Source organism: Ruegeria sp. AA6, assembly GCF_056542865.1.
The window spans coordinates 1-109,020 of sequence record NZ_JBQGAN010000013.1; the positions used below are offsets into that span (position 1 = coordinate 1).

At 57.4% G+C, this 109,020-nt stretch carries 129 protein-coding genes and 1 pseudogene (1 of these 130 only partly in view); 61 read left to right on the forward strand and 69 right to left on the reverse strand.

Annotated elements, in window-relative coordinates; genetic code table 11:
- From ACR0LN_RS14950 to parC, 3 genes are all read right to left on the reverse strand, one after another.
- Positions 1-91, reverse strand: a 91-nt coding sequence (locus ACR0LN_RS14950) for a GTP-binding protein (protein ID WP_215675807.1), incomplete at its 3' end; no start/stop codon positions are given.
- A 113-nt stretch (positions 92-204) separates the two neighbouring features.
- Entirely contained in the window at positions 205-798 is a 594-nt protein-coding gene (locus tag ACR0LN_RS14955; RefSeq protein WP_480430726.1) for a hypothetical protein, read from the reverse strand.
- Positions 799-896: 98 nt separating this feature from the next.
- Positions 897-3,245 (reverse strand): DNA topoisomerase IV subunit A, encoded by a 2,349-nt coding sequence (parC, locus tag ACR0LN_RS14960; protein ID WP_480430727.1) that lies wholly within the window; start codon positions 3,243-3,245, stop codon positions 897-899.
- Positions 3,246-3,447: 202 nt separating this feature from the next.
- On the opposite strand from parC, the gene ACR0LN_RS14965 reads away from it, so the two are divergent.
- From ACR0LN_RS14965 to ACR0LN_RS14990, 6 genes are all read left to right on the forward strand, one after another.
- Positions 3,448-4,065, forward strand: coding sequence for an SH3 domain-containing protein (locus ACR0LN_RS14965; RefSeq protein WP_480430729.1), 618 nt, complete (start codon positions 3,448-3,450; stop codon positions 4,063-4,065).
- A 69-nt stretch (positions 4,066-4,134) separates the two neighbouring features.
- A complete protein-coding gene (locus tag ACR0LN_RS14970; RefSeq protein ID WP_480430731.1) occupies positions 4,135-4,962 on the forward strand; it encodes an SDR family NAD(P)-dependent oxidoreductase in 828 nt (275 codons plus the stop codon).
- Positions 4,963-5,042: 80 nt separating this feature from the next.
- A complete protein-coding gene (locus tag ACR0LN_RS14975) occupies positions 5,043-5,246 on the forward strand; it encodes a twin transmembrane helix small protein (protein WP_480430733.1) in 204 nt (67 codons plus the stop codon).
- Positions 5,247-5,819 carry a cob(I)yrinic acid a,c-diamide adenosyltransferase gene (locus ACR0LN_RS14980; protein ID WP_480430735.1) on the forward strand — a complete coding sequence of 191 codons (573 nt, stop codon included), beginning with the start codon at positions 5,247-5,249 and terminating at the stop codon, positions 5,817-5,819. It abuts the gene before it with no gap.
- Between the two features lie 242 nt (positions 5,820-6,061).
- Entirely contained in the window at positions 6,062-6,820 is a 759-nt protein-coding gene (locus ACR0LN_RS14985; protein ID WP_480430736.1) for an electron transfer flavoprotein subunit beta/FixA family protein, read from the forward strand.
- Positions 6,820-7,749 carry an electron transfer flavoprotein subunit alpha/FixB family protein gene (locus ACR0LN_RS14990; protein WP_480430738.1) on the forward strand — a complete coding sequence of 310 codons (930 nt, stop codon included), beginning with the start codon at positions 6,820-6,822 and terminating at the stop codon, positions 7,747-7,749. The genes ACR0LN_RS14985 and ACR0LN_RS14990 overlap by 1 nt, the downstream gene beginning before the upstream one ends.
- 56 nt (positions 7,750-7,805) lie before the next feature.
- Here the strand turns inward: ACR0LN_RS14990 and ACR0LN_RS14995 are convergent, their stop codons facing one another.
- Positions 7,806-8,627 (reverse strand): DUF6473 family protein, encoded by an 822-nt coding sequence (locus tag ACR0LN_RS14995; protein ID WP_480430739.1) that lies wholly within the window; start codon positions 8,625-8,627, stop codon positions 7,806-7,808.
- 165 nt (positions 8,628-8,792) lie between these two features.
- On the opposite strand from ACR0LN_RS14995, the gene ACR0LN_RS15000 reads away from it, so the two are divergent.
- Positions 8,793-9,668 (forward strand): 3-hydroxybutyryl-CoA dehydrogenase, encoded by an 876-nt coding sequence (locus tag ACR0LN_RS15000; protein WP_480430741.1) that lies wholly within the window; start codon positions 8,793-8,795, stop codon positions 9,666-9,668.
- Positions 9,669-9,743: 75 nt separating this feature from the next.
- Here the strand turns inward: ACR0LN_RS15000 and ACR0LN_RS15005 are convergent, their stop codons facing one another.
- Genes ACR0LN_RS15005 through ACR0LN_RS15035 form a run of 7 tightly spaced genes read right to left on the reverse strand, consistent with a single transcriptional unit; the run spans position 9,744 to position 15,167 of the window.
- Positions 9,744-10,643 (reverse strand): lysophospholipid acyltransferase family protein, encoded by a 900-nt coding sequence (locus ACR0LN_RS15005; protein ID WP_480430742.1) that lies wholly within the window; start codon positions 10,641-10,643, stop codon positions 9,744-9,746.
- A 39-nt stretch (positions 10,644-10,682) separates the two neighbouring features.
- Positions 10,683-10,952: an HPr family phosphocarrier protein gene (locus ACR0LN_RS15010; RefSeq protein ID WP_170493925.1), complete on the reverse strand. Its 270-nt coding sequence runs from the start codon at positions 10,950-10,952 to the stop codon at positions 10,683-10,685.
- Positions 10,953-10,954: 2 nt separating this feature from the next.
- Positions 10,955-11,362 carry a PTS sugar transporter subunit IIA gene (locus tag ACR0LN_RS15015; RefSeq protein ID WP_480430743.1) on the reverse strand — a complete coding sequence of 136 codons (408 nt, stop codon included), beginning with the start codon at positions 11,360-11,362 and terminating at the stop codon, positions 10,955-10,957.
- Complete coding sequence (gene rapZ / locus ACR0LN_RS15020; RefSeq protein WP_480430744.1) at positions 11,359-12,252, reverse strand: RNase adapter RapZ; 894 nt, start codon at positions 12,250-12,252, stop codon at positions 11,359-11,361. Before rapZ ends, ACR0LN_RS15015 begins: the two co-directional genes overlap by 4 nt.
- Positions 12,237-12,707 (reverse strand): HPr kinase/phosphorylase, encoded by a 471-nt coding sequence (locus ACR0LN_RS15025; RefSeq protein WP_480430745.1) that lies wholly within the window; start codon positions 12,705-12,707, stop codon positions 12,237-12,239. Before ACR0LN_RS15025 ends, rapZ begins: the two co-directional genes overlap by 16 nt.
- Before the next feature lie 4 nt (positions 12,708-12,711).
- Positions 12,712-14,430 (reverse strand): sensor histidine kinase, encoded by a 1,719-nt coding sequence (locus tag ACR0LN_RS15030; RefSeq protein ID WP_480430747.1) that lies wholly within the window; start codon positions 14,428-14,430, stop codon positions 12,712-12,714.
- 32 nt (positions 14,431-14,462) lie between these two features.
- A complete protein-coding gene (locus tag ACR0LN_RS15035; RefSeq protein WP_480430749.1) occupies positions 14,463-15,167 on the reverse strand; it encodes a response regulator transcription factor in 705 nt (234 codons plus the stop codon).
- Positions 15,168-15,514: 347 nt separating this feature from the next.
- Between ACR0LN_RS15035 and ACR0LN_RS15040 the strand changes: the two genes are divergently transcribed.
- The 3 genes from ACR0LN_RS15040 (at position 15,515) to ACR0LN_RS15050 (ending at position 18,352) form a co-directional block, all read left to right on the forward strand.
- On the forward strand, positions 15,515-17,113 hold the full coding sequence (locus ACR0LN_RS15040; RefSeq protein ID WP_480430750.1) for a phosphoenolpyruvate carboxykinase: 1,599 nt from the start codon (positions 15,515-15,517) through the stop codon (positions 17,111-17,113).
- A 372-nt stretch (positions 17,114-17,485) separates the two neighbouring features.
- Positions 17,486-17,776: a hypothetical protein gene (locus ACR0LN_RS15045; RefSeq protein WP_170493906.1), complete on the forward strand. Its 291-nt coding sequence runs from the start codon at positions 17,486-17,488 to the stop codon at positions 17,774-17,776.
- Between the two features lie 33 nt (positions 17,777-17,809).
- A complete protein-coding gene (locus ACR0LN_RS15050) occupies positions 17,810-18,352 on the forward strand; it encodes a hypothetical protein (protein WP_480430751.1) in 543 nt (180 codons plus the stop codon).
- On the opposite strand, the gene ACR0LN_RS15055 is transcribed toward ACR0LN_RS15050, so the two are convergent.
- Entirely contained in the window at positions 18,349-19,113 is a 765-nt protein-coding gene (locus ACR0LN_RS15055) for a sulfite exporter TauE/SafE family protein (RefSeq protein ID WP_480430753.1), read from the reverse strand. The genes ACR0LN_RS15050 and ACR0LN_RS15055 overlap by 4 nt on opposite strands.
- Positions 19,114-19,258: 145 nt before the next feature.
- Here ACR0LN_RS15055 and ACR0LN_RS15060 point away from each other — a divergent pair, with 145 nt between their 5' ends.
- The 3 genes from ACR0LN_RS15060 (at position 19,259) to ACR0LN_RS15070 (ending at position 22,120) form a co-directional block, all read left to right on the forward strand.
- The gene (locus ACR0LN_RS15060; protein WP_480430755.1) at positions 19,259-20,950 is read left to right on the forward strand and encodes an acyl-CoA dehydrogenase family protein; all 1,692 of its coding nucleotides are present in this window, start codon (positions 19,259-19,261) and stop codon (positions 20,948-20,950) included.
- Between the two features lie 179 nt (positions 20,951-21,129).
- Complete coding sequence (locus ACR0LN_RS15065; RefSeq protein WP_480430756.1) at positions 21,130-21,684, forward strand: hypothetical protein; 555 nt, start codon at positions 21,130-21,132, stop codon at positions 21,682-21,684.
- 43 nt (positions 21,685-21,727) lie between these two features.
- Positions 21,728-22,120 (forward strand): META domain-containing protein, encoded by a 393-nt coding sequence (locus ACR0LN_RS15070; RefSeq protein WP_480430758.1) that lies wholly within the window; start codon positions 21,728-21,730, stop codon positions 22,118-22,120.
- On the opposite strand, the gene recO is transcribed toward ACR0LN_RS15070, so the two are convergent.
- The 4 genes from recO to era form a co-directional block, all read right to left on the reverse strand.
- Positions 22,104-22,829 (reverse strand): DNA repair protein RecO, encoded by a 726-nt coding sequence (gene recO / locus ACR0LN_RS15075; RefSeq protein WP_480430760.1) that lies wholly within the window; start codon positions 22,827-22,829, stop codon positions 22,104-22,106. The two genes, ACR0LN_RS15070 and recO, sit on opposite strands and share 17 nt — an antisense overlap.
- A gap of 93 nt (positions 22,830-22,922) precedes the next feature.
- Complete coding sequence (locus ACR0LN_RS15080; RefSeq protein ID WP_480430762.1) at positions 22,923-23,822, reverse strand: hypothetical protein; 900 nt, start codon at positions 23,820-23,822, stop codon at positions 22,923-22,925.
- Between the two features lie 112 nt (positions 23,823-23,934).
- Positions 23,935-24,264, reverse strand: coding sequence for a DUF1491 family protein (locus ACR0LN_RS15085; protein WP_480430763.1), 330 nt, complete (start codon positions 24,262-24,264; stop codon positions 23,935-23,937).
- Positions 24,261-25,169, reverse strand: coding sequence for a GTPase Era (gene era / locus ACR0LN_RS15090; RefSeq protein WP_480430765.1), 909 nt, complete (start codon positions 25,167-25,169; stop codon positions 24,261-24,263). The genes ACR0LN_RS15085 and era overlap by 4 nt, the downstream gene beginning before the upstream one ends.
- Positions 25,170-25,326: 157 nt before the next feature.
- Here era and ACR0LN_RS15095 point away from each other — a divergent pair, with 157 nt between their 5' ends.
- Positions 25,327-26,703: a multicopper oxidase family protein gene (locus ACR0LN_RS15095; RefSeq protein ID WP_480430766.1), complete on the forward strand. Its 1,377-nt coding sequence runs from the start codon at positions 25,327-25,329 to the stop codon at positions 26,701-26,703.
- A gap of 105 nt (positions 26,704-26,808) precedes the next feature.
- Here the strand turns inward: ACR0LN_RS15095 and rnc are convergent, their stop codons facing one another.
- The 9 genes from rnc to folK all read right to left on the reverse strand — a co-directional run bounded on the left by rnc (position 26,809) and on the right by folK (position 34,046).
- Complete coding sequence (rnc, locus tag ACR0LN_RS15100; protein ID WP_480430768.1) at positions 26,809-27,489, reverse strand: ribonuclease III; 681 nt, start codon at positions 27,487-27,489, stop codon at positions 26,809-26,811.
- Positions 27,486-28,322, reverse strand: coding sequence for a signal peptidase I (gene lepB, locus ACR0LN_RS15105; RefSeq protein WP_480430769.1), 837 nt, complete (start codon positions 28,320-28,322; stop codon positions 27,486-27,488). Before lepB ends, rnc begins: the two co-directional genes overlap by 4 nt.
- Before the next feature lie 57 nt (positions 28,323-28,379).
- Positions 28,380-28,799, reverse strand: a complete 420-nt coding sequence (gene acpS, locus ACR0LN_RS15110) for a holo-ACP synthase (RefSeq protein ID WP_480430770.1) — start codon at positions 28,797-28,799, stop codon at positions 28,380-28,382.
- Complete coding sequence (locus tag ACR0LN_RS15115; RefSeq protein WP_480430772.1) at positions 28,796-29,419, reverse strand: LysE family translocator; 624 nt, start codon at positions 29,417-29,419, stop codon at positions 28,796-28,798. The genes acpS and ACR0LN_RS15115 overlap by 4 nt, the downstream gene beginning before the upstream one ends.
- Positions 29,416-30,162, reverse strand: coding sequence for a pyridoxine 5'-phosphate synthase (locus ACR0LN_RS15120; protein WP_480430774.1), 747 nt, complete (start codon positions 30,160-30,162; stop codon positions 29,416-29,418). Before ACR0LN_RS15120 ends, ACR0LN_RS15115 begins: the two co-directional genes overlap by 4 nt.
- Entirely contained in the window at positions 30,155-30,853 is a 699-nt protein-coding gene (locus ACR0LN_RS15125) for a DUF2062 domain-containing protein (RefSeq protein WP_480430775.1), read from the reverse strand. Before ACR0LN_RS15125 ends, ACR0LN_RS15120 begins: the two co-directional genes overlap by 8 nt.
- A gap of 16 nt (positions 30,854-30,869) precedes the next feature.
- Complete coding sequence (locus ACR0LN_RS15130) at positions 30,870-33,002, reverse strand: RelA/SpoT family protein (RefSeq protein ID WP_480430776.1); 2,133 nt, start codon at positions 33,000-33,002, stop codon at positions 30,870-30,872.
- A 26-nt stretch (positions 33,003-33,028) separates the two neighbouring features.
- Complete coding sequence (rpoZ, locus tag ACR0LN_RS15135; RefSeq protein WP_480430778.1) at positions 33,029-33,382, reverse strand: DNA-directed RNA polymerase subunit omega; 354 nt, start codon at positions 33,380-33,382, stop codon at positions 33,029-33,031.
- Between the two features lie 94 nt (positions 33,383-33,476).
- Positions 33,477-34,046: a 2-amino-4-hydroxy-6-hydroxymethyldihydropteridine diphosphokinase gene (gene folK / locus ACR0LN_RS15140; RefSeq protein ID WP_480430779.1), complete on the reverse strand. Its 570-nt coding sequence runs from the start codon at positions 34,044-34,046 to the stop codon at positions 33,477-33,479.
- Positions 34,047-34,186: 140 nt separating this feature from the next.
- Here folK and ACR0LN_RS15145 point away from each other — a divergent pair, with 140 nt between their 5' ends.
- From ACR0LN_RS15145 to ACR0LN_RS15175, 7 genes are all read left to right on the forward strand, one after another.
- The gene (locus ACR0LN_RS15145; RefSeq protein WP_037311150.1) at positions 34,187-34,762 is read left to right on the forward strand and encodes a LabA-like NYN domain-containing protein; all 576 of its coding nucleotides are present in this window, start codon (positions 34,187-34,189) and stop codon (positions 34,760-34,762) included.
- A 195-nt stretch (positions 34,763-34,957) separates the two neighbouring features.
- Entirely contained in the window at positions 34,958-35,908 is a 951-nt protein-coding gene (gene ispH / locus ACR0LN_RS15150) for a 4-hydroxy-3-methylbut-2-enyl diphosphate reductase (protein ID WP_480430782.1), read from the forward strand.
- The gene (locus tag ACR0LN_RS15155; RefSeq protein ID WP_480430783.1) at positions 35,905-36,357 is read left to right on the forward strand and encodes a DUF3429 domain-containing protein; all 453 of its coding nucleotides are present in this window, start codon (positions 35,905-35,907) and stop codon (positions 36,355-36,357) included. Before ispH ends, ACR0LN_RS15155 begins: the two co-directional genes overlap by 4 nt.
- The gene (locus ACR0LN_RS15160) at positions 36,354-36,938 is read left to right on the forward strand and encodes a class I SAM-dependent DNA methyltransferase (protein ID WP_480430784.1); all 585 of its coding nucleotides are present in this window, start codon (positions 36,354-36,356) and stop codon (positions 36,936-36,938) included. Before ACR0LN_RS15155 ends, ACR0LN_RS15160 begins: the two co-directional genes overlap by 4 nt.
- Entirely contained in the window at positions 36,931-37,398 is a 468-nt protein-coding gene (rnhA, locus tag ACR0LN_RS15165; RefSeq protein WP_480430785.1) for a ribonuclease HI, read from the forward strand. The genes ACR0LN_RS15160 and rnhA overlap by 8 nt, the downstream gene beginning before the upstream one ends.
- Positions 37,395-38,018 carry a trimeric intracellular cation channel family protein gene (locus ACR0LN_RS15170; protein ID WP_480430786.1) on the forward strand — a complete coding sequence of 208 codons (624 nt, stop codon included), beginning with the start codon at positions 37,395-37,397 and terminating at the stop codon, positions 38,016-38,018. Before rnhA ends, ACR0LN_RS15170 begins: the two co-directional genes overlap by 4 nt.
- A gap of 93 nt (positions 38,019-38,111) precedes the next feature.
- Positions 38,112-38,483, forward strand: a complete 372-nt coding sequence (locus ACR0LN_RS15175) for a YybH family protein (protein ID WP_480430788.1) — start codon at positions 38,112-38,114, stop codon at positions 38,481-38,483.
- A 36-nt stretch (positions 38,484-38,519) separates the two neighbouring features.
- On the opposite strand, the gene speB is transcribed toward ACR0LN_RS15175, so the two are convergent.
- The 6 genes from speB to def (ACR0LN_RS15205) all read right to left on the reverse strand — a co-directional run bounded on the left by speB (position 38,520) and on the right by def (ACR0LN_RS15205) (position 41,811).
- Positions 38,520-39,341 (reverse strand): agmatinase, encoded by an 822-nt coding sequence (speB, locus tag ACR0LN_RS15180; protein ID WP_480430789.1) that lies wholly within the window; start codon positions 39,339-39,341, stop codon positions 38,520-38,522.
- A gap of 63 nt (positions 39,342-39,404) precedes the next feature.
- The gene (locus ACR0LN_RS15185; RefSeq protein WP_058273291.1) at positions 39,405-39,641 is read right to left on the reverse strand and encodes a GlsB/YeaQ/YmgE family stress response membrane protein; all 237 of its coding nucleotides are present in this window, start codon (positions 39,639-39,641) and stop codon (positions 39,405-39,407) included.
- Position 39,642: 1 nt separating this feature from the next.
- The gene (locus tag ACR0LN_RS15190) at positions 39,643-39,879 is read right to left on the reverse strand and encodes a hypothetical protein (RefSeq protein ID WP_170328331.1); all 237 of its coding nucleotides are present in this window, start codon (positions 39,877-39,879) and stop codon (positions 39,643-39,645) included.
- Between the two features lie 5 nt (positions 39,880-39,884).
- Positions 39,885-40,799 carry a methionyl-tRNA formyltransferase gene (fmt, locus tag ACR0LN_RS15195; RefSeq protein WP_480430791.1) on the reverse strand — a complete coding sequence of 305 codons (915 nt, stop codon included), beginning with the start codon at positions 40,797-40,799 and terminating at the stop codon, positions 39,885-39,887.
- Positions 40,800-40,801: 2 nt separating this feature from the next.
- The gene (def, locus tag ACR0LN_RS15200) at positions 40,802-41,296 is read right to left on the reverse strand and encodes a peptide deformylase (protein WP_480430792.1); all 495 of its coding nucleotides are present in this window, start codon (positions 41,294-41,296) and stop codon (positions 40,802-40,804) included.
- Positions 41,293-41,811: a peptide deformylase gene (gene def, locus ACR0LN_RS15205; RefSeq protein WP_480430793.1), complete on the reverse strand. Its 519-nt coding sequence runs from the start codon at positions 41,809-41,811 to the stop codon at positions 41,293-41,295. The genes def (ACR0LN_RS15200) and def (ACR0LN_RS15205) overlap by 4 nt, the downstream gene beginning before the upstream one ends.
- Before the next feature lie 94 nt (positions 41,812-41,905).
- On the opposite strand from def (ACR0LN_RS15205), the gene ACR0LN_RS15210 reads away from it, so the two are divergent.
- Positions 41,906-43,078 (forward strand): MalY/PatB family protein, encoded by a 1,173-nt coding sequence (locus ACR0LN_RS15210; protein ID WP_480430795.1) that lies wholly within the window; start codon positions 41,906-41,908, stop codon positions 43,076-43,078.
- A gap of 103 nt (positions 43,079-43,181) precedes the next feature.
- Here the strand turns inward: ACR0LN_RS15210 and ACR0LN_RS15215 are convergent, their stop codons facing one another.
- On the reverse strand, positions 43,182-43,535 hold the full coding sequence (locus ACR0LN_RS15215; RefSeq protein ID WP_480430963.1) for a hypothetical protein: 354 nt from the start codon (positions 43,533-43,535) through the stop codon (positions 43,182-43,184).
- Between the two features lie 213 nt (positions 43,536-43,748).
- Here ACR0LN_RS15215 and ACR0LN_RS15220 point away from each other — a divergent pair, with 213 nt between their 5' ends.
- Positions 43,749-44,738, forward strand: a complete 990-nt coding sequence (locus ACR0LN_RS15220) for a glutathione S-transferase family protein (protein ID WP_480430797.1) — start codon at positions 43,749-43,751, stop codon at positions 44,736-44,738.
- Here the strand turns inward: ACR0LN_RS15220 and ACR0LN_RS15225 are convergent.
- A pseudogene (locus tag ACR0LN_RS15225) lies at positions 44,720-45,082 on the reverse strand (response regulator transcription factor). The gene ACR0LN_RS15220 and the pseudogene ACR0LN_RS15225 sit on opposite strands and share 19 nt — an antisense overlap.
- A 182-nt stretch (positions 45,083-45,264) precedes the next feature.
- On the opposite strand from ACR0LN_RS15225, the gene ACR0LN_RS15230 reads away from it, so the two are divergent.
- From ACR0LN_RS15230 to ACR0LN_RS15255, 6 genes are all read left to right on the forward strand, one after another.
- A complete protein-coding gene (locus tag ACR0LN_RS15230) occupies positions 45,265-46,230 on the forward strand; it encodes a threonine-phosphate decarboxylase (protein WP_480430798.1) in 966 nt (321 codons plus the stop codon).
- The gene (cbiB, locus tag ACR0LN_RS15235) at positions 46,227-47,147 is read left to right on the forward strand and encodes an adenosylcobinamide-phosphate synthase CbiB (RefSeq protein ID WP_480430799.1); all 921 of its coding nucleotides are present in this window, start codon (positions 46,227-46,229) and stop codon (positions 47,145-47,147) included. The genes ACR0LN_RS15230 and cbiB overlap by 4 nt, the downstream gene beginning before the upstream one ends.
- Positions 47,148-47,158: 11 nt before the next feature.
- Positions 47,159-48,322: a lytic murein transglycosylase gene (locus tag ACR0LN_RS15240; RefSeq protein ID WP_480430800.1), complete on the forward strand. Its 1,164-nt coding sequence runs from the start codon at positions 47,159-47,161 to the stop codon at positions 48,320-48,322.
- A 425-nt stretch (positions 48,323-48,747) separates the two neighbouring features.
- A complete protein-coding gene (locus tag ACR0LN_RS15245) occupies positions 48,748-48,972 on the forward strand; it encodes a hypothetical protein (RefSeq protein ID WP_480430802.1) in 225 nt (74 codons plus the stop codon).
- 443 nt (positions 48,973-49,415) lie between these two features.
- Entirely contained in the window at positions 49,416-50,156 is a 741-nt protein-coding gene (locus ACR0LN_RS15250; RefSeq protein WP_480430803.1) for a hypothetical protein, read from the forward strand.
- An 11-nt stretch (positions 50,157-50,167) separates the two neighbouring features.
- Positions 50,168-50,386 (forward strand): hypothetical protein, encoded by a 219-nt coding sequence (locus ACR0LN_RS15255; protein ID WP_480430804.1) that lies wholly within the window; start codon positions 50,168-50,170, stop codon positions 50,384-50,386.
- 127 nt (positions 50,387-50,513) lie between these two features.
- Here the strand turns inward: ACR0LN_RS15255 and ACR0LN_RS15260 are convergent, their stop codons facing one another.
- The 5 genes from ACR0LN_RS15260 to ACR0LN_RS15280 form a co-directional block, all read right to left on the reverse strand.
- Positions 50,514-50,951, reverse strand: a complete 438-nt coding sequence (locus ACR0LN_RS15260) for an acyl-CoA thioesterase (RefSeq protein WP_480430806.1) — start codon at positions 50,949-50,951, stop codon at positions 50,514-50,516.
- A 146-nt stretch (positions 50,952-51,097) separates the two neighbouring features.
- Complete coding sequence (locus ACR0LN_RS15265) at positions 51,098-51,448, reverse strand: hypothetical protein (protein ID WP_480430808.1); 351 nt, start codon at positions 51,446-51,448, stop codon at positions 51,098-51,100.
- A gap of 54 nt (positions 51,449-51,502) precedes the next feature.
- Positions 51,503-54,958, reverse strand: coding sequence for a chromosome segregation SMC family protein (locus ACR0LN_RS15270; RefSeq protein ID WP_480430810.1), 3,456 nt, complete (start codon positions 54,956-54,958; stop codon positions 51,503-51,505).
- A 140-nt stretch (positions 54,959-55,098) separates the two neighbouring features.
- Positions 55,099-55,509, reverse strand: a complete 411-nt coding sequence (locus ACR0LN_RS15275) for a hypothetical protein (protein WP_480430811.1) — start codon at positions 55,507-55,509, stop codon at positions 55,099-55,101.
- 45 nt (positions 55,510-55,554) lie between these two features.
- On the reverse strand, positions 55,555-56,754 hold the full coding sequence (locus ACR0LN_RS15280) for an aminotransferase-like domain-containing protein (protein WP_480430813.1): 1,200 nt from the start codon (positions 56,752-56,754) through the stop codon (positions 55,555-55,557).
- A 150-nt stretch (positions 56,755-56,904) separates the two neighbouring features.
- Between ACR0LN_RS15280 and ACR0LN_RS15285 the strand changes: the two genes are divergently transcribed.
- Complete coding sequence (locus ACR0LN_RS15285; RefSeq protein ID WP_480430814.1) at positions 56,905-57,675, forward strand: FCD domain-containing protein; 771 nt, start codon at positions 56,905-56,907, stop codon at positions 57,673-57,675.
- Positions 57,676-57,812: 137 nt separating this feature from the next.
- On the opposite strand, the gene ACR0LN_RS15290 is transcribed toward ACR0LN_RS15285, so the two are convergent.
- The 5 genes from ACR0LN_RS15290 to ACR0LN_RS15310 form a co-directional block, all read right to left on the reverse strand.
- The gene (locus ACR0LN_RS15290; protein ID WP_480430815.1) at positions 57,813-58,373 is read right to left on the reverse strand and encodes a F0F1 ATP synthase subunit B; all 561 of its coding nucleotides are present in this window, start codon (positions 58,371-58,373) and stop codon (positions 57,813-57,815) included.
- Positions 58,374-58,378: 5 nt separating this feature from the next.
- Positions 58,379-58,930 (reverse strand): F0F1 ATP synthase subunit B', encoded by a 552-nt coding sequence (locus ACR0LN_RS15295; protein ID WP_480430817.1) that lies wholly within the window; start codon positions 58,928-58,930, stop codon positions 58,379-58,381.
- Positions 58,931-59,016: 86 nt separating this feature from the next.
- Complete coding sequence (locus tag ACR0LN_RS15300; protein ID WP_005981269.1) at positions 59,017-59,241, reverse strand: F0F1 ATP synthase subunit C; 225 nt, start codon at positions 59,239-59,241, stop codon at positions 59,017-59,019.
- A gap of 48 nt (positions 59,242-59,289) precedes the next feature.
- On the reverse strand, positions 59,290-60,048 hold the full coding sequence (locus ACR0LN_RS15305; RefSeq protein ID WP_480430819.1) for a F0F1 ATP synthase subunit A: 759 nt from the start codon (positions 60,046-60,048) through the stop codon (positions 59,290-59,292).
- 2 nt (positions 60,049-60,050) lie between these two features.
- The gene (locus ACR0LN_RS15310) at positions 60,051-60,383 is read right to left on the reverse strand and encodes an AtpZ/AtpI family protein (RefSeq protein ID WP_480430820.1); all 333 of its coding nucleotides are present in this window, start codon (positions 60,381-60,383) and stop codon (positions 60,051-60,053) included.
- A gap of 231 nt (positions 60,384-60,614) precedes the next feature.
- On the opposite strand from ACR0LN_RS15310, the gene ACR0LN_RS15315 reads away from it, so the two are divergent.
- Positions 60,615-60,950 (forward strand): ArsR/SmtB family transcription factor, encoded by a 336-nt coding sequence (locus ACR0LN_RS15315; protein ID WP_480430965.1) that lies wholly within the window; start codon positions 60,615-60,617, stop codon positions 60,948-60,950.
- Here ACR0LN_RS15315 and ACR0LN_RS15320 read toward each other — a convergent pair.
- From ACR0LN_RS15320 to ACR0LN_RS15335, 4 genes are all read right to left on the reverse strand, one after another.
- Positions 60,947-61,366 carry a universal stress protein gene (locus ACR0LN_RS15320; RefSeq protein ID WP_480430822.1) on the reverse strand — a complete coding sequence of 140 codons (420 nt, stop codon included), beginning with the start codon at positions 61,364-61,366 and terminating at the stop codon, positions 60,947-60,949. The two genes, ACR0LN_RS15315 and ACR0LN_RS15320, sit on opposite strands and share 4 nt — an antisense overlap.
- A gap of 180 nt (positions 61,367-61,546) precedes the next feature.
- Entirely contained in the window at positions 61,547-61,732 is a 186-nt protein-coding gene (locus tag ACR0LN_RS15325) for a hypothetical protein (protein WP_480430824.1), read from the reverse strand.
- Positions 61,733-61,793: 61 nt separating this feature from the next.
- On the reverse strand, positions 61,794-62,678 hold the full coding sequence (locus ACR0LN_RS15330) for a DMT family transporter (RefSeq protein WP_480430826.1): 885 nt from the start codon (positions 62,676-62,678) through the stop codon (positions 61,794-61,796).
- 26 nt (positions 62,679-62,704) lie between these two features.
- Positions 62,705-63,583 (reverse strand): LysR family transcriptional regulator, encoded by an 879-nt coding sequence (locus tag ACR0LN_RS15335; RefSeq protein ID WP_480430828.1) that lies wholly within the window; start codon positions 63,581-63,583, stop codon positions 62,705-62,707.
- A gap of 117 nt (positions 63,584-63,700) precedes the next feature.
- On the opposite strand from ACR0LN_RS15335, the gene ACR0LN_RS15340 reads away from it, so the two are divergent.
- Both ACR0LN_RS15340 and ACR0LN_RS15345 read left to right on the forward strand, forming a co-directional pair.
- On the forward strand, positions 63,701-64,282 hold the full coding sequence (locus ACR0LN_RS15340) for an FMN-dependent NADH-azoreductase (RefSeq protein ID WP_480430830.1): 582 nt from the start codon (positions 63,701-63,703) through the stop codon (positions 64,280-64,282).
- Between the two features lie 72 nt (positions 64,283-64,354).
- Entirely contained in the window at positions 64,355-65,095 is a 741-nt protein-coding gene (locus ACR0LN_RS15345) for an aspartate/glutamate racemase family protein (protein ID WP_480430832.1), read from the forward strand.
- On the opposite strand, the gene ACR0LN_RS15350 is transcribed toward ACR0LN_RS15345, so the two are convergent.
- Both ACR0LN_RS15350 and ACR0LN_RS15355 read right to left on the reverse strand, forming a co-directional pair.
- A complete protein-coding gene (locus ACR0LN_RS15350; protein ID WP_480430834.1) occupies positions 65,096-65,626 on the reverse strand; it encodes a prolyl-tRNA synthetase associated domain-containing protein in 531 nt (176 codons plus the stop codon).
- Between the two features lie 68 nt (positions 65,627-65,694).
- Entirely contained in the window at positions 65,695-66,582 is an 888-nt protein-coding gene (locus tag ACR0LN_RS15355) for a 5'-methylthioadenosine/S-adenosylhomocysteine nucleosidase (RefSeq protein ID WP_480430836.1), read from the reverse strand.
- A gap of 258 nt (positions 66,583-66,840) precedes the next feature.
- Between ACR0LN_RS15355 and ffh the strand changes: the two genes are divergently transcribed.
- From ffh to trmD, 10 genes are read left to right on the forward strand one after another with little or no spacing between them, the layout of a single operon-like run.
- Positions 66,841-68,349, forward strand: coding sequence for a signal recognition particle protein (gene ffh / locus ACR0LN_RS15360; protein ID WP_480430838.1), 1,509 nt, complete (start codon positions 66,841-66,843; stop codon positions 68,347-68,349).
- A 57-nt stretch (positions 68,350-68,406) separates the two neighbouring features.
- On the forward strand, positions 68,407-68,997 hold the full coding sequence (locus tag ACR0LN_RS15365; RefSeq protein WP_480430840.1) for a GNAT family N-acetyltransferase: 591 nt from the start codon (positions 68,407-68,409) through the stop codon (positions 68,995-68,997).
- Positions 68,994-69,551 carry a GNAT family N-acetyltransferase gene (locus ACR0LN_RS15370; RefSeq protein ID WP_480430843.1) on the forward strand — a complete coding sequence of 186 codons (558 nt, stop codon included), beginning with the start codon at positions 68,994-68,996 and terminating at the stop codon, positions 69,549-69,551. The genes ACR0LN_RS15365 and ACR0LN_RS15370 overlap by 4 nt, the downstream gene beginning before the upstream one ends.
- Positions 69,548-69,844, forward strand: a complete 297-nt coding sequence (locus ACR0LN_RS15375) for a chorismate mutase (RefSeq protein WP_480430845.1) — start codon at positions 69,548-69,550, stop codon at positions 69,842-69,844. Before ACR0LN_RS15370 ends, ACR0LN_RS15375 begins: the two co-directional genes overlap by 4 nt.
- A gap of 42 nt (positions 69,845-69,886) precedes the next feature.
- Positions 69,887-70,276 (forward strand): 30S ribosomal protein S16, encoded by a 390-nt coding sequence (rpsP, locus tag ACR0LN_RS15380; RefSeq protein WP_170428928.1) that lies wholly within the window; start codon positions 69,887-69,889, stop codon positions 70,274-70,276.
- Positions 70,277-70,288: 12 nt separating this feature from the next.
- Positions 70,289-70,924 carry a 5,6-dimethylbenzimidazole synthase gene (gene bluB / locus ACR0LN_RS15385; RefSeq protein WP_480430847.1) on the forward strand — a complete coding sequence of 212 codons (636 nt, stop codon included), beginning with the start codon at positions 70,289-70,291 and terminating at the stop codon, positions 70,922-70,924.
- A gap of 2 nt (positions 70,925-70,926) precedes the next feature.
- Positions 70,927-71,076 carry a hypothetical protein gene (locus tag ACR0LN_RS15390; RefSeq protein WP_480430849.1) on the forward strand — a complete coding sequence of 50 codons (150 nt, stop codon included), beginning with the start codon at positions 70,927-70,929 and terminating at the stop codon, positions 71,074-71,076.
- The gene (gene rimM, locus ACR0LN_RS15395; RefSeq protein ID WP_480430851.1) at positions 71,069-71,572 is read left to right on the forward strand and encodes a ribosome maturation factor RimM; all 504 of its coding nucleotides are present in this window, start codon (positions 71,069-71,071) and stop codon (positions 71,570-71,572) included. The genes ACR0LN_RS15390 and rimM overlap by 8 nt, the downstream gene beginning before the upstream one ends.
- Complete coding sequence (locus ACR0LN_RS15400; protein ID WP_480430852.1) at positions 71,572-72,387, forward strand: hypothetical protein; 816 nt, start codon at positions 71,572-71,574, stop codon at positions 72,385-72,387. Before rimM ends, ACR0LN_RS15400 begins: the two co-directional genes overlap by 1 nt.
- Positions 72,384-73,181 (forward strand): tRNA (guanosine(37)-N1)-methyltransferase TrmD, encoded by a 798-nt coding sequence (trmD, locus tag ACR0LN_RS15405; protein ID WP_480430854.1) that lies wholly within the window; start codon positions 72,384-72,386, stop codon positions 73,179-73,181. Before ACR0LN_RS15400 ends, trmD begins: the two co-directional genes overlap by 4 nt.
- Here trmD and ACR0LN_RS15410 read toward each other — a convergent pair.
- Positions 73,178-73,975: a glycoside hydrolase family 25 protein gene (locus ACR0LN_RS15410; RefSeq protein WP_480430855.1), complete on the reverse strand. Its 798-nt coding sequence runs from the start codon at positions 73,973-73,975 to the stop codon at positions 73,178-73,180. The two genes, trmD and ACR0LN_RS15410, sit on opposite strands and share 4 nt — an antisense overlap.
- A 380-nt stretch (positions 73,976-74,355) precedes the next feature.
- Here ACR0LN_RS15410 and rplS point away from each other — a divergent pair, with 380 nt between their 5' ends.
- The 3 genes from rplS to ACR0LN_RS15425 all read left to right on the forward strand — a co-directional run bounded on the left by rplS (position 74,356) and on the right by ACR0LN_RS15425 (position 75,370).
- Positions 74,356-74,739 carry a 50S ribosomal protein L19 gene (gene rplS / locus ACR0LN_RS15415; RefSeq protein ID WP_170328369.1) on the forward strand — a complete coding sequence of 128 codons (384 nt, stop codon included), beginning with the start codon at positions 74,356-74,358 and terminating at the stop codon, positions 74,737-74,739.
- Between the two features lie 11 nt (positions 74,740-74,750).
- Entirely contained in the window at positions 74,751-74,972 is a 222-nt protein-coding gene (rpmE, locus tag ACR0LN_RS15420; protein ID WP_170428949.1) for a 50S ribosomal protein L31, read from the forward strand.
- A gap of 170 nt (positions 74,973-75,142) precedes the next feature.
- Positions 75,143-75,370, forward strand: coding sequence for a hypothetical protein (locus ACR0LN_RS15425; RefSeq protein WP_480430857.1), 228 nt, complete (start codon positions 75,143-75,145; stop codon positions 75,368-75,370).
- Positions 75,371-75,384: 14 nt separating this feature from the next.
- On the opposite strand, the gene ACR0LN_RS15430 is transcribed toward ACR0LN_RS15425, so the two are convergent.
- Both ACR0LN_RS15430 and ACR0LN_RS15435 read right to left on the reverse strand, forming a co-directional pair.
- Positions 75,385-76,980, reverse strand: a complete 1,596-nt coding sequence (locus ACR0LN_RS15430; RefSeq protein WP_480430859.1) for an MFS transporter — start codon at positions 76,978-76,980, stop codon at positions 75,385-75,387.
- A 79-nt stretch (positions 76,981-77,059) separates the two neighbouring features.
- Positions 77,060-77,947, reverse strand: a complete 888-nt coding sequence (locus ACR0LN_RS15435) for an AEC family transporter (protein ID WP_480430861.1) — start codon at positions 77,945-77,947, stop codon at positions 77,060-77,062.
- Between the two features lie 218 nt (positions 77,948-78,165).
- Between ACR0LN_RS15435 and ACR0LN_RS15440 the strand changes: the two genes are divergently transcribed.
- Positions 78,166-78,975, forward strand: coding sequence for a division plane positioning ATPase MipZ (locus ACR0LN_RS15440; protein WP_480430862.1), 810 nt, complete (start codon positions 78,166-78,168; stop codon positions 78,973-78,975).
- 19 nt (positions 78,976-78,994) lie between these two features.
- On the opposite strand, the gene ACR0LN_RS15445 is transcribed toward ACR0LN_RS15440, so the two are convergent.
- The 3 genes from ACR0LN_RS15445 to ACR0LN_RS15455 form a co-directional block, all read right to left on the reverse strand.
- Entirely contained in the window at positions 78,995-79,942 is a 948-nt protein-coding gene (locus ACR0LN_RS15445) for an AEC family transporter (RefSeq protein WP_480430863.1), read from the reverse strand.
- A gap of 192 nt (positions 79,943-80,134) precedes the next feature.
- Positions 80,135-81,370 (reverse strand): adenylate/guanylate cyclase domain-containing protein, encoded by a 1,236-nt coding sequence (locus ACR0LN_RS15450; RefSeq protein WP_480430866.1) that lies wholly within the window; start codon positions 81,368-81,370, stop codon positions 80,135-80,137.
- A gap of 65 nt (positions 81,371-81,435) precedes the next feature.
- On the reverse strand, positions 81,436-81,888 hold the full coding sequence (locus ACR0LN_RS15455) for a MarR family winged helix-turn-helix transcriptional regulator (RefSeq protein WP_480430867.1): 453 nt from the start codon (positions 81,886-81,888) through the stop codon (positions 81,436-81,438).
- Between the two features lie 57 nt (positions 81,889-81,945).
- On the opposite strand from ACR0LN_RS15455, the gene hmgA reads away from it, so the two are divergent.
- The 7 genes from hmgA (at position 81,946) to ACR0LN_RS15490 (ending at position 88,552) form a co-directional block, all read left to right on the forward strand.
- Positions 81,946-83,301 (forward strand): homogentisate 1,2-dioxygenase, encoded by a 1,356-nt coding sequence (gene hmgA / locus ACR0LN_RS15460; protein WP_480430869.1) that lies wholly within the window; start codon positions 81,946-81,948, stop codon positions 83,299-83,301.
- Between the two features lie 7 nt (positions 83,302-83,308).
- Positions 83,309-83,932 carry a LysE family translocator gene (locus tag ACR0LN_RS15465; protein WP_480430871.1) on the forward strand — a complete coding sequence of 208 codons (624 nt, stop codon included), beginning with the start codon at positions 83,309-83,311 and terminating at the stop codon, positions 83,930-83,932.
- Between the two features lie 12 nt (positions 83,933-83,944).
- The gene (gene fahA, locus ACR0LN_RS15470; protein WP_480430872.1) at positions 83,945-85,201 is read left to right on the forward strand and encodes a fumarylacetoacetase; all 1,257 of its coding nucleotides are present in this window, start codon (positions 83,945-83,947) and stop codon (positions 85,199-85,201) included.
- Between the two features lie 9 nt (positions 85,202-85,210).
- Positions 85,211-86,161 (forward strand): MBL fold metallo-hydrolase, encoded by a 951-nt coding sequence (locus tag ACR0LN_RS15475; protein ID WP_480430874.1) that lies wholly within the window; start codon positions 85,211-85,213, stop codon positions 86,159-86,161.
- A 137-nt stretch (positions 86,162-86,298) separates the two neighbouring features.
- Complete coding sequence (locus ACR0LN_RS15480) at positions 86,299-87,909, forward strand: FAD-dependent oxidoreductase (RefSeq protein ID WP_480430875.1); 1,611 nt, start codon at positions 86,299-86,301, stop codon at positions 87,907-87,909.
- Positions 87,910-87,914: 5 nt separating this feature from the next.
- Complete coding sequence (locus ACR0LN_RS15485; protein ID WP_480430877.1) at positions 87,915-88,112, forward strand: DUF2783 domain-containing protein; 198 nt, start codon at positions 87,915-87,917, stop codon at positions 88,110-88,112.
- Positions 88,113-88,210: 98 nt separating this feature from the next.
- The gene (locus ACR0LN_RS15490) at positions 88,211-88,552 is read left to right on the forward strand and encodes a DOPA 4,5-dioxygenase family protein (RefSeq protein WP_480430879.1); all 342 of its coding nucleotides are present in this window, start codon (positions 88,211-88,213) and stop codon (positions 88,550-88,552) included.
- Here the strand turns inward: ACR0LN_RS15490 and ACR0LN_RS15495 are convergent.
- On the reverse strand, positions 88,549-90,177 hold the full coding sequence (locus ACR0LN_RS15495; RefSeq protein WP_480430881.1) for an acyl-CoA synthetase: 1,629 nt from the start codon (positions 90,175-90,177) through the stop codon (positions 88,549-88,551). The genes ACR0LN_RS15490 and ACR0LN_RS15495 overlap by 4 nt on opposite strands.
- A 221-nt stretch (positions 90,178-90,398) precedes the next feature.
- Here ACR0LN_RS15495 and ACR0LN_RS15500 point away from each other — a divergent pair, with 221 nt between their 5' ends.
- Positions 90,399-91,790 carry an aminotransferase family protein gene (locus tag ACR0LN_RS15500; protein ID WP_480430883.1) on the forward strand — a complete coding sequence of 464 codons (1,392 nt, stop codon included), beginning with the start codon at positions 90,399-90,401 and terminating at the stop codon, positions 91,788-91,790.
- Between the two features lie 122 nt (positions 91,791-91,912).
- Positions 91,913-92,374, forward strand: a complete 462-nt coding sequence (locus ACR0LN_RS15505) for a hypothetical protein (RefSeq protein ID WP_480430884.1) — start codon at positions 91,913-91,915, stop codon at positions 92,372-92,374.
- 127 nt (positions 92,375-92,501) lie between these two features.
- Here ACR0LN_RS15505 and ACR0LN_RS15510 read toward each other — a convergent pair whose 3' ends face one another.
- Entirely contained in the window at positions 92,502-94,328 is a 1,827-nt protein-coding gene (locus ACR0LN_RS15510) for a tetratricopeptide repeat protein (protein WP_480430886.1), read from the reverse strand.
- Positions 94,329-94,642: 314 nt separating this feature from the next.
- On the opposite strand from ACR0LN_RS15510, the gene ACR0LN_RS15515 reads away from it, so the two are divergent.
- Positions 94,643-96,352, forward strand: coding sequence for a GAF domain-containing protein (locus ACR0LN_RS15515; RefSeq protein ID WP_480430887.1), 1,710 nt, complete (start codon positions 94,643-94,645; stop codon positions 96,350-96,352).
- 387 nt (positions 96,353-96,739) lie between these two features.
- Positions 96,740-97,534: an acetolactate decarboxylase gene (gene budA / locus ACR0LN_RS15520; RefSeq protein WP_480430889.1), complete on the forward strand. Its 795-nt coding sequence runs from the start codon at positions 96,740-96,742 to the stop codon at positions 97,532-97,534.
- Positions 97,535-97,700: 166 nt separating this feature from the next.
- Here budA and ACR0LN_RS15525 read toward each other — a convergent pair whose 3' ends face one another.
- The 11 genes from ACR0LN_RS15525 to pyk all read right to left on the reverse strand — a co-directional run bounded on the left by ACR0LN_RS15525 (position 97,701) and on the right by pyk (position 107,409).
- Positions 97,701-98,135 carry a hypothetical protein gene (locus ACR0LN_RS15525; RefSeq protein WP_480430890.1) on the reverse strand — a complete coding sequence of 145 codons (435 nt, stop codon included), beginning with the start codon at positions 98,133-98,135 and terminating at the stop codon, positions 97,701-97,703.
- Positions 98,136-98,222: 87 nt separating this feature from the next.
- Positions 98,223-98,447: an alpha/beta fold hydrolase gene (locus ACR0LN_RS15530; RefSeq protein ID WP_480430891.1), complete on the reverse strand. Its 225-nt coding sequence runs from the start codon at positions 98,445-98,447 to the stop codon at positions 98,223-98,225.
- A gap of 118 nt (positions 98,448-98,565) precedes the next feature.
- Positions 98,566-99,033, reverse strand: coding sequence for a transglycosylase SLT domain-containing protein (locus ACR0LN_RS15535; protein WP_480430893.1), 468 nt, complete (start codon positions 99,031-99,033; stop codon positions 98,566-98,568).
- 108 nt (positions 99,034-99,141) lie between these two features.
- Positions 99,142-100,128, reverse strand: a complete 987-nt coding sequence (locus tag ACR0LN_RS15540) for a DMT family transporter (RefSeq protein WP_480430967.1) — start codon at positions 100,126-100,128, stop codon at positions 99,142-99,144.
- A 296-nt stretch (positions 100,129-100,424) separates the two neighbouring features.
- Positions 100,425-101,660, reverse strand: coding sequence for an adenylate/guanylate cyclase domain-containing protein (locus ACR0LN_RS15545; protein ID WP_480430894.1), 1,236 nt, complete (start codon positions 101,658-101,660; stop codon positions 100,425-100,427).
- 161 nt (positions 101,661-101,821) lie between these two features.
- On the reverse strand, positions 101,822-102,760 hold the full coding sequence (locus ACR0LN_RS15550) for an ankyrin repeat domain-containing protein (protein ID WP_480430896.1): 939 nt from the start codon (positions 102,758-102,760) through the stop codon (positions 101,822-101,824).
- Positions 102,761-102,950: 190 nt separating this feature from the next.
- Positions 102,951-103,316: a 50S ribosomal protein L20 gene (rplT, locus tag ACR0LN_RS15555; protein ID WP_152457001.1), complete on the reverse strand. Its 366-nt coding sequence runs from the start codon at positions 103,314-103,316 to the stop codon at positions 102,951-102,953.
- A 14-nt stretch (positions 103,317-103,330) separates the two neighbouring features.
- A complete protein-coding gene (rpmI, locus tag ACR0LN_RS15560) occupies positions 103,331-103,531 on the reverse strand; it encodes a 50S ribosomal protein L35 (RefSeq protein WP_010443552.1) in 201 nt (66 codons plus the stop codon).
- Positions 103,532-103,714: 183 nt separating this feature from the next.
- Entirely contained in the window at positions 103,715-105,265 is a 1,551-nt protein-coding gene (locus ACR0LN_RS15565) for an alanine/glycine:cation symporter family protein (RefSeq protein ID WP_480430898.1), read from the reverse strand.
- Between the two features lie 14 nt (positions 105,266-105,279).
- A complete protein-coding gene (locus ACR0LN_RS15570) occupies positions 105,280-105,717 on the reverse strand; it encodes a universal stress protein (protein ID WP_480430900.1) in 438 nt (145 codons plus the stop codon).
- Positions 105,718-105,963: 246 nt separating this feature from the next.
- The gene (gene pyk / locus ACR0LN_RS15575) at positions 105,964-107,409 is read right to left on the reverse strand and encodes a pyruvate kinase (protein ID WP_480430902.1); all 1,446 of its coding nucleotides are present in this window, start codon (positions 107,407-107,409) and stop codon (positions 105,964-105,966) included.
- Between the two features lie 133 nt (positions 107,410-107,542).
- On the opposite strand from pyk, the gene ACR0LN_RS15580 reads away from it, so the two are divergent.
- The 3 genes from ACR0LN_RS15580 to ACR0LN_RS15590 all read left to right on the forward strand — a co-directional run bounded on the left by ACR0LN_RS15580 (position 107,543) and on the right by ACR0LN_RS15590 (position 108,967).
- Positions 107,543-108,280 carry an N-formylglutamate amidohydrolase gene (locus ACR0LN_RS15580; protein ID WP_480430968.1) on the forward strand — a complete coding sequence of 246 codons (738 nt, stop codon included), beginning with the start codon at positions 107,543-107,545 and terminating at the stop codon, positions 108,278-108,280.
- 59 nt (positions 108,281-108,339) lie between these two features.
- Positions 108,340-108,579, forward strand: a complete 240-nt coding sequence (locus ACR0LN_RS15585) for a DUF6868 family protein (RefSeq protein WP_480430904.1) — start codon at positions 108,340-108,342, stop codon at positions 108,577-108,579.
- Between the two features lie 73 nt (positions 108,580-108,652).
- Positions 108,653-108,967, forward strand: coding sequence for a DUF1244 domain-containing protein (locus ACR0LN_RS15590; protein ID WP_480430907.1), 315 nt, complete (start codon positions 108,653-108,655; stop codon positions 108,965-108,967).
- A 43-nt stretch (positions 108,968-109,010) separates the two neighbouring features.
- Here the strand turns inward: ACR0LN_RS15590 and ACR0LN_RS15595 are convergent, their stop codons facing one another.
- A protein-coding gene (locus tag ACR0LN_RS15595) for a D-amino-acid transaminase (RefSeq protein ID WP_480430908.1) crosses the window boundary here: on the reverse strand, positions 109,011-109,020 show its final stretch. It continues 851 nt past the right edge of the window; only the last 10 of its 861 coding nucleotides appear in the window; its start codon lies beyond the right edge, outside the window — the gene reads right to left on this strand; its stop codon occupies positions 109,011-109,013.

Sequence of the window (109,020 nt, forward strand, 5' to 3'; positions counted from 1 at the left end):
CTGCGGTCAGCGTGGTTTTGCCGTGGTCAACGTGGCCAATCGTGCCGATGTTGACATGCGGTTTTGTACGCTCAAACTTTTCCTTTGCCATTCCTCAGGCGCCCTTTTGCGATTTGGGGGACCCTTGGTCCCGTGGTTACATCTGCGCGCGCGAGATATTTGGTTCAAAGGGGAAAATCAAGCACATCCTGCGTTAAAAGCAGGTTAAGACGCCGGATTTTGCGTGACCACAGCGGAATCCAAGGGTTGGATCAGGTCAGGGCGACGATTGAACCAGCCATTGTCCTTGTGTTCCTCGGCAAGCCACTCCTCGACTCGGTCCGCGACTTTGAGGGCCAGGCCGCTCATCTGCTCTTCTTTTGTCCGCTCATGACCCGAGCCCTTGAGGGCACTGCCGCCAGTCGTATCTTCGAGGACCTGAAATTGCTTACCCTTGGCGAGAAACTCTTTCTTGTTCACATCATAGACGTTGACCAGAACAATTGCCGTGCTTTTGGGGTTGTATATCACTGGGATGCCTGGAGGGGCCAGCATATATCCCTCAAGGCTGATGCCGATGTCATATTCCTGTGCCCCCTCATAGCGGCCCAGCCTTATATCGACCGCGTTCTGAATCGCCTTGGTCCATTCGTCCGGAGTGGCGTCCCGCGACACAGGGCCCTGCACCGCCTTGTCGGCAAAGGCATAGTTCACGCGCAGCTTGAATTCGCCCAACGACTCGGGCTCTTCATATAACTGCGTCTGCGTACATGCGCCCATCAGGGCCAGTCCGGTGATCAAGGTCAGAATGCGCAACATGTCTCTCGTCTCGATAGGCCTGTTTTCTTTGATCTAGCGCACCGATACGGCTTGTGCCAACCCGCATCGGTGGAATTCTGCTTTAGGTCCCTGCGTGTTCACGAAAACTTATAGTCGCGCGGGAAGCCGTATGGCGGCTTTTTCCCAACGCTGGCGCGTTTGGCCAGCCATTGGGACATATCGGCCTCGTGCCGCGTCTTGTCACCGCCCATCGACCATTTCAGGCCCTCTTCCCAGTTGAAGGTTGTAAGATCTGACAAGCCGCCATCCAGTTCCAACGTACCCTGACGTCCGCGCGCCATATTGTACTTTTGCAAGCGCACGCCCTTGCCGCGAGTCATCTCGGGCAATTCTTCCGCCGGGAACACAAGGAACTTACCGTTCTGGGAAACGACGGCCACGTGGTCGCCCTCGACCGGTTTACAGATCATCGCAGTTTCGTCACCTTTGACGTTCAGCACCTGCTTACCATTGCGGGTCTGAGCCAGCACCTCATCCTCGGGCACCATAAACCCGTTGCCCGCATCCGAAGCCACCAGCAGCTTGCGTCCCGGCTTGTGGATCAGAATATCGATAATCTGCGCTTCGTTCGGAAGATCGACCATCAGACGCAGCGGTTCGCCCATGCCCCGCCCACCAGGCAAGTTGGCTGCGCTGACAGTGTAAAAACGCCCGTTCGAGGCGAACACCAGCAGACGATCCGTGGTTTCGGCATGGAAAATGAATCGCGGGCCGTCGCCGTCCTTGAACTTCAGCTCACGCTTCAGGTCGATATGGCCGGTCATCGCGCGAATCCAACCCATCTGAGAGCAGACGACCGTGATTGGTTCCTTGTCGATCATCGCCTCAAGCGGCACTTCCTCGACATTCCCCGCTTCCGCGAATTGGGTCCGACGCGCGCCGCCTTCGTAATCCTTGCCAAAGGTTTTCTTGGTCTCTTTCAACTGCTCGGCAATCTTCGCCCATTGCAGAGCGGGATCGGCCAGCAGATCCTCGAGATTGGCGCGTTCCAGCATCAGCTCGTCACGCTCACGCACCAGTTCCATCTCTTCCAGACGGCGCAAGCTGCGCAAGCGCATGTTGAGGATCGCGTCGACCTGAACCTCGGACAGTTCGCCCTCACCCGGTTTGGGCGAGACATAGTCGGATTCGTCCGTCGCACGGACATGATCGATCCCCCAGTCCTCGCGCATCAGCGCAGCTTTGGGGTCGTCATCGTAGCGAATGATGTCGATCACGCGGTCGAGGTTCAGGAAGGCAACGATAAAGCCTTCCAAGACCTCCAAACGGTGGTCAATCTTCGCCATGCGATGGCGAGACCGGCGGATCAAAACCTCTTGCCGGTGGTCAAGGAAGGCGCGCAGCACTTCCTTCATCGAGCAGACCTTGGGCGTCACGCCGTCGATCAGCACGTTCATGTTCAGGCTAAACCGCACCTCAAGGTCCGAGTTGCGATAGAGCATGCCCATCAGCACCTCGGGGTCCACGTTCTTGGAGCGCGGCTCAAGGATCAGGCGGATGTCATCAGCGGATTCGTCGCGGACGTCAGCGAGGATCGGGATTTTCTTGGTCTGGATCAGTTCCGCGATCTTTTCGATCAGCTTGGATTTCTGAACCTGATACGGGATCTCGGTGACGATGATCTGCCATTGGCCGCGCCCCAGATCCTCGACCTCGTACTTGCAGCGCAGCCGGAATGACCCGCGCCCGGTGCGATAGGCTTGCGCGATATTCTCAGGTGGCTCGACGATCACGCCGCCGGTCGGGAAATCCGGACCAGGCACGTAGTTCAAAAGCGTATCGTCACGCGCATCCGGCGTTTTAATCAGATGCAGACAGGCGTCGCACAGCTCCGAGATATTATGCGGCGGGATATTCGTTGCCATGCCAACCGCGATACCGCTGGCGCCGTTGGCCAACAGGTTCGGAAACTGCGCGGGCAACACGACCGGCTCGGTCAGCGTGCCATCATAGTTGTCTCGAAAATCAACAGCGTCTTCGTTCAGACCTTCCAGCAGCGCCTCGGCCACGATGGTCATCCGCGCCTCGGTGTATCGTGAGGCCGCCGGGTTATCACCGTCGATATTACCGAAGTTCCCCTGCCCGTCGACCAGCGGGTAGCGCACATTGAAGTCCTGCGCCAGACGCGCCATCGCGTCATAGATCGCGGCGTCGCCATGCGGGTGATAGTTGCCCATCACGTCACCAGAGATCTTCGCAGACTTCCTGAAGCCTCCGGTTGCACTGAGTCGCAGCTCTCTCATCGCGTAGAGGATTCGCCGGTGAACCGGCTTCAGACCATCCCGCGCATCGGGCAAAGCCCGGTGCATGATGGTGGACAGTGCATAGGTCAGATAGCGTTCGCCAATCGCGCGGCGCAGCGGCTCAGCTACCTCGCCCCCGCCATCGGGGGCCTCCATATTGGGGTCGTCGATCGTATCGGTCATATATGATGTGATACGCCGCAAGAGCGCGCTGGTAAAGCAAGCAGAGTGCATTTTGCTGGGGACAAGTGGCGCTTTTTGCAACAGGGGGAGGCAACCCCCCGATTTCCCCCGTTTTTCGACTTAGAGCCGAAAATATGGTAGCCTGAATGTATTAGACTGCTGCCTATTTCTTGTTTCATACGATTGACCTGGGGGATGCGCCATGACGCGCTTTATTGTTATCACTTTCGCTGCACTCGGATGGTGCTTTTATGTCATGAGTGGCGGACCTGATTTCGAGCCGCGCGCCCTGCGGACCGAAAATCCTGCGAAACCTGTTCAGGTCGCCTCACCATCAGCATCGTCGGTGGTGCCAGTTCAGGTCGAAGAGTTGGTGACCACAGTTACGCTCCGAACCCCTGCGGTGCGTGCCCAACCAACCCCAGCTTTGGAAGAAGTTGTTGAGTTCGTGGCAGATGACGCCAGCCTCGCGTCCTTCTCGGGCTTTTCGGTGTTCGAGGATCAAAGCGCCAATATCACATTGGCCTCGCTTGAGGATGGTGTGACTGGGCTGCGCCAAATCACCGACGAAGCGCCTGACGAAGCGGCGGAAACGCCCGCCCTTCCTGAGCCCGAAAAAGACATCCGCGAGATTTCAGGAACGCGTGTGAATATGCGCGACGGCCCGGGAACGATTTACCCGATCATCGGCAAGGCCACCATTGGCCAGAAGGTCGAAGTGTTAAGCGAATCCGGCACTGGCTGGTTGCGCCTGCGCGTGTTGCCGCAGCAACAGGTCGGATGGATTTCTGCCTCGCTGGTGCGAAAAATCTCAAACTGACGCGACCGTGTCATTGTCCTGACCCGAACCTCGCAATAGCTATGGGAGAGGTTCGAATTCAGGAAGACCATGCAAAAAACCATTCTTATCACCGGCTGTTCCTCGGGCATTGGTCTTGATGCCGCCCATGGCATGCGCGCCCGCGGTTGGCGGGTGTTTGCCTCCTGCCGTCAACAACGTGATTGCGATCGACTGAAGGCGCAGGGGTTCGAAAGCCCACGCATTGACTACACTGACGCAGAAAGCATCACCTCGGGCCTGGCAGCGGTATTCGAAGCAACTGGCGGCACGCTGGACGCGCTGTTCAACAATGGCGCTCATGGACTTCCCGGCGCGGTCGAGGATTTGCCGACAGACGGCCTGCGCCACATTTTCGAGGCCAATTTCTTTGGCTGGCACGAACTGACCCGGCAGGTGATCCCGGTCATGCGCGCGCAGGGGCACGGGCGAATCGTTCAGAACTCCTCGGTGCTGGGACTGGTGGCCTTTCCCTGGCGCGGCGCCTATGTCGCCACTAAATACGCGGTCGAGGGTCTGACGGACACATTGCGGCTGGAACTGGCCGATACCGACATCAAGGTTATTCTGATCGAGCCGGGCCCGATCACCTCGAAACTGCGCGAGAACTCCATCCCTATTTTTGAGCGGTTCATAAACTGGCAAAATTCGGCCCTGCGAGGCAAATACGAAGCCGCACTGTTGAAAAGACTTTACGAATCTCCGGGACCTGACCGGTTCGAACTGCCCGCGTCCGCCGTGACCGAAAAACTAGCGCATGCGGTCGAATCAAAACGGCCACGCGCCCGATACTATGTCACGACACCCACTTATATCGCCGGATACCTGCGCCGCATCCTGCCGACGCGGACCATCGACCGTATCCTTTCCGGCGTATGAGGCGAAATTACCCGTTCGCTTTTCATACCCACGGGTCTAGATGATAGCCTAAGGAAACAAGAAAAGCGGACGGTGTACCCATGGACCTTTTGATGGTCGTTTTGCTGTTGGCCATGGCGGCTGTTGTCGTCGTGTTGGTGATCGGCATATCGAATTTCGGCAAAGCCGGCAAAAGTGCCGCGCTTAAAAGCAACAAAATGATGCGTCTGCGCATCCTGTTTCAATTTATTGCCGTGGTGCTAATCGTGCTCTACGTCTGGCTGCGTGGACAAGGAGCACAGTAAATGGTCGTTCTGAACAAGATTTATACCCGTACCGGCGATGATGGAAAAACCGCTCTCGGCAATGGCGAACGCGTCGCTAAATATTCCGGTCGTGTGGCCGCCTATGGCACAGTGGATGAGCTGAACTCTTTTGTCGGCGTCGCCCGCACCGAAGCCGAGGGCGAGGTCGAAGCCGCATTGTCCCGCATTCAGAACGATCTTTTCGATCTGGGTGCCGATTTCTGCCGCCCGGACATGGAAAAGGACGCTGAGGCTGACTATCCCCCGCTGCGAATCGTGCCGGCGCAGATTGACCGGTTAGAATCTGAAATCGACGCCATGAACGAGGCGCTTGAACCTCTGCGCAGCTTCATCTTGCCAGGCGGATCGCGTTTGGCGGCGCATCTGCACGTGTGCCGTACTGTCTCGCGTCGGGCCGAGCGGCTGGCGGTTGAGCTGACCAACATGGAGCCAGCGAATGAGGCAGCGGTGAAGTACCTCAACCGCCTCAGCGACTGGTTCTTCGTCGCGGCCCGCTGTGCTAATGAAAACGGCACGCAGGACGTTCTGTGGGTTCCGGGCGCGAACCGCTGAAGGCGGCGCAGTGTCCAGTGGACACTGCGGCAACCGGAGGGGCGGAGCCCCGGCCCGATGGGCGGGTGGGAACCGTTAAGATTCAGACCGCAGCGTCAAAAAACACGAAACGCGACGTCCCAAACCCATGACATGACGATTTTGCCCTGTTGCGCCGTGAATTGAGACGCTATTCAGTCGTCCGAGAGCATTGGTGGAGTCGCGTCGCGGCTTACCGTTTTATGTGAGGAGCAAGCGCTAAAATGAAGGTACTCGTGCCTGTCAAACGCGTGATTGACTACAACGTGAAGGTTCGCGTGAAAGCGGATGGTAGCGGAGTTGATCTCGCCAATGTCAAAATGTCGATGAACCCGTTCGACGAGATTGCGGTGGAAGAAGCGATCCGTCTGAAAGAAGCGGGCAAGGCGGACGAAGTTGTTGCCGTTTCCATCGGCGTGAAGCAGGCGCAGGAAACCCTGCGTACCGCTCTGGCCATGGGTGCCGACCGCGCCATCCTGGTTATTGCCGCTGATGACGTCCACCAGGACATCGAGCCACTGGCCGTTGCCAAGATTCTGGCCAAAGTGGTCGAGGAAGAGCAGCCGGGCATCGTTCTGGCGGGCAAGCAGGCGATCGACAACGACATGAACGCCACCGGCCAGATGCTGTCGGCCCTGCTGGGCTGGTCGCAAGGCACCTTTGCGTCCGAGCTGGACATCGAAGGCGACTCCGCCAAGATCACCCGCGAGGTTGACGGCGGCCTGCAAACCATCAGCGTCAAGATGCCAACCATCGTGACCGTTGACCTGCGCCTGAACGAGCCGCGCTATGCGTCGCTGCCCAACATCATGAAGGCGAAGAAAAAGCCGCTGGATGAGAAAACCGCCGCCGATTACGGCGTCGACGTCACGCCGCGTCTGGAAGTGGTCAAAACCGATGAACCGCCGGCACGTGCCGCCGGTATCGTCGTGGGCTCGGTCGACGAGCTGGTCGAGAAACTCAAAGAAGCGGGGGCTGTGTAATGGCTGTTCTTCTTCTGGCTGAAGTCAACAATGGTGAGCTGTCGCTGGACGCCACCGCCAAAGCCGTCAACGCAGCAAAGGCTCTGGGCGATGTGACCGTTCTGGCCGCAGGTGGGTCTGCCGCTGCTGCTGGTGAGGCCGCCGCCAAGATCGACGGTGTGTCCAAGGTTCTGGTCGCCGAAGATGCCTCGCTGGGTCACCGCCTGGCGGAATCGACCGCGGCGCTGATCGTGTCGCTGGCCGATGGGTACGAGCACATCGTTGCGCCCGCCACCACCGACGCCAAAAACGTGATGCCGCGCGTGGCCGCGCTGCTGGACGTGATGGTGATCTCGGATGCGTCCGGCGTGGTTGACGGCTCGACCTTCGAGCGTCCGATCTACGCGGGCAACGCGATCCAGACCGTCAAATCGAACGACGCCAAGAAGGTCGTCACCCTGCGGACCGCCAGCTTTGACGCGGCGGGCGAAGGTGGTTCGGCCCCGGTTGAAACCATCTCGGTTCCGGCGTCCGAAGGTCTGTCGGAATGGGTCGAGGACAAGGTTGCCGAAAGCGACCGTCCTGAACTGACATCGGCGGGTGTTGTTGTCTCGGGTGGCCGTGGTGTTGGCTCGGAAGAGGACTTCAAACTGATCGAAGGTCTGGCTGACAAGTTGGGCGCGGCTGTTGGCGCGTCGCGTGCCGCAGTTGACTCGGGCTATGCCCCGAACGACTGGCAGGTGGGTCAGACTGGTAAGGTTGTTGCACCTGACCTGTATGTCGCAGTCGGCATCTCAGGCGCGATCCAGCACCTGGCTGGCATGAAAGACTCGAAGGTCATCGTCGCGATCAACAAAGACGAAGAAGCCCCGATCTTCCAGGTCGCCGACTTCGGACTGGTCGCCGACCTGTTCCAGGCCGTCCCGGAACTCACCGAAAAACTCGGCTGAATGTAACCAAGTCGGTTCAAGACTAAGAAAAGGCCCGCCATTTGGCGGGCCTTTTTTCAATGCAGGTTGCGAACCGGCCCGACCAATGCGTCGGCGATGGTTCTATGCGCTGCTGGGCCGATCATATGCTCGGCCATCGGCTGCTGCAGAGTGCCAAACAGCATGTCCTCAAGCTCGTCAGACTGGCCCGACACATGGGTGGACAGTTCGACGCAATCAGCACTGAAGGCGCGGACGGCCCTTAGCATCTGCCTTGTGACGGTGACGCCCCTCTCCTCAAGCTGGGCGTCGTCTTGTTTGTCCTGCATGACCTTCAGCGACAACAATATAGCCGGAGCATCCAACCTTTGCAGCAAGTCGCTGATTTTCTGTACCCAATTGCGGCGCAGCTCTTCAGCCACGACTTCGAATCGAGCGTCTTTGTATCCTTGCAGCAAGCGCATCAGGTGGCACACGAAATGCACGTCTGCAAAATCGACTTCGGGATAAAGACTAATCAACGATGGCGTGGGTGCCAAAACTCGATCATTGCGTCGAGGGTGGACCCGGTAAAAGTGATTCGATTGGCTTAAAACGTTTGGGGCCTGCAGAATGCACAGCTCTGCCGCGTTCAGGATCTTGAAAAGGCCGGTGTCTCCACACAGCGCGTCGACCCCACAAAAGAGGCTGCCAAGGTTCAGGCAACGCCGGTCCAACCGACCTTCGAGTATCTCAGCGTAGGGGCGCTCAACGAAGCGCCCAAAGGTCTCATCCCCTCCGGCGCAGACCATATAGGCCGTGTCCAATGACCTCTGTGGGCCGCGGAACCAAAGGCGCGACTCTCCGTACTGACATACGGCTTGCTCGGCCCCCGCCGAGCCTGTTTGATGATAGCTCATATCACTCACCCATTTTTTTCACCCGGCTGCCATCTTGCAGCCCGATGTCTTGAGAAAGTCCTAATGTGCGCATTTGAAGCAAATTCGATGGGCCTGATACCCTTGCCGCCCATAGCGATCTGCCGGTAGTGTCCCCTCAACCCCGAGATTCAGAGGCAACAGAACATGGACGTAAAATCAGTCGGAGTGATCGGCGCAGGCCAGATGGGCAACGGTATCGCCCATGTTCTTGCTTTAGCAGGGTATGATGTTCTGCTGAATGACGTAAATCAGGACGCGCTGAATGCGGCCGTGGCCACCATCGAAGGCAATATGGCGCGTCAGGCATCGCGCGGGAAAATCACCGATGAGGCGATGCAGGAGGCGCTGCAACGGGTCAAAACCACGCTGGCACTTCCAGAGCTGGGGCAAACCGATCTGGTGATTGAGGCAGCCACCGAGCGCGAGGCAATCAAGCAGGCGATTTTCGAGGACCTACAGCCGCATCTACAACCGCATACGATTCTGACATCGAACACCTCGTCGATTTCAATCACGCGGCTGGCAAGTCGTACAGACCGCCCCGAGCGGTTTATGGGGTTTCACTTTATGAACCCGGTTCCAGTGATGCAGTTGGTCGAGTTGATCCGGGGTATTGCCACCGATGAGGATACGTTCAAAACCTGCAAGACAGTAGTGGATCGCCTTGGCAAAACCGCCGCCAGCGCCGAGGATTTCCCTGCCTTTATCGTGAACCGCATTCTGATGCCGATGATCAACGAGGCTGTCTATACCCTGTATGAAGGTGTCGGCAACGTACAGTCCATTGATCAATCAATGAAACTGGGTGCAAACCACCCAATGGGGCCGCTGGAACTTGCTGATTTCATTGGTCTAGACACTTGTTTGGCAATCATGAACGTTTTGCATGACGGGCTGGCAGACACCAAGTATCGTCCCTGCCCGTTGTTGACCAAGTATGTCGAAGCCGGGTGGTTGGGCCGCAAGACTGAACGTGGGTTCTATGATTATCGGGGCGAAGTTCCGGTTCCGACCCGATAAGAGGGGGCCAGCCCCCTCGCCCGGATTTCATCCGGGCTCACCCCTGAGGTATTTTTAGCCAGATGAAGCCACGGATCAGCGCTTGAGCGTCTCGCTCAGCGACATTGTATGTTTGCGGAGCCATGCCATGAAGCCGCGCGGGTCACGTTCCAGCAGCTGCATATCCTCATCCGAGATCGGGTCGCCGATAACCGGGGACTGTGGTTTGTTGCAGGAACGGACGATCTCATGCAGCAAAAGACCCTGCCGCAAGATCGGCGAGAGCTTGTTGGCGATCTGATAGGCGCGCGAATTGCGGCCGGGGAAGAAGATCGGCACCACGCGGGCACCTGATCGGCGGATCATCTTGGCGGTGAACACGTTCCACTCACGTTCGAGCGCGGGGCCGAACCAATCGTCCGAGGACATCACGACGCCTGATGGAAACAACGCCACGACGCCGCCTTCTTTCAAGTGATCCATTGCTTTGCCGCGCATTTCGAGCATCTTGCTTTGTGCCTCGGGGTCGTGCGGAAACGGCACAGGGATCATGAAAGAAGTCGCAGCCTCGTCCAAACCTGTCAGGACCGACCGGGTCAGGATGCGATAGTCGCTGCGCACTTGTCCAATCAGCTCGGCCAGGATCATGCCGTCGACCATCCCGTGCGGGTGGTTCGCAACCACGACGACGGGGCCCGTTTTGGGAATGCGCGCGATCTGTTCCTGCGGCGTGGTCAGGTCGATCCCCATCGTTGCAAGAGCACCACCCCAGAACCGCTGGCCACGATAATATTCGTTCTTCTTTTCAAACTTGTTGACCATACGCAGAATGGTCAGTTTGCCTGTGCACCATTCGATGGCTCGGATGGCCGTCGAAGTCCAGGCGTCGTCGAACGAGTTCGCGTAGGTCAGGGTTCTACGATCGTAGATTTCGCCCTGGTCCTCGGTCCCATCAACCATCGGGCCTGTCTTGGTCTCGTGCGTTGTTTCCGCCAATTCCTGGTCTTCCCGTTCTTCGTCGCGCGACCGATAGTGTCAGTACCCTTCCCCGAACTTGTCGTTCACCAGGGTTTCCAACGCATCAGCCAACGCCTCAGCATCCGGTCCGGACGTCTCGACGTCAATAGTCGTTCCGCGCGAGGCTGCCAACATCAAAAGCCCCATAATACTGTCGCCAGATGCGGAAAAACCGTCTTTCGACACTTCGGCCTGCGCATCAAAGCCCTCGACCACTTCAACCAGTTTGGCTGAGGCGCGGGCATGCAGGCCCTTTTCGTTAATGATTTTCAAGCTTCGGATGGTCATTATTAGTTTGTCCGGTCTTCTTCTAACGTCACATTTTGCGCATTGATGTATTTGCGTCCAGCTTCCATCGCCTGCCGAACTGCATCTGCGATGGGCAGGTGGCGAGATTTGGCCAACTTAATAAGCATAGGCAGATTTGCACCGTAAAGGATACGGCGATCCTGCGGCGAACAGGCCCGCAGGCTTAGATTCGAAGGGCTGCCGCCAAACAGATCGGTTACAAGGACAACGCCATCACCAACATCCACGCTGTCGGCCGCCGCGCAGATTTCAGCCTGTTTGGCCTCTCGATCATGATCTGCTTCGATCGAGATCGCCGCCAAACCGGTTTGCTTTCCGACCACATGTTGCATGGCGGCCAGGTATTCCTTGGCCAGCCCACCATGTGCTACGAGTACGATCCCGATCACTCCGGCCTCACATTCAACGATCGACGTTCCATTTCGCGGTGCCTAATTGCCACTTGCTGCCCCCTTTCCGCAAGAGCCTTTGCAACCGCTTCTGCCATGGTCACCGATCTGTGTTGCCCACCGGTACAGCCAAAGGCCACGGACAGGTGTGCTTTGCCTTCGGCCCGGAAAGTCGGCAACAACAGCGTCAGCAAATCAACCACCCGGTCGAAAAACGGCGCATAGTTTGTATCCGACCGAACGTAGTGCGCGACTTTCGGGTTTCGACCATCTTCTGCCCGCAACTCGGGGCGCCAATAGGGATTAGCCAAAAACCGGCAGTCAAACACCATATCCAACCCTCGCGGGAGTCCACGTTTATACGAGAAGGACTCGATCGAAACCGCGAGATGCCGTCCACTTTGAGGGGCAAACCAACGCTCGACCTCTTCGCGCAACTGATGCACGTTCAGCGGGCTGGTGTCGATCAGGGTATCCGCAATCTCTCGAATCGGAGCCAACAGCTCTTTCTCCTGCCGAACGCCGGTTTCCGGGCTGGCATCACTCGCCACCGGATGCCGGCGCCGCGTTTCCGAGAAACGACGAAGCAGCACTTCATCGCTGCAGTCCAGATAAAGCGTTGTCAGGTCGACTTGCTCCATCCGCCGCAAACGGACCGCAAGCTCGATGAAACCCGTCGTTGAGAAATCGCGGTTTCGGGCATCGATACCCAACGCCATGGGGCGGTCACTTGCCGGTCCATCCAACAGGCGCATTAGCAAGCCCATAGGCAAGTTGTCGATGGCTTCAAAGCCCAAATCTTCAAGAACACGGATCGCCGTAGACCGACCTGCACCCGATGGGCCGGTCACCAGAACAATGCGCCGTTGCGGTGTCATGTGCTGGGCCATTCCGGTTCCACCCGCCCCATCTTTAAGAATTGCATGAGTGCATCTGCCAAATTGGGGATGCCTGCGGCCCTTAGCAAGGGAACAGTTTGCCTCATCACTTCAACAGTCATCGGTTCAGGCAGGCGCGCTGGTTCGGTTTGATCAAGATCTACCACGACGCCGACACGGGTTTTTCCAGCGGTGTCAGCACGCAGTAGCCCAACACCTCGCGCTTCGATCAGACCGCGAATGTTGGGGGGCGCGTCTGCCAAGACCCGACCATGCTCGACCCAGAGAGCCACCCGGTCATCCGCAACCAGCGTTGCTCCTAGCGCCATCATCCGCAACGCCAGCCCAGATTTACCGGACCCCGATCCCCCTAAGATCAGAACGCCCTGCCCCTCTACCGCAACACAAGTTGCGTGAAGAATGGCACTGTCCTGTTGTTGGATATCCGAGAGGGTCTGACCGCTCATACGTTTAAACAGGCAGCCCCACAACAAAGCGCGCGCCTTGTGGGTCGGACGTGATATCTGCCTCTGTCGGGCGGATATTCTCGGCCCAGATTACGCCGCCGTGGGCCTCAACAATCTGTTTCGAAATCGCCAGCCCCAGACCCGAGTTGTTACCGAAATGTTCGGCCGGGCGCTGGGAATAAAAGCGTTTGAACACTTTGGTTAGCGCCTGTTCCGGGATACCGGGACCGGTGTCCTCAACCACAACCAACACCCGATCTTCACGTCGGCGAACCCAGACACGAATTGCGTCACCTTCTTCGCAAAATGAGATCGCGTTGGTTATGAGGTTGACAAAGACCTGTGCCAGACGCGCCTCAAGCCCGTTCACGACAATCGGGTTAGGCGGTAAATCGGTAATGTATTCGATCCCCTTGGACCGGGCATCTTCGCCCAGATACTGGCCGATATTGCCCAGCAATTTTAGCAGATCAAAGGGCTGTTCTTCTTCTTTGACCAACTCGGCATCCAAACGCGATGCGTTGGAGATATCGCTAACAAGACGATCCAACCGTCGAACGTCATGCTCGATCACACTCAGAAGCTTTTCGCGCTGATCGTCGCGTTTGACCATGCGCAATGTGCCAACCGCAGATTGCAGACTCGCCAGCGGATTCTTAATCTCGTGCGCCACATCAGCTGCAAACTGTTCATTTGCATCAATACGGTTGTAGAGAGCTGTTACCATGCCTCGAATAGCACGGCTCAGACGACCTATTTCATCGGGTCTTGCGCTAAGGTCAGGAATGCGAATTCGGCCCGGGTTCACTCCCGCGCCCCGGTCTTTTCCCGATTCAGCTGCCGACGCGAGATCAGCCAATGGGTTGGCGATTGTCGAAGCCAACACAAGGCTTAGACCGATGGAAACCAAGAGTGCAACGACGAACATCTGTAGTATGCGCTCCTGCTCACGCCGGGCGAGGACATCGATTTCGCCTGCAGGTCCGGCCATGGCCACGGCCCCGACCGGTACTCCATCCAGTAACACAGGCGCGGCTGCGACAATGACGGTCTGACCAAGTTCGTCTTGAACGGCCCGAACCTGCATCTTGCCGTCCAGCGCTCGCGGAATGATCTCTTGCACCCGCTGGGCAAGCGTTGGCGCTTCACCGTGCGCCGACCCGGCAAAAATCTTGGACAAACCCGTCCATACCGCGTTTAGTGCATCACTAATTAATGTGCTGCCTGTCGGAGCCTCGGCTTCAGACCGCGGCAAAACCGGCATTTGAGGAGATGCAGATGCCCCGCGTGTCCAGCCAATCAGCGTTCCACTGGCATCATAAACAAAGACTTCGCCGCCGTCTGGAAGGCTGAGACCCGCAAGAGTGTCTTTCACGTCAAGCGCTGCAGCATCCGACGCTGCTGTAGATTGATTCTGGCGCAGCTGAGCCTCAAATACGTTAGTAACCAGTCGCGCGTCTCCGATCAGGTTACGTGCTGTCTGCTGGACCTGTTCGCCACGGGAGTCGTCAAGGTAAAGCAGCCCTGTAACAAGAATGACCAGAGCCACCAGATTGAACGTGATAATTTTGCGGGCCAGTGGCGAGCCACGAAGCGAGAAAAGGTTACGACGACGGCGCGTAGCGCGTAACTCCGCAGAATCCGCATCCTGCGGGATGACCCAATCATCCCCGAGAACGATATCACCGTCCCGCATTTCGCTGGTTTGTTCCGTATCGCGCACGAGACCCGATTACCTCTTTGAAGCGACCACGCTTACTCTTCGTTGTACCGGTATCCGATACCGTAAAGCGTTTCGATGGCCGAAAATTCAGGATCTGCAGCGCGCATCTTTTTGCGCAGACGCTTGATATGGCTGTCGATGGTCCGGTCATCCACGTAGACCTGATCGTCATAGGCCACATCCATCAGCTGGTCCCGGCTTTTGACAAACCCAGGGCGTTGCGCCAACGCCTGAAGAAGCAAGAACTCGGTCACCGTCAGTGACACATCCGAGCCTTTCCAGCTAACCGCGTGGCGCAACGGGTCCATGCGCAACTCGCCACGCTCCATGACCTTGGTATCGCCGGTATTGGCGTTGGTCACATCGCCCGATGTCGCCTCTTGCCGACGCAGCAGCGCGCGGATGCGTTCAACCAGCAAGCGCTGCGAGAACGGTTTTTTGACATAGTCATCCGCACCCATGCGAAGTCCCAGAACCTCATCGATCTCGTCATCTTTCGAGGTCAGAAAAATAACCGGCATCTGGGTTTTCTGCCGCAGCCGCTGTAACAGATCCATACCGTCCATACGCGGCATCTTGATATCCAGAACGGCCATATCCGGCAGCTTCTTGTTAAATGCGTCCAGTGCCGCTTGCCCGTCGTTATAGGTTTCCACCTCGAAACCTTCGGCTTCGAGCGTCATGGAAACAGACGTCAGAATATTTCTGTCGTCGTCCACCAATGCAATCTTTGACATCGGGATTACCCCTATTCCTGCTCAACCATGCAATATTTCGCTTATTAGTAGGGCATTGTTGGCGTTTTTATGACCGCGAATCAATCCGTATCTGCGAATCGTGCGATTGTTGTCACACAGCTGCGGCAAAAAAGCCGTTAATGCGCGCAGAAAAACGTCCTGTTCTCGGGCAGAAAAATAGTGATGGCGCTAAACTTTGAGTTGGTTGCGCTAACTGCGTCAAACCCTCCTGTTCATGCCCCGAACGACCATGGTAAGACCCGCTCAGCCGCCGGACTTTCCCGGCACACTGCCCCAAGAGCGCACCCGGCCAGATTGCCGACGCGCCGCCACAGGAGAAGACACACATGACATCTGGACGGGTTAACCCGCAATTCCGCCTCGAAGATCAGGGCATCGAGGGTCTGGGAAATGTCTATTACAACTTCATGGAACCGGCGCTGATCGAAGAAGCGCTGAAGCGCGGCGAAGGCACCCTAGGCAATGGCGGCGCCTTTCTGGTGACCACTGGCAAATTCACCGGTCGGTCCCCCAAGGACAAGCACGTCGTCAAAACCGACAGCGTCGCAGACACCATTTGGTGGGAAAACAACGCCGAGATGAGCCCCGAAGGCTTTGACGCGCTGTACCAAGACATGCTGGCGCATATGAAAGGCCGCGATTACTTCGTGCAGGATCTGGTTGGCGGGGCTGACCCGGCCTACTCGATTAACGTGCGAATGGTTACCGAATTAGCCTGGCACAACCTGTTCATCCGCCACCTGCTGCGCCGCCCGGATCGCGAAGATCTGGATGATTTCACTGCTGATTTCACCGTCATCAACTGCCCCAGCTTTCAGGCCGACCCGGCCAAACACGGCTGCCGCAGCGAAACAGTGATCGCGCTAAACTTTGACCGCAAGCTGATCCTGATCGGCGGCACCGAATATGCGGGCGAAAACAAAAAGTCCGTCTTTACTCTGCTGAATTATATGCTGCCCGAAAAAGGTGTGATGCCGATGCACTGCTCGGCCAACCATGCCGTTGGCAACCCGGTCGACACCGCAGTATTCTTCGGCTTGTCGGGCACGGGTAAAACCACCTTATCTGCCGACCCGGCCCGCACGCTGATCGGCGATGACGAGCACGGATGGTCGGATCGTGGCACCTTCAACTTCGAAGGCGGCTGCTATGCCAAGACGATCAACCTGAACGCCGAGGCCGAGCCGGAAATCTACGCAACCACCAACAAGTTCGGCACCGTGATCGAGAACATGGTCTTCGATCCAGAAACCAAGGAACTGGATTTCGACGACGATTCTCTGACCGCAAACATGCGCTGCGCCTACCCGCTGGAATACATCTCGAATGCGTCCAAAAGTGCTCTGGGCGGGCATCCGAAGAACATCATCATGCTGACCTGCGACGCGTTCGGCGTGCTGCCTCCGATCGCACGGCTGACCCCCGCGCAGGCAATGTACCACTTCTTGTCGGGCTTCACCTCGAAGGTTGCAGGCACAGAGCGGGGCATCACCGAGCCACAGCCGACATTCTCGACCTGTTTCGGCGCACCGTTCATGCCGCGTCGGCCCGAGGCGTATGGCAACCTGCTGCGGGACAAGATCGCCCAGCACGGCGCGACCTGCTGGCTGGTGAACACCGGCTGGACCGGCGGTGCCTATGGCGTTGGTTCGCGGATGCCGATCAAAGCCACCCGCGCGCTGCTGACCGCCGCGCTGGACGGATCGCTGCGCGATGCCGAGTTCCGCAAGGATGCCAATTTTGGCTTTGACGTTCCGGTTGCCGTTCCAGGCGTACCCGAGGTTCTGCTGGACCCGCGCCGAACCTGGGACGATCAGGCCGCGTTTGACAAACAAGCCGAGAAGTTGGTGCAAATGTTTGCAGAAAACTTTGAACAATATCTGCCCTTCATCGACGAGGACATCAAAGCCGTCGCAATCGGTTAAACGGATTAGGATGGCAAGGGGGCGTTTTCGCCCCCTTTCGTTGGGCACGACTCAAGCAATTGTTGGCACCCTGTGATTGTATTGTGAGGTAAGCGCTTACAAATGCGTTGCCCGGCACAGCTTGATAGAGTATTTCTCGATATCATTGAAACTAATAAGCCCGGCGCTTGCGCACCGGGCAGGAAGTAAAAAGACTTATGGGCAGCTCTGGCGAACTCTCACATCAGCACGATGAGCGACCTAATAACGGAAGTAGTGTAAGACAAAGGGGATGAGTGTCAATAAGAGACTAGATTGTATCCGGCGACGGATATGTTTCTTGTGAATTGTCGTCAGGCAGCGACATATGGCACGTCTAAAGACAGGTAAGATATGACCGAAATCTCAAAACTAACCGAACTGCGCAAGCTGATGCAAAGCATGGAACGGACCTTGGGCCTTGAACAGCTGTCTCCGGTTGAGCGTGATATTTACTACGCTGCCGAAGAGCTGTCGAAATCTGACGAAGAAGTGCGCACATTCGGCTTGATCGAGCACACGCTGGTCCAAAGCGTCTCGCGGCCGACTTTCTTCCGCGCGCTGAAATCACTGGTCCAAAAAGGCTACTTGTCGCAAAGCGGCACCGCCAACCGGGGCCGGTATATCGTTCATGCTCCCAGGTAACCCCCGCAACCTGCGCAGTGGTGGCTGATACTCGTGCGCAGGTGGGCTACCGACACGCTCTATGCCTCTTTGGCCTATGTCGTGGCGTCTTACCTCACGTTTGAGGTTCTGATGCCCCTTCAGAACGTGTTCTTTCCTGAATATCCCAGTCGGGCAAGCCTTCTGTTCCTGCCACATGGTGTGCGGGTTCTGTCGGCGTGGTTGTTGGGCTGGCGGGCGATTTTCGCTTTGCTACCCGGTGTTTTTCTGGTCTTTGCTTTCCTGGGCGGCAGCGACGTGTTCTTGCCAAGCCGGATGATGGCCATGGTGATTGCCGTCACGACGGTGCCAGCGGTGTTCTACCTTTGCAAATGGGCAGGGTGGGATTTGTTTCCACACCCAGATCGCAAACCATGCTGGTCCTGTATCATGGGGGTTGGCATAATCACGTCATTCTTGGTTTCTGGGCTGACCAATTTGGCATTCGGCAGTGCTCGTGTGGAATATGTCGCCTATCTGATAGGCGATATCTCGGGCCTGTTTTTCCTGATGCTGGCTTTGTACTTCGCTTTCCGCTTCGCGGATAAGCGCACCTAACCCATAAGACCCCGGCGAAGCAGGTTCACGCCCGCGACCAGCAAAACCAGCAACGTCACCTTGCGAAACACCGCTTGGTCTATTCGCGATTGCAACCACAACCCAATCCACATTCCGGCCAAAGCCGGGGCGATCAAGATCGCTGAAAACGGGGCCGTTTCTGCCCTAAAGATGCCGGACCCAAAATGCGCCAGCATCAGCGCTACTGCACCCAACCCGTAAATTACCCCCTGCACGCGCATCTGCACCGCTTTGGGAGTATTCAGTGCAGTCAGATAGGCAACGGTTGGCGGTCCCCAAATGCCGGACATACCCCCCACGAAACCGGCGATGGCACCAATAGCCACTTCGATTCGCGCGGACGGGTTTCTAAGGATCAGCCGAACTCCTAACACCTGTATGAGGGCAAAGAAGGTAACCGCTATGCCGATCAACAGCAGAAAAGTCCGGGCGGGTACTGCGCTGACCAGCTGAGCCCCAAGCAGAAGGAACACCAGCCCCACAATCAGGAAAACACGAAACTGCTTGATCGCTGAAACGGCGGCCGGGAAACCCTCGCGCAGCGCCTGAACCCCATTGGTCACCAGCGTTGGCAGAATCAACCCTGCGATCGCCAGATCCGGCGGCAGGAACATACTCAGCCCCGAAACAAGAACCATCGGCATGGCAAACCCGACCATGCCTTTGACCCACCCGGCCAAAAAAGCGACAGATGCGGCCAGCAAAAGATCATGCGGAGTGAGTAGCGAAAACAACGTCATGCGCCCGTGATAACACTCTTGACGAACGCTGCACTGCAAAATCGTCAAAGCAATTTTCGAACTATTTCGTGGCGTAATTCGTATTTTTGTTGCGCTGCACGTGCAGCATGATATGACCAGACGACACCTAAGAAGGACGTGATTCATGGCCCATGACGGACAGGATATGACCCCGATGACGACATCCGCGATTTTGCCCGACCTTCTGACACTGACCCGTGCAGCCCTGCCTGCTGTGGACACAGTGTTCGAACGCTCCCGCGAATCCGTCCGCGAGATGGTTACCCAAGACGGTCGTGTCTCAGGCGCGTTGATTGAGGCCAACCAAACAGCGGCGCATGGGCTGTCCTGGCTGGCGACCTACAACCAGTCGCTGCAACAAATGCAACGCTGGGCAGAGGCGCTGGATGCGGATGGCAAGTTCGGTGAAATCGAACAATTGCTGCACCAGATTGCGTTCGGCGAGTACCTGCACCAGATCGCTGGCGGCATCCCGATGAACCAGGGCGAGGTCGTGCGTCTGCAGGACATGGGCCTAGGCTGGGACGCGTTGTCTGGCTTTCAATGCAGCGAAATACAGACGTTGATGGCGCAGGCAAACTCTCAGGCCGCCCGCACACGTCTGGTAACCCTGATGGAAGATCAGGCTGGCGCGACTATGTTCGGTGCCTCGGGCTTGGATGAAGAACTGGAAATGATCCGCGACCAGTTCCGCCGCTACGCGCAAGAGAAGGTCGAGCCGAACGCCCATGAATGGCACCTCAAGGATGAGCTGATCCCGATCGAGATTATCGAGGAACTGGCCGAAATGGGCGTTTTCGGCCTGACCATCCCCGAGGAATTCGGCGGGTTCGGCCTATCCAAAGCCTCGATGTGTGTGGTGTCTGAGGAACTGTCGCGCGGCTATATCGGTGTGGGTTCGCTGGGCACGCGCTCAGAGATCGCGGCCGAGCTGATTATCGCAGGCGGCACCGATGAGCAGAAGGCCAACTGGCTGCCGAAACTGGCCAGCGCTGAAATTCTGCCGACCGCCGTATTTACAGAACCCAACACCGGGTCAGACCTTGGCAGCCTGCGCACCCGCGCCGTCAAGAACGCCGATGGGGATTATGAAGTCACCGGCAACAAGACGTGGATCACGCATGCGGCGCGGACCCATGTGATGACCCTTCTGGCTCGCACCAACTCCGGCAGCACGGACCATCGCGGCCTGTCCATGTTCCTGGCCGAAAAGACACCCGGCACCGATGAGAACCCCTTCCCCACCCCCGGCATGACCGGAGGTGAGATTGAAGTTCTGGGCTATCGCGGCATGAAGGAATACGAGCTGGGTTTTGACGGCTTCAAGGTTAAAGGCGAGAACCTTTTGGGCGGCGAAGAGGGCAAAGGCTTCAAACAGCTGATGGAAACCTTCGAATCCGCGCGCATCCAAACTGCTGCCCGTGCCATTGGCGTGGCCCAAAGCGCGCTGGATATCGCCATACAATACGCGCAGGACCGCAAGCAATTCGGCAAGTCGCTGATCAACTTCCCCCGCGTGTCCGGCAAACTGGCGATGATGGCGGCTGAGATCATGATCGCGCGCCAGCTCACCTATTTCTCGGCTTGGGAAAAGGACCACGGTCAACGCTGCGACCTTGAGGCCGGCATGGCGAAGCTGCTGGGCGCACGAGTTGCGTGGGCGGCCGCCGACAATGGGCTGCAGATCCACGGCGGCAACGGCTTTGCGCTGGAATATAAGATCAGCCGTGTCCTGTGCGATGCGCGTATTCTGAACATATTCGAAGGGGCTGCCGAGATTCAGGCACAGGTTATTGCTCGGCGTTTGCTGAGCTGATCGATCTCGACGCTCCTGTTTCCCCGACTGACCCGGCCTTGTGCCGGGTCTTTTTCTGCTCCAAGCCTATATCACCCAACAGCCGGGCAATTCCGCCGACGCAAACGGATGGCCTTTGAACTCGGACTAGATTCCCGTTAGGGCAGCTAGTGGACTTTAGGAAAACAGTGGCACCTGGAATGACCAGACGACTCTTTGCACTTTGGGCAACCCTTGCGCTGCTCGTTCTTGGCGGCTGTGCTGCGACCAAACCTACGGCCACTCAGAACGATGTGGATGATCTGGCGCAAGCCATCCGCGCGCTGGGGCCAGAGGTTGACCCGACCGAAGCAGAGCGGGCCGCGACGATCGCCTATTCCTATTCCCAACAGTTGAAGCAGGAATGGAACGTCACCGACTCGGCCATTATCCACAACGCCAAGGTCATCAACGGATTTCGCGAGTATGGCCTGTGCAATGACTGGGCGCAGGCCATGACCACGCGGCTGAAGCGTGAAAACTTCCGCACGCTGGACCTGCATTGGGCCACTTCGCCACCGACACAGTTTCGGATCATCCACCATTCGGCCCTGATCAGCGCCAAAGGGGATTCGATGTATGACGGGATCATCCTTGACCCATGGCGGTCCAGCGGCGCGCTGACTTGGGCACCCGTGCGGGAAGACACCAAATACAACTGGCGCCCGCGCCTGGAAGTTCGTGACGAATTGATAAGCGGTAAGATTCCATACTAACTCATAAGTTCCGGGCGCCTCTTTCATACGCAAAGACCGTGACATGACACGATTGATCCTGACCCTTCCCCTGCTGGCCTTATTCCAATGCGAAAAGGACGAAACCGTCGCCGCCTATGGTGCTGCGGACCAAACATGGGCGCTGCAGGAAGTTGATGGCAAGCCGTTCGAAGCCAGCGCCCTTCTGCGGTTTCCCGAAGAGGGCAAGATCGAAGGAAACGCTCCGTGCAACAGCTATCGCGGCACCCTGAACGCCCCCTACCCTTGGTTTGAAATCACTGACCTTTCGGCCACCCGCGCCGCCTGTGCCGGGCTTGAGGCCGAGGGCTTTTACTTTGCAGCCCTTATGGCGATGACCCAGTCAGAAGTGTCAGGTGACATACTGATCCTGCGCAACGAAGACGGCCATGAAATGGTGTTCACAGCCGTCGAGTAAACTGATCCAAGAAACGCGCCCGCGCCTCGGGCAGTGGGTTGTGGCCCAGTGACGGGGCCAGCCGGTGTTCCAGAAAATACCCAGTGGTTTGCAGTCCTTGAACAATCTCATTGTCCGGCGCTGCCCCTTCGCCGCGCAGGCAAGGCGGCAGCGGCAACAGCCTGTCCGCCCATTCTCCGGCCCCTTCAGCACTGACTGCGCGACCAGTTTTGGGTGAGACGTAAACCAGATTGCTTGTCGCACCAGTTGCCGCACATACCGTCAGGTCGAGGCCGAAACCCAGTTCTTCCAGCATTGCCAGTTCCCAACGCAGATAGGCCAACGGCCAAATCTCATCCTGCCCAAGCAAATCCATCAACTGCTCAGTTTGCTTATAGATAGCCGGATGCGGTTCTCGTTCTGGCAGACTGAAGGACAAAAGAGCCACTACCGCGTTCAGCCCAGCCAGCGCCAGTCGCCCGGAAAACGCCGCCGCTGCCCGCGACCGCAAGGGCTCGACCTGAAAGGTGCCGATATGTTCCTCCAACCGCGCCCTCCACAGAACGTCTAGCTGAGCACCCGGTTGAAGAATGGGCGCGATCTTGCGGCTGGCTCCACCCCGAACCACCCCGGCGTGGCGCCCGTGACCCTCTGTGAATACGTCGATGATTGCTGCGGTCTCACCATGCCGGCGAGAGGTCAAAAGTATGCCGTGATCACGCCAGTCCACAGATGCTCCTATTGCCCAGATGCGACCTCATCAGAGCAACAGACAGCATAGCGCCAGGCAACGCAAGACATGCAAATGGGCTCAACAGGGCAATCAGAACCTGACCCTGAACGCAAAGCCAACCAGAGGTGCCGTCTCATAGCTCTGGCGGCTAAGTTCTGTTCCGTCCGCATCGTCCAGGGTCAAACGACCGTCAAACTCGGCACCTGCAAATACGTTTAAAGACACGCCGGGGTTCGGAGAGTATCCGAAAGCCAAAACCACGGGTATACTTTTGTCTTCGCCAACCCCGTTGGGCGCAAGATCATCTTCATCCAAACGGAATCGTATTCTCTCGGATCGGGCGGACAGAGACAGGCTCATTTCTTCATTCAGCGCATAGCTTAGAGTCAGTCCCGGACCTTGTGTAGCGCCAATTCCTGAGCCGGTGTTCAGGTTCCAACGGTCGTTGATGTCCCAATCCACCAGCAATGCAGGAAAGAAATCTGTATCGTCATCTTCAAGCTGCGAAAACGCGCCGAAAGCAGGACCAATGGTGAGACGTTCACTCAGCCTCCACGCGATACCTGCAAAAACGCCGTAGGTCCGCCCATCCGAGGCAGAGGCACCGCTTTGATAATCCCATCTAATTTGTGGCGATACAAATACAGTGGCGGTGTCCCCAACTCGAAATCGCAACGGCACAGAAACACGAATGTCCCGGATATCTTCCCACGGTTGGTTTTTCGCCTCGCTGAAACTGTAGTCAAATCTACCGAAACTGGCTGACAGGCCTACAGAGTTTCCGCCTTCCAGATTGTAAAGTGCGGTAGCGCGCAAAAAGGCCCGGCTTGCCGAGAACTCTCCGCCGTCATCCAGTTTCGCGTCTCCCTGAAAAGCAGCTAGCCCGTCAAGTTGATAGACCCAGCCCACTATTGGTTGTGCCGCTGCAGAAAACGCACTGCAAAAGAACAACAAACTGGAAAGACGGCAGGCAAACGATAAGATCTTCATAAATTCCAACCTTTTAGGGATAGGTCACAAATTGGGATAGCATTTCTGTACGTCGGGCAGAACGCATGCCACAAATAGAATTTTGGACTGTGTCGGCCAGTCCCGTTGGAGCTTAGTCCAGCCCCTCTTCACCCAGCAGATGCCGCCCCTGACGATCCTCGACCTCGATCACCCATAGATCGGGGTCAAAGCTGCGCTGGCGTTCGATGGCTATGTCCACGTCTGCCTCGGGGCCGGAGGAGAGTTCGACCCATTTCCGCTCGCCGCTCATCAGATCAAAGCTGCGTTGGAAGGCGACGGCAAGGCCGTCCAAGGTGTTGAGCTTGACCAGAACAGCGCCCGCTGTGTTGTCCCCATGCGCCACAACAAACGCAGGGATTTCCTGAAATCGCAACCGCGCCAGATAGGCGTGAACCCAGAATTCAGCCGTCAGGCGTGTCATGCGTTGCCGTCTTTGAAGTCCAGCCCCATTTCCGAATAGCGTTCGGATTCCTCTAACCAGTTTGGTCGGACTTTGACCTGAAGAAACAGGTGAACCTTGCGGTCGAGGAACTCTTCCAGCTCCGCCCGCGCGGCCTGACTGACTGCCTTGATGGTCTCGCCGCGCTTGCCCAGTACGATCCCCTTGTGACCATCGCGCATAACATAGATGACCTGATCAATCTTGGCCGAGCCATCCTTGCGCTCTTCCCAATTCTCAGTCTCGACCGTCAGCTGATAAGGCAATTCCTGATGCAGCCGCAGGGTCAATTTCTCGCGCGTCATCTCGGCGGCGATCATGCGCAGGGGCAGATCGGCGATCTGGTCTTCTGGGTACAACCACGGGCTTTCCGGCAGCTCTGAGGCCAGCCATTTGCGCAAATCATCGACGCCGTGGCCCTTCTCGGCCGAGATCATGAAGGTTTCGGCAAACGGATAGCGCGCATTCAGGTCGCTGGTCAGGGCCAGCAGCTTTTCGCTCGGCACCTTGTCGATTTTGTTGATCGCCAATGCGATGGTGCGGCCCTGCCCGATCTCTTCCAGACCTTCAAGGATGCGTTCAACACCTTCGGTGATGCCGCGATGGGCTTCGACCATCAGCACTACGATATCGGCATCCGCAGCCCCGCCCCATGCGGCGGCGACCATAGCGCGGTCCAGACGGCGGCGTGGCTTGAACAGGCCCGGCGTGTCGACAAAGACCAGTTGCGCATCGCCTTCCATCGCCACACCGCGAATGCGGGCGCGGGTGGTCTGCACCTTATGCGTCACGATCGAGACCTTGGCCCCGACCATACGGTTCAGAAGGGTGGATTTGCCTGCGTTGGGCTCTCCGATCAGGGCGATAAATCCGGCGCGTGTGGTCATGTGTCCTGCGATCCTGTTTGCAAGTGCGCACCCCTATAGCAGAAAGCGCGCGCGGGCCAGAGGGATTTGTCGCATTGCGGCCATGCGTTAACGGTGGCACCACCATCACACGCCGCGCCAATCCCAGCCAGGCAATCCCTCAATCCATGAGGTCGATATGAACCGACGAGAGTTTCTTTTGGCCGGTGGCACGGCTGCCGGCGCACTGGGCCTTGGTGGTTTGAGGCTAGCTGCGGGCACCCCCGAGCTGGTTGTCCAGCCCGCCAGCTTTGCCTTACGAGGTCAGATGACGACCGGCATGGTCAGCCTGTCTCCGAACGCGCCGCCTCCGGTTCTATATGGGCAGCAGGGCAAGGTCATGCGTCTGCCCGTACGCAATACGTTGCCCGAATATACCGCGATGCACTGGCACGGGCTGCGCATCTCAAACGAAATGGACGGAGTGCCTTATCTGACGCAGATGCCAATTGGACAAGATGAGGTGTTCAGGTATGAATTCATCCCACCTGACGCCGGCACATATTGGTATCACCCGCATTGCATGACAATGGATCAAATGGCCCAAGGGTTAACCGGTGTGATGGTGATCGCCGAGGAAGAAGACCCCGGTTTCGACAGCGAACAGGTGGTCAACCTGCGCGATTTTCGGCTGGATGACGCGGATCAGTTGTTACCCGCTTATACGGCCCGTGGGGCTGCGCGCGCCGGGACCTTCGGCAATGTTCAAACTGCGAATTGGTTAGCTGACCCGATCTACGACCACAGTGCGGGCAGCCTTGTTCGTCTGCGCGTGGTCAATACCGACACCACACGTATCTACAAGGTACATCTGGACGGCGCAGACGCGCGGATTGTCGCCTGGGACGGCCACCCGGTCGAAGTTGACGTTCCGATGCCAAGCGCGGATGAACCTTTGCTGATCGGCCCCGGTCAGCGGGTCGACTTTGCGGTGAAGATGCCGTCAGAGGAAGGCAAATCGGTTGATCTAATCGCCAAATTTCCCGGACAAAAGAACCGGGCCATGACCCGCCTGCGTGCCGTCGGCAGCACGGTTCGACGCGACTTGCGCGACCTGCGCCGCCTGCCAGCGAACCCCGTGGCTAAACCCGATTTGGCGCAGGCCGAAATTCATGAGTTTGTCTTCGGTTGGACGCCCGAAGGCGGTGCGCCCAACAACGGGCTTTGTGGCTCTCTGGGGTATAACTTCTGGTCGATCAATCGATCACCATGGCCCGGCGATGCAGCGCAGGGGATTGGCCCCTTGGCGACTTTGGAGCTGGGTAAAAGTTATGTGCTGCGGTTGCGCAATGAGTCACCGAATTCACATCCGATCCACCTGCACGGTCTGGTTTTCGTGCCTTTGAAGTCAAACCTACGCAAACTGCCGCCCCTCCTGTCAGATACGATGCTTTTGTTGAAGGATGAGGTGGTCGAGATCGCTCTGGTTGCCGACAATCCCGGCGACTGGGCTTTTCATTGCCACGTGATTGAGCATCAGAAGACGGGGCTGGCAGGATTTATTCGAGTGGTCTAGGTTTCGAATTGGCTACGCCAATCCGACCAGTTGGGGGGCCAGCCCCCCAAACCCCCCGAGATATTTTTGGCCAGATGAAGAGCGGATACCGCCCGTCGGACGGTACTATTTCAGGAGGGTGTCAAGCAGCGCTTTTGCAGCGGCTTGTTCCGCCTGACGTTTTGATCCGGCCGTCGCCTGTGCCTCAGTACCGTCCTGCAAGCGGGCGGCAATGGTGAATACCGGCGCGTGGTCGGGACCGCTGCGTTTGATTTCCACGTAGGATGGTGGTTTCTGCCCCCGCGCCTGCGCCCATTCCTGAAGCGACGTTTTGGCGTCGCGCGCGTCCGCTTCGACCGTGTGAATGCGGTCACCCCACAGCGCCAAGATCACGTCGCGCGCGGCCTCGAACCCTGCGTCGCGGTAGATGGCGGCAATGACGGCCTCCATCGCGTCGCCCAGCAGGGCCTGTTTGCGACGGCCACCGGACAGCATTTCAGATCGGCCCAACTTCAGAACTGAGCCAAGGTCGATCTGACGGGCCACGTCAGCGCAAGCCTCTTTGCGCACCAGCGCATTAAAGCGCGGGGCAAGCTGGCCTTCGGAGGCATTTTTATCCGCCTCTAGCAACGCCGTCGCCATAACAAGACCCAGAACGCGGTCGCCTAGGAATTCCAGCCGCTGATTGTCTGGTCGGGTAGCGGACGAAACTGAACCGTGAGTCAGAGCACGGACCAGCAGTTCGGGGCTTGAAAATTCATACCCCAAACGCTGCTGAAAGGCTTTTATCTCGGCTGAAAGCTTCAATTGACCGCCTTAAAGAAGCGATCACTGCGCCAGGTCCAGAAGAACAGCATCGACCTACCAGCGGACGAGAACATGATCCGGTCAGCGCGACCGATCAGGTTTTCGTAAGGCACGTAACCAACGCCACCGGCAGATTGCGGCAAGCGGCTGTCGCTGGAATTGTCGCGGTTGTCGCCCATAAAGAAATAGTGGCCCTCGGGCACTGTGTAGATGCCCGTATTGTCCGAACCCTGGTCGCCGATGTTCAGAACGTCGTAAGAAACGCCGTTGGGCAATGTTTCGATGTAACGGGACTTTTCGCATTCGCCGCCAATCCCAACAGGCCCATTCTCACAACGCGGACGCAGACGTTGCGGGCCTTGCGGAGCAGCAACCTCAGTGAAGATTCCATCAGGCTGCTGCGGGACCGGGGTTCCGTTCAGAATGATCTGGCCTTCACGGATTTGGATGCGGTCGCCAGGCAAACCTATCAGACGTTTGATATAATCACGCCCGGTAACCGGGTGCCGGAAGACGATGACATCGCCACGCTCAGGTTCACCGCCCCAGATGCGGGTATTGTCTCCTTGCATCCAACCGCAAATATCCTCGGCATCGACGTTCAGACCGACGCTGGGAATGATCAGGCTGGGGCATGATGCATAAGAATAGCCATAGGCCATCTTGTTGACGAACAGGAAATCCCCGATCAGCAGGGTCTGTTTCATCGACCCCGACGGAATCCAGAACGGCTGAAAGAACAGGGTGCGGAAAACGCCTGCGATCAACAGAGCGTAAACGATGGTTTTGATCGTCTCCCACACGGGATTTCCGGTTTTGACGTCCTCGGCCATACTGCTCTCCGGTCCTTTGGTTGTTGGGGTGCTACATGCGGGGCCGAGGGGGGCAAGTCAAGGCTGCGCGGTGTGATCTTGAAGCGGACGGGCCTCGATCACCACGAACGCCTGCGCCCAGGGGTGGTCGTCGGTCAGGGTGACGTGGATGATCGCCTCGTGCCCCTCGGGTGTCATCTCTTTCAGACGCTCGGCCGCCCAGCCTGTAACGTGCATGACGGGCTGGCCGGTGCGCAAGTTGGTGACGGCCATATCCTTCCATGCGATGCCCATGCGCAGACCTGTGCCCAGCGCCTTGGAACACGCCTCTTTCGCGGCCCAGCGTTTGGCATAGGTGCCTGCGGTGTCAGCGCGGCGTTCAGCTTTGCTCTGCTCGGTTTCGGTGAAAACACGGTTTCGGAACCGATCTCCGAACCGGTCGAGCGTGCCCTGAATACGCTCGATATTCGCGAGGTCTGTGCCGATACCGAGGATCACGACAACCGCACCGTCAGTATCTTGTAACTTGCCACCCCAAAGAAACCGGCGAACGCGAAATCGAACCAGCGTCGAGCGCGGCGATAGGTGCGGACCATACGCTCGGACGAGAACAGAAAAGCGTAACCGATGAAGATCAGCAGCGATCCCGCATAGAGCATCGCGAAATAGCCCAGCAGCATCGTCAGGCTGGCATCACTCGGCGCTACGATAGCGTAGATCGACCCCCAACTAAGGATCGCCTTGGGGTTGGTCAGGTGAATGGCCGCACCTTTAGTGAAGATTGCAGGCAACGCCCCTGTGGCCGGCTTTCCCAACGCGACCTCACCCGATGTCATCGCCCGGCGCAACGCCTTGAGCGCCAACCAGCCCAGATAGGCCACCCCGACATAGCGGATGACTTCAAAGACCCAGACATTGGCCAGCATAATTGCCGACAACCCCAGCGCGGCGGCAACTCCCCACGCAGCGGATCCAGCGCAGATACCCAGCGCAAAAGTCAATCCGGCCCGACGGCCTTCGTTCATTGCGGTTCCGGCGATACCCATTGTAGCAGGACCAGGAGAGCCCCCCGCCATCAACCAAGCGAGCCATATGGCGATAAATCCGGGCGTGATCATCCCCGCGCCTCATCCATAAGCCGTCGCATCTCGGAGATGGCCGGGGTCAGGCCGCGAAAGATCGACTCGCCAATCAGAAAATGGCCGATATTCAGTTCGCGCACCTCGGGGAAGGCGGCGATGGGTTGCACCGTATCATAGGTCAGGCCGTGGCCTGCATGGACCTCAAGACCCAGTGAATGGGCGAAAGAGGACATTTCACGCAGGCTTTCCAACTCGCGTGCAGCCTCATCCAAGTGACCTTCGGCATGGGCATCGCAATAGGCGCCGGTATGCAGTTCGATCACCTCGGCGCCGATGCGGTGGGCGGCCTCGATCTGTCGCTGGTCGGCGGCGATGAAGATCGACACGCGGCACCCGGCCTCACGCAAAGGCGCGATGTAATGGGCCAGTTTGTTTTCTTCGCGCGCGACCTCAAGCCCGCCTTCGGTGGTACGTTCCTCGCGCTTTTCGGGCACGATGCAAACCGCGTGCGGTTTGTGGCGCAGGGCGATCTTCTGCATCTCGGGCGTGGCGGCCATTTCAAAGTTCAGCGGCACCGACAGAACCTCCATCAGCCCGTCGATATCAGCGTCCGAGATATGGCGCCGGTCTTCGCGCAGGTGGGCGGTGATCCCGTCGGCGCCTGCATCTTCGGCCAGTTTAGCGGCGCGCAATGGGTCGGGATAGGCGCCGCCGCGTGCGTTCCGCACGGTGGCAACATGGTCGATATTCACGCCCAGACGCAGGTGGCTGTCAGACATCGCTTGATTCCTTTCCCGAATTCCGGCCCGAGCCTAATGGGTTTGTCACCGAAACGGCAGCCTTGGTTTCGGCCAAACGTTTGATTTCATCGAATTTCGCCTTGATACGGGCACGACGACGCTGTTGGTAGGTCCGCACCACAGGCAGGCTGAGGTAATAGCAGATCACACCCGCCACCAGTCCTGGTGGAATACCTCCAATTAGCCAGGGGAAAAACACCTCATCATAGAAAATACCCAGCCCCTGCCAGTCGGCGACACGATCTGTAAACAAGGCCAGAAAGTTGTTCTTCAAGTCACCCATCGCCTGGGCAAAACTGTTCATTAGGCCGTGAGTCTCACCCTCTTCAAAGTCATCTCCCAGCAGGAAATGACCGATCTGCAAGCAAACGACGCCGATAGGAACGTAGGTCAAGGGGTTGCCGAAAAACGTGCCGCTGAGCGACGCCAGCAAGTTACCGTTCAAGATACGGCTCAGCGCGGCGGCGACCACAAAGTGCAACCCATACAAAGGTGTGAATGCGGTGAACACACCTACCCCGACCCCACGCGCGATGCGTTCAGGCGTATCCGGCAGTCGCCGTATGCGGTGTTTGACGTAGTGGAAAGCTCGGGTCCAGCCACCGCGCGGATAGACGAATTCCGAAGCGATCTGAATGGGCGAGCGTCGGTCTCGGCGCTTGAAAACCACTCCTGATCACCCCTTCTCAGCCAGCCGCAACCGCGGTTTTTTCCCTGTCTCTGTAGCGTTCGACAGCAGCAACGTCGCTTTCGGCCTCAAGCATCAGCATCAGCGAGTGCAACTGTTCCAGATCGCGCAGTTCGACACTGATCAGAAGACGGTAAAAATCCGGTTTGCGATCAACGAACTCCAGGTTCGAGATATTGGCCTTTTTCTCGCCGATCAATGTACAAATACGCCCCAACACTCCGGCGTCATTACCGATGGTCAGATCCAGCGTCACCCCGTAGACGGCCGGGTGCGTACCCGAATGCCAATGCAGGTCGACCCAGCGGTCAGGTTCGCTTTCGTAGTCGGAGAGCCGGTCACAATCGATGGCGTGCACGACCACGCCCTTTCCGCGATAGGTGATACCGACAATGCGCTCGCCCGGCAGAGGTTGGCAGCAGGGCGCGCGGTCGAATTTTTGGCCCGGCTCAAGACCGATCACGGCGCGGCGCGGTGAAATGGCATCGCCTTCATCCTGCGTAAGCTCCGGATAAACCGCACTGACTACCTCATGCGCAGTCAATTCGGCACTGCCTAGACGGGCAAGCAACTCATGCCTGTCTTTCAAACGCAAATGCTTGGCTGCAGTGTCCAACGCCTTGTCAGTGGCTTTGCGACCAACATGATCGAAACCGGACCGCGCCAGTTCCTTGCCCAGCTTGATGAACCGCTCACGATCCACCTCGCGCAGAGCGCGGCGGATAGCGGTACGTGCCTTTCCGGTCACTGCGATCTCAAGCCAGGTGACCTGCGGGGTCTGTCCGTCCGCAGTGATGATGTCTACCGACTGCCCATTTTTTATCCGGGTCCAAAGCGGCACGCGAATGCCGTCCACCTTGGCCCCAACACAGGCATGTCCGATCCGCGTGTGGATGGCGTAGGCAAAGTCTATCGGCGTCGCGCCGCGTGGCAGTTTCACTACGTCGCCTTTGGGCGTGAAGCAGAACACCTGGTCCGAATACATCTCGAGCTTGACAGCTTCGAGGAAGTCCTCGTGATCATCCTCGCTGTCGAATTGCTCGGTCAGGTTCGCAATCCACTTGGCCGGGTCAACGGCGAACGGGTTTTCCGAGCGCACACCATCGCGATAGGACCAGTGCGCCGCGACGCCGGTTTCGGCCACGTCATGCATCTGACGGGTGCGGATTTGCACCTCGACCCGTTTGCCATCGCGCCCCGAGACCGTTGTGTGGATCGAGCGATACCCGTTCGACTTCGGCTGACTGATATAATCCTTGAACCGCCCCGGCACCGCGCGCCAACGCTGGTGGATCGCGCCGAGGGTGCGATAGCAGTCTTCCTCGGTCTGGGTAATAATGCGGAACCCGTAAATATCGGACAGGCGCGAAAAGCCCTGATCCTTTTCCTGCATCTTGCGCCAGATCGAATAGGGTTTCTTGGCGCGACCGAAGACCTCGGCCTCGATCCCGGCCTTTTCCAACTCGTGCCGCATGTCACCGGTGATCCGGTGGATTACATCACCGGTTTCGCGTTGCAGAGTGATGAAACGGCGAATGATTGATTGGCGGCCTTCGGGGTTCAGCACGCGGAAGGCCAGGTCTTCCAGTTCCTCACGCATCCATTGCATACCCATCCGACCAGCAAGCGGTGCATAGATATCCATCGTCTCACGCGCTTTGACCACCTGCTTTTCGGGGCGCATCGCCTTGATCGTGCGCATGTTGTGCAGACGGTCGGCCAGCTTGACCAGAATGACTCGCAAATCCTTGGACATCGCCATGAACAGCTTGCGAAAGTTTTCGGCCTGTTTCGTTTCACGGCTGGAAAGCTGCAGGTTGGTCAGCTTGGTCACGCCATCGACCAGCTTTGCGACCTCATCCCCGAACAGCTCGGCCACCTTGCCGTAGCTGGCTTTGGTGTCCTCGATCGTATCGTGCAACAGAGCCGTGATAATGGTCGCATCATCCAAACGCTGTTCGGTCAGGATGGCGGCAACGGCAACGGGATGGCTAAAATAGGGTTCGCCGGAATGGCGGAACTGCCCCTCATGCATCTGCATCCCGAACTCATAGGCCCGGGCGATGCGCTCTGCATTGGTTTTGGGGTTATAATTGCGGACCAGCGCAATCAGGTCGTCAGCAGAAATCATCCGGTCCGCACCTTCGTGTCTGGGGATTACCCCTGGCCTTGCGCCTCCATCAGAGCGCGCAGAAGCTTCTCTTCCGACATGTCGTCATCAGCAGGCTTGTCCGATTCCGCACCCATCAGCAGAGCCATCTGATCTTCTTCCGGCTCGTCCACCTCGATCTGAGTCTGGTTGGCCTCGATCAGGCGCTCGCGCAGCTCGTCGGCGCTCTGGGTCTCCTCCGCGATTTCACGCAGAGACACGACAGGGTTTTTGTCGTTGTCACGGTCGACGGTGATCGCCGCACCGGCCGAAATCTCACGCGCACGATGAGCGGCAAGCATCACCAGTTCGAACCGGTTTTGTACCTTGTCTACGCAATCTTCTACCGTCACGCGGGCCATGGGGCGCTCTCCGTTACTGAATCCATGTCAGGAAGGGGTTTATCTAAGCGCGAATCTCCGGCTTGACAAGCAGGAAATGGCGCGGTGCTGCTGTTCACAATGGGGTTACGGCCTCAATTTCATCCACAGGCAAGTCTGCCAACATCTCGGCCACGGTCCGCCCCAACACCGGATGCCGCCAATCCGGGGCCACATCTGCCATTGGAACCAACACAAATGCCCGGTCTTGAAGGCGTGGATGCGGTAAGATCAATTGGTCCGGTGCCTGCTGTTTCTGCATCTCGGACGGCAGGTTCAGCCAGCGCTCATATTCTGCCCGATCCGGCAGGATGAGATCGTCGTAACAGACCAGATCCAGATCCAGCGTTCGCATGCCCCAGCGTTGCATCCTTTCGCGGCCAAATTCATGTTCGACCTCATGCAGCAGGCGCAGCAACTCGTGCGGGCTCTGGTCGGTTTCGATCAGCGCGGCCGCATTCACGTAGTCCGGCCCGGCGCCGGCCGGGAAACACGGTGTCTCAAAAAAGCGGCTGACAGAGCGAATCACCACACCATGACGCGAAATCGCGTCAATACCCCTTTGAAGTGTCACCTTGGGCCCAGACTCTCTCAAACTGATATTAGCACCCAGTGCAATCACCGCTTTTGACGAAGATTTGCTCATTTTACCCCCCACATTCGGCGAATTGCATGCTTGCGATACACTTTAAAAGTCCTAATTATAGAGGTATCAGCGCGTTGCCTATTTTTTAGCTCACTCACCTATCTCCCGACGCTGCTGGTTTGTACCGGAAGGAACTATTTATGTTTTATAAAGACGAACGGCTAGCGCTGTTCATCGACGGCTCGAATCTTTATGCAGCCGCAAAAGCACTGGGGTTTGACATCGACTACAAACTGCTGCGCCAGGAATTCATGCGCCGTGGTAAGATGCTCCGGGCTTTTTACTATACAGCGCTACTTGAAAACGACGAGTACTCGCCGATCCGTCCATTGGTTGACTGGCTGCATTACAACGGCTTCACCATGGTCACGAAACCGGCCAAAGAGTACACCGACAGCATGGGGCGTCGGAAAGTCAAAGGAAACATGGATATCGAGCTGACTGTCGATGCCATGGAACTGGCACCACGTGTCGATCATATTGTGCTGTTCTCGGGCGATGGGGATTTCCGCCCGCTAATTGCCAGCCTGCAACGTCAGGGTGTGCGCGTATCTGTCGTATCGACGATCCGCAGCCAGCCGCCGATGATTTCGGACGAGCTGCGCCGCCAAGCAGATAACTTCATCGAACTTGAAGACCTGCGCGACGTGATAGGGCGGCCTCCGCGCGAAATGCCGATGGAGCCGCGAAGCGTCGCAGCTGCCAGCGGACAGTAACAAAGCCCGGCGCTCACCAAAGCCGGGCGGGGAAACAGGCGCGGTCAGGACAGTTGTCATTGACCGCGCCTTTTTAACTATAAGCAGGTGATGAAACATCTGTTGGGTAACACCGATTCATGTCAGATAAATGACAAGGACGCGTCTGGACCAAGGCCAGGAAAAGACTTACCTGTGGCCTATGGAGACCGCGACATGACCAAGCCCCCCCTCACTCTTTACCTCGCCGCACCACGCGGGTTCTGTGCCGGTGTCGACCGGGCCATCAAGATTGTGGAAATGGCGCTACAGAAATGGGGCGCCCCCGTTTATGTGCGCCATGAGATCGTGCACAACAAATTTGTCGTCGACGGTCTGCGCGCCAAAGGGGCCGTCTTTGTCGAAGAACTGGACGAATGCCCCGATGACCGCCCGGTGATTTTCTCGGCGCATGGCGTGCCGAAATCGGTTCCTGCAACAGCCGCCCAGCGCGAGATGATCTACGTCGACGCCACCTGCCCGCTGGTGTCAAAAGTCCATGTCGAGGCGCAGCGCCACGCTGACGCCGGACTGCAGATGATCATGATCGGCCACAAGGGTCACCCCGAAACCGTCGGCACCATGGGTCAATTGCCCGAGGGCGAAGTTCTACTGGTCGAAACGGTCGAAGATGTCGCCACCGTGCAGGTACGCGATACGGACAAACTGGCCTTTGTCACCCAGACTACCCTTTCCGTGGACGACACCAAAGACATTATTGCGGCGCTAGAAGCACGTTTTCCTTCCATCGTAGGCCCGCATAAAGAAGACATCTGCTACGCCACCACCAACCGGCAAGAGGCAGTCAAGGCCGTCGCCCCAAAATCGGACGCTTTGCTGGTGGTCGGCGCGCCGAACTCCTCGAACTCGCGCCGTTTGGTCGAAGTTGCCTCGCGCGCCGGGTGCGACTATGCGCAACTGGTGCAGCGCGCAACCGAGATTGACTGGCGCGCGCTGGAAGGCATTTCGTCCGTTGCGATCACTGCAGGGGCCTCGGCGCCAGAGGTTTTGGTTAACGAGGTGATCGACGCCTTCCGCCACCATTACAATGTGACCGTAGAATTGGTTGAAACCGCAGTTGAAAACGTCGAATTCAAGGTACCGCGTGTGCTGAGAGAGCCCGCATGAACGGAGTTCCAAGGGCGCCGCTACTCCTCGGGCTGGCAGGGCTGATCCCGTTCATCTGGGGCGCATTGACCTACCTTAACGACGATCTGCACGCATGGGGCACACAAACATTCGGATCGCGCTTTGTCGGGCCTTATGTTCAGTTGTTCTACGGCTCAGTGATCCTAAGCTTTATGTCGGGTGTGCTGTGGGGCTTCGCCACCAAGACATCAGGCAACAAGGCTGCGATATTCTATACACTGTCCGTTCTGCCTGCGCTCTGGGCTTTCTTCAAAACCGGCGGAGGGCCAATCAGCGCAGCTACAAACCTGATGTATGGTTTCGCCGGACTGCTGGTACTGGACGCCATCTTTGCCTATTGGCGGCTGACCCCGGTTTGGTGGCTGCGGCTGCGTGTATTGTTGACAGCCATTGTGCTAGCCTGCCTTGCTGTAGGAGTATACCTATGACCGACAAAAGAACGATCAACGCTTACGCGACCCGTGTGGCAGATTATCTGCAAGTCCCACTGCCGCCAGAGCAGATCGAAGCTCGCATGGCCTTTACCGAGGCTGTCGGCACAGGTCATGTTCTGGATCTTGGCTCGGGCCCTGGATCGGACAGCGCCTTTTTCATGCGCGAGGGGCTGACGGTGCGGGCACTGGACGCCACCCCCGCCTTTGTCGAGCATGCCCGCGAAAACGGCGTCGATGCGCACCTGGGTACGTTTGACGACGTGACCGAAGAGGCGGCGTATGATGGAGTTTATGCCAGCTTTTCCCTGCTGCATGCCCCGCGCGCGGATTTCCCGCGCCACTTGGCCTCGATACATCGGGCGCTGAAACCCGAGGGCATCTTTTTCCTGGGGCTGAAACTGGGCACGGGCGACCACCGCGACGATCTGGACCGCTATTACACCTATTTCTCGCAGACGGAGATCGAAGAGGCTCTGGCGCGTGCCGGGTTTACTGTTGACCGGATTACCACCGGCATGGGTACGGGTCTGGCCGGGTCTTATGACGGGTTCATTCTGGTACTGGCGCATGCCTGAGCTGTTCGCCTATACCGACGGCGCCTGTTCCGGCAATCCTGGTCCGGGCGGCTGGGGGGTGTTGCTTCGCGCGGTGGACGGCGAGACTGTTTTGAAAGAGCGCGAGCTGAAAGGCGGCGAGTCTGAGACCACCAACAACCGTATGGAACTGCTGGCCGCGATCAGCGCGCTGGAAACCTTGGAACGGGCCTCGAAAATCACCGTCGTCACCGACAGCGCCTATGTGAAGAACGGCGTCACAGGTTGGATATTCGGATGGAAGCGGAACGGCTGGAAAACCTCGAACAAGAAGCCGGTCAAGAATGTCGATCTGTGGCAGCGACTGGATGAGGCGCAGACCCGGCACGACGTGACATGGGAATGGGTCAAGGGACACGCAGGCCATCCTGAAAACGAAAAAGCTGACGAGCTTGCCCGCGCGGGCATGGCCCCGTTCAAGCCGCAAAAGGCCAAATCTTGAGCGGCCTTGCCCTGCTGGACTATGCCGCAGTTCTGGTCTTTGCCCTGACCGGAGCTTTGGTCGCCAGCCGGGCACAATTGGACCTGGTCGGGTTTGCTTTCATCGCTTGCCTGACCGCCGTTGGCGGCGGCACGGTGCGCGATTTGCTGCTGGACAGACATCCGATTTTTTGGGTCGGCCAACCGGCTTATATCCTGATCGGAACCGCAGCTGCAGTGCTGGTATTCTTTACCGCCCATCTGGTCGAAAGCCGGTACAACTTGCTGGTCTGGCTGGACAGCTTCGCCCTGTCCATCGCTGTCGCTGCTGGAACCGGAGCGGCACTTGCGCTGGGGCAATCCGGGACAATCGTGGTTCTGATGGGTATCTGTACCGGCTGTCTGGGCGGGCTGATGCGTGATGTGGTCTGCAACGAAGTACCTCTGGTCCTGAAGCAAGGTGAGCTGTATGTTTCTTGCGCCTTTGCAGGTGCCATGACGGCCGTGATCGCAGACCGCCTGGGGTTTGATGAGCTTTTGACATTGGGGGCCTGCGCCTTGACGTGTTGGGCGTTGCGGGCAGGATCGCTGTTGTTTGGCTGGAAACTTCCTGTCTACAAAAGCCGCCCACCCCGGCGGTAACTGAACTCAAAAACGCGCGCGTTTGTAGAACAGCATGTGCCGTGGCACGATACGGGTGACCTTTCTCGGCAAAAGACGTCACGGAGAGCGCCCATGGACATGAAAAAAACACTGGAAGACTTTGACGCAGCCTATAACGCGGCCTTCAATCGCGGCGATGCCGAAGGGTGCGCAGCGTTTTTTACTGACGACATCATGCTGTTGCCGCCCGGTGAGCCGATGACACGCGGCAAGACAGCGTTTCTGGAAACCTACCGATCCCGAATTTCAGAGAGTACCGGGGGCACCCACAAAAATGAGCTGATTGATTTCGGGGTTGATGGGGATATGGCCTATCAGGTCGGGACCTATTCCATCGAAAACTCGAACCCGCCTGAGCAGGGAAAATTTGTCAATGTGCTGAAACGTCAATCGGATGGGACATGGAAAGTTAAAATTTCCATCTTTAACAGCGACTTACCTTAAACTTACCGCCGCGTGCGACCCGAAATACCCGTGACCTTAGCGTGACAAAAGCCGCCCCCCGATCTCTTTCACAAACTTTGCCGCCACCATCGCCGTCATACCGTAGGGGTCGCGGTGCGGGTTCAATTCGACAATATCTGCGCCAATCAATTGCCCTTCGAACCTGTGGATCAGGTCGATCACCTCACGAGTACTGAGGCCGCCGGGTTCATGGTGCGATACGCCCGGCGCAAATGCCGGGTCCAGCGCGTCCAGATCCAGTGACAGGTAAACGGGGCCGTCAAAGCTGATTTCAAGGTCCGGGCGCCAGTTGCGCATGTCTATCACCTCGACCCCGAACTTGTCGGCCTGTTCCTGTTGGTGCTTGTTCATGGTGCGGATGCCCACCTGTACCAGGCGGTTGATCTGGCACGTCTCCATCACCCGCGCAAACGGGCAGCCATGACCCAGCGGACCGATCTGCTGACTGTCATACAGATCAGGGTGCGAGTCGATATGTAGGATGTTCAACCCCTCGTACCGCACGGCATGCGCCTTGATCAGTGGATACGCCACCGAGTGATCGCCACCCAGCGACAACAGCCGCGCACCGCTTGCGATCCGGTCGGTGGCTCCGGCCTCAATCCGGTCGATGGGTTCCTGCCCAATCATCTCGAACACATCCAGGTCGCCGGTGTCCTTGAAGCGATCAGTTGCGCCCAGGTCAGTGCCATCCTCAGCGGTCAGGTTGGCCGCGCCGGAATGCAGCGCTTCGCGGATACGTCCGGGCGCGAATGCTGGCCCCTGCAGAAAGGACGAGTGCAAATCCAGCGGCACCCCCATCAAGGCGACGTCTCCGGGGTTCAGATCATGTGGCATGGGGCACCTTTCGGGTTGAGCGTTCCGGCGATCTGGCCGGGAACACCCCTAAAGGTCAAGAGGTTAGCGGCGCAAGTAGGTCTGCCAAATCCAGATCACCAGCAAAGCGCCCAACACCGCACCAACAAACCCGGACAGCCAGCCCGCCACGGTTATCAGCGCACGCAACAGAAACCCGCCCACCAGCGCACCCACGATACCGATCAGCATGGTCGTGGGGATATTCGCCTCGATCCGCATTAACCGAGTGGCCAGAAATCCAGCCGCGGCACCGATGACGATCAGGGCGATGACGGGCACGTTACTTCCTCCAATGCGTCGGCACGATGATCAGCGCGCCGATGGATGAGATCACAGCGTTCAGTCCGGGCGGGCCAAAGCTGATGCCGAACATGATGCGGACAAAGTAGAACAGGAATGCGCCGCCCACGCAAATGATGATCGAGGGCAAATATCCATTGTGGGTAAACCCCGTTTTCTCGGACAGATACCCGACGATCCCCGCAATCACGACAGTGCCCATCAGAACCATGAACATCTGACTTACTCCGAACTCAGGCGGGTTCCGGCCGCAACCGGCCAGCCCCGCAGAAAGGTTTCTGCATCCTGCGCGCCCTTACCTGCCCGTTGCAGGCGCAGTAGGTCAATCGCCCCTTCGCCACAGGCCACGCGGAGCGTGTCATTCAAAACCTCTCCCGGCGCGCCCTGCCCTTGGGCCAGTCCCGAGGCCAGCAGCTTGACCCGATCACCGCCAATTTCGGTCCAAGCACCGGGAAATGGGGACAGACCCCGGATCTGGCGATCAACCTCGATGGCCGGGCGAGTCCAATCGACCCTTGCCTCGGCCTTGTCGATTTTCGAGGCATAGGTCACGCCATCCTCGGGTTGCGGCTCGGGTTTCAGGTCAGGCAATCGGTTCAGTGCCTCAACGATCAAGTCAGCACCCATCGGCGCAAGGCGGTCATGCAATTGCGCCGTGGTTTCCTGTAGCCCGATTTCGGTTGCCTGCCGCAACAGGACGGGGCCGGTGTCTAGGCCCGCCTCCATCTGCATGATGCAGATTCCGGTCTGCGCATCGCCCGCCATGATCGCCCGATGGATCGGAGCCGCCCCGCGCCAGCGCGGCAGCAGGCTGGCGTGGATGTTCAGGCAGCCATGTGTGGGCGCGTCCAGAATGGGCTGCGGCAACAACAGCCCATAGGCCACCACTACGGCCACATCGGCATTCAGATTGGCAAACGCAGCCTGTTCCTCAGCCGATTTCAGTGAAACCGGATGGCGGACCTCAAGGCCAAGCAACTCGGCCCGGGCATGAACCGGTGTTGGGCGGTCTTTCTTGCCCCGGCCCGCCGGGCGTGGCGGCTGGCAATAGACGGCGGCAATCTCATGTCCGGCGTCGACCAGCGCATCCAGCACCGGAACCGAGAAATCGGGCGTTCCCATGAAGACAACGCGCATCTCTACCCCTGCTTTCTGGATTTGCGCAGTAGCATGTCCCGCTTTACTTTGCTGAGCCGGTCGAAATACATCTTGCCGTTCAGATGGTCGATCTGGTGCTGAACGCTTGTCGCTTCTATCCCCACGAAGTCGCGACGGTCGACCATACCCTGTTCGTTCAGAAACTTCACCGTCACCGCGCGTGGGCGTTTCACCTTGGCCGACACTCCGGGCAGGTTTGGGCTGGCTTCTTCGTGTTCGCGCAATTCAATGGAACTGTGCAAAATCTCAGGGTTCGCCAAGCGCACCGCCCGGCCCCGCTCGGTCGAGCCATCAACCACCGCCAAACGCAGCATCACCCCGATCTGCGGAGCTGCAAGACCAACTCCGGGCATCGCCTCCATCGTATCAATCATGTCATCCCAGATTGCGCGGATTTCATCGGTGATCTCGGTTACGTCATCCACCTTGGTCCGAAGGCGTTTGTCGGGCCATGGCAGGCAAGCGCGAACGGTCATGCGCGGGCTCGCTCGCGCTTTAGTTTCTGCATCTTGCGCGTGATCATCTGACGCTTCAAAGGCTTGAGATAGTCGATGAACAGCTTACCGTTCAAATGGTCGATCTCATGCTGCACGCAGGTTGCCCAGAGCCCATCGAACGTCTCTTGCTGCAGGTTGCCGTCCCGATCCATCCAACTCACATCGACCACTTTGGGGCGGGTCACCTCGGCAAATTGCTCGGGGATCGACAGACAGCCTTCCTCGTAGACATTGGTTTCGTCCGAGGACGCGATGATTTCGGGGTTGAACATGATCAAAGGCCGAGGCGCTTCGCCCTCTTCCTTGATACAATCCAGCACAATCAGCCGACCCAACACTCCGATCTGCGGCGCGGCCAGACCGATACCGGGGGCATCGTACATCGTCTCAAGCATGTCGTCGGCCAGTGTGCGCAGCTCGTCCGACAGGTCGGCCACCGGGGCGCAGACCTTTTTCAAACGAGGGTCGGGATGGATCAGTATATTGCGTTTCATGGGGTTGATTTAGGCCATCCCGCCCCCCGCCGCAACGCCCCCCTTGCACCTGCTGCAATTGTGGCTAGCTTTCGGTCCGACAGATGGAGCAGACATGACTTTCAACGACCTGATCGACCGCCGGGGCACCAATAGTTCAAAATGGGACAAGATGGAGAAGCTGTACGGCGTTTCTCCGCAGGACGGGTTGGCGATGTGGACCGCGGATTCCGACTATGCCACCGCGCCTTGCGTGATCGAAGCTGTACGGGATGCCGCCGACCACGGTGCCTTCGGGTACACATGGGAACATCCCGAATATCTGGCCGCGGTACAGTGGTGGATGCAGAACCGCCACGATTGGAATATCGAAACCGATTGGGTGCTGACGACACAGGGGCTGGGCAACGCGATTGCGTTATGTCTGGATGTCTGGACCGATCCAGGGGATGGTGTCGTCATCTTTTCCCCCGTCTACCACGAATTTGCCCACAAAATTAACACCGCCGGACGGCGCGTGGTGGAATGCCCGCTGGTTCGACAGGGCGACAGCTATGGCATCGACCTTGAGGATGCGCAGTCGCGGTTGGACGGGTCGGAAAAACTGTTGATGTGGTGTTCGCCGCAAAACCCCTCGGGTCGCGTCTGGACGCCCGAAGAATTGCGCGCCGTGGCAGCCTTTGCCGAACGCAACGGGTTGATCCTGATTTCGGACGAAGTCCATCAGGATCTGGTCTACCCCGGTCATACCTTCGTTCCGATGGGCAAAGCCGCGCCCGAGGCGCAACCCTGGACCGTGACCCTGACCGCCGCCTCCAAGACGTTCAACATCGCGGGCCAACGCACCGGCAACATGATTATCCCTGACCCCAAATTGCGCTCGGAAATGCGTCACCGGCTTAAGACGCTGGACTATGCCCCCAGCGCGTTAGGTTTGGCGATGATTACTGCCGCCTATTCGCCGGAAGGCGCAGAATGGGTCGATGCGCAAGTGGCGCATCTGGACGCCAATCGCAAACTGTTCGACGCGACGATTGCCGAAATCCCGGGCCTATGGTCGATGCCGCTGCAGGCTACGTATCTGGCTTGGGTCGATTTCTCGGGCACCGGTATGGATCATGACGAGTTTGTTCGGCGCCTGCGTGAAGACGCGAAAATCGCGACATCCTCCGGCCCCGGTTTCGGCACGGGCGGAGAAACCTTTGAGCGCTTCAATCTTGCCACCCAACGCGCAAGGGTTGAAGATGCCTGCGCCCGGTTGAAAAAAGCATTCGCCGATCTGCAGTAAAAACGACGCCGCAACAAAACGGGTAGGCCGTCAAAGGCGGGTATCCAAGGTAAAACTCAGGAGGCTCAAAAGGGGCGTCCCGAAAATTTCACAACGGCGGCTGCTATTCTTTGTGCCCAAGCAAAGCAATTGGCGCGTCGGGATCACGGTAAAAATCCAACGGAGCCTTGTCGGCTGCGGCTGTGCTGCGTTTGAATTCATAGCGCATCTCGCCCGCTTGCTCATCATCGGCAATGATCAGGCATTGGTACAAGTGATGCGCACCGTCATAGATATCGACCAGACCACGCAATTGAGGTGTCGTTGCGGCTTCGACAGTGAAACCGTCCCTCCACAATCTTAGGATTTTAAAGGTATTGTCGCCGGTCTCGACACGAAGGCGGCTTGTCTTTTTTAGTCCTGCGATTCGCGCTGCATCCAATTCAGCGCTTATTTCCTTTGAAACATAGGTCGTCATAGCAATTTTTCCCCCGCAATGGATACTATTGTGCGGGAATGACTGTAAAAATCCAGTGAAGGAGGTCACATTGAGTACCGCGCGTTCCATTGTGTTTCACGAAAATCTCAACTTCACCTGTGCGCAGGCGCAGAGCAAATGCGCGGTAGGTCGTGTGGGAAGGCGATGCGCAAGGCCCTATGTTTTCGGAAATCGCAATGCGGAGGATACCCAATGGGCCTGTTGGTCAACGGCAAATGGCAAGACACATGGTACGACACCAAATCTACCGGTGGTGCCTTCAAACGCAGTGCTGCGCAGTTTCGCAACTGGCTGACCGCAGACGGCAGCGCAGGCCCCTCTGGCAACGGTGGCTTCAAGGCTGAACCCGGTCGCTATCACCTTTATGTCAGCTACGCCTGCCCCTGGGCGCATCGCACTTTGATCTTCCGTGAACTGAAAGAGTTGACCGATTTGGTTTCCGTATCGGTTGTGCATCCAGACATGCTGGATAAAGGCTGGACCTTCGAGACAGATGACCACGGCGCATCCGGGGATGACCTATACGGTTTCGACTTCGCACACCAGATCTACACCAAAGCTGACCCGACCTATTCCGGTCGCGTGACGGTGCCGATCCTGTGGGACAAAAAACTTGAAACGATTGTTTCGAACGAAAGCTCGGAAATTATTCGCATGTTCAACGCGGCGTTCGACGGATTGACGGGCAACACAGATGACTACTGGCCCAAGGCGATGCGGGGCGAAATCGAAGAGGTGAACGCCCGCATCTATTCAGACGTCAATAACGGCGTCTACAAATCCGGCTTTGCCACCACCCAAGCGGCCTATGACGCTGCCATACACCCGCTATTTGACACTCTGGACTGGCTAGAAGACCGCCTGGCGTCGAACCGCTATTTGATGGGTGATCAAGTGACCGAGGCCGACTGGCGGCTGTTCACCACCCTGATCCGGTTCGACCCGGTCTATCACCTGCATTTCAAGTGCAACAAACGGCGGCTGATCGACTACCCGAACCTTTGGGCCTACACGCGCGAACTGTACCAATGGCCCGGGGTCGCGCAGACAGTGAACATGAAACACATCGTGCGCCACTATCACTATAGCCACGAAACTATTAATCCGAACCGGATCATCCCCGTGAACCCCGTGCTGGACTACATGGAAGCGCACAACCGCAGTCAACGACCCGCAGCATAGTGTTCAACCATCGCCGCCAGATCCTCTGGCGGCGTTTCGCTTTGCACATAGGCACAGGCATTCGAGCTGTGGGCAAAGATCGAACCATCCGAAAAAAAGGTGGTGTTGGTGACAAATATCACCCGCGCTTCAGGGCGACGATAGCTGGCGAAATCAGCGACGGCCAATGCGCTGCCGGTCTCAAGCACCAAGTCCAACACGATGATCTCGAATTACTGGCTATACAGCGCAAGAATAGCGGCCTCCTGCCCGGCCACTAAGGTTACCTCAGCGCCGTGCCGTTCCAGATGCCGTTTCCAGACCCGACCAAGATCGGGGTTACTCTCAACAATCAAAACATTCATTTGCAACAATCTCGGCACTTGATAGAACGTGTGGTGCCGACCCCCGTAAATTGTGATCACGCCATTTCCTTAACAAAGTGTTAACAGTACCCGGCCTCAGACCGGATCACGCGGATTCGCTTGTGCAAACGGCAAAAATCCGCTTGAAACGGGCCGAAACAGGCAATTTCGATGAGAATCCGATGGCGAGCCCTAACGAAAACTTGAACCCCCGTTCCGCGCGCGACCACGGCGGCGGGCTGGATGGCGCGATAGCCACCTATGGCGGAGGCCGAACGGACTGGATTGATTTGTCCACCGGTATCAATCCTCATCCCTACGAGGTTTCCGGATTGCGCCGCACTGACTGGACGGAATTGCCCGATCACGGCGCGTTTGAACGCCTGACCGAGGCCGCGCGGCACTTTTGGTCCGTGCCCAAGGGCGCTGCAATCCTGCCTGTGCCCGGTGCCTCGGCTGTGATTGCGCGCATTCCTGGCCTGGCTTCTCCGGGTCAGGTCCAGATTACGATGCCCACCTATAACGAACACGCTGCCGCCTTTGCGGCACAAGGCTGGTCGGTTCAGTCAGACGGCCCAGCCGCTGCCCGCGTTATCGTGCATCCGAACAATCCGGACGGTCGTGTCTGGCAGGAATCCGATGCCAACGCCCCGCTGACTGTGATCGACGAGAGCTTTTGTGATGTCAGCCCGGAAAAGTCTCTGATCCACCTCGCCAACCAGCCCGGTGTGGTCATCTTGAAGAGCTTTGGAAAATTCTGGGGCCTGGCCGGGCTGAGATTGGGGTTCGCCATCGGCGACCCCGACCTGATCGCGCGGCTCAACGATCTGACCGGTCCGTGGGCCGTTTCTGGCCCTGCGCTACGGATTGGGGAAAAAGCCCTGCGAGACACGGGCTGGGCGGAAGACACGCGCCACCGGTTGAGCGTGGAAGCCGACCGGTTGGACAGCTTTATGGCGGCCAAAGGAGCCAACCTAGTGGGTGGAACCACCCTGTTCCGGCTGTATGAGGTCGACGATGCCACCGCATGGCAGGACCGTCTGGCCCGCGCCCATATCTGGAGCAGGATATTCCCCTACTCACGAAATTTTCTACGTCTCGGCCTGCCGCCAGCCGACGGCTGGAGCAGGTTGGAGGCCGCTCTGTGAACACGGCACTGCTATTGATCTGCGCCATGTGTCTGGACGCGGCATTGGGTGAGCCTGACTGGCTGTGGTCGCGGGTCCGCCATCCCGCAGTGATGATTGGCAACGTGATCGGGTGGCTGGAAAAACGCCTGAACCACGGGGCGCAACGACGACTAAAAGGCGCTGTAGTTGTAGTGCTGCTCGTGGCCGGTGCGCTGATCATTGGATGTCTGCTGGCCTTGCTGGGACCGGTAGTTGAGATCGTTGTCTGCGCCATTCTATTGGCTCAAAAATCGCTGGTGAAGCATGTGCAGGATGTGGGCGACGGGCTGCGCATCTCTCTGGCAGAAAGCCGCGCGAAGGTGGCGATGATCGTTTCGCGAGACACGCGAGATATGAGCGAGGCTCAGGTCGCCCGTTCGGCCATCGAAAGCGCCGCCGAGAATCTGAGCGATGGCGTTATCGCACCGGCGTTCTGGTTTCTGATCGCCGGGCTTCCTGGGCTGCTGGTTTATAAGGCGATTAATACGGCTGACAGCATGATCGGCTACCGCACCGAAAAATACCGTGACTTTGGCTGGGCTGCTGCGCGCTTGGACGATGTGCTGAACCTCATCCCCGCGCGCCTGACCTGCGGGATGATCGTGGTCCTGTCCGGCCAATGGAAGCGTTGGCCCGAGATGGTGGCCGATGCGCGCCGCCATATATCACCCAACGCCGGCTGGCCCGAGGCCGCCATGGCACGCGCGCTGAACGTGGCACTGGCCGGGCCACGCAGCTATGATGGGCAGATCCGCGATCTGGCTTGGGTGAACGGCGGTGCCCCGCGCGAAATCGGCGCGCCGGAGGTTTTCCGCGCATGCAGCATGTTGTGGACCCTTTGGGGGCTTGCGCTTGGCCTTCTGTCGGTGTGGGTTGGGGTCAGCTTCATAATTTGACGGATCCGCTTATGCGCTTTCTTTCTGGCCTAGTTGCCGCCGCCCTGTTCTCCTCGCCCGCATTGGCCCAATGCGGCGGTGGGTTCAACTCTTTCGTTAAAGGTTTGAAGGCCGAGGCCGTGCAACAAGGGTTCGACAAAGCCACTGTCAACGCGTTCTTCAAAGGTGTGCAACAAGATGGCGCGGTGCTGAGGGCCGACCGCGCACAGGGCGTATTCCAGAAGCCGTTCATCGACTTTTCCCGCCACCTGATTTCACAAAACCGGATCGAACGCGGACAGGCAATGTCGCGCAAATACGACGCGGTGTTTGACCGGATCGAGCGGGAATACGGTATCTCTCGGGGCGTGCTGCTGGCCTTCTGGGCGTTCGAGACCGACTACGGCGCCTTTCAGGGTGACTTCAACACCCGCAATGCGCTGGTTACACTTGCGCATGATTGCCGTCGGCCCGAGCTGTTTAGACCGCAGATTTTTGCGGCTATTGAACTTTATAGCCAAGGGAATTTCGACCCCGCGCGCACCACTGGTGCTTGGGCCGGAGAGATCGGGATGGTCCAAATGCTGCCCCGTGACATTCTTGAAAACGGGGTCGATGGAGATGGAGATGGCAAAGTCTCATTGAAAACTTCGGCACCGGATGCCCTGCTGTCAGGGGCCAAGATGCTGTCGAGTCTTGGATGGCAGCCGGGCCAACCATGGCTGCAAGAGGTGACGGTACCCGCGCAAACGGATTGGTCCCTGTCCGGCCCCGGAAAACCGCGCCCTGTGTCGGACTGGCAGGCGATGGGCGTGCAAGCCCGTAACGGAGCTTTGGCCGACCTACCTGCCTCGCTGATCTTGCCGCAGGGACGCAACGGCCCGGCCTTCTTGGCCTATCCGAATTTCGACGTCTATTTCGAATGGAACCAGAGTTTTGTCTATGTTCTGACTGCCGCCTATTTCGGAACAAGGCTAGAGGGTGCCCAAATTTACAATGCGGGCAATCCGGCGCCGGGGTTATCGGATGCCCAGATGAAACAACTGCAAAGCAACCTGCAGGCGCGTGGTTATAACGTCGGTAAAATCGACGGCATCTTGGGAGCGGGAACAAGAGCTGCGGTTCAGGCCGAACAGGTCCGCCTTGGACTTCCTGCAGATGCATGGCCGACGGCTGAGCTGCTGAATAAGTTGTAGATCAACCCTTCGCCACAATTTGTTAACGACAATTTTCAATTTTCAGAGAACGCAAGCAGAAATCAGAAAGAATGTAAGCTGTTGAAAAATTAGTAATTTTAATCCTCCCACTGCTTTTAAGTCAAATATACTATCTAAGTTCACGCCATGACATTCACATTGAAATAATGCCGAGTTCACTTTTCGTAATTTAAACCGCAAATCTGCGGCCGAAGTACGTCAACATCGTAGTGCATGGTCATTCCGATACTTGGATACGGCGGGGACTACCTTGCGCAACCTGCTGCCACATATGTGCCCAAACTCTGCTCGCATGTTTAAGAGCACAAAGAGCTTTTTGCGGCCGAGGAAGACAGTACCTTTATTATTTTTGTATTATGCGGCTTCATTATTATTCTCGCCTTGACCGGCATCGGCGTTGATTTATGGCATACGAGCGCGACTGGGAAAAGTTTCAATGGACCCTCGACAATGCCGTATTGGCCGCCGCCGATCCTATGCATGAATTACCGCCTTCCGAAGTGGTAAGCGCCTATCTGGCTGCCCAGAATCTTACGGTTTACGAGGACGACGTTATAGCTGACGATCTATACCTAGACCGGACTGTAAGTGCGCCGATGGATTTGGATTATTCGACCCACTTCATGTGACTGAGCGGCGTAGACACTCTTCCGATCAGCGTGGTCGCAGCTGCCCATGAAGCGGCTCCTTCCACCGAGATTTTCATTGCGTTGGATATCTCAGGCAGCATGGGGAACAATAACCGCCTTGGTCTAATGCAAACTGCAGCCAAGGAATTTGTCACGAAAACCCTGGAGCGGAATACTGATCCAAGCACCGGCAAAAAACCGTGTGCCCAACCTCGATCGGCACGATTCCGTTTGCAGGCCAAACCGATCCCGGCGCCACGATGTTCACATATCTGGGCGGCGAGCGTTTTGGAACGACCACCGACGACGACTTCCCAACGTGGAAGCAGGACATCTCAAACGTTGTGTTCTGGTTTGAAACAGATGGCTACAATTAGGTCGACTTTTCCGTCAAGGTCGACAACTTTCTGGACAGCACGACCGATGTATTCGTCAAAGACGACGTGGATACCTATTACCACTATGTCAGAGATTACATCATCGGCCACTCATTGGATGTACCTGAGGACGCTGTGTTGGTTGGCGCCTCGATCAAGGGCGGCAGACAGCAAACTGAGTTCTTCAGCACAGCAGGGGATCATATTGTTGGGTCGACGAAGTTCAACCAAACGGACCTCACAATCCAATACAGCGATTTTGAGACCTACCTTGATACGATCCCGAACAATACCTCTTCATGCTTGGAGATGACCTACTCTGACTTCCTGAATTCCAATCCACCCTCCGGTTCGATCGACCAAGTGCCCTATTTCGTGAACTGGGAATATGACGCGACTACCCAGAACTGGGGCTGGTGCCCTGAAGATGAAATGAGCATCAAGTACGCTCAAAGCGATGAAGAGGACTTGCATACCTTCATCGACGGTCTGCGGCTGTTCGATGGAACCGGCACCAACTACAGCATGAAATATGCGCTGGCCCTGCTGGACCCATCCTCGCGCGAGGCTTTCGAACATCTCAGCGGCGCAGGTGAAATTCCGGCCGAGTTCGCCAACCGTCCGTTGGATTGGGACGCAAAAGACGTTGCGAATTACATCTTCCTAATGACCGACGGAGCGACCAGCCCGCAGGTTCGGCCAACTGATGAAATGGAAGTGGAAAACGGTACCACCGAGCTTGTGGATCGCCCGTGCGAGGACCCACCATTACGTCATCGCACACGACCAATCTTCAGTTGTTCCTAGACCAGTGTGCAATGGCAAAGGCCAATGGTGTTACGATCTTTGCCGTTTCGTTCGAAGCCTCGAGTTCGGCATCGGCAGAGCTCAGAACCTGCGCTTCGTCATCGTCGCGCTATTATGAAACAACCGGCGAAGAGGTCATCGACACTTTCGTGTCCATCGCGGGTGCGATCCAGAACCTGAGGCTGATCCGAATACCCAGCGGGGTGACGTGGCTGCTCAATCCGGCCTAACCGGATAGCATCCCCATAACCAAAAACCTGAATCAGCATCTCGCCGCTGCACTTTCCAAAAGTCGCAGCGGCGATCTTTTTTAGAAACCGAATTTCCGGTGCCAATCCAAAGTGGCCAAGCAAGGGGTCACGTGTTTTCAAAGACCGGCCGTGGCGCGCCCTCGTCATCCAGCGCAACAAACACAAAATCCGCGTCCGTTACCTTGTAGCCGTTGCCAGAATACCTCGGGCGAGCCCAGGCATCGACATGAATACGCATCGATGTTCGCCCTACCTCGCGCAATGTCGCATATAGAGTTACTTCGTCACCTACTTTGACCGGACGTAGGAATTGCATGGCTTCGACCGCTACCGTGGCGCCGCGCCCTTGAGAGACTCGCGCAGCCATATTGCCTGCCGCCAAATCCATTTGTGACATCAGCCAGCCACCGAAAATATCACCCGACGGGTTGGTATCTGCTGGCATGGCAATTGTACGAATGACCAGCGGACCTTCCTCTTGCTGGCGACCATGTGCGCTGCGCTGCCTTCCAAGGGCTAGGTTTCTTTCGGTCTCGTCGCTCACCTAATTGCTCCTTTGACGTGTCGTAAGTGTTGGTTCAGGGTGTTGTGTTTCGCGATTTTAGTAGGCTGAATTCAATTCTGAAACACTATGCAGTGGCGCACCAACAAAAGACCAGAGATGTGTCAAAACACTTAGCAGGGATGCGGTCAGTCAGGCCGCACCGGGTAACGGTCGCCTTTTTCGTCGATCAGAATCAAACGCTCGCCACTGCGCACATACAAATCACAACGACTGAACCCGTTCCGATACTGGATGCAGACACTGCCATCCTCGGCAATTGAATACGTACCGAACGCGGATTCTCCGCTGGCATAGGTATAAGAATAGGCCCCACCGGCCGAGTACTTCGACTGGCCATCGTCATAGAAAGTCAGCGTCTGGCCAGCCAGCGCATCCAATTCCGCATGGGTCAGCGGCACATCGCCGGGTTTGGTGGGCCATTCCGCGGCCCAGACTGGGCTTGTTGCAAAGAAGGCTAGGATCAGAAATCGGGTCATGCGGCTATCATAGGCCACCGTGCACCACAAAGCTCATAACGATGGGGTGATGGTTTAGGCGACCATCTGTTCGGCCTTTTTCAGGTCGACTGAAACCAGCTGACTGACGCCTTGTTCCTGCATGGTCACGCCAAACAACCGATCCATCCGCGCCATTGTCACCGCATGGTGAGTAATGATCAGGAACCGCGTATCGGTCTGGCGGCACATCTCATCCAGCAGATCGCAGAAGCGGGTGACGTTGGCATCGTCGAGCGGCGCGTCGACCTCGTCCAGCACGCAGATGGGGGCCGGATTGGCTAGGAAGACGCCAAAGATCAGCGCCGTTGCCGTCAGGGTCTGCTCTCCGCCCGACAACAGACTGAGGGTCGAGAGTTTCTTGCCCGGCGGCTGGCACATGATCTCAAGCCCTGCATCCAAAGGGTCGTCGCTTTCGACCATGACCAGATTGGCCTCACCACCGCCAAACAGGTGCTTGAACAGCATGGCGAAGTTCGAATTCACCTGTTCGAACGCGGTCAGCAGACGCTCGCGGCCTTCGCGATTTAGGCTGGCAATACCGCTGCGCAGGGCCTTAATCGCCTCTTCCAGATCGGCCTTTTCAGTGTTGAGCGTATCGAACTCTTCCTGAACCTCTTTGCTGTCTTCTTCGGCACGCAGGTTCACCGCCCCCATCGCGTCGCGTTGGCGTTTATGGCGGTTTACTTCGGCCTCCAACGCATCAGCGGCGGGCATTTGATCGGGGTTCACATCCAATTGGTTCAGCAATTGGTTCGGCGTCAGCTGCTGATCTTCGGCAATCCGTTCCGCCGCAGCAGATACGCTCTCCTTGGCTGCATCACAGCGTGCCTCGGCCGCAGCGCGGCCTTCGCGTGCTTCCGAGGCCAGACGCTCCGCGTCACGCTCGGCCAGAACCACCTCGCGTTGCTGCGTCTCAGCCTCGGCCAGCTTGTCGGCCGCTTCAGCGCGGCGGGCCTCGGCAGCTTCGATCAGCTCGTTCAACTCTTCGCGGGCCTCGGCGATTTCGCCGGGCGCAGCCATCGCCTCTGACAATTCTTCTTCCGAGCTTTCCTTGCGCTCGGCCAGTTCCGAAATCCGCTTTTCAGCGCTGTCCAACCGGTGACGCCACCCGCTCAGGTCTTTCGTTACCTCTTGCGAGCGACGCGTACGCGCCTCTCCCTCACGCCGCAATTCATCATGGGTCGAGCGATGGGTCAGCATGGTGATCCGCGCGGCCTCGACGGTTTGCTTGATGTCTTCAACCTGCGCGCGGGCACTGTCGAGGTTGCCCAAACCGGCCAGCGCACCTTCTGCTTCGCGCAACTGCGCGCGGGCGGACATGGCGTCCTCTTTGTGGCGATCCACGGCGAGCGCCAGAGTCTCAAGCTTGCCCTGCGCCAGATTGCGATCAGCTTCTGCCCGGCTAAGCTGGCGCGCGGATTCGGCCATGCGTTGGTCAGCAGCGCGGCGCGCTTCACGCGCGCGGCGGTCAGCTTCAGTGACATCTGCCAGTTGTTTCGACAGCGCCTCATGCGCAGCGCGGGCACCGTCGGCCTGCGCCTCGGCACGGGTCAGTTCCTGTTTCAACGCCTCCAGCTTGTTCAACTGTTCCAGACGCAACGCGGCGGCACTTGGCGCGTCCTCGGCCCAGGCCCGGAACCCGTCCCAGCGCCACAAGTCACCGGATCGCGACACAAGGCGCTGACCCGGTTTCAGCGAGGCTTGTAGCCGCGCGCCCAGATCTGCGTCCACCAACCCGATCTGCGCAATCCGGCGGCTCAGGCGATCCGGGCCTGAGACATGCAGCGCCAAAGGCTCGGCACCTTCTGGCAAAGGCTGGTCACTGTCATAGCCCGCCACTTGCACCCAGCCCGAGGGACCATCGCCCTCAACCAACGGTGCGCGCAGATCATCAGCCAATGCCGCACCCAATGCCTTTTCATAACCTGGCGCGACGCGCAGCAGATCAAGCACCTGACCACCCTCGGCGGTGTCGCGTTCAACCAACTTGGCCAGCGCAGAGGTTTCGGCTCGGATCGCGCCCAGCTCGCCCTCGGCCTCAGAGCGCTGTGCGCGGGCCTCGGCCTCACGCGCTTGCGTGTCATTGCGCAGCTCGTCGGCGGCGGCCAATGCCTCTTCGGCGGCTTCGGCGGCTTCGCGGGCTTCTTCCTCGCCCTCTTGAGCGGTTTCGAACGCCTCGCTGGCTCGTGTCAGGGCCGTTTTGGCGTCGTCCACAGCAGCGCGAGCTTTTTCTTCTTCGCCCTCGGAGCGGGCCAGCGTCTTGCGGCTATCCTCGACCAAGCGCTGCGCCGACTGGTGCCGGGCGACCAGACGCGCCATATCCTCGGTTTCCTGCGACAGATGGTCTTCGCGATCCTGCAGCACCGAAGCCGCCTCGCGCGCAATTTCAGCAGCTTCAGCTACTTTGTCGTCGTGCCCCTCGGCTGCTTTGGTCAGCTCACGCGCTTCCCATTCCAGCCGTTCGATCATCTGCCCCGCGTCGCGGTTCAACCCAGCCTCGCGTTCGATGTCGTTGCCCAACTGCTGAATGCGGTTGGTCAGGGTTTCAATAGTCTGACGGGCGCGGGTCTCCTGATCCGCCAACGCATCACGCTGTACCTGCTGGCGTTGCAAGACGGCAGCGGCGATGGCCTCTTCCTCTCGCAGCGGCGGCAGGGTCTCTTCGATCTCGGCGCGCTTGGCGGCTGCCGCGCGGGCCTCGGCTTCGGCCCGAGATGCTTCGGTGATCCGATCACGCAGCTTTTCTTCCGCCTGCTGGCGGGCCATGTCTGCCTCTTTCCAGCGCCGATACAGCAACATGCCTTCGGCCTGCCGCAGCTGCTCGCCAATCTCGCGATAGCGCGCGGCCTGACGGGCCTGACGAGCCAACTGCGCCAACTGTCCGCCCAACTGTTCCAGAACGTCATCGACACGGGTCAAGTTGGCCTCGGTGCCTTTGAGTTTCAGCTCGGCCTCATGCCGGCGTTGATAGAGACCCGAGATACCGGCGGCCTCTTCCAAAATCCGGCGACGGGCGCGCGGTTTGGCATTGATCAACTCGGCAATGCGGTTCTGCCCTACCAGCGCTGGCGAATGCGCACCCGTCGAGGCGTCGGCAAACAACATCTGCACATCGCGCGCACGGACATCCTTGCCGTTGGTCTTGTAAGCGCTGCCGACATCGCGGGTGATGCGGCGAATGATTTCAAGCTGATCGCTGTCGTTAAAGCCCGAAGGCGCCAGCCGTTCCGAGTTGTCCATCGTCAGAACAACCTCGGCAAAGTTGCGGGCTGGGCGAGTAGCGGCCCCGGCAAAAATCACGTCCTCCATCGCCCCCCCGCGCATGGATTTGGGGCGGTTTTCGCCCATCACCCAACGCAAGGCTTCCAGAAGGTTGGACTTACCACAACCATTCGGCCCCACCACACCAGTCAACCCGTCCGCGATGATCAGATCGGTCGGGTCGACAAAGCTTTTGAAGCCGGTGAGTTTGAGTTTGCTAAAGCGCAAAGGCGACGGGTCCCGTGATTCCTACGTCCTTGAAGTCTGCGCAAGGGATTGGGGTTGAGTCAACGGAGTTGCGCAGGATGTGGGACATCAACCCGACTTATCCACAATATCTTGCCGAAATGCGCAGGAAAACGCGTATCTCAGTACGGCGTACATTCAAAAACCTGATAGCCGTAGTCAGAGCCGAGGTCCTCATAGACGCCATAGTCTACACATTCATAGTTCGGGGTCGAGATTGAGGTCAGCAACAAGCGCTCCCCCGCGTCGTGATCGCAGCCCAATACGCCGACGGGCACAGCCGCATCCCCAAGCACATCCAGAATAGGACAGCCCGAAACCTGTGCCATCGCCAAGCCAGCCCGGTCGCGGATCGGGCCGAGGCGCGGCGCGTATTGCATGTTGACCCGCACAGCTTCGGCCAGATCTCCGCGCACGCGCACGTCAAAGACGCTACCATTCACCGCGACACGAGTGGCGGGCAAGTCACGAAAATAGGTGGTGCCCGCCGAACAAGCGGACAGCGCCCATAGAAAGAACAGATACCGGATCATGCGACCAGCATTGACGCAAACTGGTTAACAGAACCTTTCCTCCTGTTAGGTACGCAGAACCTCTCCCAACCGCCGGATGCCTTCGCGGATCGTGGCCTCATCCGAATTCGAAAAACTCAGCCGGATCGTATTGCCACCGGTTTCGTCAGGAAAGAACGCCCGACCTGGTACAAAGGCAACTTTGACCGTTTCCAACGCACGCGCCAGCAGATTGGCCCCATCTATGCCGTTTGGCAGAGTTACCCAGACGAACATTCCGCCTTCGGGTTTGGTCCAGTTCACGTCGTTGGGCATATACTGTTGCAGCGCCTCCAGCATGGCATCACGACGGGCGCCATAGACGCGTCGCAGCATGGGAATATGGGTGTCGAAACAAGCCCGCGCGACTTCGTTGATGGCCATCTGGTTGATCGTCGCCGAATGCAGATCGGCTGCCTGCTTCATCAGCACCAATTGCGAGATCACTGGCTTGGCCGCCACGACCCAGCCAACGCGCAAACCCGGAGACAGTGTTTTCGAGAAACTGCCGCAATAGACCGTTCGGCACTTTTCGATCGACTCTTTGCGCGCCAATTCCAATGCCAAAACCGGGGGAATGGCCTCACCTTCATAGCGCAGTGCCTGATAGGCACCGTCTTCGATTATCGCGATGTTCAACTCCTCGGCTAAATCCAGCAAAGCCTCACGCCCCCGCAGGTCCTCGGTCTCTCCGGTCGGGTTCGCGAAATCAGGTGAGAGATAAGCAAATTTAACAGCCCCCTCGCCCGCCGCCGCCGCGTATTCCGCCGCCCCGCGATTGCCGTTGATACTTAGACGATCAAATCGCGGCTCATAGGCGTTGAACGCCGCGAGCGCACCCAAATAGGTCGGCCAGCCGACCAATGCCGTATCACCCGGCGAAAGATAGAGCTTGCCGAGATAGTCCAATGCCTGCTGCGAGCCCGACGTGATCAGGATGTTGTCCAACTCGCAACCAATCCCGATCTGACGCATGTGATCGACCAGCCATTCTCGCAATGGGACATAGCCCTCACTGACCGAATATTGCAGCGCCTGCGCTTGGCTGTCCGACGCAAGCGCGTTCTGGAACGCTGTGGCGAACCCGTCCGCCGGGAACAGCGCTGGGTCGGGAATACCGCCGGCAAAAGAAATTATGCCCGGCTGATCCAGCAGCTTGAGCAATTCACGTATCTCGGACGCTTTCATCCGCGATGTTCGCGTTGCAAACAGGTCTTTCGTCGACATGGGGCTCCTCCGCATTTTTGCTCGGCAGCCTATGCATCGCGTCATTAATGTCAATAGTGCTGACCTAATGTTTCAAAACAGCTAAGGCGACGTTCTTGAACCCTCAAGAAATACGTGGTCATATGATTTGACCAATTTCGGAAAAACCGCATGCCTTTTCAAAAAATCCAGACCGAAAAGCTGTCTATCGCAGTGGTAAAACAAATCGAGCTGCTCATCCTGCGCGGCATCCTGCGCCCGGGCGAACGGCTTCCGGCTGAACGAGAACTGGCTGAGCGGCTGGGCGTATCGCGCCCTTCATTGCGAGAGGCGATATCAGAGCTTCAGAATCAGGGCCTTCTGACCGCCAAGGCCGGGTCCGGCATTTATGTGGCCGAGGTTCTGGGTTCGGCCTTTTCCCCAGCTCTGGTTCAGTTGTTCAGCAGCCATCAAGAAGCCGTGTTCGATTTCCTGTCATTCCGCCAGGATCTTGAAGGGTTGGCCGCCGAACGCGCTGCGCGCCTTGGGTCAGACAGTGATCTAAAGGTCGTGCAGGCGATTTTCGATAAAATGGAAGCCGCCCACGCCCGCAATGCCAGCGATGATGAATCCGAACTGGACGCGCAGTTCCACATGGCCATCATTGAGGCCAGCCACAACGTGGTCATGCTCCATATGACGCGCTCGATGTATGACCTGTTGCAACAGGGCGTATTCTACAATCGTCAGATGATGTTCCAGCAACGCACCACGCGTGGTGCCATTCTGGACCAGCACCGCGCCATCAATGCGGCCTTGCAGGCGCGAGACCCGGAAGGCGCCCGCGACGCGGTTCACCAGCACCTGAGCTTTGTTCAACGCTGTATGGAGGATTTTCAGAAAGCTCTGCGCAACGAAGCCATCGCGCAACAACGGCTGCAACACGAAACCCGCCATCCTTGACGGTTACTGACTTGACGCCAGTGGCAATCCCACGGTGTTGATCTGTCATTCCCGACTAACACATTGGTCAGAAGAAGCGACAAAAAAACCCAAGAGCCGGAAGCTCTCGGGTTCTGATGTCTCAACACTGCAGGCGTTTAGTGCAGTTTCTCACCTACATCGGCAATCGCCGCGTCGATCAGTTTGTTGGCCTGAGTCGCCGTCATCTGCTTGGCCAGCACAGCGTTGGCTGCCGAAACAGCAACGGTGATGGCTTGATCGCGGACTTCCTTCACAGCCGAAGCTTCAGCCGATGCGATCTGATCCTGCGCAGCCGCCAGACGGCGTGCGATGGATTTTTCCAGATCGGCCTTGGCTTGCTCAGCCGCCAAAGCTGCGTCGTCTTTTGCCGCCGCCACGATGGCATCTGCCTGGGTCTGTACTTCGCGCTGTTTACGCTCATACGAGGCCAGCAGGCTGCGGGCTTCTTCGTGCAGGGCGCGGGCTTCGTCCAGCTCGGACTTGATGCCTTCGGCACGTTTGTCCAGCGCACCGCCGATCATCGATGGGACCTTGAAATAGAACAGGACCGCGATGAAGACGAGGAAACCCAGCGTCACGACAAAGTCGGTATTGCCAAGCGAGAAGAACGGGCCGCTTGCGGCCAGCGCAGGGCTGGCGGCACCGACGGTCAGGATAAGGGCAAGAGTGTTCCGCATGTCACTTATCCTTTCATCTGCGCGTCGACGGCACCGTCGATGGCTTTGGCATCCGCCTCGCCGCCCAGTGCAGTGACCAGTTCAGCCGCCGTATCCTTGGCAACCACTTGAATGCTTTCCAGCGCACCAGCACGGATGTCGGCAATTGCCTTTTCCGATTCAGCCGCCTTTGCAGCGATTTCCGCGTCCGCCTTGGCAATCGCGTCATCCAGACCAGCCTGGATTTCAGCACGGGCTTCGGCAGCGATACGCTGCGCTTCGGCACGGGCATCGGCCAGTGCCTTGTTATAGGCCTCTTCGGCCTCGACCGCCTTGGCCTTCAGATCTTCGGCCGCAGCCAGGTCATTTGTAATGGTCCCCTGACGTTCAGCCAGGATTGCCGCGATGCGGGGCAGAGCCACGCGGGACAGGACCAGAAAGATGACGACCAGCGTAATGACCAGCCAGAAGATCTGGTTGGGGAACCAATCGAAGCAGAGCTGCGGCATCCCGATGGCAGAGCCATAGGAGTCGACGCACGAGCCAGCTACCTCTTCTGTAAGGGGTTCAGTCGCCATGATATCCTCCGTCGGAAACTTGTCTTTACAACAGGTGGGCCGCTATGGCTTGGACCCACCTGCGCGTAAGGATCAGGTTCCGCAGATTATACGGCGAACATCAGCAGCAGCGAGACCAGGAATGCGAAGATCCCCAGGGCTTCTGCGAACGCGATACCGATGAACAGGGTTGCGGTCTGCGAAGCAGCCGCCGAAGGGTTGCGCAGGGCGCCGGCCAGGAAGTTGCCTGCAACGTTGCCCACCCCGATTGCGGCTGCGCCGGAACCGATTGCTGCCAGGCCTGCGCCGATGTGTGCGAGATCGCCTTCCATGATGTATCTCCTTACGAATTGGAAGTTTCGATGTTGGGGTATCAGACCTTAGTGCGAAGGATGCAGCGCATCTTTCAGGTAAACACAGGTCAGAATGGTGAATACGTAGGCCTGGATGAAGGACACGAGGACCTCAAGGCCATACATTGCGGTGATCGCCAGAACGGACACGGGCGAGATCGCGGCAATCGCGGCAAAGCCTGCGAACACCTTGATCACGGCGTGGCCTGCCATGACGTTACCGGCAAGACGAATAGAGTGGCTGACCGGGCGCACAAAGTACGAGATCAGCTCGATGATCGCCAGAACCGGGCGCAGCGCCAGCGGAGCGCTGGAGACCCAGAACAGGCCCAGGAACGCGGCGCCGTTCTTGACGAAGCCCAGCACGGTCACGGTCAGGAAGACCGACAGCGCCAGCGGGATGGTCACGGCGAAATGCGATGTAGTGGTAAAGGACATGGGGATCATGCCCAGGAAGTTTGCGCAGACGATGAACATGAACAGGGTCATGACATAGGGGAAGTACTTGACGCCTTCCTTGCCGCAGATGTCTTCCAGCATCTTGTAGATGAAGCCATAGGCCAGTTCGGCCACCGACTGCATCCGGGTCGGAACAATCGCGCGCTTCGAGGTGCTGAGCACAAGCAGACCAAAGATCGCCGCAATCGCCAGGAACAGCCACAGGGTCACGTTGGTCGGCGTGTACCATGCAATGCCACCGTCACCGAACAACGGCTTAACGATGAACTGATCCATCGGGTGGAAAACCAGGCTGCTGCCTTCTGCTGCGGTGGTCTCAGTTGCCACGTTCAGTCCCTCTCGTCCTTCTCGGCCGCCTCAGCCGCCGCTTGTTTCTCTTGAACCTCTTTCGCGCTGCGGAGCATAACCTTCACGCCCGCGACAAGGCCCAGCAATGTGAACAGCACCAGAAAAATCGGGATCGTCCCGAGCAGGCTGTCCAGCCCGTATCCGATGCCAAATCCGATCCCCAGACCGGATACCATTTCGATGACCATCCTCCAGGCAAGCTCGCCCCCGGACACGTCAGCATCCGCACGAGGTTTGGGCGCTTTGGCCTTTTTGGCCGCTTCGATCTTGGCCTCCAGCTGCGCCATACGCTGCTTTTGGTCATCATCGGTCACGGACGTATTCCTCGTACAGTCTTGGGTAGGGTGCTAAGGGGCTAAGGGCGCAGAGTCAACGGCGTTGAACGCCTGAATTGCCGCAGGTTAACTAACTGTTATTTCATTACTTTTCCACACATCACATTACGGGAAACTCCAAACTCTTGCCGTGGCTTGCACCGCAGCCGCTGAATCCGCATATTCAACCAAATGGTTGACCAAACCCCAAGGCTGTGGTTCAGCGAAGACATGTCCAACGATCTCGACACCGTCTTCGCAGCCCTCGCCGACCCCACGCGCCGCGCAATCCTTGCGATGTTGCTTGAGGATGACATGGCCGTCACCGACGTGGCCGAACCGTTCGAGATGTCGCTGGCGGCGATCTCGAAACATCTAGTGATCCTGACAAAAGCCGGGCTGATCTCTCAGGAAAAACGTGGCCGGGTCAAGTGGTGCAAACTGGAACCGGACGCCCTGCGCGCGGCCTCGGTCTGGATGCAGGGGTTCGGACAGTTCGAACCGGTCAATCTGGACGCGTTCGAGCGGTTTCTGGAAATCGAACTTCCAGCTACGGACGAGCCTTAAATTCCGCGCACAACAAAAACCGAGACCTTGGCGTGGTTGGCCAGATACCCCGCGTGGCTGGAAAAGATATAATCGGTGATCCGTGGCGCATGAGTCCCCACAACGATCAGATCCGCACCAATTTCCTCGGCAGCGCGCATCAGATCGCCATCAACCTCAGCCGCGACATCGACCGAGTGAATGTTGCGAAACTCAACTTCGGCCTCGCTGTTCTTGGCCAGTTGATCCGCGAATGTGCGCAAATCTTCGTTCACTGTGGCGTCCGATTGCACCGGATCACCTGGCTGGGTTCCAGTCACACTGACAACCGTAATCTTCGCGCCCTGCCACTTTGCGACTTCAGCTGCAACATCAGCAGCCTTGCGAACCTCGGGCGGCAGGTGCAGATCAACAGGGAACATGATGTGGGTGTACATGGCGAATTCCTCCTCAGCCCAAAGCATAAGAAAATCCGAATGTTTAATCTTTGATCTGCCTCAACGGCCAGTTAGGCCAGAGAAACTATCCCTCCTGACTATATTCAACGCCAGTGATGACCCCAAACGGATCGGCGCGGCAAAGCCAGGGCGCCTGCGCCCCGACCACAGATACCGTTGTCACAGACCCGGTCGGCTCAGTCGTGGTTGAAAGGCTGTTACATCTTCGGGCCGAACCCCAGTCTCGGCCGACACAAGCGCCTCGCAGCTGCCTTGCAGGTCGGCCTCAGAAACAGAAGTGCCGCCGCCGTTTTGAGTACAAGCGGACAAACCCGCCGCTGCGATCAGATAAAATACTGGTTTCATGGCCTGTTGCCTGTGGGTTGCCTCTGATCCACGCTCGCAAAATCCAATCCGAATACAAGCCTCATTTGGGTACCGCAGACATTGAACCGCTGGATTGCTCTTCGGATTTCAACAGCAGCACAAGGGCGACAACCGTCAGGATCGCTCCTACGAACACAAATAAGGTGGGTGGCTGCTGGCCCAGAGAAATTTCCCATAAAATTACCCAACTGGGGATCAGGTAGGTGTAAGCCATGACCTTGGCCGAGGGCAGCCGCAGGGTCGAAAACTGCACAAGAACAAAGCTGACAGCCGTCGCAAAGATCGACACATACAGCAACCCGATCCAAACGATCAGCGGCAGGTTGGCCCAATCGGTCGCGCGAATCTCGGACCAGCCATAGAGTGTCAGCAATAGGCAGCCCGCGACCAAAGTGCCAAAGGAAAACACCACCGCCGGCTCGCCCCGATTCAACTTGCGCACCATCGGCGTATAGACTGCATGCGCCACGCAGCCAAAGAAATAGATGATTTCCCCGCGGTCGATCTGAAACGCTTTAAATGCCTGCCAATCCGCTCGGAAAATAACCCACAAAGCGCCAACTGCGCCGACCGACAGCGCCAGAGCCATTCTTGGTGTAGTGATTTGCCGCAGCAACACCCACCCTGCCACTGCCGACATGACCGGAGTCAGTGTGAATACAGCCGCCGCGCTGACTGGCGGTGCTGTCTTCAGCCCATGGAACATCAATACGAAATAGGCGGCGAACAATGCTCCAAGCACCAGATAGCGCCAAGGTGCCTGCGCCGCACTGCGCGGTAGTCCGGTGGTCAACAGCGCTGCGATCCCAATCACCACAGATGCAATCAGAAAGCGCGCCGCAGTGATCGCCTCTGGTGCGATCTGATTGGCGATCATCGAGCCCAATGAAAAGCTGCCCGCCACGAGCGCCGAAAAAGCAAGCATAGCCAGATGACCTTGAGCCTGCGGTGTCACGCCTTCCACTCTTTCATACGGTCTTTCAGGAAGGTTAGGAACGCCTGCACCTTGGTCGTGCGATGCAGGTCCACATGTGTCACCAACCACAGTTTACCGGACCAATCAGGCAGATGGGGCATAACCTCCTGCAAATCAGGGTTCTGCGCCGTTTCCCAGCGTGCCATAAAGCCGATCCCGGCCCCGGACAGCACCGCCTGACGCATAGTGAAATTGTTCGAGCATCGGAAAGTGATCGCCTCAGCCGGCACATGCTGCCGCAACCACTGCGAGAATGGGGCACGGCTGTTTTCGTCGTCATCGCCAACAAACGTGTGGTTGGCAAAGTCATCAATGCCCGACGGGATGCCCCGACGCGCGATATAGTCTTTACTGGCGTACAGACCAATTTCCTGGTTCCAGAAGGGCTGCACCACGTTGTCGGGCTGATCCGGCACCGATCCGGCACGAATGGCAACGTGGGCCTCACCATACTCCAGACGAAACAGCCGATCCCCGGTCAAATAGCGGACGATCACGCCGGGATGGAGTTGTTGAAACTCGCCAAGCACCGGCACCACAAGCGGTGCAAGCGAAGCCAATGACGTAACCACCAGCTCACCGGCAACGTCGTCGCCGCGTCCTTTCATACGACCGACAAGTTGGTTGAACTGATCCTCGGTCGCCTGCGCGACGCGCAAAAGGTCTTCACCCGCCTCTGTCGGTGTGTATCCGCGCGCGTGCCGCTGGAACAGCTTGACGCCCAGCCGCGCTTCGATCGCGTCGATATGTCGGATCACAGTGGCGTGGTGCACACCCAGAACTTCAGCCGCACCGCTTACTGTTCCCATGCGGGCAACCTGATAGGCGGTTCTCACTTCATCCCAATTGTCCATGGCAATTTTCTTATGTGCAATTTCCAACAGTCAATGTTGATATATCCGAGTTTTGTTCGCAGACGCAATGTCCATATTCGGTTCAGACGCAAAACCCTGTCACAAGGACCAAGTGAAATGACCAAAACCATCCTGCATATCGACGCCTCAGCCCGCCGCGAAGGTTCGGCCACCCGTGACCTGTCGGACCGCATCGTCAAGCATCTTGGCGCGGCCCGCATCATTCGCCGCGATCTGGCGACCCCCCTGCCCCTGCTGACCGAAGGGTGGATCAATGCCAACTTCACACCTGCCGACCAACGCAGCGACGCGCAGCGCGAGCAGTTGGGTCTGTCAGATACTCTGGTGGCCGAGCTGCAGGACGCCGACACCATCGTGATCGGCCTGCCGATCTATAACTTCTCGGTTCCCGCCGCGTTCAAGGCCTGGATTGATCTGGTGGCCCGGGCGGGCCTGACATTTTCGTACTCCGAGAACGGCCCCAAAGGGCTGCTGGGCGGCAAGCGCGTTGTGCTGGCGATCGCGTCGGGCGGAACAGCAGTTGGGTCTGAGATCGACTTTGCCACCAACTATGTCCGTCATGTGCTGGGCTTCATCGGCATCACAGATGTTGAGATCGTAGCCGCTGACAAAATGGCATTGGATGCCGAAGCGGCGCTGAGCAACGCCCACAAGGCCGTGACCGAACTGGCGGCCTGATCCCCTCTGGCCTTTGTGCCCCGAAACGTCCAGTCTGCGCCTGAACAGGAACTGGCAGACTGGGCGTTTGTTATGAAAAAGATCGGCATATTGGGTGGCGTCGGCTGGGCCTCGACCGTTGATTACTACCGGGCGATTGCCCAAGGCGTGAGCCGCCATTTTGCCGAGCGCGGGCACGGTTCGCCACTGCCGATCCCGCCGATGACCATCGAGTCTGTGACACAAGCCAAAACCCGCGCGCTGCGTGGCGTGGCCGGAGACGAGGCCAGCTGGGCCGGTTTCGATGCTGTTTTCCGCGAAGCCCTGCTTACGCTGGAACGTGCGGGCTGTGATTTCGGGATTATTGCCTCGAACACCCCACATGCGCGGCTGCACGCGATCCGGCAGGGCGTTTCAATGCCTATTCTCAGTATTTTCGACGCCACGGCCGAGGTCACTGCTGCTACGGGCGCTTCAAGGGCGTTGGTCCTGGGCACCTCGGTCACCATGCAGGCCACCGATTATGCCGGTCGGCTTGCCCAAGAGGGCATTTCTGCCAATGACCGCCTGCCCGAAGAGGATATTGCCGAGATGCAATCCATGATCGACAGCGACTTCTACGGCGGCGCCTCTGATTCTGCGCGGCCCCGGCTCGTGGCTTTCTGCGACAAACACGCAGAACCCGGAACCGCCATTCTGCTTGCTTGTACTGAGCTGCCGCTGGCCTTCCCCGATCATCTGGACGATCCGGTGTTCGAAGCGGACGGGAACCTGTTCATCAATCCGTCCGCTGCTCATGTGTCGGCTGCGCTGAACGAGGCGCTGCAAGGCTGATCACGGCAGCCAGGTGACCTCGCAACCGATCCGATCAAAAAATGCCATCAGATCGGGACGTGCCATGGCTACTGTCCGGTCGTTCACCAGCGGGTGCATATAGATGACATCCGCCTTCTGAGCGGCGCCGTCCATGAAAAACCGCACGTTGTTTTGTACCCCATTAATCATCGCCAACGGACTGACTGCGCCGGGCCGGATACCAAGGTTCTGCATCAACCGGTCCGCCGATCCGAATGACAGATTGCCCACGCCCAGCTCGGCCCCCAGCGCCTTAAGGTCAATCTCGCGGCTTTGCTCCAGCGTCACCAGATAGTTCCGCTTTTTCTTGTCACGCAGGTACAGGTTCTTGAGCCGCAGCGCGTTTTCGCCCGGCACCATGAACTGATCTTCGACCGCCTTGGACTCTTCGACCGTGCGCAGTGGCACATGTGTGTGCAAGCGATAGGGCAGCCCCCAACCGTCCAGTCGAGCCATCAGCGTGTCAGAGCTGATCGGCAGTGTATCCTGAAAAGCAGATGATGCGTCCATTTCTAACTCCTGCCCATCCAATTTGGCGCCTTTAAACGCGCGGCATTGGCAGAATCAAGGCTATATTTCTAGTCAATCTCTTGCAGGAAAGCTTCAACCAAATTTGCCAGGTTTTCACCCGCCAACTCCAAGAACTTATCGAATTGATTAGCACCTTCTTCTCCGCCGGCCAGATCGGAAAGGGCCCTAAAAGCCAGAAAAGGCACCTTGTTGACTTCGGCAACATGCGCAATAGCCGCTGTCTCCATATCGAGCACTCGCGCCTCGAACGTGTCACATGCCCATTTGCGAAACTCTGCATTGTCGACAAAGGCTGTCCCGGAAACCCCACCGCCTCCGACGTAAACTTTGGGTTGACGGGCCAGCGACCCGTCATCAGTCGTCGTATCGGACAAAGTGACTTTTTCTGCGGCTGCCCGCGCCGCCGCCAAAAGTTCGGCATCCGCAGGAAACCAGAACCGCCCCTTCTCATGTCCTGCAAACTCATCGGAAACGTTAATATTGAGCGTATGCATCATTCCGAAACTCGGAAAATCTGAGCTGAAAAAGGGCGGCAATTCGAACCCATTCCCAGTTTCGCGCGCGAACGCCATTTCCATGTACTGGCCCCAGCGAACTGGCACCGTGATGTCACCGATGGACAGTTCTGGATCAGCGCCGCCCGCAACGCCCGAGACCACTATGGTCGAGATAGCGAAATGATCCAGAGCAAGCTGTGTGGTCATGGCCGCGTTCACCATCGACACGCCCGAATAGAAAACTACGACTGGCTTTCCAGATAGCCATCCGGTCACGAATTCAGTGTTAACAATCCGAACGGGGTTCGGATTTTCTAATCGGTTGCGCAAAATTTCAATTTCAGGCTCCAAGGCGGCGATCACAGCAATTCTGGGCGCGGTGTTCTTCTCAACCATCCCGGATACCTCCGGGTTTGCCGCTGAATTTGGTGTCATCATGCATCGGATCCTTTGGTTGCCTGAGAATCACGATAAAGCCTGGCATCCGTACTGCAAAGCAATGGTAGTTGTTGACAATTCAGACCATCTGGCGTACCGCCACCGCAAACATCCGGAAGCGTCTGATCTTCCGGTCCCTTGAGTCGTTCAGGGATCGCCCCCCACCAGCGAGTTTCGCCCGTGGGGGCAATTGTGTATTCAACCGGTGTTTCCTACGTAGGAAGCGCCTAGTCAAAACCGGCGAAGGAGGCCGAAGGCATGTTTGAAAATCTATCCGAACGCCTCTCTGGCGTCTTTGACCGGCTGACCAAACAGGGCGCTCTGTCCGAAGAAGACGTCAAAACCGCCCTGCGTGAAGTCCGTGTTGCCCTGCTTGAGGCCGACGTCTCGCTGCCGGTGGCACGTGAGTTCGTCAAGAAAGTGCAGGAACAGGCGACTGGTCAGGCCGTCACCAAGTCGATCACCCCCGGCCAGCAGGTCGTCAAGATCGTGCATGACGCTCTGGTTGACACCCTGCGTGGCGAAGAAGACCCCGGCAAGCTGAAGATCGACAACCCGCCCGCCCCGATCCTGATGGTTGGTCTGCAGGGCTCGGGTAAGACGACCACGACCGGTAAGCTGGCGAAACGCCTGAAAGAGAAAGAGGGCAAAAAGGTCCTGATGGCCTCGCTGGACGTGTATCGCCCGGCAGCGATGGATCAGCTGGCGGTTCTGGGTACACAGGTCGGTGTGGATACCCTGCCGATCGTTCCCGGCCAGAGGCCCGTCGACATCGCCAAACGCGCCAAGCAACAGGCGACGCTGGGTGGCTATGACGTCTACATGCTCGATACAGCTGGCCGTCTGCATATCGACGAAGTCCTGATGGACGAGGTCGAGCAGGTCCGCAACGCGGTTGACCCGCGCGAAACCTTGCTGGTGGTCGACGGCCTAACCGGTCAGGTTGCCGTTGAAGTCGCCGAGGAGTTCGACGCCAAGGTCGGCATCTCGGGCGTGGTTCTGACCCGGATGGACGGTGACGGCCGTGGCGGTGCGGCGCTGTCGATGCGCGCAGTCACCGGCAAGCCGATCCGCTTTGTCGGTCTGGGCGAAAAGATGGATGCGCTCGAAACTTTCGAGCCGGACCGCATCGCCGGGCGTATTCTGGGCATGGGCGACATCGTTGCTCTGGTCGAAAAAGCCCAGGAAACGATGGAGATGGAACAGACCGAGCGCATGATGAAGCGCATGGTCAAAGGTCTGTTCAACATGAACGACCTGAAGATGCAGCTGGAACAGATGATCCAGATGGGCGGCATGCAGGGCATGATGGGCATGATGCCGGGCATGGGCAAAATGGCCAAGCAGATGGATCAGGCCGGTCTGGACGACAAGATCCTGCGCCAGCAGATCGCCATGATCCAGTCCATGACCAAACGCGAACGCGCCAATCCGCAACTGTTGCAAGCCAGCCGTAAGAAACGGATTGCCGCCGGTTCGGGGATGGAAGTCAGCGACCTCAACAAGCTGCTTAAGATGCACCGACAGATGTCGGACATGATGAAAAAGATGGGCAAGATGGGCAAAGGCAAGATGCTGAAACAGGCCATGAAAGGCATGTTCGGCAAAGGAGGCCCTAGCCCCGAGGAAATGGCCGCAGGCATGGACCCCAAGGCACTGGAACAAGCGGCCAAGGCAATGGGCGGCAAGATGCCCGGTGGCCTGCCCGGACTGGGCGGCGGCATGGGCCTGCCCCCGGGTCTGAGCGGGTTCGGGAAGAAGAAGTAACTTGGCTTTCGCTTCCTGCATATCCCTGCGCGCATACGCCAAACCGGAGGTTTTCCAATGACCTTCCGGTTCGAAGCTGCGCCGAATGCTCAAGCGGCAGAACTGGCGGCGCGGGTGGCGGGTGTTATCCCAACGCTCAAGACTGATCGACTGATTTTGCGCGCACCGCAATTGTCGGATTTCGACACCTACGCCCAGATCGTTGCCAGCCCCCGTGCGCGGTATCTGTCGGTCATGTCGCGCGAAGACGCGTGGTATGATTTCGCCCAGATGGTCGCCATCTGGTCGTTGCGCGGCCACGGCATTTGGTCGGTCTACGCCAAAGACAACACGCAATTGCTGGGTTTTGTAATACTCGGGTTCGAGCCCGAAGATCCCGAGCCAGAGCTGGGCTTCATCTTCACCGAAGGCGGTGAGGGACAGGGTTATGCCTTTGAAGCTGCCTCTGCCGCCCGTGATTTTGCTTTCAATCAACTCGGTTGGGAGACACTCGCCAGTTTTGTCGTCAAAGGCAACGATCGCTCCGAGCGTCTGGCGGAAAGACTTGGTGCTTTTGTCGAACGCGAAATTGTCGAAGAGGACGGCGTTACTCTGGTCTATCGCCACCTCTCAGCCGATGGCGACGGTGGGATGGAGGCATACGCATGACCTCGCACATCATTCCCACCGTTGAAACAGAAAACCTGATCTTGCGGTCGCCTGAGCCGGCAGACGTTCCGGCGCTCACAGAGTTTTATGTCTCCGAACGCTCGAAATATGCAGGTGGCTTCGTTCACCGTGCGCACGCTTGGCGCAATGCTGTTTCTATTCTGGGGCACTGGCAGGTACGCGGCTATGGGCTTTGGGCAGTGACCCACAAAGGGGACAATACGGCCTTGGGCTTGGTTGGTCCCTATTATCCTGATGGGTGGCCGGAAACCGAAATCGGTTGGGTGTTGTTCCAAGACGCCGAAGGCAAGGGTATCGCGTTTGAGGCTGCGCAGGCTGCACTGCAGCACGCTCGTAAGACCTTGGGCTGGACCGAAATCGTTAGCTATATCCATGCGCAGAACAGCAGGTCTATCGCCCTGGCTGAACGTCTCGGCGCAGTCATCGACCCAGATGCGCAACAACCGGCACCGGATAACCCGTGCCTCGTATTCCGTCACCCGAAAGTTGCCTCTTCTGATCTTGCCCAGACCCTCGAAAGGACCGGCCAATGACCGACCCTGTGACACAGGCTGCCGCGCTGTTGAAAGAGCATCGCGAAAGCATCGACCGGTTGGACGCGATCCTTGTCTATACGCTGGGCGAGCGGTTCAAGCACACGCAGGCTGTTGGCAAGCTCAAGGCCGCACACGACCTTCCCCCGTCCGATCCCTCGCGCGAGGCAGCGCAGATCGCACGGTTAGAAGACCTGGCGAAAGAGGCCGATCTGGACCCCGATTTCGCCAAGGCTTTCCTGAACTTCATCATTCAGGAAGTCATCCGACATCATAAGAAACACCAGAACTAACCGGCATCCACGCCGGACACGCCATTCAAAGGAGATACCACCATGGCTATGAAAATTCGTCTCGCCCGCGGCGGCTCGAAAAAACGTCCTTTCTACCGCATCGTGGCTGCTGACAGCCGCATGCCGCGCGACGGCCGTTTCATCGAGAAACTGGGCACCTACAACCCGCTGCTGCCGAAAGACAGCGAAGAGCGCGTGAAAATGAACATGGAGCGCGTTCAGTACTGGCTGGATCAGGGCGCTCAGCCCACCGACCGTATTGCACGTATGCTGGAAGCAGCTGGCACCCGTGAAAAGGCCGAGCGCAACAACCCCAACAAGGGGACACCTGGCAAGAAAGCTCAGGAACGCGCGGAAGAGAAAGCTGCGAAGGCTGCTGAAGCTGCCGAAGCGGCTGCTGCACCGGCTGAAGAAGCGGCTGCAGAAGAATAAGCAGGCGAGCGCGTGCGGGATCAGACTTTCACCGACGATTTTCGCACGCAGTTCGATCTGCTGATGCGGCTCCGGCGCGATGTGCGCCGGTTCCGAACCGACGCGGTAGACGAGGCAGTGCTGACGCGCTGCCTCGACGCGTTTCGGCTGGCTCCTTCCGTGGGGCTAAGCGAACCCTGGCGGGTGATCCGCGTCGAAAGCCCGGCCGTACGTGCCGCGGCGCTTGAGAATTTCCAAACTGCGAATGCACAGGCCTTGGCGGGTTATTCCGGTGAAAAAGCACAACTTTACAGTCAGTTGAAGCTTTCTGGGATGCAAGAAGCCCCGGTACAGCTGGCGGCATTCTGCGACGACAACACGCAAAAAGGTCAGGGGTTGGGCGCAAGAACGATGCCCGAAATGCGCCGTTACTCGGTCGTATCCGCCGTAACTCTGTTCTGGCTGGCCCTGCGCACCGAGGGGCTGGGGCTGGGCTGGGTCTCAATCCTGGACCCGGACCGGTTGGCGCGAGACTTGAAGGCACCTAAAAACTGGCGCTTGATCGGGTATTTCTGCATCGGCTGGCCAGAAGATTTTTCCGACACGCCAGAACTGGAACGCGCGGGCTGGGAAGAACGGCGGGACAGTCTGCCGATCGAGGTACGTTAGCGGTGTTCGGGCTTATTCGGCTTCCCATCCTGCTGATGATCGCCTTTATAGTGGGTATGTTCTTTGAACGCTCGAACCAGCGTGATGCCTGTGAGGCGCGCGGTGACTGGCAGGATGGACTATGTGTGACGGTGGAAGGGCCAAATGAGTGATCTGATCTGCGTGGGCAGTGTCGCGGGTGCATATGGCGTTCGCGGCGAAGTGCGCCTGAAAAGCTTTTGCGCGGTGCCCGAAGATATCGAAAACTACTCTCCTCTGACCAACGAAGCTGGCACGGAACGGTATCCGCTGGTTCTGACGCGCGCGATTAAAAACGGATTCGCGGCTCGTCTGGGCGGTGTTGAGACCAAAGAACAGGCGGATGCCATCAACGGCCTGCGCCTCTATGCGCGCCGGGATCAATTGCCGTCGCTACCTGACGATGAATTTTATCACACCGATCTGATCGGGCTTGAGGTTTATGACACGGGCGGCGCCCTGCTGGGCCGGGTCAAATCGGTACAGAACCACGGTGCGACCGACCTGCTGGAACTGCACGGCCCCGGCCTGAAGGCCACCGTTTTGCTACCCTTCACGCTAGAGGCCGTGCCGACAGTGGATCTGGACAAAGGTCGAATCATTGCCGACCCGCCCGAGGGGCTGCTCTGATGCGGCGCGTTCTGCTGCATCTGGGCCTGCACAAGACCGGCACCACTGCGGCGCAATCTTTTCTGTACGATAACCGCGAACTGATCTGGCCGCACTTCGCACTGGCGTTGCCCTACCGCACGCGCAATTCCGGGCTCTCACGGGCCGCGACCAACCACTCTGTCTACGGCACCGTTGGCACGCTTGCAGAGTTCGGGGCACAGGTGCGGGAATTTTTGGGCACACTGGAATTCGGCAAAAAACGCGGGCTGATCGTCAGTGAGGAAAACTTTGCGGGCCTGCGCCCCAGCCGCAATGTCGAACAAGGCTATGCAGCCGCCCCGGAACTTGCTGCCTGTCTGGTGGATGCGGTCCGTCACCGTTTTTCCGGGCAAGATGTCGAAATCACGATTTACCTGTCCCTGCGCCAGCGCGGCAGTTGGCTGCGCAGCCTATGGGCGCACGATTTGGAACGGATGCGGCAGGTCCACGATTTTGATACTTTCCGGTCAAAAATGGACCATCTGCCATCGCTTGAAGACACCTTGCAGCAGATACGCGACCGGCTGCCTTCGGTGATCGTCACCTCGGATTGGTTGGAAGAGCTGCAACTACGCCGCTACGGCCCCGGCACGCCCTTTGCCGAGTTTCTCAACCTGCCGCGCGACAAGGCAAACCTCCTGGTACCGCCCTCTAAGGTCAACAACCGCCTACCCGAAGATGTTCTGGCGGAATTGCTGGATCTGAACCGCTCACGTCTGGACGAGGCCGCCCTGATCGCGCAAAAGACGGCGATTATTGAACGCGCGAAAGGCGCTTTGACCGGCACGACATGACAGACAAACCCAGCAAATCCCACGGCCGTAAAGCGATCCGCCCGACTGTGAAACCGCGTGAGCTGATGACCCCCACGCCGGACCTGCACGGTGTATGGAAAGCCAGGATCATCACCCTTTTCCCCTCGGCCTTTCCCGGTGTGCTGGGAGAAAGCCTAACCGGCAAAGCTCTGCAGGAAGGGCTGTGGCAACTGGAAACCGTCGATCTGCGCCAGTTCGGTGTCGGCAAGCACCGCAATGTGGATGACACACCGGCAGGTGGCGGCGCAGGTATGGTGCTGCGCGCCGATGTGCTGGGCGAGGCGATCGAACACACGATGTCGGGTATTCAGGGCAACTGGCCGCTGATCTACCTCAGCCCTCGTGGCCGCCGGATGGATCAGCGCATGATGCAAAACCTAGCCCGTTGCGACGGCATGACCCTGATGTGTGGCCGCTTCGAAGGGGTCGATGAACGAGTGCTGGAACATTACGGCGTACAGGAAGTCAGCCTTGGTGATTTCGTCATGACTGGTGGCGAGATCGCTGCACAGGCGCTGATCGACGCGACGGTGCGGTTGATCCCCGGCGTGCTGGGCAATCAGGCGTCGGCCGAGGAGGAAAGCTTTTCCTCGGGCCTGCTGGAGCATCCGCAATACACCCGACCCGCAGAATGGAAAGGGCGCAAGATCCCCGACATCCTGATGTCCGGCCACCACGGGCGTATCGCTGACTGGCGACATGAGATGTCGGAACAGATCACTCGCGAACGGCGGCCCGATCTGTGGGACAACTACAAAAAGACGCAGGATTAACCCTCTTTCCAGCGCGCCCAGGTCTCGGGGTGGCCGTTGAACGTGTTGATATCCACTTTACCCTGCACGCCCGGCACAAGCCCGGTGCCGGTATATTGCCAGAACCGCCAGGACGCTTTGGAATAGACTTTGTGTGGATGCCCGGCAACGGACCTCAGCCAAAATTCGGTTCCGCGCAAACGTCCGATATCGGTGTCCCCGTGGAAATCCACGGTCGTGTAGACAATCGGGCGGCGTCCGTAGTGACGCTCGAGTATGTCGAGAAACCGTTTGGCCTCGGCCCGGACAGTGGCGCCATCGGGACGCAACCTGCACGTCCGGGAATGCGGGGTCCATTCCATGTCCAACACATGTGGCAGGTCGGCCCCCTTGGGGACATTTTTGATGAACCACCGCGCCTGTTCATGTGCCGGGCGGCAGAAATAGTAATAGTGATATGCCCCCCACGGCACACCCGCCGCCTGCGCCCCGCGTCGGTGATCGTCAAACATGGGATCGAACACATCGCCGCCTTCGGTCGCTTTGATGAACACGAAACTGACGCCGGACGCCTTGGCCCTGTGCCAGTCGATTGGCCCCTGCCAGCGCGATACGTCCAACCCATGCACCGGATAGTGACCGGGATGCCGTCCATCCCAGTCATGCGGATCGGCGTCGCCAAAGGCAGGGTAGATGACCGACGGCGAGGTGGTGCCCAGAAAAGCCTTGGCCGCGACCTGTTGCGGAGGTGGGGTACTGCGACCGCAGGACAGGGTCGTAAATGCCGTGACGGCCAGCATCAACGCTATACGCATGATCCATTCCTGTATTAAATTTCTGCTCTTATAATTCCCTCCAGAATGCCTGATCCCTGTCACAAGGCAACGGTGCAGTTTTTGAGCGGCGAAAACCCACCGCCCGGCTTTGAAATTATGGCGATTTTGACTTGATCCCTGTCTGCAAACCCCTTAAAGCAGCGCAATCCGGTGCCGCAACTGCGCGTCTCCGGTGTTTTTGGTTTGAATCATGTCGTGACGCCCGGCTTTCTTCTGCCACGGCGCGGCAAAGCGGACCAGACACAAGGAACATTCGATCTGACCTCTGGCGGGCTGTACGCAGGACCCGGTGAAGACCAAGAGCTCTCAGGCCGTGCTTAACTTCGTGGACAAACCACGAGCAGATAGGAGTAACTGCGATGGACCTGATCGCACAGCTTGAGGCGGAACAGATTGCCGCCCTGGGGAAAGACATTCCCGATTTCAAAGCCGGTGACACTATCCGTGTCGGCTTTAAAGTGACCGAAGGGTCGCGCACCCGTGTGCAGAACTACGAAGGCGTCTGCATCGCGCGCAAAGGTGGCAGCGGCATCGCCGGTTCGTTCACCGTCCGCAAAATCTCGTTTGGCGAAGGCGTGGAGCGTGTGTTCCCGCTGCATTCGACCAACATCGACAGCATCACCGTAGTCCGCCGTGGCCGCGTTCGCCGCGCCAAGCTGTACTACCTGCGCTCGCGCCGTGGTAAATCCGCGCGTATCGCCGAAGTCACCAACTACAAGCCCAAGGCTGGCGCCGAGGCGTAAGGAGCGGAAAGATGAAAAAAGACATCCATCCCGATTATCACGTCATCAACGTCAAAATGACCGATGGCACCGTGGTTCAGATGAAATCCACCTGGGGCGCCGAGGGCGACCAGCTGGCTCTGGAAATCGACCCCTCCTCGCACCCCGCGTGGACCGGTGGTTCGTCGCGCCTGATGGACGCCGGCGGCCGCGTGTCGAAGTTCAAAAAGAAATACGAAGGTCTGGGCTTCTGAGCCTGACTTCGGTTCGAGTGCGAAAGGCCGTCCTTCGGGGCGGCCTTTTTCTTTTGCTTACCAAAAGCGAAATTGCTTTTTTAGGCTGCGACACAGGGTGATACCGGGTTAGGCCAGCAAGTGTTACACTAGCTCGAAACGTTGCTTTAGAACCCACGGAGACGCAGACAATGCCCCAGTATAACGACATGATCGAGCTTTCGGTCGAGGATATGGACCTGATCGAAACGGCGTTGCGTGGGTCGGTCGCCGCGCTGTCGCAGGCGGCACTGAATGAGGAGGAAGACGGCAAGACGGACCGCGAAGACACTCTGCGGCGCATTCATGATCTTCTGGGTAAGCTGCACGATCAAAAAGTGTTCTATCGCCCCAAAGACAAGGTCTATCTTGGGGGCTAGTTTTAGAACGCCACCTAGCGAGGCTTGCGGGTGAGCTCCGCCGCGCTGTGAACCGGCGGAACCGGCCCGCGTAGCAACATCAGTGCCAGCGCCATTCCAATCATCGCCGCAATCGCGGCGACCACCATTGCGCTGTCAAATGCGTTGTCCTGGAGGTCTCGCAAAGCTTTGGCCAGAGCCGCGCTGGCTGTTGGGTCCATCTCTACAATCAACTGCTGAATCTGGCTGGGCGTGCCGTGGGTCAGCGCATGGGCCAGATCCTCGCGCTGGGTTGATCCGGCGGGCAGCGCGTCGATCACCTCGGACAGACCGCGGCGGGTGGTGATAGACTCGGCCAAGCCTCCGACAACGGCACCAAGCGTAGCTCCGAAATAGAGGCAGGCATTGATGACGCCTGATCCCTGCCCCACGTGTTCCTCGGGCAGCAGGCGCAAACCAAGGCGGGGTAGCAACGAGAAACAAATCCCCATGCCAATCCCGACAATGACCAGCTTCCACCAAATCTCGGCAAATTGTGTCGTATTGCTTGTGGTCATCAGCAAAAGGAAGCCACAGGCCATCCCGCCAAGGCCAATCGCAACCGGCCATTGAAAGCTGTAAGGTGCCAGAAAGCGCGGCGCGGTGACAGAGATAACAAACATGCTGAGGCTGAGCGGCATGATCGCCAGTCCCGCGCCGATGGACGTATACCCGAAGGCATCCGGCGATTGGACGAAGGTGTTGAAATAGACGAAGAAACAGAACAGCGTGAAACCGGTGCAAAACATACCAGCCGCAGCCATGAAATAGCGTGGATGGCGGAAGTATCGCAACTCGATCAGGGGGTCATCGCTGCGGCGTGAGACGATCACCAGCGCAACGGTTGCTATCGCTGCCACCGCCAGTGGGACCAGCGTCAGGGGCGAGGTCCACCCGCCGCTTTCGCCATTGCTAAGCGCAAAGGACAACGGCCCCAAAAAGAAAAGGATGGCAACCGCGCCCGGATAGTCAAACTTCGCCCCAGCAAGACGCGTGTCCGGCACATATTTCCGTTTGCTGACGTGCAACCCGATGAAAAAGGCCACAGCCAGCAGCACCAAGTCGACTGCGAACACCGCCCGCCAGCTGACATAGTGACCAAGCGCACCGCCGACGATGGGGCCGACGCCGATCGCCAGCCCAACGACAGCGCCCCAGATACCGGTTACGCTGGCGCGCTGTTCCTCAGGCGTGGCCGCGGTCAACAGGGACAAGGACGTTCCGAACAGCGCCGCCGCCCCGGCCCCTTGAGCGCCACGACCGAACAGCAGCATCGCCCCATCCTGTGCAAACAGGACCGAGGCCGACCCGATGGCGAAGACGATCATGCCAAAGAAGAATACCCCCATCTTGCCGGTGATGTCGCCCAAACGACTGACGATGGTGACAAGCGTGGCGCTGGCCACCGTATAAGTTGCCATCACCCATTGCAGCCCGGATGGGGTCAGATCGAATTCGGCCTTCAGGTGGGGCAGCACAGTGGTCACAGCGGTTGTATTGAACCCCACGACCATCATGCAGATTGCCGTCATTGCAAGCACGATACGCGCGCGCCCTTTTGGCGTAGGTTCCGCTGCGCTTGGGTCGCTCATCTCACTGCCTCGCATCTATGCCTGTTCAGCTTAACTTATCAGAAGTTAAGCGATTTTTTCTTCTACGCATAGGGCAGCGTCAGATCCAATAAGACAACGCGATCGGCAATACGATGATTGTCGCCAGCGTGGACACAAGGATGAACCCCGCAACGTCCGACCCGTATTCCGGCACGTGTTGGTCGATGAATAGATAGGTCGCTACCGAAGAAGGCATCAGGCAACACAGGATTACCGCTCCCCGCTCGGCGCCTGTAAAACCGAACCCCCAGACTAATGCGCTGGCGATCACGACAGCCATAATCAGGTGAAGTATGGTCAACATCACGGCCCGACCGATGCTTTTTATCCGTAAACCCGCAAGAGTATGGCCCAACGTCAGCAGCATCAAAGGGATCGACAGGCCGCCCAGAATGTCAAACGACTTAGCTACCGGCTGTGGCAGGCTGTAGCCCGTCGCCATCAGGACAAGGGACAGGATCACCGCATAGATGATCGGCGATGTTGCAAGTTTTCTGGGCGAGAATTCTCCGGCCGGAATCCACATACCGACAGTGAAGATGCTGATCAGCACAACGACAACAAACGCCATCGTATAGGCCATCCCGACGTCACCCAGCGCCAGCAAGGCGATCGGCAGCCCAACATTGCCCACATTGCCGTGCATCAACGGCGTCAGAAACGCACGGACCGGCAGACGCATCGCCTTTAGTGCGACGAAACCCAACAAGCCGAATCCGGCAATCGCCAACGTCGCCGCAGCCATCACATCCAAAAAGGTGCCAACTGCAATTTTGGTGGTGGACAAGTGTGAGACGATCAATGTGGGGTACCCGACCCGTGAGACGATCCCACCGATCACCTTGTTGTCGAAAGGTGCCCTGATCACAGCCAGACAATACCCGATTCCGGCGCAGATCAACACGGGCAGGACCACGTTCAGAACGTTCAGAAAAAGGTGCTCCAACGGCTGGCCCTACTCGCATTTTCCTGCTTCTGACAGTGAAACAGGGTCGTGCCTTTGGCAAGTACGCAGCATAACCTGCCCCTAAGCCAGAGTTTTCCAAATTAGAGTCTATTATCGCACCCCAACTATGCTTGGGGTTCTTCCCTTTGAGCTTTACACAACATATAGTGGGTCGCAACAACGTGTAGGCAAGCACGGCGGGACATGGGAATACAGGCATGGCACACATCATCGTAGTGGGGAACGAGAAGGGCGGCGCAGGCAAATCGACCGTGTCGATGCATGTGGCCACAGCGCTGGCACGGCTGGGCCACAAGGTCAGCACGCTGGATCTGGACCTGCGGCAGCGTAGCCTTGGCCGCTATTTCGAAAACCGCGAAAATTTCATGAAAAACGCGGATCTGGACCTGCCCAGCCCCCGCCACCATGACCTGCCCGAAATTGACGCGACCAAGCTGAAACCCGGCGAAAACATCTATGATCATCGTCTGTCTGCCGCCGTGTCCGAGCTGGAAAGTGACAGCGACTTTATTTTGATCGACTGTCCTGGCTCTCACACACGTCTGAGCCAAGTGGCGCATTCTTTGGCCGATACTCTGGTTACGCCGCTGAACGATAGTTTCATCGACTTTGACCTCTTGGCGCGCATCGATTCCAAGGGTGAGAAAATCCTGGGCCCCTCGGTCTATTCCGAAATGGTGTGGAACGCGCGCCAGCTGCGGGCGCAGGCCGGACTGAAGCCTATCGACTGGGTCGTCGTTCGCAACCGCGTCGGCACCCAACGCATGGTCAACAAAGAAAAAATGCAGCGCGCGATCGAGATGCTGTCGCAGCGCATCGGCTTCCGCGTCGCAGCGGGCTTTTCCGAACGTGTCATCTTCCGCGAACTATTCCCACGTGGTCTGACCCTGCTGGACCTCAAGGATATCGGGGTCAAACAGCTGAACATCTCGAACATCGCAGCGCGGCAAGAGCTGCGCGATATGATGAAAGAGCTGAACCTGCCCGGCGTCGAGATTGATTTCTAACGGACCGTTCCAACGCGGGTTACAGCGCCAGATACCCGATCAGCGGCAGCGCAAACAGGCTGAGCAGGAACGTAGAGATTAGCAGGGCGGACGCAATCGCCGAGTCGCACCCGTATCGTGCGGCGATCACGGCCGCCAACGCCCCGGACGGCATTGCGGCTTCGACGACCAGGATGTCGTGCTGGAAATCAGGCAATCCGAACAAAAATGCAAATGTCCCCGCAACCAAAGGTTCGAGGATTAGCTTCAGCGCACAGACCAGTGCGACCAATCCGGCCAACTGTCCAAATGCAATCGGTCGCAGCATCAGGCCAATGGTAAAGGCAACAAGAAAGGTCAGGGACGCGCTGGCAATCCCGAGAAAATCTTCCAAAAGCGCCACTGCTCTGATGTCCTGCGGCAACTCGATGGCCGAGGCCAGAACCCCCAGCGCGAAGGCCAGAAAGATTGGGGACCGCAGAAACGTAAAGAACGCGTCGCTGATCGTTGGGCCTTCGCCTTCGTTTTCTCCGAAATAGCTGGCAATGGCGACACCGACGGTAAACAGAGGAAGGATCACCCCAACCTCTCCCATTACGACAAGCTGGCTCATTATTTCGGCGTTGTCGCCATAGATGTTCTGAAGCAGCGAATAGCCCAGCGTCGAGGTGCTGCCGACCCCGGACACAAGGATCACCGAGCCTAGAACCGGCCGGTCCAACCGCATCCAGCGCCCGGCCAACCAAGCCGCAATCATAACCACAGATATGGACAGGAACAGAACCAGCGCCAGTTCGAAATCTTGTATCCGGAAAGGTTCAGTGCTGAGGTTGGCAAAGATTAAAGCCGGAAGGGCAAAATCAGTCACCAGACGTGCAAATACGCCTTGCTCTCGATTTTGAATGACATTTCTGTGCCGGAACCAAACCGCCGATCCGACCAAAGCCAGCATCACCACAAACGAGTCGAAAAGAGTATCAAACTGCACAGCCCCCCGACTCCTTACTTGTGCCACCGATTAATCATAACGGTCCCTGAACGCAGGCAGGGATCATACAACAGATCTCCGATCCGTCAAAACCTTTCAGAAACAGACAGTTGATCGGGGTTCAGGTCAGCTGGATCCACAAGGGCAACACACTGCCGCTGCGCTCTTTGCACGTCGAACTCGAGCGCCCCGCTATGACACGGTTTTGTAAATCGTAAAGAGCTCTTTCGGTTCAGCCACGCCCCGCAGCATGTAACGCCCGACCGAGATCAGATCCTGACCGCAAGGCTCTGCTGCACGCGCCACGTCATCTGAAATCAGAATACTCTGCCCAAGTGACCGATGCATCCCGGCTATCCGGGCCGTTTGGTTCACGGCCGGACCAATCACGGTGAAATCCAGCCGGGTCTCAGACCCGATATTGCCATACAGGATTTCTCCTGCGTGCAGGGCAAGGGTGAAGCTGGCAACTGGCAGACCATCGGCCATTCTGCGCGCGTTCAGCGCATCCATCCGCTCTTGCAGCATCGGCACGGCCTTCAGAGCGGCGCGGGCATCTTCGTCGATCTCTCCGACATCGAACATCGCCATCAAGCCGTCGCCCATAAATTTCAGGATGTTGCCGCGATTGTCATGCACGACACCAACGGCGACCGCCAAATAGTCGTTCAGCATGTCGATGATCTCATTACCTGGCAATTCCTCGGACAGGCTGGTGAAGCCCTCCAGATCAAAATTCCAGATCACAGCGTCGATCTGCTGGAGCGAGCCGCGCCGGATTTCCCCCGACAATACACGCCGCCCTGCGTCACGACCCAGATAGACCCGCATCAGGTCCTTTGAAACCCGCGCACTTGCGGCGGATTTCAGCGCCAACCCAAGATGCGGCAGCGCCGTGTTGATCAGGTCCAGATCCCTGTCTTGGAACCCTTCGGGTGCGTTCGAGGTCCATGACATCAGGACTCCGTCCACAGCTTGCTTGGCGTCCCTTGGCGCGTTGTGGGTAGGGACATCAAAACTGACCCCTGTCGCATAATAGTCAGTGGCCCCGATCTGGCGCAGGTCGTTCAGCAAAGGAAAGCGGCTGGCTTCATTCTGATCGACCAGACGTTCACGTATCTCCTCTACCTCATCATTGAGGATGGCAAACAGCGGGCTTTGTCGCCACTGTTCGCTGGGCTCCTCGGAATACTCAAAGGTCTCGGATGCACCGCCCTTGCCTTCATACCAACTGAAACCCGTACCGCCGTAAACCGGGTGCAGTGCCGACTGGGCCGCATGAAAGCGCATCAGGGGAACGCCCAGTTCCAACAGTTTGTTGCAATATCCGTCCAGCAGGTCCTCTTTCGGGGCACCTTCCAGGCCACGTGTGACCAGCCAGTTGATGAGGTCGGTCGATTTCGCCGTTTCGGCGTTCGGAGTCGTCATTTTATTATTATTCCAGTGTCCGCTCTGGTTGTCATCTGGGGGCGGACTGCTGGGATTACCAGTGTTCACCCCATATGCGCCAGTCGCCGTAGCATTTTGCGCAACAGCTCTACCTCATCTGCGTTGAACTGAACCGCCAGTCGCGCATCGTATTGCTGTGCTATCCCATGCAATTCGCGTAAGACAGATTGCCCCAAAGAAGTCAGCGTCAGGTTCTCGACCCTGCGATCTGATTCACTGCGTTTACGCACAAGATACCGACGTGTCTCCAGCCGGTGAACGGCTCGGCTGATCTTGGTTTTGTGCAACCGGGCGCGGTCCCCGATCTGTTTTGCGGTCATCTCGCCGTAGGTGCCCAAATGGAACAAAACCCGCCATTCGGTGCGCAGCATCCCATAGCGATCCTTGTAGATTTGCTGGAACTCCAACGAGCTTTCCTCGGCCGCACGGTTCAGCAGGTAGGGCAGGAATCCACGCAGATCGAAGCCTTCACTTCCGTCTAAATCATCCTCTGTCATGCTTGTTAGTTACAAAACCAACTATTACTCCTCAAGTAGCAAACGGAGGAAAACAGGATGAACCGTCCGACTGATCCGCATGAAATGACGCAAGCCAGCAGCCCCCTTGGCACGCACGAGGGCTACATGCCCGGCTTTGGCAATGATTTCGAAACCGAGGCCCTGCCCGGCGCGCTGCCGCAGGGCATGAACAGCCCGCAGCGCTGTAACTATGGCCTGTATGGAGAACAACTCAGCGGCACCGCCTTCACCGCGAACCCGCCCGAACGGACGTGGTGCTATCGCATTCGCCCCTCGGTCAAGCATTCGCACCGTTATGAAAAAACCGACCTGCCCTATTGGAAATCTGCGCCTTGCGTTGACCCTGACGTCATCAGCCTGGGCCAGTACCGCTGGGACGCGGTGCCCCATTCCGACGAGGGGCTGACATGGCTAACCGGTATGCGGACGATGACCACGGCAGGCGACGTGAACACGCAGGTGGGCATGGCCAGCCATATCTATTTGGTCACCGAGTCGATGGTGGACGCCTATTTCTATTCGGCCGATTCCGAGATGCTGGTGGTGCCGCAGGAAGGCCGCCTGCGCTTTGCGACCGAGTTGGGGATCATCGACCTTGAGCCGAAGGAAATCGCGATCCTGCCGCGCGGACTGCTGTATCGTGTTGAAGTGCTTGAAGGCCCTGCGCGTGGGTTCGTCTGCGAGAATTACGGTCAGAAATTCGAACTGCCGGGGCGCGGCCCGATCGGCGCCAATTGCATGGCCAATCCGCGCGACTTCAAAGCTCCGGTCGCCGCGTTTGAGGACCGCGAGGTGCCCTCGACCGTTACCGTCAAATGGTGTGGGCAGTTTCACACAACCAAGATCGGTCAGAGCCCGCTGGACGTGGTGGCATGGCACGGGAACTATGCCCCTTACAAATACGATCTGCGCACCTATTGCCCCGTTGGCGCGATCCTGTTCGACCACCCCGACCCGTCGATCTTTACCGTACTGACCGCACCGTCTGGGCAACCGGGTACGGCCAATATCGACTTTGTGCTGTTCCGCGAACGCTGGATGGTGGCCGAGGATACTTTCCGCCCACCGTGGTATCACAAGAACATCATGTCCGAACTGATGGGTAACATTTACGGCCAGTACGATGCCAAACCGCAGGGCTTCGTTCCGGGTGGCATGAGCCTGCACAATATGATGCTGCCCCACGGGCCGGACCGCGAGGCATTCGACAAGGCTTCGAACGCCAATCTTGGGCCGGACAAACTGGATAACACCATGTCCTTCATGTTCGAAACCCGTTTCCCGCAGCATCTGACGCCTTTTGCAGCCAACGAGGCGCCCTTGCAGGACGACTACATTGACTGCTGGACCTCGCTTGAGAAAAAGTTCGACGGAACCCCCGGCAAAAAGTGAGGTCGCAATGAGCTTTGATATCTGGATCACCTATGTCGCCACGGTCCTGCTGCTGATGAGCACGCCCGGCCCCAGCCAATTGCTGATGCTGTCCAACTCGGCAACCAACGGGTTGAGGCGCGGGTTGTTCACCGCCGCCGGAGATTTGACGGCCAATCTACTGCAAATGCTGGCTGCCGGTCTGGGTCTGGCGGCGATCATCGCGGCCTCGGGAACGGCCCTAGCCGTGATCAAGTGGCTGGGCGTGGCGTATCTCGTGTACCTTGGGGTGAAAATGATCGTAAAAGCGGAACGCAAGACGACGCAATCCGCCCTACGCGCCAGTCGCAAGGCGCTGTGGATGCAAGGCTTTATCACCTCTGCCGCCAATCCAAAGGCCGTCGTGTTCTTTGCCGCCCTGTTCCCCCTGTTCATTGACGGCGCGCTGCCCTTCTGGCCGCAATTCGCCATCCTCTCGGCTACCTATCTGATCATGGACGGGCTGTTCCTGACCGCCTACGGCGGCAGCGCCAGTTGGCTGGCCAGTCGGCTCAAGGGATCGGCGCGGCTGTGGCTGGATCGCACCGGTGGCGCATTCATGATTTTGGCGGCGCTGCTGTTAGGGCTGAAATCCCTGCGGGACGCGCAATAAAAAGGACAACTGATGCCATTGATGAAATCCTGGGTGGCCTCGGCCAACGACGCCGCCCACCCGTTTCCGTTGAACAACCTGCCCTACGGCGTATTTTCGACCGAAGAGTCCGAGCCTCGCTGCGGCGTGGCCATCGGCGACATGATTTTGGACGTCACCACCGCCGAGGCCGCGGGGCTGATCAAGCTGATTGATGAGCCTCTGTTCGACCTGCCTTTCTGGAACCCATTGATGGAACAAGGCCCTGCCGTCTGGGCCGCCCTGCGCAACCGGTTGACGTCCCTGCTGGCCGAAGGCTCGCAGGAAAAGGACGCCGTCGAGCCTCTGCTGGTCGCGCAGGCTGACGCTGAAATGCACATGCCCTTTGCGGTCAGCGAATACACCGATTTCTACTCGGGCCGTCACCATGCGGAAAACGTCGGGACCATGTTCCGAGGCCCAGAGAACGCTCTGCCGCCGAACTGGTTGCATCTTCCGATTGGCTATAATGGCCGGGCGTCTTCTGTCGTGGTTTCCGGCACCGACATCCGCCGCCCCTGGGGCCAGCTGAAATCCCCCGACCAAGACCTTCCCGCTTTTTTACCCAGCCGCCGCTTTGATATCGAGCTTGAGATGGGCGCAATCGTCGGCACCCCTTCGGACGGGCCAGTCTCGGTGCAAGAGGCGGACGCAATGATCTTTGGCTATGTCCTGCTGAACGACTGGTCGGCGCGGGACATACAGGCATGGGAGTATCAGCCCCTTGGCCCCTTCCAGTCCAAGGCAACCGCCACCTCAATCAGCCCGTGGATTGTGACCAAAGCGGCGCTAGAGCCGTTCCGTTGTGACACCCCAGTGCGCGAGGTCGAATTGCTGGACCACCTCAAGGATTGCGGCCCGATGCTGTATGACATTGATCTGCAGGTCACGATGGCCCCGAAAGGCAAACCCGGCACCACCATCGCCCGAACGAATTATAACCAGATGTATTTTTCAGCCGCGCAGCAACTGGCGCATCACTCGACCTCGGGCTGCCCGATGAATACCGGGGATTTGCTGGGTTCGGGTACAATCTCGGGCCCGACCAAACCCGAGCGTGGATCATTGTTGGAGCTAAGCTGGGGCGGCAAGGAGCCATTGACGTTGGACAGTGGCGAGACGCGGAGCTTCATCGAAGACGGCGACACCCTAACCCTGAAGGGCGAAGCCAAGGGTAAAGGATACACCATTGGGTTCGGAGAGTGCGTCGGCACCGTTCTGCCAGCATTGACAGATCCCTACGCAGGGTAAGGAGCCGACATGACCAAGGCTTTCGCTTCACAATCAGACCTTTCGGAGAAGACGATTTCATTCACCGAGATCGGCGAGGGTCTCTATGCCTTCACGGCCGAAGGAGACCCGAATTCCGGCGTGATCATCGGTGACGACAGCGTGATGATTATCGAAGCGCAGGCCACACCGCGTCTGGCCCATAAGGTGATCGACTGCGTTCGTTCCGTCACTGACAAGCCGATCACGCATCTTGCCCTGACCCATTATCACGCGGTCCGGGTGCTGGGCGCCAGCGCCTATGGGGCGCAGCAGATCATCATGTCGGACAAAGCGCGCGCCATGGTCGCCGAACGCGGGCAAGAGGACTGGGACAGCGAGTTCCAACGCTTCCCTCGGCTGTTCGAAGGTCATGAAAGCATCCCTGGCCTTACTTGGCCCACAACCACCTTCCACGAAAAGATGACGGTCTTTCTGGGCAAGCGACGGATAGACTTGATGCATCTGGGCCGCGCTCACACGGCAGGAGACATCGTGGTTCACGTCCCCGATCAGAACGTGATGTTCTCTGGCGATATAGTCGAATACCGCTCGGCCTGCTATTGCGGTGACGGTCATTTCAGCGACTGGGGGCGCACGCTGGACGCCATTAAAGGGTTCAACCTTGCGGCCATCGCACCGGGGCGTGGTGATGCTCTGCTTGGGCAAGACATGGTGAATGCCGCCATCGAAAACACCCGCGATTTCGTCGACAGCACCTATCGCGCCGCAGCGCAGGTTGCCGCGCGCGGAGGGTTTCTGAAGGATGCTTGGGACGCCGTGCGCGCCGAATGTGACCCAAAATTCGCCGGCTTCGCAATCTATGAACACTGCCTGCCCTTCAACGTCTCGCGCGCTTATGACGAGGCGCGTGGAATTGACACCCCGCGCATCTGGACGGCCCAGCGCGATCTTGAGATGTGGGCCGAACTGCAAACTTAGGGACATTCCGTCGCATTTGATCCAGATCGTTTAACGCCGGAATTTTAAGTGAAACCATGGGTTCAAACCTTCGGTCAGATGCGTCCGGAGATTGAGATCTTGCGCGCCATCCGCGCCAGAACATCGGGGGAGAGCCCATGAACAAGATTTTCGAAGTCCCGCTATACGCGTATCAGCGCAGCCCGGATCAGGATGCGACCACAACTACTCGTCACAAGGTGATCGTGATCGGCGCAGGCCCCATCGGGCTGGCCACCGCGATTGATCTGGCCCAGCAAGGGGTTGAAGTCGTCGTGTTGGACGACAATGACAAGGTCAGCTTCGGTAGCCGCGCCATCTGTTTTTCGCAACGCACGCTCGATATCGCCGACCGCCTTGGCGCGGGCCGTCCGATGGTCGAAAAAGGCGTGCAATGGGACAAGGGCAAGGTCTTTTTCGACAACCGTCAGGTCTATGAATTCAACCTGCAGCCCGACGCGGGCTATGCGAACCCGGCCTTTATCAACCTGCAGCAATACTACTTTGAAAACGCGCTGGTCGACCGCGTGCGGGAATTGCAGGCCAACGGTGCGCCCCTCGAAATCCGAGGGCGCAACAAGGTCGAGGCCATCGGCACCCATGACACTCATGTCACGCTTGAGGTCGAAACCCCCGAAGGGTCCTATAATGTCGAAGCCGAATGGCTGATCGCCTGTGACGGAGCCAGCTCGCCGACGCGGCGGATGCTGGGGCTGGATTTCGACGGTCGCGTGTTCGAGGACAACTTCCTGATCGCCGATGTAGTCATGGAGGCCGATTTCCCTTCGGAACGCTGGTTCTGGTTTGATCCACCCTTCAACCGTGGGCAATCGGCCTTGTTGCACAAGCAGCCGGACAATGTCTGGCGCATTGATCTGCAACTGGGTTGGGATATCGATAGGGAACGTGAAAAACGGCCCGAGAACGTCATTCCCCGCCTAAAGGCCATGTTGGGCGAGGATGTGGAGTTCGATCTGGAATGGGTATCGATCTATACTTTCCAGTGCCGTCGGATGGAACGGTTCCGCTATGGCCGTGTGCTTTTTGCCGGGGACAGCGCCCATCAGGTCAGCCCGTTCGGGGCACTGGGGGCCAATGCCGGGATGCAGGATGCCGACAACCTGTGTTGGAAGCTGAAACTGGTGATCGACGGTAAAGCGCCCGAGCTGCTGCTGGACAGCTACAGCCGCGAGCGTACACAGGCCGCAGATGAGAATATCACCAAGTCCAGCCGCTCAACCGATTTCATCACGCCGAAATCCGAGATGTCGCGACTGTTGCGCGACGCGGTTCTGGACCTCAGTGAGCAGTATGAGTTTGCTCGCCCGTTGGTCAATTCCGGGCGACTGAGCCAGCCCTGCACCTATGAAGGGACTTCACTTAGCTCGGCGGATGCGCTGAACGGTCCCGAAGTCACGCGACCCGGTTCAGCCTGCCCAGATGCGCCCTTGGGCGATGAATTCCTGCTGCCCAAACTGGCGGGCAAGTTTACCCTGCTGACAATAGACGCCGAAGCGCCTGATCGACTCGAGGAAGGCGGGGTCGAGGCCACAAGGCTGGCGCTGTCCGTCAAGGATGACCTGACGCTGGAGCTCAAACGCCGATACCTGGGTGATGCGCCCAGTGCGGTTTACCTGATCCGCCCCGATCAACACGTCGCCGCACGGCGTGACACGTTCGAAGAAAACGCATTCCGGCAGGCGATCCGCCGCGCCACCGGCAAGGAGTAAGCAAGATGGCCGATCTGATCCTCACCCCCAATCTTGACGATGCCGATGGGTTCTATGCGGGGCTATTGGCAGCCCATGACGGGTTGGACAAATCCGACAGCGATGCTTTGAACGCGCGACTGGTTTTGGTGCTGGCCAACCATATTGGGGATGCCAACGTTCTGAAACAGGCCGTTGACACGGCGGCGTTGAAATCGGGCTAGCCAAGTTCCTGGCCCGCGCACAGGGTTTGTGTGCGGGTGCAGCTAGGAATGGGAACCGGATCAGCTTAGGCTGCTTGCATCCAAACGATGAGGTCCCCATGCCTGAAATCACCGGCTATCACGCTCATGTCTATTTCAATGCAGACACACAGGACACAGCACAACAGGTCTGCGAAGACGCCGCGCGCCTGTTTCCCGTAGAAATGGGGCGCATGCACGCCAAGAATGTCGGCCCCCATCCCCGTTGGAGTTGCCAGTTAGCCTTTGCGCCTGACGCGTTCGATCAGGTGATCCCGTGGCTAATGCTGAACCGGCAGGGGCTGACCATTTTCACCCACCCCGAAACCGGGCAGCATCTGGAAGATCACCGTGACCGAGCCGTCTGGATGGGTGAGTTGTTGGAGCTCAACCTGTCAATCTTCGACGGGATGAAAACCTAACCCAAAGCCCGCGCCTGATCCCGCAGCACGAATTTTTGGACCTTACCCGTTGATGTCTTGGGCAGGGTCCCGAACACCACTGTTTTGGGTGCCTTGAAATGGGCCATGTTGTCCCGGCAGAAGGCGATAAGCTCGGCCTCGGTCACAGTGGCGTCGGGCTTCAGCTCAACAAAGGCGCAGGGGGTTTCACCCCATTTCTCGTCCGGGCGCGCGACGACCGCGGCCTCCATCACCGCCGGGTGTTTATACAGGATGCCCTCGACCTCGACGGATGAGATATTCTCGCCACCCGAGATGATGATGTCTTTGGATCGGTCCTTGAGCGCGATATAGCCATCGGGATGCATCACCCCCAGATCGCCCGAGGCAAACCAACCGCCACTAAACGCCTTGTCCGTCGCGTCGGGGTTCTTGAGATATCCCTTCATCACGACATTGCCCTGCATGAATATCTCACCCATTGTTTCACCATCGGCAGGCACGGGTTCCATCGTCTCGGGGTCGGCCACCATCAGACCAGACAGCGCTGAATAGCGAACGCCCTGCCGCACCTTCAGCGAGGCGCGTTCCTCCGCGCCCTTGGTGTTCCATTCTTCTTTCCAGGCGCACACCACCGACGGGCCATACGTCTCGGTCAGGCCATAGACATGAGTCACCTCGACGCCCATTGCCTCCATGGCTTCAATCACGGCGGCAGGTGGCGGGGCCCCGGCAGTCATTACCTTGATCTGATGGTCGAAGTCTTTCAGTTCATCCGGCGCATGGGCCAGCATATTCAAAACGATTGGCGCACCGCAGAAATGGGTGACTTTTTCATCCCGGAAGGCCGCATAGATCGGCTCGGCCCTCACCGCGCGCAGACAGACCGAGACGCCTGCATTGGCCGCCATTGCCCAAGGGAAACACCAGCCGTTGCAGTGGAACATCGGCAACGTCCACAAATAGACTGCGTGCTTGGGCATATCCCAGTCCAACAAGTCCGACTGCGCGTTCAACGCCGCGCCGCGGTGGTGATAGACCACGCCTTTCGGGTTGCCTGTGGTGCCCGAAGTATAGTTCAGCGTGATCGCATCCCATTCGTCCTGCGGCAAAGACCATGCGAATTCCGGGTCGCCCTCAGCCAACAGGGCATCATAGGTCAGGCTACCCAGCTGTTCACCACCGTCAAAGCTGGCATCCTCGATGTCGATGATCAGAAGGTCATGATCGACCTCTTTCAGCGCCTCTTTCACCACGCTTGAAAACTCGGGATCGACCAGCAGCACCCTGGATTCCGCGTGGTTCAGGATAAAGGCAATGATTGGCGCGTCCAGCCGGGTATTAATTGCATTCAGAACGGCCCCGGCCATGGGCACACCAAAATGCGCCTCATACATCTCGGGGATATTGGCAGCGATGATCGAGACTGTATCGCCGCGCCCGATCCCGCGCCCCGCCAGCGCACTCGCCAGACGGCGGCAGCGCGTATAGGTTTCGGCCCAGTTGTACCGGCGCTCTCCGTACACGACCGAGGGGTAGTCCGGGTACACCTGCGCTGTGCGTTCGATAAAGCTCAGCGGGGACAGGGGCGTGTAATTCGCCCGGCATTTGTCCAGATGACGCTCGTAAATCTGTGTGGCTCCCATCCGCTGATCCTCCCAATCGCGTTTTGCGCGACTTGATCACAAAGAATCCCATCTGACAAATCCGTAGAAATACGGCGCAGGGATGGACTGGTTATACGGGATGATGCAATCTGGCCCTATCTCCGACAGGCCATTCGCGGTGATCTGAGCCATCGCAAACATCTGCCGGATCGGGGTCGATCCCGCATTCCGCGCACCGCACCTTACTGAAAGGACATGTCATGGACGGCACGTTCAACGAAAACGATCTTTCCCGCGTCGTCGAAGCCGACCGCGCCCATATCTGGCACCACCTGCTGCAGCATAAACCCTTTGAAACCAATGATCCGCGCATCATTGTCGAAGGCAAAGGCATGCGCGTCTGGGACCAGAACGGCAAAGAGCATCTGGACGCCGTGTCCGGTGGAGTCTGGACCGTCAACGTCGGCTATGGCCGCGAATCGATCTGTAAGGCGGTTTATGACCAGCTGATGAAGCTGTGCTATTTCGCCAATACCGCAGGCTCGATCCCCGGTTCGATCTTTGCTGAGATGCTGATCGACAAAATGCCAGGCATGAGCCGTGTTTATTACACCAACTCAGGTTCTGAGGCGAACGAGAAGGCGTTCAAGATGGTCCGTCAGATCGCGCACAAGCGCTATGGCGGCAAGAAGACCAAAATCCTGTACCGCGACCGCGACTATCACGGCTCGACCCTGGCAACCATGTCGGCCGGTGGTCAGGATGAGCGCACCGCTCAGTACGGCCCCTTTGCGCCCGATTTCGTGCGCGTGCCGCACTGCATGGAGTACCGCAAGCACGAACTGGACGGCGCCCCGGTTGAGAACTTTGGCGAATGGGCTGCGGATCAGATCGAAGAGGTGATCCTGCGCGAAGGCCCCGACACCGTGGGTGCCCTGTGCCTTGAGCCCGTCACCGCAGGCGGCGGCGTGATCGAAGCGCCCGAGGGATACTGGCAGCGCGTTCAGGAAATCTGCAAGAAATATGACGTGCTGTTGCATATCGACGAAGTTGTCTGCGGTGTTGGCCGGACTGGCACATGGTTCGGGTACCAGCAATACGGCGTCAAGCCGGACTTCGTGACCATGGCCAAAGGCGTGGCCTCGGGCTATGCGGCGATTGCCTGCATGGTCACCACCGAGGAAGTCTTTGAGATGTTCAAAGACGATGCCGCGGACCCGATGAACTATTTCCGCGACATCTCGACCTTTGGCGGCTGTACGGCTGGTCCAGCGGCAGCGATCGAGAACATGCGCATCATTCAGGACGAAGACCTGCTGCAGAACTGCACCGATATGGGCGACCGCATGATGGGCAACCTGCAGGCGCTGATGGAGAAACACAATGTCATCGGCGACGTGCGCGGAAAGGGCCTGTTCCTGGGCGCTGAACTGGTCGCGGACCGCGACACCAAAGAGCCGATGGACGAGAAAAGGGTTCAGGCGGTCGTAGCTGACTGCATGGCGCAAGGTGTGATCATCGGTGCCACCAACCGCTCGATCCCCAGCCGCAACAACACGCTGTGCTTCTCGCCTGCGCTGATTGCGACGGCTGATGACATCGACCAGATCACCGACGCGGTCGACGGCGCTCTGGGCCGCGTGTTCGGCTAAATCAACGTCTCAAACTTAAGAAAACCGGCGCCCACCGCGCCGGTTTTTTTGTTTGATGGCCTTTGTTTGCCAATTTCCCGATCTGGGGTAGCCTGCATTCACCCTATGCAGGAGATTGATTTATGCTACTCAACTTTGTTCGCAACTTGGCTGCAATCTTTGTTCTGACGATCGCATCCCCAGCCATGGCGGAAACCGGCAGCGGCTTCCCTCAGATCGTTGGCACCTGGCACGGCACTTATCTGGTGGGTTTCGCCAAATCGAATCCGAACCACGAAAAGGGGCTGTTGAAAACCGAGATGGAACTGGAGATCACCAAGCTGGACGGCAACCTGATCACCGCCACCAACCGCTGGCGGCGGATCGGTGACACCGACTGGATCGTGGAAGAGGCGATGGGCGCGTTTTCCCTGGACGACCCCACCCGCTTTGTTCTGGCCGAAGCCGGGATATCGGGCGATGACGTATCCGCAGGGATATTCAATGGCGTCTATCTGGATGACGTGATCATGGTCACTTATGCCGGTCCGGGGACCGGGGTGTCTTTTGCCGCGCAGTTGGTGAAGAAGGGCAAAAGCGAGTAATTTCCAGTGGTTGAACTCATGTTTCGAAAATCAGCTTCTGACGTCAACGTATATCCAAACGAGCAATGCAACTAGTACTCCACATGTACGCCATTGGGACAAAGTCGCCTCATTGCTAAATTCAATTTCAGTCTTTCATGCCTGCGATACGCATATGATCCAACCAACGTTCGAGACTTCCTGGTGCAGTCCAAATGTCTTTCCACAGATCACGCTGTTCCGGGATCGTTGGTTCGTAAGCCTGATCGTAATAAACCTTATATGCGTCCTGAGCTTTTTTCGTTTCCCCAAGGCAAGCATAAATCCCGGCAAGCATCCGGTGGGCGCTTGGACGCAATTTTCCCATCTTCAACAACGAAGCAAGAGCGCCTTCACAATCGTCAACTTCCCATAATGCCCAAGCCATTTTCCAATGATATCTGTGCCCGATGAATGGATCGATGCCCTTCGCCTTTTCAAGTCGCTCAAATGCTTTTGCATAATCGCCTGTGTATAACAGAGAGTCGGTGCTCCAAATTAGGTAATCAGACGAGCTCGGGTTTAGTTGAATAGCTTTGTCGAAGGCTGCCATGGCTTTGACGTTTTCACCGCTCTCAGCATAAAGGCGAGCCAGTGCAACGTGAACCTCTGCGTCATCCGGCGCTATATTCAACGCCTTTTTCGCCGCGACAAACCCGCGTTCAAGTGCTTCATCTTTGGTTATTTCAAGCCAGCCGAAATTGGCCGCAGCCAAGTTGTTATGGGCAAGACCTATATAGCCGTATTGAGCGTCCGGATCGACCTCGATAGCCTGCTGATAAAGCCCCCTAATGTGTGCGTGTATATCTTCGTCAAAATCCTTCCGAATAATCTCTTCAGCTTGCAAGTACAGGTGAAGCGCAGTGACCTTATCTGGATCTGCGCCCGGAACGGGTCGCTCAATCCGTGTTCCGATCCGGTCTGCAACAGTCTTAATTATGGCATCTTGTACCCTGAAAAGATCGCCGACTTGCTGATCGTAAGTGTGTGCCCATAAGTGTGTTCCGCTTGCGGCATCGACAAGTTGTACTGACACTCTAAGCTTCTCATTGTTCTTTTGTTGGGTCCCCTCAAGGATGTAGTGAACGCCCAGTTCGTTCCCTATCTGCCGAGTATCCACGTCTTGGTTGCTTAACCGAAAACTAGAGTTGCTTGACGTGACGGCGATCAGTCGGTTGCGGGCAAGCTCCGTTATAATGCCTTCAGCAATCGCATCTGAAAAATATCCTTTGTCTTCACCTGTGCTCAAATCCTCAAACTGCATAACCGCTATGCTGGGTTTTCCGTCGAGAGAAGCACCGGAATGGGAGTTGTGTTTTAAAGTCCATGAAAACAGACCAACTGCCGCTGCTACCAACACGGCAAGAGCAATTGATAGGTATCGACGCTTTTTTCCAATACTGGTTTTTGTAACGGTCTGCCCTTGCGCGACAACCTGATAAACGCGTACTGGTTCTGCGATGTTCTTAAGGCATTGTTCCCCCAACGGAACGTAGCCGACCTCAACTTGTGCCTTGAGCATATCGTACGCTTGGCCCGATATGACCACGCCTCCGGGTTTCGCCAAACTTTCCAAGCGGGCCGCGATATTCACACCATCACCATAAACGTCGCCTTCATCGAAGATCACGTCACCTAGGTGTATGGCAATGCGGTATTGAATTTTGAAAGTATCTGATTGACCGGCTTCGCGTTGTTCCATTTCTTTTTGAACTGCGACAGCGCACTGTAGTGCTTCCACAACAGATCCGAATTCGGCGATCAGCCCATCGCCAGTCAGCTTGATTATTGTTCCGTTGAAACTGTCAAAAAGCGGGTCAATCAACTCGAGCCGATGACGTTTCTGACGCTCGACAGTACCGACCTCGTCCAGTTCGACGAGCTTGCTGTAACCCACCATATCGGCGGCCAATATCGCAGCTATCCGGCGTTGCATTGAGTTAAGCCCCCGCCTCCAGTTTACTCCCAAAAAACGACTCTACTAACAAAAAGATAAATGGCCGCTTTGGGGCTCGTGTTGCTTTTCTCAGCAGTGATCATAATTGGCCTGTCGCAGCCCATAGCAGACTTTCACTACTGTGTTTTGCAAAAGCTGAGGCTTGCAAAAACTTGCCTTCCAGAGCATCGCCGTGGACGGCAGGCAAAGTAAGAAAAACGAACCCTGTCGAATGTTAACTAGGCAGCGCGAGCGGTGGCGAAAAATGTGTTATTGATTGAAAGCGACTTCGTTGGAGGAGATCAGAGGTTACAGTGGCTGCCGATTTAGAAAGCGTAAAAGCCGAAGTTGCGATTTTGCGTGAACGTGAGACGGCTATGCGTGAAATTCTGCGCTTGATTAGCGCTTCTCGGACTGATCCTACGCCTGTTTTCGAAACGATCGTAAAGAACGCAGCCCGCCTTTCAAACGCACCCTCGGCCAATCTGGTCGTCCTTAATGATACTCGTAGTCATTGGACGCTAGAAGCGCATTACGGCGAAGAATTGCGTCATTTGAGCGTAGGACAGACAACCCGTTTTTCGGACAGTAACTTGGTCCCGGCCCAATCGATGCGGACGGCCTCTATCGTCGAGGTTGAAGATTTGGTGGTTACGGACCTTTACCGGCATGGTGATCCGGGCCGGGTCGCGATGGTCGAAATGGAAGGCATGCGGACCATCGTAGGCGTTCCACTTATTCTCGATGGCGAAGCAATTGGTTGCATCACACTATTTCGACGCGAAGTGAAAGCCTTTACCACTGATGAAATTGAGTTGGTAGAAACCTTTGCTGCACAAGCCGTCATCGCCATCGAAAACGTGCGTCAGTTTAGCGAGATCAAGACGCGGCTTGAGCGCGAAGCAGCCACTGGAGAAGTATTGAGCGTCATCAGTCAAAGCCGTTCGGACGCACAGCCGGTCTTTAGCGCGATCTTGGAAAACGCGGCGCGGCTTTGCTCAGCGCCGCACGCAATACTGCTTCTGCGTGACCAGAATGACGAACATCTCGTGGTCGAAGCGAGCAACGCAGCGCAGTCAGCGTTTATTGATCACCTTAGGAAGACGCCGCATCGGCTAGACAATGAAGCAAGCTATGCTGTGCGCGCGGTAAAAGAAAAGCGTGTACTGCATATTCCAGATCTTCGCGAAGCCAAATCCTTGTCTGATCAGGTCCCCCAGATCAAGGTCGCCTTAGAACTCGAAGGGATGCGCACAGTTTTGCAAGTGCCATTACAGCAAGGAAACAAGGCGATTGGGGTCATTGCCCTCTACAAGCTCGAAGTCGCGCCTTTTACCGATGATCAGATAAAGCTCGTCGAAACCTTTGCAGCCCAAGCGGTGATTGCAATCGAAAATACCAACCAATTTAGAAATCTAGAGGCTTTGAACGCAGAATTGGGCGAGCGCGTCGATCAACAAGTCGAAGAGATCGAGCGCATGGGGCGATTGAAACGCTTTCTTCCCTCTGCTGTCGCCGATGCGGTCGTGACTTCCGGTGACGAAAGCTTGCTTACTTCACACCGCGCGCTTGTCGCGACCCTGTTCTGCGATTTGCGTGGGTTCACAGCATTTTGTGAAAGTGCTGAACCAGAAGAAACCATCGAAGTGCTTCAGACCTACCATCAAGAAATGTCTGACTTGATCGACGTATATGGCGGAGGTGTGGATCAGCGGGCTGGCGATGGAATAATGGTTATCTTCAACAATCCGATCACTGTTGATGATCCAGCGGGCGACGCAGTGCGTTTGGCCGTGGAAATGCGAAGAAAAATGCGAGAAATTTGCGCCGACTGGAAGAAATTGGGCCATCGGCTCGGCTTTGGCATCGGGATCTCCTACGGCTATGCCACGGTCGGTATCGTCGGCTCCGAAGGTCGCTTCGACTACACTGCCTCCGGAACGTCGATCAACACAGCTGCTCGGCTTTGCGACATGGCGGATAACGATGAGATTCTAATTTCCCCGAACCTGGGCCGCAATTGAAGGTGAGCTTGAAGCTGAAAGCCGGGGAGAGGTAAAGATCAAGGGCATTAGGGAGCCGGTCGAAGTCTTCGCTGTGGTAGCCGATAGATTTGGCGGCGAAAAAGCCTAGAAATCCTCGCAATTGGAGGGTCAAGTTTAGCTGGAAGGGGCAGGTCGCAGCCCGAACCGGTCATTCAAACTCAATCTTCGCGAGGCGTATAAGTGGGCTTGCAGGTTCGCGCCCTGGGTGGAGAGCATTCGTTCACTAGGTTCCTTACAAACCAAATGAAGGCCCGCGGAAACTAGCAGGGCCTTTGCTGTTGCCGGATCGTATGGAGAGCGAGATACTGTGCGTGCTTCCAATCCAAATTCCAAAAAATGTCCAGAAACACCGAGTGATGGAAATTCATGACTAAGGACACAGAGTTCACCTTTGCAACCGCTGCCGCCAGCCACAGCAATGAACAGCGATTTGAACCGAATGAGCATGCGCACGAGTACTATCAGACGTCGTTGCTGAGCGCTGTGATGCAGGGTGTTTACGAGGGAACGGTCACTATAGGTGATTTGCTGAAACACGGAAACTTTGGCCTCGGCACTTTCAATGCGCTCGACGGCGAGATGATTGTAATAGATGGCATAGCGTACCGGCTGGATGGCGAAGGAAAAGCAACAGTTGCAAGTGACACAGCCCTGACCCCTTATGCCGCTGTCATCAATTTCGAACCAACAGTGTTGCTTTCGCTGGATAAGACAACGGACAAACACTCCTTTGAAGGTCGACTGGATGCGCTCGCAGAAGCGAAGAACCTGTTTTATGCCGTTCGATTTGATGGGCGCATCAAACACATCAAGTATAGAAACGTCCTGCGTCAGGACAAACCCTACAAACCTCTGCTGGAGGTCGTGAAGACTCAGGCAGAATTTGAGTTGAATGACGTGGACGGTACAATTTTGGGTTTTCGGTGCCCGGACTATGCGGTGGGTATCGGTGTGCCAGGTTACCACCTTCACTTTATTTCGAGCGACTTGAGTAAAGGTGGGCACGTGCTGGATTACACCCTTTCCGGCGGTCGATTAGAAATTGACCATACATCTTCTCTGCACCTTGAGCTTCCGGAAACCAGATCCTTTTCTGACGCGAATCTGACCGCTGGCGCTTCGGCAGACAGTATCCTAAAAGCGGAAAGTAACGGTAACTAGGCACTTTTAAGTGCCCCAAATGAGCGCAATATTCCGGAGCAAAGAAAGCCGCAAAAGCTCTGGCTTTAGGAAGACGGTAGCGGCAACTGGAAGTGGAGCTTCACTACTGAGCTTTGCAAATTTCGCAATACGCAACCAAGCTTTCATCCGACTCCAATTTGTGACCTTATTTGATTTTCTTGAGTGCCACAGAAATTTTGTCCGCGAGCATTTCGGGCTGATCAACGCTCGGCCAATGTGAGGCGTTTTCTAAGGTTATCCGATTCATTTTGTTTTCTTCTAACCAACGGACAGTGCCTTCGGGGCAATTGTCAGGGTTATACAGATAGGTGATGTTTGCTGAGCGTTGCAAAACCTCACCAGGTACGTGATCTGTTGAAAACTTCCGTGCGTCGATGCCGAGTTGCCAAAGCGCCACGGGATCGGCCTTTGAGACTTCGTCGCGATATCGTCTTATGATAGGCGCGGATTTCGCCATTTCATCCAGCCGTATTAGAAACGCTCCGCGAAATTCTGCCGGGTCACTGTAGTCAGTGGCTGTCCCGGAAAAATAGGCATCTGCGGCGGTAATATTTCCTTCCAACGAAACGATGGTGGTCAAAGGGCAGTCAGCCCTGCCGGCGGCCAAGGAAGCTATGATTGAAGCGACCGAGTGGGCGACAATAATCTCTGCCTCATACTTTATTGCTTAATTTTTCACATATTGCGCTAGGGCTTCGAGAGTTGTTCTCCCAGCTAGGGGCTGAGCACCAAATCCTGGAAGATTGATGGGCAACAAACGATGGCTGACGGCAAGATGTGTCTCAGCCAATCCTTTAAACATGCTTACATTGTCGCCAAATCCCGCAACGAACAAAATAATCGGCCGATTGTCACGCACCCCTTTGAATTGGTTTGAGTGTTCGGCACACATGTCAATCTCCTGAACTTGGTCGGACGCGCAACAACACGGCTCCGTTGCAAGCTACTTTGTTTGAAGAAGGCTGTTTGCAGTTTATCGGAAGATTTGTGGAACTCCTGTGGGAAGGATGTCAACCGCAGTATTTTCGGACCTCGGTATCTCTAAGCCCCGTGGCGACGAGCATGCATCTGTTTCGGGCTTCGTAGTAATACCCGCGGGCATACCACATGACCGCTTCGGGCTCACTTCCATCTGAAACCATCCAGGCACCGCGCAAGTATTTCACGGCGTATGTCAGGTTGGTTTGCGCGTCCAAGAGGTCGGAAGCCTCTCCGCGAAACCCCATTTGGCGCGCTGTCGCCGGCAAAATCTGCATCAACCCGTAATAGGGACCGTTGCGGGCACGGGGACGATAATCGCTTTCTCGCTGGATCACTCGGTGTACAAGGCTCCGCGGCACTCCGTTTGCGTCCGCGGTTTCGTTGATCATCAGGCGCAACTCAGGGGTCTCGCCGGGATAAAGTCGGGTTATTGGCTCTGCGGGTTCATTACCGCAAGCGGCAAGAAATAGCGCAGCAAGAACAGCTGTGTATCGCATCAAAATTCTCATCCCATTAGCTATGAGCATTATCAGTGCTCAACTGCGATTGATATTCAATATCCCAGGGTATTACTGAGCGGCTTTTGGCCCGAAGTGATTTGGCATCTAGTACCGACGGTGCACTCTCTTTTCAGTAACAACGTGCCTCTTTTTTTGACGTTCACGCAAAAAGACAAACAGTCCCGCCCCCAAGATCAATGCAATGCCAATCGCGACCGGCACGTTTGGGAGTTCTCCCCAGATGATCCATCCCCAGAAAATAGCCATGGGAAGACCGACATATTCAAACGGCGCCACAGTGGCTGCGTCTGCCATGCGGTAAGCCTGGCCGAGGCAATACCCGATGATTGCAGAATTGAACCCGAGGCCGATAAACAACCATTGATCAGTACCTTCGGGCCAAACCCATGCACGCAGCAAGAAGATCAAGCTTTCGTTTTCAAACGTGCTCGCAAAACGCCCATCTCCTGCCACCGACCAGAACAACAGGCTGACAACGACAAAGCATGCCTGAATGTAAACGGCCATTGCTGAGGCTTTGGACTTTGCGCCAAGAAAACGGGTCATCACGTTGTTGAGGGCATAGGTAAACGCAGCAAGAACCGGAAGGGCATACATCAGCAGACCAACCTCACGCTCACCACCGGCCTCCCATGGGCGGGTCATGATCACAACGCCCAAGAATCCTACAAGCACGGCACCAATCCGCATCGGCCCAACTTTTTCACCAAGCAGTGGGATACTCAGCAAAGTAATCATCAAGGGGGCTACGAAAAAAACAGCGGTTGCTTCCGCCAGCGGCATTACCGCCAGGGCTGTAAAGAACGTCAGATTGGCAATGACAATCAGTAAGCCACGCAGAAGATGAAGTCCCGGCTGATCGGTTTTCAGGATGCGCCAACCGCCCTCTATCTGGACAAGGGCGAAGCTGAACCCGATCCCGATCAACGATCTTGTAAACACCATCTGGTGCAAGGGGTAACCGCCAGACAGAAATTTGATCAGCATATCATTGATAGAAATTGCCAATATTCCGATCAGTACGAACACAATACCAACTGTCGGGTTCTGTAGTTTTTGATCCGCCGTCATGGGGTGCCCTTTCTCTGGGCCACTACCACGGGTCAGAGAATAGATCACGTCGATTTGCGACACGGTAAGTCGGTCATTTGCCTGAGGCACGCATCTGCAACTGGTGGCAAACCAAGGCTAACCTCGTTCGGATCATCTTTGGACCTGAACAAATGCACATGAACGGACATTTTGAGAAGTTGGAGCCGGCTAAAGCGCTCTGCCATTCATCTCACGTACTTCTGGCAAGTCCTTTGTTATGCATCCAAGGCCAACTGCCGGTCTGCTCGGGTTAGATGACGCTTTTCATTTCGCGTTTAATCTATCGTAAACAGCTCCTGTCTTTCAGCAACACCGCGCAATCTGTATTGCCCCAGGGAAACCAGACTTGGAATGGAGTTCACCAAGTCGCCGGCCACCTTGTCGGAAACGACAATGTTCTGATCAAGCGCGTTGCACATGCCTAGAATACGGGACGTTGTATTGACTGCTGGGCCGACCACTGTGAAATCCAAGCGAGACCTACCGCCAATGTTGCCATAAAGAACATCGCCAGCGTGCAACGAAAGAGTGAAGCCGGTCGTTGGCAAACCATCTGCTTGTCGTCGTTGGTTGAGTTCGTCAAAGGTATTCCGCAACTCCGCTGCCGCGTGAATTGCGACGCGGCGCGCGTCCGGAACTTGATTGATATCGAAGATGGCAAGCATTCCATCTCCCATAAACTTCAGAACATTACCGCCATGGCGTTCAACCACGTCAACAGCTTCCGCGAAGTAATCGTTTAGCAATTCAATGATTGAATGTCCCGGAAGCGCCTCTGACAATTTGGTAAATCCTTGCAGATCAAAGTACCAAATCACCGCCGAAATCGTTTCGGATGAACCTCGCGTGATGTCCCCGGACAGCACGCGCCTACTGGCATCTTTGCCCAAGTAAGCGGCAGTTATGTCTTCAGCCATCAGCCTGTTTGCCCCACATTTCAGCGTCAGGCAAAGTGGAGATATTAGTTGACGCAAACCTTCAAGTTGCTGGCTTGTGAAGCCCCCGCTCGCGTCGGTCGTCAATGAAATAATGGCACCTTCCTCGGCCTGCATTGGGTCAACAGGCGTAGCGTTGTCCTGTATAAGGAAGAATCGTTTAACAGCGAAGTAGTCTGTGGCACCGCGCTCGCGAAGTTCATCAAAGATTGGAAAGTTAAGCTCTGGTTCTTCGACCGTCAGATCTTGTCTGATCTCTCCAACGTTGTTTGCCAAAAGATAGTAAATCGGGCTTAGAATGTATTCTTCAGGCGCATCCGATCTTCGGACAAAGTCCTCTCGCTCGTTTCCCCCATCCCTGTGCCAGCGGAAAGCGACCGTCCCAATCTCGGGATGATGAGCGCGCACAGTAATATTTGCTCTCTGAAGCGGAATCCCCGCCGAAACAAGACGCTTGCAGAATGCTTCGAGCCAGATCTCCACCGGCGCATTCTCCAAACCCTGTTGAACCAGCCAATCTGCTATGTCTTGGATGGCGGCGGTCAGTTCCCAGTTTTGGACTAAAGGAGCTGCCATGATGTCCTCTTAATGAGTGATCGAAACAGTCAATCCCTATTCTACGTCACTTCAAGGACACCTCAACTTCAATTTTTCCACGTCGCTCGCAGCCCTAAGCGGACATTCACAACTGAGCTTCGCAATACCAGCCCGCGAACAAAGTAGCCGTTCGCCCTTTGCTAGCGTGTAAGTTGGGTGAGATAGGCGATTATGGCTATCCGAGCTGTTCGATCAGGTTGACTACCACGAGTCATGTAAGTTCCGGGAACGATATTGAATGGATCGGCCAGAAAAACGTTCAATTCATCGGGTGTCCAGTATCCAGTCTGGGTCTGCATCTCATCAGAATACGGAAAGTCTTCGACTGATGCTTTGGCCCTCCCGACAACGCCAACAAGGTTGGGACCTGGATGCTGACCCGCGCCAATTTCACCAGGCCTCATGCCATGACATCCGCCGCACTCGAAAGCCAACAGGCGGCCTTCCTCAAGGTTGGCCGCTTCAAGTTCGCCTGGTTTCAGAGTGTCTACCGCTACTGGGCCAGCGCCCATCTCCCTCAAAAACGTGACCATCTCGGCTCGACCCTTCGTCCCCGCAAACTGAATTGGAGGCCAACCAAAACGATCCTGCGCGTTAATGTCGGCGCCGTTTTCTAGCAACATGCGGGCGGCTTCAATTGATCCGCGCTCGGCCGCCTGGTGGAGCGCCATAGACTTATATTCACCTGCGCGAAGGTTTGGATCAGCACCGGCTGTTAACAGTGCCGCGACAATTCCAGTGTGGTTATTCCGGGCGGCAATCCCCAATGCCGCACCCAAATCTGTCTCGGAATTAGGATCAGCACCCACTGACAAAAGGTGGTCAACCGCCTCGGCTTGCCCACGCTGGGACGCAAAGTAGAGAGGCTTCACTAACGTTTCCGGGTCTTGTTGCGAACCTTCGGGAAGAGCTTCTTTCAGGGCTGGCATATCGCCTGAAATAGCAATGGAAACCAAATCCTGAGCCGAAGCCGCGCCGGATAAGAATGCAATCAAAAAAAGCAAACGAAATCGCCAGAACAAGCACAATTGCATCGTCGCCTCCTCCTTTGAGAGACTCTGATTACAGAAGTGTACCACGTAGAGCGTACTGCGCCAAAACTAGGGTGAACTTGCAGATGAGAAACGGTATACAACTCCCGTTGGCGAATTATAACGCTCGGGCGAATGTCAATTATGGGGCCCCAAAGCGGGCCAAGTGAAATATTTGGTTGCAAAAAAGCCGCCCCAAAACGGGACGGCCTTTCATTCACTGTCTCTTTTCAGAGGATCAGGCAGTCAGAGCAGCCTGAGCTTTGGCGACGATCGCGCCGAACGCTTCCGGTTCGTGCACGGCCAGGTCGGCCAAAACTTTGCGGTCCACTTCGATACCGGCCAGGTTCAGGCCATTGATGAAGCGGGAATATGTCAGAGCCTCGTCATGCGAACGCACAGCCGCGTTGATGCGCTGAATCCACAGCGCGCGGAAGTTGCGCTTGCGGTTCTTACGGTCGCGGGTTGCATACTGGTTGGCCTTGTCGACGGCCTGACGGGCAACCTTGAAGGTGCTCTTGCGGCGGCCATAGTAACCTTTGGCGGCCTTGATGACCTTCTTGTGACGGGCGTGAGTTACGGTTCCACCTTTAACGCGGGACATCTCTTAATCTCCTCTTAGCGGTCGTAGGGCATGTAGCCCTTGACGATCTTGGCGTCGGGGGCGGACAGGGTGGTGTTGCCACGGGCGTCGCGGATGAACTTTTTGGTCCGCTTGATCATGCCGTGACGTTTGCCGGCCTGGCCAGCAAGGACCTTACCGGTCGCAGTCACCTTAAAGCGCTTTTTGGCGCTCGACTTGGTCTTCATCTTAGGCATTTCCGTCTCCTTTCAGGGTTCGGTACTAAACGCGACTCGGCATGCCATCTCGGCCGGTCACGCGATCAGAAGCGCCGTTTACGCAAGTTCGGTCATACTGGCAAGGGGGTTTAGACCAGAATCTGCGCTTTTCACAGGCTGGTAAGGCACCGGGGCAGCACAAGGCCGCCCCGGTGAGATAGCTTAGTGCTCGAACTTGCGGATCTCGCCGCTTTTCAAGCGGGCCGAGTAGCTTGCAAGCTCTTCGCGGACGACTTTCATCAGGAAGTAGAGCGCAAAGACGTTCACAACCGCCATCGCAAAGATCGCCGCATCCGAGAAGTCGATGACCGGGCCAAGGTTGGCCGCCGCACCGATCACAACGAAGACGCAGAAGATGATCTTGAACACCAGTTCTTTGGTGTGACCCTCACCGAACAGGTAGGTCCAGGCTTTGAGGCCATAGTAGGACCAGCTGATCATGGTCGAGAAGGCAAACAGAACCACCGCAATCGCCAGCACATAGGGGAACCAGCCAAAGGCGCTGGCAAAGGCCGCCGATGTCAGGCTGACGCCGGAGTTTCCGTCAACCGTGGCAATCGCGTTGCCAGCTTCGTTCAGCATGTATTTGCCGGTCTCAGGGTCGATGATCAGCTGCTGTGTGATGATGATCACCAGCGCGGTCATGGTACAGATCACAACCGTGTCGATGAACGGCTCAAGCAGCGACACAAAGCCTTCGGTAATTGGCTCTTTGGTCCGCACCGCCGAGTGTGCGATGGCCGCAGAACCCACACCCGCTTCGTTTGAGAACGCCGCACGGCGGAAGCCTTGGATCAGCGCGCCAACCATGCCGCCAGCCACGCCGAGGCCGGTGAAGGCACCCGCGAAGATCTGGCCAAAGGCCCAGCCGATCTGATCTGCGTGCATGATGATAATGACCAGCGCGGCCAGTACATACATGACACCCATGAACGGCACGACCTTTTCGGTCACGCGCGCGATGGATTTCAGGCCGCCCACGATCACTGCGAACACGATGCCCGCAAAGACCAGACCGGTGATCCAACCGGGATAATCGCCCGTGATGCCCGCGATCTGCTGGTGTGCCTGATTAGCCTGGAACATGTTGCCCCCGCCCAGTGCACCAAGGATACAGAAGATCGAGAACAGAACGGCCAGAATCTTGCCGCCCGGCAGGCCCAATTCCGCGAACCCTTTGGACATGTAGTACATCGGACCGCCCGAAACCGTGCCGTCTTCGTACTCGTTCCGGTATTTCACACCCAGCGTACATTCGGTGAATTTCGACGCCATGCCCAACAGGCCCGCGACAATCATCCAGAACGTAGCACCCGGCCCGCCGATGCCGACGGCCACCGCCACACCGGCGATGTTACCCAGACCGACCGTACCTGATAGCGCGGTCGCGAGAGCCTGAAAGTGGCTAACCTCACCCGCATCGTTGGGGTCAGAATAGTCACCTTTGACCAAGCTGATCGAGTGGCCAAAGAAGCGAAGCTGCACAAAGGCAAAATACAGCGTGAACACAGTCGCCGCGACCACCAGCCACCCGACAATCCACGGAAACCCTGTTCCGGGGAAGGGCGCGAAGATAAAGCTGACGAAGGGGCCAGTGAAATCGGCAAAGGCCTGATTGATCTTGTCATCCAGACCCGGCGCGTCCTGCGCCATTGCAGGAGCGGCGGCTAGGGCGGCGGCGGTCGCCACCCCCAAGTGTGTAAACTTATTCATTTTCGTCACTCCCCTCAGTTCACAACAGTGACCGGTACATCGGCATGCATAACCAGGTTTTGGGTCGAACTGCCAAACAGTCGCTTTTTGAACCCGTCCGCCGAGGCGCGCCCGACGATGATCTGGGTGCCACCGTTCTCAACCGTGATTGAGTTCAGTGTCTCGGCCACGTCGCCATGGCGCACGATACCCTGCGCCGTGAAACCGGCCGCGTTCAGAGCATCCACCGCCGGGGTGACGATCCGTGTCGTGGCCAGCTTGATCTCTTCCTCTCGGCGCTTATGCCGCAGAGCGTTTTCTTCTGGGGTTTGAAAAGCAAATGGGGACCATTCGATTACATAAACCACTAGTAACTCACATGAACCGATGCGCCCGGCCAAATCCTTGGCAAAGGCAATCGCACGTTCCCCGGTTTCTGTCCCGTCCAGTCCGATGACAATTTTCGTTGTCATGACGTTCCTCCGTTATCGTTGATTTTACCGGGGCCCGTGCCCCCGGCAGGGCAGCCGGAACTTGGAACTTATTTGATTAGACCGCCCATGCGGACAAGTATCCGGGAAAATCCCCGAAAAACAGAGAAGAATTTGCCGGACTCAACCCTGAGTCCGGCTTTTTATTGATTTTATTGATTTTTTTTTGCCTAAATATTGGGCAAAAACTAACATGCAGCTTTTGGATCAGCGGCTCAATCGCCCCAATCAACCCGGATCAGTGTTGTAGATCAACCGCTCGTCACAAGGTGCGATGCGCAGGATATTGGTGGTTCCGGGCACGTTGAAGGGCACGCCGGCTGTTACCACAATCTGATCCGTTTCAGACGCAAAGCCACCGGCGCGGGCTGCGCGGGCTGCGTTGACAACGGCACCTTTGAACCGCTCAAGCTCGGGGGTCATAACGCAGTGACAGCCCCAGCTGAGGCACAAGCGACGGGCAGTACCGGTGGCGGGTGTCATGGCAATGATCGGAACCCCCGGACGTTCCCGCGCGGTCAACAACGCCGTGGTGCCGCTTTGGGTGAAACAGCAGATAGCCTTGATGTCGGTCTTTTCCGCAATCTCGCGCGCAGCGGCAACGATCCCGTCCGCAATCGTGGTACCTTTGGCGGTGCGCGAAGCAGAGATGATCTGGGTATAGGTCGGGTCGGCCTCAACTTCGATGGCGACCTTGTTCATGGTCTGCACGGCCTCAATCGGATACGATCCAGCGGCGGATTCAGCACTCAGCATGATGGCATCGGTGCCCTCATAAATGGCGGTGGCCACGTCGGAAACCTCGGCCCGGGTTGGCATCGGGCTTTCGATCATGCTTTCCAGCATCTGGGTCGCCACGATCACCGGCTTGGCGGCCCCGCGGCATTTGCGAACCAGACGTTTCTGGATCGGCGGCACGGCCGAGACTGGCAGTTCTACCCCCAGATCACCGCGTGCGACCATGATCCCGTCCGAGGCATCGAGGATGTCATCAAATGCTTCAACTGCAGCGGGCTTTTCGATCTTGGACAGGATCGAGGCACGGCCATCGGCCAAAGCGCGCGCTTCGAATACGTCTTTGGCGCGCTGCACAAAGCTCAGCGCCAGCCAGTCGACGCCCAGTTGGCAAACAAACTCCAGATCGTCGCGGTCCTTGGCGGACAGAGCCGCCAGCGGCAGCACCACGTCAGGCACGTTCACGCCCTTGCGGTTCGAGATCGTGCCGCCGACCTCAACTGTGCAATTGGCAAAATCCTGGCCGCAATCTTTGACGGTCAAACGGATTTTGCCGTCGTTCACCAACAGGCGTGCGCCGGGCTCCAAAGCCGCGAAAATCTCGGGGTGCGGCAGGCAGACCCGGTTGATGTCCCCTGCGGCGGGATCAAGATCCAGCCGGAAAGCCGCGCCCTCTTCCAGTTCCTCTGCATCATTGGCGAAAACGCCGACACGCAGTTTCGGCCCCTGAAGGTCGGCCAAGATCGCGATCGGGCTGTCCAGGTCTTTTTCAACCTGACGAATGATCCGGTGCCGTTCGCGAATTTCATCATGACTACCGTGGCTCATATTCAGGCGGAACACGTCCGCGCCTGCCTCGTGCAGCGCACGGATAGTGTCGTAGTCATTGGACGCCGGACCCAGCGTCGCCACGATTTTTACATTTCTCAGGCGTCGCATTGGTGTCGTTCTCCTGACGTCTTTCTTTGGATTCGCAAAAATGTTACCGCAAACATTGCTTCAGGGCGCTTATTGCGCAATTCCATTTCCAAAGCAACTGCCCTACACCTGCGACAAACTAGATGACAGGCTTATGACGTATTCTCCGTTTTTTATCCACGGCGCTGATCGCCCTTCGCGCTGGCTGATCACATGCGATCACGCCAACAACACTGTACCGCCGGACATCAATGGCGGAGACCTCGGCCTTCCGCGCGAGGATATGGAGCGTCACATCGCCTATGACGTGGGTGCCTACGAGGTATCGAAACATCTAGGCGAGATACTGAACGCCCCTGTTATCGCAGCAAATTTCTCGCGCCTTGTGATCGACCCGAACCGGGGCGAAGACGACCCGACCCTGCTGATGAAGCTCTATGACGGGTCGATCATCCCAGGCAACCGCCGCGCTGATGCCGCCGAGCGCGAACGGCGTCTGAACATGTGTTACCGACCCTATCACGAGGCGCTGGAACGGATGGCGGGCCTTCCACACGCCGTGATCGTTTCGATGCACTCGTTCACCCGCCAACTGCGTGGCCGAGAGCCGCGCCCATGGCATATCGGCGTTCTGCACACCCCGGACGAGCGATTCTCGCGCCCATTGATCGACCGGCTTGAGGCCGAAGGCGACCTGTGCGTCGGCGTCAACGAACCCTACACGGGCGTTCTGCCCGGCGACGCCATTGACCGGCATTGCACCACCCATGGCCGCCCAAACGCGCTGATCGAACTGCGCAATGACCTGATTGCCGATCACGCAGGGCAACGCGCCTGGGCAGAGCGTTTGGCCGTTATCCTGCAGGATGCTTTGACTGACAGCGGCCTTTGATCACACCTCATTGTGAGGCAAGTCTTTGATCCCCATATATTAAGGGAAAGGAGACGACCGTGACTCAGGAATTTCTGACAACTGTTTTCGGCTGGATGGCCGTGCTCAACATCGGGTTTCTATTGCTCAGCACAGTGATGATTGTCCTGATGCAAGACTGGGTTGCAGGAATACACGGCAAAATGTTCCAGATGGAGCGCCCAGACGTGAAACGGGCATATTTCCGGTATCTGGCAAATTACAAGATCCTTACACTGATCTTTTGCATCGTGCCGTGGCTTGCCTTGAAACTGGCCTGAAACGTCGTTTGTTGAAACATCGCCGCCGGACCGCTAGGTCAAGGGCAATGACACTGTCTTCCGGAGCCCGATCATGGACAAGCAAACCGAAATCGAACTTCAGGCCGCCGCGTTCCGCCGGCTGCAAAAACACCTGATGGAAGATCGCACCGACGTTCAGAACATCGACATGATGAATCTGGCCGGGTTCTGCCGCAATTGCCTGTCGCGCTGGTATCAGGAAGCGGCCAATGAAAAAGGCATTGAGATGGGCAAGGACGAAGCCCGTCAGATTTTCTACGGCATGACCATGGATGAATGGAAGGCGAACTATCAGACCGAGGCCAGCCCCGAGAAACAGGCCGCCTTCAAGGTCGCCTTCGACGAGAACGTTACGAAGAAGGGTTAAGCCCTTAAATGAAGAAGGCCCGCAGATTTGGCGGGCCTTTTCTTTAGATCGCT

Coding starts and splice junctions, on each gene's coding strand:
- ACR0LN_RS14955 (WP_480430726.1), bottom strand. CDS start 798: ATGTTGCGCATTCTGACCTTGATCACCGGACTGGCCCTGATGGGCGCA.
- parC (WP_480430727.1), bottom strand. CDS start 3,245: ATGACCGATACGATCGACGACCCCAATATGGAGGCCCCCGATGGCGGG.
- ACR0LN_RS14965 (WP_480430729.1), top strand. CDS start 3,448: ATGACGCGCTTTATTGTTATCACTTTCGCTGCACTCGGATGGTGCTTT.
- ACR0LN_RS14970 (WP_480430731.1), top strand. CDS start 4,135: ATGCAAAAAACCATTCTTATCACCGGCTGTTCCTCGGGCATTGGTCTT.
- ACR0LN_RS14975 (WP_480430733.1), top strand. CDS start 5,043: ATGGACCTTTTGATGGTCGTTTTGCTGTTGGCCATGGCGGCTGTTGTC.
- ACR0LN_RS14980 (WP_480430735.1), top strand. CDS start 5,247: ATGGTCGTTCTGAACAAGATTTATACCCGTACCGGCGATGATGGAAAA.
- ACR0LN_RS14985 (WP_480430736.1), top strand. CDS start 6,062: ATGAAGGTACTCGTGCCTGTCAAACGCGTGATTGACTACAACGTGAAG.
- ACR0LN_RS14990 (WP_480430738.1), top strand. CDS start 6,820: ATGGCTGTTCTTCTTCTGGCTGAAGTCAACAATGGTGAGCTGTCGCTG.
- ACR0LN_RS14995 (WP_480430739.1), bottom strand. CDS start 8,627: ATGAGCTATCATCAAACAGGCTCGGCGGGGGCCGAGCAAGCCGTATGT.
- ACR0LN_RS15000 (WP_480430741.1), top strand. CDS start 8,793: ATGGACGTAAAATCAGTCGGAGTGATCGGCGCAGGCCAGATGGGCAAC.
- ACR0LN_RS15010 (WP_170493925.1), bottom strand. CDS start 10,952: ATGACCATCCGAAGCTTGAAAATCATTAACGAAAAGGGCCTGCATGCC.
- rapZ (WP_480430744.1), bottom strand. CDS start 12,252: ATGGCCCAGCACATGACACCGCAACGGCGCATTGTTCTGGTGACCGGC.
- ACR0LN_RS15025 (WP_480430745.1), bottom strand. CDS start 12,707: ATGAGCGGTCAGACCCTCTCGGATATCCAACAACAGGACAGTGCCATT.
- ACR0LN_RS15035 (WP_480430749.1), bottom strand. CDS start 15,167: ATGTCAAAGATTGCATTGGTGGACGACGACAGAAATATTCTGACGTCT.
- ACR0LN_RS15040 (WP_480430750.1), top strand. CDS start 15,515: ATGACATCTGGACGGGTTAACCCGCAATTCCGCCTCGAAGATCAGGGC.
- ACR0LN_RS15045 (WP_170493906.1), top strand. CDS start 17,486: ATGACCGAAATCTCAAAACTAACCGAACTGCGCAAGCTGATGCAAAGC.
- ACR0LN_RS15055 (WP_480430753.1), bottom strand. CDS start 19,113: ATGACGTTGTTTTCGCTACTCACTCCGCATGATCTTTTGCTGGCCGCA.
- ACR0LN_RS15060 (WP_480430755.1), top strand. CDS start 19,259: ATGGCCCATGACGGACAGGATATGACCCCGATGACGACATCCGCGATT.
- ACR0LN_RS15065 (WP_480430756.1), top strand. CDS start 21,130: ATGACCAGACGACTCTTTGCACTTTGGGCAACCCTTGCGCTGCTCGTT.
- ACR0LN_RS15070 (WP_480430758.1), top strand. CDS start 21,728: ATGACACGATTGATCCTGACCCTTCCCCTGCTGGCCTTATTCCAATGC.
- ACR0LN_RS15080 (WP_480430762.1), bottom strand. CDS start 23,822: ATGAAGATCTTATCGTTTGCCTGCCGTCTTTCCAGTTTGTTGTTCTTT.
- ACR0LN_RS15085 (WP_480430763.1), bottom strand. CDS start 24,264: ATGACACGCCTGACGGCTGAATTCTGGGTTCACGCCTATCTGGCGCGG.
- era (WP_480430765.1), bottom strand. CDS start 25,169: ATGACCACACGCGCCGGATTTATCGCCCTGATCGGAGAGCCCAACGCA.
- ACR0LN_RS15095 (WP_480430766.1), top strand. CDS start 25,327: ATGAACCGACGAGAGTTTCTTTTGGCCGGTGGCACGGCTGCCGGCGCA.
- lepB (WP_480430769.1), bottom strand. CDS start 28,322: ATGGCCGAGGACGTCAAAACCGGAAATCCCGTGTGGGAGACGATCAAA.
- ACR0LN_RS15115 (WP_480430772.1), bottom strand. CDS start 29,419: ATGATCACGCCCGGATTTATCGCCATATGGCTCGCTTGGTTGATGGCG.
- ACR0LN_RS15120 (WP_480430774.1), bottom strand. CDS start 30,162: ATGTCTGACAGCCACCTGCGTCTGGGCGTGAATATCGACCATGTTGCC.
- ACR0LN_RS15130 (WP_480430776.1), bottom strand. CDS start 33,002: ATGATTTCTGCTGACGACCTGATTGCGCTGGTCCGCAATTATAACCCC.
- rpoZ (WP_480430778.1), bottom strand. CDS start 33,382: ATGGCCCGCGTGACGGTAGAAGATTGCGTAGACAAGGTACAAAACCGG.
- folK (WP_480430779.1), bottom strand. CDS start 34,046: ATGAGCAAATCTTCGTCAAAAGCGGTGATTGCACTGGGTGCTAATATC.
- ACR0LN_RS15145 (WP_037311150.1), top strand. CDS start 34,187: ATGTTTTATAAAGACGAACGGCTAGCGCTGTTCATCGACGGCTCGAAT.
- ispH (WP_480430782.1), top strand. CDS start 34,958: ATGACCAAGCCCCCCCTCACTCTTTACCTCGCCGCACCACGCGGGTTC.
- ACR0LN_RS15155 (WP_480430783.1), top strand. CDS start 35,905: ATGAACGGAGTTCCAAGGGCGCCGCTACTCCTCGGGCTGGCAGGGCTG.
- ACR0LN_RS15160 (WP_480430784.1), top strand. CDS start 36,354: ATGACCGACAAAAGAACGATCAACGCTTACGCGACCCGTGTGGCAGAT.
- rnhA (WP_480430785.1), top strand. CDS start 36,931: ATGCCTGAGCTGTTCGCCTATACCGACGGCGCCTGTTCCGGCAATCCT.
- ACR0LN_RS15175 (WP_480430788.1), top strand. CDS start 38,112: ATGGACATGAAAAAAACACTGGAAGACTTTGACGCAGCCTATAACGCG.
- speB (WP_480430789.1), bottom strand. CDS start 39,341: ATGCCACATGATCTGAACCCCGGAGACGTCGCCTTGATGGGGGTGCCG.
- ACR0LN_RS15190 (WP_170328331.1), bottom strand. CDS start 39,879: ATGTTCATGGTTCTGATGGGCACTGTCGTGATTGCGGGGATCGTCGGG.
- fmt (WP_480430791.1), bottom strand. CDS start 40,799: ATGCGCGTTGTCTTCATGGGAACGCCCGATTTCTCGGTTCCGGTGCTG.
- def (WP_480430792.1), bottom strand. CDS start 41,296: ATGACCGTTCGCGCTTGCCTGCCATGGCCCGACAAACGCCTTCGGACC.
- def (WP_480430793.1), bottom strand. CDS start 41,811: ATGAAACGCAATATACTGATCCATCCCGACCCTCGTTTGAAAAAGGTC.
- ACR0LN_RS15210 (WP_480430795.1), top strand. CDS start 41,906: ATGACTTTCAACGACCTGATCGACCGCCGGGGCACCAATAGTTCAAAA.
- ACR0LN_RS15215 (WP_480430963.1), bottom strand. CDS start 43,535: ATGACGACCTATGTTTCAAAGGAAATAAGCGCTGAATTGGATGCAGCG.
- ACR0LN_RS15220 (WP_480430797.1), top strand. CDS start 43,749: ATGGGCCTGTTGGTCAACGGCAAATGGCAAGACACATGGTACGACACC.
- ACR0LN_RS15230 (WP_480430798.1), top strand. CDS start 45,265: ATGGCGAGCCCTAACGAAAACTTGAACCCCCGTTCCGCGCGCGACCAC.
- ACR0LN_RS15240 (WP_480430800.1), top strand. CDS start 47,159: ATGCGCTTTCTTTCTGGCCTAGTTGCCGCCGCCCTGTTCTCCTCGCCC.
- ACR0LN_RS15245 (WP_480430802.1), top strand. CDS start 48,748: ATGGCATACGAGCGCGACTGGGAAAAGTTTCAATGGACCCTCGACAAT.
- ACR0LN_RS15255 (WP_480430804.1), top strand. CDS start 50,168: ATGGCAAAGGCCAATGGTGTTACGATCTTTGCCGTTTCGTTCGAAGCC.
- ACR0LN_RS15265 (WP_480430808.1), bottom strand. CDS start 51,448: ATGACCCGATTTCTGATCCTAGCCTTCTTTGCAACAAGCCCAGTCTGG.
- ACR0LN_RS15275 (WP_480430811.1), bottom strand. CDS start 55,509: ATGATCCGGTATCTGTTCTTTCTATGGGCGCTGTCCGCTTGTTCGGCG.
- ACR0LN_RS15280 (WP_480430813.1), bottom strand. CDS start 56,754: ATGTCGACGAAAGACCTGTTTGCAACGCGAACATCGCGGATGAAAGCG.
- ACR0LN_RS15285 (WP_480430814.1), top strand. CDS start 56,905: ATGCCTTTTCAAAAAATCCAGACCGAAAAGCTGTCTATCGCAGTGGTA.
- ACR0LN_RS15290 (WP_480430815.1), bottom strand. CDS start 58,373: ATGCGGAACACTCTTGCCCTTATCCTGACCGTCGGTGCCGCCAGCCCT.
- ACR0LN_RS15295 (WP_480430817.1), bottom strand. CDS start 58,930: ATGGCGACTGAACCCCTTACAGAAGAGGTAGCTGGCTCGTGCGTCGAC.
- ACR0LN_RS15300 (WP_005981269.1), bottom strand. CDS start 59,241: ATGGAAGGCGATCTCGCACACATCGGCGCAGGCCTGGCAGCAATCGGT.
- ACR0LN_RS15315 (WP_480430965.1), top strand. CDS start 60,615: ATGTCCAACGATCTCGACACCGTCTTCGCAGCCCTCGCCGACCCCACG.
- ACR0LN_RS15320 (WP_480430822.1), bottom strand. CDS start 61,366: ATGTACACCCACATCATGTTCCCTGTTGATCTGCACCTGCCGCCCGAG.
- ACR0LN_RS15325 (WP_480430824.1), bottom strand. CDS start 61,732: ATGAAACCAGTATTTTATCTGATCGCAGCGGCGGGTTTGTCCGCTTGT.
- ACR0LN_RS15330 (WP_480430826.1), bottom strand. CDS start 62,678: ATGCTTGCTTTTTCGGCGCTCGTGGCGGGCAGCTTTTCATTGGGCTCG.
- ACR0LN_RS15335 (WP_480430828.1), bottom strand. CDS start 63,583: ATGGACAATTGGGATGAAGTGAGAACCGCCTATCAGGTTGCCCGCATG.
- ACR0LN_RS15340 (WP_480430830.1), top strand. CDS start 63,701: ATGACCAAAACCATCCTGCATATCGACGCCTCAGCCCGCCGCGAAGGT.
- ACR0LN_RS15345 (WP_480430832.1), top strand. CDS start 64,355: ATGAAAAAGATCGGCATATTGGGTGGCGTCGGCTGGGCCTCGACCGTT.
- ACR0LN_RS15350 (WP_480430834.1), bottom strand. CDS start 65,626: ATGGACGCATCATCTGCTTTTCAGGATACACTGCCGATCAGCTCTGAC.
- ACR0LN_RS15355 (WP_480430836.1), bottom strand. CDS start 66,582: ATGATGACACCAAATTCAGCGGCAAACCCGGAGGTATCCGGGATGGTT.
- ffh (WP_480430838.1), top strand. CDS start 66,841: ATGTTTGAAAATCTATCCGAACGCCTCTCTGGCGTCTTTGACCGGCTG.
- ACR0LN_RS15365 (WP_480430840.1), top strand. CDS start 68,407: ATGACCTTCCGGTTCGAAGCTGCGCCGAATGCTCAAGCGGCAGAACTG.
- ACR0LN_RS15370 (WP_480430843.1), top strand. CDS start 68,994: ATGACCTCGCACATCATTCCCACCGTTGAAACAGAAAACCTGATCTTG.
- ACR0LN_RS15375 (WP_480430845.1), top strand. CDS start 69,548: ATGACCGACCCTGTGACACAGGCTGCCGCGCTGTTGAAAGAGCATCGC.
- rpsP (WP_170428928.1), top strand. CDS start 69,887: ATGGCTATGAAAATTCGTCTCGCCCGCGGCGGCTCGAAAAAACGTCCT.
- rimM (WP_480430851.1), top strand. CDS start 71,069: ATGAGTGATCTGATCTGCGTGGGCAGTGTCGCGGGTGCATATGGCGTT.
- ACR0LN_RS15400 (WP_480430852.1), top strand. CDS start 71,572: ATGCGGCGCGTTCTGCTGCATCTGGGCCTGCACAAGACCGGCACCACT.
- trmD (WP_480430854.1), top strand. CDS start 72,384: ATGACAGACAAACCCAGCAAATCCCACGGCCGTAAAGCGATCCGCCCG.
- ACR0LN_RS15410 (WP_480430855.1), bottom strand. CDS start 73,975: ATGCGTATAGCGTTGATGCTGGCCGTCACGGCATTTACGACCCTGTCC.
- rplS (WP_170328369.1), top strand. CDS start 74,356: ATGGACCTGATCGCACAGCTTGAGGCGGAACAGATTGCCGCCCTGGGG.
- rpmE (WP_170428949.1), top strand. CDS start 74,751: ATGAAAAAAGACATCCATCCCGATTATCACGTCATCAACGTCAAAATG.
- ACR0LN_RS15425 (WP_480430857.1), top strand. CDS start 75,143: ATGCCCCAGTATAACGACATGATCGAGCTTTCGGTCGAGGATATGGAC.
- ACR0LN_RS15430 (WP_480430859.1), bottom strand. CDS start 76,980: ATGAGCGACCCAAGCGCAGCGGAACCTACGCCAAAAGGGCGCGCGCGT.
- ACR0LN_RS15440 (WP_480430862.1), top strand. CDS start 78,166: ATGGCACACATCATCGTAGTGGGGAACGAGAAGGGCGGCGCAGGCAAA.
- ACR0LN_RS15450 (WP_480430866.1), bottom strand. CDS start 81,370: ATGACGACTCCGAACGCCGAAACGGCGAAATCGACCGACCTCATCAAC.
- ACR0LN_RS15455 (WP_480430867.1), bottom strand. CDS start 81,888: ATGACAGAGGATGATTTAGACGGAAGTGAAGGCTTCGATCTGCGTGGA.
- hmgA (WP_480430869.1), top strand. CDS start 81,946: ATGAACCGTCCGACTGATCCGCATGAAATGACGCAAGCCAGCAGCCCC.
- ACR0LN_RS15465 (WP_480430871.1), top strand. CDS start 83,309: ATGAGCTTTGATATCTGGATCACCTATGTCGCCACGGTCCTGCTGCTG.
- fahA (WP_480430872.1), top strand. CDS start 83,945: ATGCCATTGATGAAATCCTGGGTGGCCTCGGCCAACGACGCCGCCCAC.
- ACR0LN_RS15475 (WP_480430874.1), top strand. CDS start 85,211: ATGACCAAGGCTTTCGCTTCACAATCAGACCTTTCGGAGAAGACGATT.
- ACR0LN_RS15480 (WP_480430875.1), top strand. CDS start 86,299: ATGAACAAGATTTTCGAAGTCCCGCTATACGCGTATCAGCGCAGCCCG.
- ACR0LN_RS15485 (WP_480430877.1), top strand. CDS start 87,915: ATGGCCGATCTGATCCTCACCCCCAATCTTGACGATGCCGATGGGTTC.
- ACR0LN_RS15490 (WP_480430879.1), top strand. CDS start 88,211: ATGCCTGAAATCACCGGCTATCACGCTCATGTCTATTTCAATGCAGAC.
- ACR0LN_RS15495 (WP_480430881.1), bottom strand. CDS start 90,177: ATGGGAGCCACACAGATTTACGAGCGTCATCTGGACAAATGCCGGGCG.
- ACR0LN_RS15500 (WP_480430883.1), top strand. CDS start 90,399: ATGGACGGCACGTTCAACGAAAACGATCTTTCCCGCGTCGTCGAAGCC.
- ACR0LN_RS15505 (WP_480430884.1), top strand. CDS start 91,913: ATGCTACTCAACTTTGTTCGCAACTTGGCTGCAATCTTTGTTCTGACG.
- ACR0LN_RS15510 (WP_480430886.1), bottom strand. CDS start 94,328: ATGCAACGCCGGATAGCTGCGATATTGGCCGCCGATATGGTGGGTTAC.
- budA (WP_480430889.1), top strand. CDS start 96,740: ATGACTAAGGACACAGAGTTCACCTTTGCAACCGCTGCCGCCAGCCAC.
- ACR0LN_RS15530 (WP_480430891.1), bottom strand. CDS start 98,447: ATGTGTGCCGAACACTCAAACCAATTCAAAGGGGTGCGTGACAATCGG.
- ACR0LN_RS15535 (WP_480430893.1), bottom strand. CDS start 99,033: ATGCGATACACAGCTGTTCTTGCTGCGCTATTTCTTGCCGCTTGCGGT.
- ACR0LN_RS15540 (WP_480430967.1), bottom strand. CDS start 100,128: ATGACGGCGGATCAAAAACTACAGAACCCGACAGTTGGTATTGTGTTC.
- ACR0LN_RS15545 (WP_480430894.1), bottom strand. CDS start 101,660: ATGGCAGCTCCTTTAGTCCAAAACTGGGAACTGACCGCCGCCATCCAA.
- rplT (WP_152457001.1), bottom strand. CDS start 103,316: ATGTCCCGCGTTAAAGGTGGAACCGTAACTCACGCCCGTCACAAGAAG.
- rpmI (WP_010443552.1), bottom strand. CDS start 103,531: ATGCCTAAGATGAAGACCAAGTCGAGCGCCAAAAAGCGCTTTAAGGTG.
- ACR0LN_RS15565 (WP_480430898.1), bottom strand. CDS start 105,265: ATGAATAAGTTTACACACTTGGGGGTGGCGACCGCCGCCGCCCTAGCC.
- ACR0LN_RS15570 (WP_480430900.1), bottom strand. CDS start 105,717: ATGACAACGAAAATTGTCATCGGACTGGACGGGACAGAAACCGGGGAA.
- pyk (WP_480430902.1), bottom strand. CDS start 107,409: ATGCGACGCCTGAGAAATGTAAAAATCGTGGCGACGCTGGGTCCGGCG.
- ACR0LN_RS15580 (WP_480430968.1), top strand. CDS start 107,543: ATGACGTATTCTCCGTTTTTTATCCACGGCGCTGATCGCCCTTCGCGC.
- ACR0LN_RS15590 (WP_480430907.1), top strand. CDS start 108,653: ATGGACAAGCAAACCGAAATCGAACTTCAGGCCGCCGCGTTCCGCCGG.